Below are 115343 nucleotides of genomic sequence, written 5' to 3'. Positions count from 1 at the left end.
GCAGGGTGGGGCGGTCCGCCCGGGGCAGGTGGGCGGCGGCCAGCAGGGCGTCGCTGCGGCGCCACATCTCCGCTTCCATGCCCGGCCAGCGCAGGCCCGCCGGGAAGTTGGGCTGCACGATGGCCACGTCCAGGCGGTGCTCGGCGCCCCGGGGCAGGGCGAACCAGGCGAGGCCCAGGACACCCATCGTCCCTGCGGCCGCGGCCAACGGGGCAAGGATCCGGCCGGGGGAGGCTCCCCGGACCCGCGCCGCCGCCGCCCAGGCGCCGGCGCCCCAGGCCAGCGCCGAGAGGCCGCGGGTGGTGAGGAAGGCCGCGCTGCGGGCCGTCCAGGGGAGGGCGCCGAAGGCCGCGCCCCAGCTCCACGGATAGATGTGGAAGCCCCAGGCCTCCCAGACCAGGATCCCCAGGGCCGCGCCGAAGGCCGCGCCCGGCGCGCCGGACCGCCGGAACAGCCAGCGGGAGAAGAGCACCGCCAGCAGGAACCCCAGGCCCTCCCAGGCATAGAAGAGGGCGCTGCCCACCAGGGCCAGGGACCAGGGCAGGCCCCCCTTGCTCTCCAGGGTGGCCGGCACCCAGGAGAAGAGGAGGACGAGGCCCGTCAGGAGGGCGGCCCCGAGCCAGAGGGCGTGGCGGCCCCGGAAGGCCGTCTCCAGCAGCAGCAGGGGGAACAGCAGGGCGGCCGCGGGTTCCAGCCAGCCCCCCAGGGCGCCGGGGAAGCGGTAGGCCAGGACGAAGACGAGCCCGAGGAGGAGGGCCTCGAGGGGGCGGAGGAGCCAGGGTTTCACGGGCGGAGCCTCCGGTCGGTCTCGTAGCAGGCGATGCCCGCGGCCACGGCGGCGTTGAGGCTCTCCACGCCCCGGATGGGGATGGCGAGGCGCTGCACGGCCCCGGGCAGGTCCACGCCGGTCCAGCCGTGGCCTTCGTTGCCCACCCACAGGCGCAGGGGTTCCGAAAGGTCCGCCTCGGCCAGCGGCAGGGCGCCGGGCCCGCCGTCCAGGGCGTACCACCGGCCCGCGTCCGGTGTCAGGGCCGCCACCCGGCGCAGGGGCAGGAGGAAGGCCGCGCCCATGCTGCCGCGCAGGGCCTTGGGGGCGAAGGGGTCGGCGCAGCCGGGACCCAGGAGGGCCTCCTGGAAGCCGAAGGCGGCGGCGCTGCGGAGGAGGGCCCCCAGGTTGCCGGGATCCTGGATGCCCCAGGCGCCGATGACCCGGCCCGGGAGCGGCCCGGCGGGATCGGGGCCCAGCTCCGCCAGGAGGGCGTGGGCCGGCGGGCTGCCGGCGTCGGCCAGGTCCCGCATCAGGGCCTCGCCCAGGACGAGGGTCTCCACGCCCAGCTCCGCTTCCAGCGGATGGGGCCCGGCCTGGTCCAATCGCAGCCAGAGGGCGGGCCGGAACCGCTGTCCGGCCGGCCTGCGGCGCCCCTCGGCCCAGGCCTCGATCAGCTTCTCCCCCAGGAGGAGCGTGGCTTCGCGTCGGGCGCCCCCGTCCTTGAGGCGGTCGCGCAGGTCCCTGAAGCGGGGGTTGGCCTTGCTGGTGACGAGGGGCATGGCGGCCGGTCCGGATGAGGCTCCAGGGTAAGCGATGGGGGCCGCCCGCGGGTCAGGGAGCGGGAGGCGCCGGCGGGGTGTGGGCCTTCACCCAGGCGTCGATGGCCCGGCGGATCTCCGGCATGGCCCGCTGGGTGGCCTCGATGCCGGCCTGCATGCAGCGCTTCTTCTGGGTGAAGTCCAGCATCCCCACGTCCCCGATGCCGGCGGGCGTGATGAGGATGTCCGCGGCCCGCTTCGCGTGCTCGACGTTGCGGGCGAACATGATGTTGGTGGCCTGCAGCGTGACGTCCACCAGGTTCGTGATGCTGGTGTTCCCCAGGTTGGCGCTGATGTCCACGGCGATGACCAGGTCGGCGCCCCGGGCCTTGGCCACGGCGATGGGGATGTTGTCCACCACCCCGCCGTCCACGAGGATCTTGCCCTGGTGCTGGACGGGCTGGAACACGCCCGGGATGGCCGCGCTGGCCCGGATGGCGCGGGCCACCGAGCCCTTGTCGAGCACCACTTCGTAGCCCCAGTTGAGGTCGGTGGCCACGGCCGCGAAGGGGATCCGCAGGTTCTCGATGTTGGCCGTCTTCACGTGGCCCTTGACCCAGGCCTCCAGCTTGTCGCCCTTGGCGAAGCCCATGCCCGTGACGGCGTTCAGCACGCCGAAGTCGAAGAGGTCCTCCTTCTGGAGCTGGAAGGCCGTCCATTCCAGGTCGAAGCTGCTGCCGTCCGAGGCGTAGATGGCGCCGATGAGGCTGCCCACGCTGGTGCCCACGATCAGGTCGACCGGGATCTTCTCCTGCTCCAGGGTGCGGATGACGCCCACGTGGGCGAACCCGCGGGCCGCCCCCCCGCCCAGGACCAGCGCGATCTTCGGCTTCGGCGGCGGCCCCTGGGGTACCCGCACCACCGGCGGCGGGGGGGGCGGAGGCGGGGTCACCACCGGGGGGGCGGTCTGGCAGGCGGTGAGCAGGGCCAGGCCCGCGAGCGCGAGGGAGCTGATCAGGCGCATGGAGGTTCCTCGGGGCGAAAGGGGGAGCATACCCGAACCGGGTTGTGATCCCGGTCCGGACCGTCCTCCAGCCCCGCCCCGACTGGAGCCGGGACTGGAAGAACCCGGTCCCGGGGCAGGCCCGGGCCGGCCCGGCGGGGGGCGGTCGGCCTGCCCGCCGGGATTCGGGTTTAGACTAGGCGCTCCATCCGACCTTTCTATTCTTCCCCAGCCCCCCACCAGGAGCCTCCATGCAACCGTTTGTCCCCTCCGACCAGAACCTGAGGGAGTTCTCCCTCCGGGCGGTGCTCATCGGCCTCGTCATGGCCGTGGTGCTGGGCTCGGCCAACGCCTACCTGGGCCTGAAGGCGGGCATGACCATCGCGGCCACCTACCCGGCGGCCGTGATCGGCATGGCCCTCATCAAGCTGATGAAGGGCACCATCCTCGAGGAGAACATCGCCCGGACCGTGGGCAGCATCGGCGAGTCCATCGCCGCCGGCGCCATCTTCACCCTGCCGGCCTTCGTCATCAGCGGCATCTGGCCCACCTTCTTCACGAAGGGCCACTACCTCACCAGCTCCCTCGTCATGTTCGCGGGCGGCGTGCTGGGCATCATGTTCGTGGCCCTCCTCCGCCGCGTGATGGTGGAAGACGCCGAACTGCCCTACCCCGAGAGCATCGCGGCCGCGGAGATCCACAAGGCCGGGGCCCGGGGCGGCAGCGGCACCAAGTTCCTCTTCGGCGCCATGGGCATCGCGGCCGTGATCCAGGGCCTGGTGCAGGTCCAGCTCTTCGCCACGGCCTGGGAGAAGTTCATCCAGTTCAAGGTGGCCAGCATCAACCTGGTGCAGGGCCTCAAGGCCAAGGTCGCCGGCGGCCTGCTGCTCAGCTCCCCGGGCATCAGCCCGGCCTACATGGGCGTGGGCTACATCATCGGGCCCAAGCTGGGCGCCCTGAACTTCTCCGGCGGTGTCCTCGCCTGGGGCCTGCTGGTGCCCATGATCACCTACTTCCTGGCCCCCGGCGTCTTCCCCAACGGGGCCTCGAACGGCGACTGGATCGCCCTCTCCTACTCCGTGTGGATGAACATCGTCCGGCCCATCGCCATCGGCGGCATGCTCGTGGGCGCCGGCTTCACCCTCTTCAAGATGCGCAAGAGCCTGGCCACGGGCCTCACCCGCTCCGTCTCCGACGTGAAGAAGGCCGCCGCCGGCGAGCACACCGTGGAGCGCGTGAACAAGGACCTGCCCTTCACCTGGGTGCTGGGGGGCATCGCCTTCGCCGCCGTGGTCACGTTCCTGGTGACCTGGAAGATCTTCGCCGTGGCCCCCCTGGTCGCCCTCGTGGCGGCCCTGGTGATGGTCATCCTCGGCTTCTTCTTCGCTGCCATCAGCGGCTACCTGGTCGGCATCATGGGCTCGAGCAACAACCCCATCTCCGGCCTCACCCTCACGGCCCTCGTCGTCACCGCCCTGGTGATGGTGGCCCTGGGCGTGAAAGGCAATGCGGGCGTGGCGGCGGTGCTCGGCGTGGCGGCCATCGTGTGCGTGAGCGCCGCGGTCGCCGGCGAGATGCTCCAGGACCTCAAGGCCGGCCACATCCTGGGCGGCACGCCCTGGCGCATGGAGCTGGGCGACATCATCGGGGTGGCCCTGGTCTCCTTCGTCCTGTTCATCCCCCTGATGGTGCTCCACGAGGGCGACATCAAGGCCCAGGCCACCCAGAAGCTGGCCCAGCTCCAGGCCCAGCAGGTGCAGACGGTGACCACCACCGACGGCAAGGTCTACACCCTGGACCAGGTGAAGGCCCTCCCCGCCGACCAGGAGAAGACCGTCCTCGGCCTCGACGCCGGCTTCGGCTCCAAGCAGCTGGCGGCCCCCCAGGCCGGCCTCATGGCGCTGCTGAGCAAGGGCATCGTCGAGGGCAAGATGGCCTGGCCGCTCATCATCGTGGGCATGATGCTGGGCCTCGCCTTCATCCTCATGCAGGTGAAGAGCCCGATGCTCGTCTCGGTGGGCATGTATCTGCCCCTGGAGACCACCTTCGCCATCTTCCTGGGGGGCGTCATCAAGGGCGTCGTGACCATGGCGGCCGAGCGCCGGGGCCTGAACGAGGCCCAGAAGGTGCGCGTGGAGAACAACGGCGTCCTCCTGGCCGCCGGCCTCATCGCCGGCGAGGCCCTGGTGGGCCTGCTCTTCGCGTCCCTGGCCTTCTTCGACGTGAACTTCCGCCTGACCCGCTTCATCTGGGGCCAGGGCAACGCGCCCGGCGCCTTCTGGATCAGCGTCCTGATCCTGCTCGGCATCGCCGTCTACCTGGTGCGGGTGCCCCTGGCCAACGCCGGCGCCGCCGACGAGCCCGCCCCGCCCAGCGCGAATTTCTAGTGACCGAGGTTTAAAGAAACACCGCCAAGACGCCAAGACGCCAAGGAATGCACTTCATTCTTTACTTGGCGTTCTTGGCGTCTTGGCGGTGATCTTTCCTGGTGAGGTCTCCATGGTGTTCCCCGATGAAACCTTCCTCGCCCTCGTGCCCGTGCAGGCGCTGACCTCGGAACCCGGGGAGAACGGCACCGTCGTCCTCATCCGGCCCAAGGTCCTGTCCCCGCGCTGGGGCTGGCTGGTGCGCTTCATGGCCCGGCCCAACTACCGCGTGAAGCTGGACGCCCGGGGCACGGCGGTCTGGCGGGCCTGCGACGGCACCCGGACGATCGGACAGGTGGCCGAGGCCGTCGCCGCCGCCTTCCCCGAGGAGGTCGACACGACCCGCCGGACCGCCCTCTTCGTCCGGGAGCTGGCCCTGGGAAGGTTCATCCGGCTCGCCTAGGACCAGACGCCAACCGCCGAGGATGCGGAGAAAAGTAACCTCTGCGTTCTCCGCGTTCTCTGCGGTGAACAAGCCGTTGCATCGCCTCGCCCCGGGCCCGCTATCCTGGTGCCCCGGAGGCGTCTCCATGGCCAGGCAGGCGAAGGAGGAGGGTCAGGTCCTCACCCGCAAGCGGGAGAAGGTGCAGGAGCCGGGGATGTGGAAGGTGCTCCTCCACAACGACGACTACACCACCCAAGAGTTCGTGGTGTGGCTGCTCAAGACGGTCTTCCGCAAGCCCGAGGCCGAGGCCATGGCCATCATGCTCGCCGTGCACCGGGCGGGCATCGGGGTGGCCGGGGTCTACACCCGGGACGTGGCGGAGACCCGGGCGGAGAAGGCCCGGCAGCTGGCGGAGCGCCAGGGGTTCCCGCTCCTCTGCACCGTGGAGGCCGAGGATGCCTGAGATTCCGAGCCTGAGCCCCGAGCTGGATCCCGAGCTGAACCGGGGCTTCCAGCGGGCCTTCGAGCTGGCCCGCGCCCGCCGCCACGAGGACGTGGCCCTGGAGCACCTCCTGCTGGCCCTCCTGGAGGAGGCGCACGCCGCGGCGGCCCTCAAGGCCTGCGGGGTGAAGCTGGCGGCCCTGCGGGCCGACCTGGAGGCGGTCCTCGACCGGGCCTTCGAGCGGGTGCCCGGGAGCGAAGTCGTGCAGCCCCACAGCACCCTGGGCTTCGTGCGGGTGGTGGAACGGGCCCTCATGCACGCCCTCAGCGCGGGTCAGCGCACCGTCCGCGGCGGGGAGCTGCTGCCGGCGATGCTCGAGGAGCCGGACAGCCCGGCCCGGCACCTGCTGGAGCAGCACGGCGTGAAGCGCCTGGCCCTGCTGAAGGCCCTCAGCCACGGGCCCGCCGCCCCGCGGAAGAACGCCGCGAAGCAGCCTCCGGCGGAGGCCGAGGAGGAGGATGCGGTGGCGGTCGACCCCCTGGAGGCCTACGCCTCGGATCTGGTGGCCCGGGCCGCAGCCGGCCGGCTGGATCCCCTGGTGGGCCGCGAGGCGGAGATCACCCGCATGGCCCAGGTGCTCTGCCGCCGGCGGAAGAACAACCCCCTGCTGGTGGGCGAGTCGGGCGTGGGGAAGACGGCCCTGGTGGAGGGCCTGGCCAGGCGCATCCACGAAGGGAAGGTGCCCGAGACCCTGAAGGACGCCCGGATCTTCGCCCTGGACCTTGGCGCCCTCCTGGCCGGCAGCCGCTACCGGGGCGACTTCGAGGAGCGGCTCAAGGCCGTGCTCAAGGCCCTGGAGGAACAGCCCGGCGCCATCCTCTTCGTGGACGAGCTGCACACCCTCGTCGGTGCCGGCGCCACCAGCGGCGGGGCCATGGACGCGGCCAACCTGCTGAAGCCGGCCCTGGCCTCCGGCGACCTGCGCTGCATCGGCGCCAGCACCTTCCAGGACCTGAAGGGCTCCCTGGATCGGGATCGGGCCCTGGCCCGGCGCTTCCAGGTGGTGGAGGTCTCCGAGCCCACCGAGGCCGAGGCCCTGGCCGTGCTGCAGGGCCTGAAGGCCGCCTACGAGTCCCACCACGGCATCAAGTACGACGACGGGGCCCTGGAGGCGGCCGTGCGCCTGGCCGCCAAGCACCTGCCGGAGCGGAAGCTGCCGGACAGCGCCCTGGATGTGCTGGATGAGGCCGGGGCCGCCCAGAAGCTGCTGCCCCGCCGCAGCCGGGCCAAGCGGGTGGGGCCGGGGGAGATCGAGGCCGTGGTGGCCCGCATGGCCCGGGTGCCCGTGGCCTCCGTGAGCGCCGACGACCGGGAGGCCCTGGCGAACCTGGAGACGGCGCTCAAGGCGCAGATCTTCGGCCAGGATCCGGCCTGCGAGGCCGTGGCCGGCGCCATCAAGCTGGCCCGGTCGGGCCTGCGGGACCCCCTGAAGCCCATGGGCTGCTTCCTCTTCGCGGGGCCCACGGGCGTGGGCAAGACGGAGCTGTCCAAGCAGCTGGCGAAGGCCCTGGGCATCGCGTTCCTGCGTTTCGACATGAGCGAGTACCAGGAGAAGCACGCCGTCGCCCGCCTCATCGGCGCCCCGCCCGGCTACGTGGGCTACGAGGAGGGGGGCCTGCTCACGGACGCCGTGCGCAAGCAGCCCCACGCGGTGGTGCTGCTGGACGAGCTGGAGAAGGCCCACCCGGATCTCTTCGGTATCCTGCTGCAGGTCATGGACCACGCCGCGCTCACGGACAGCCACGGCCGCTCGGCGGATTTCCGCCATACGGTGCTCATCCTCACCACCAACGTGGGGGCCCGGGAGCTGTCGGCCCGGCAGGTGGGCTTCGCGGAGGCCGGCGGGCGCCGCTCGGCCACCGGCAGCATCGAGAAGGCCTTCAGCCCCGAGTTCCGCAACCGCCTGGACGCCATCCTGCAGTTCGCGCCCCTGGGGCGGTCCGAGATGGAACGCGTGGCCGACAAGCACCTGAGGGACCTGGAATCCCAGCTGAAGGAGAAGGGCGTCACCCTGGCCTGCACCCCCGCGGCGCGGACCTGGCTCGCGCAGAAGGGCTTCGATCCCGCGTTCGGCGCCCGGCCCATGGCCCGGCTCATCGAGCGCGAGCTGCGCCGCCCCCTGGCGGAAGCCATCCTCTTCGGCCCCCTGGAGAAGGGCGGCACCGCGACCGTGGACGCGAAGGACGGCGCCCTGTGCCTGTCTTTCGCCTGAGGCGGGAACTCGTCTTCCCCGATCCGGCGCAGGCCGAGGAGGGCCTGCTCGCCGTCGGGGGCGACCTGAGCCTGCCACGTCTGCTCCTGGCCTACGGCAGCGGCATCTTCCCCTGGTACGGCGAGGAGGATCCCATCCTCTGGTGGTCGCCGGAGACGCGCGCCGTGCTGCGCCCCGGCCAACTGCACCTCTCGGCCCGAACCCGCCGCAGCCTCCGCCGGCGTCCCTTCGAGATTCGCTTCGACAGCGCCTTCGAGGCCGTCATCGCCGCCTGCGCCACCGTGCCCCGGCCCGGCCAGGAGGGCACCTGGATCACCCCGGAGATGCGCGCGGCCTATGTCGATCTCCACCGTGCGGGACACGCCCACAGCGTCGAGGCCTGGCGGGAGGGGGAGCTGCGCGGGGGCCTCTACGGCGTGGCCCTCGGCGGCGCCTTCTTCGGCGAGAGCATGTTCAGCCTCGAACCCGAGGCCAGCCGCGCCGCCCTCCAGGCCCTGGACGCGCGGCTGGCGGCCCGGGGCTTCACGCTGATCGACGGCCAGCTGCCCCATGAGGGCCTGGCGGGCTACGGGTTCCAGGCGGTGCCGCGGGCCCAGTTCCTGCAGCAGCTGGCGGAGGCCCTCCGCACCCAGGTGCCGGGAGGCTCCTGGGCCCTCGATCGCGACGTAAATTGCCACTGAGATATCAGGGCGGGGCATGGGCCGGGGCCTATGGTGGAAGTGGGAGCGTTCCGTCTCCTGGGAATGCCGTGATCAAGCGAACCCCCCGTTCCTGGCTCAACACCCTCTTCCTCCTGGGGACGCTGGTCTTGGCCCTGGTCCTCGTGCCCTGGAAGCTGGCGACGCAGGGCCTGCGCTGGAGCGAGGTCGGGATGTTCCTGGTGATGTACACGGCCATCGGCCTCGCCATCACCATCGGCTACCACCGTCTCTTCAGCCACCGCGCCTTCCAGGCGGCCTGGCCCGCGCGGCTCGCGGTGCTGCTCCTCGGGGCCGCGGCCTTCCAGAATTCCGCCATCGCCTGGTGCAGCGACCACCGCCACCACCACCGCTTCGTGGATGATCCGGAACGCGATCCCTACCCCGTCAGGCGGGGCTTCTGGTATGCCCACTGGCTGTGGGTGATGGCGGGCGGCGAGCGTCCCGTGGAGGGCGTCGGCGACCTCCTGCGCGATCCGCTGCTGCGCTGGCAGCGCCGCCACCACTTCTGGATCGGGGGGGCGGTGGCGGCCCTGCCGGTGGTGGCGGTGGGGCTGCTGACGGGGAACCTCGTCGGCCAGCTCGTCATGGGCCTCCTGGTGCGCATCGTGGCCACGCACCACAGCACCTTCCTCGTCAATTCCGCCGCCCACTGGTTCGGCCGGCAGCCTTATACAGACGCCAACAGCGCCCGGGACAACGCCCTGCTGGCGCCCTTCACCTTCGGCGAGGGCTACCACAACTTCCACCACATGTGGCAGTGGGACTACCGCAACGGCCCCCGCTGGTACCAATGGGACCCCGCCAAGTGGCTCATCGCCGCCGGCGCCTGGGTCGGCCTCACCTGGGGCCTGCGCCGCGTGTCGGCCACGGAGATGCAGCGTGCCCGGGTGGCCCTGGAGGCGAAACGCCTGGCCTCGCGGCTGGCGCCGGCTTTGCCCGAGGCCCTGGAGGTCAGGACGGCCCTGGTGACCGCCCAGGCCCGGATGGACGCGGCCCTCACGGCCCTCCAGGCCTGCCTCGATGCGTGGTGCTCGAAGAAGGCCGATTGGGAGCGGAAGGGGCAGGCGAGGACCGAATCCTGGCGCAGGGTCCGGGCCGAGTGGAGGGTCCAGCGCGCCCGGACCCGTCGGGACCTGCGCGAAGCCTGGGCCGCCTGGAAGCGGGCGCGGCTGGTGGCACGGCGGCTGGCCCTGGCCTGACGCCGCCCCGGGGCCTGGATTCCAGGGGAAGGCGGCGGGGCGTCCCGCTCAGCCGCCAGCTGGTGCCTTCGGCCGGTGCCGCAGGAACTTGAAGGCCTCGAACCAGAGGATGCTGGCGAATCCTGCGGCGGCGGCCAGCAGCAGGTCCCGGCCCTGCAGGGGCGCGAAGTGGAAGAGGCGCTGGGCCACGGGCCAGGCGAGCACCAGGGCGAGGCAGGCGAGGGTGCCCCCCAGCACCCACCAGAGCGCGGGGTTGGGGTTCCGGAGGCTGCCGAGGATGCTCTGCGTCCAGGAGCGGTTGGCCAGGATGATGGCCAGGAAGGACACCACCATGGCGGCGAAGGTCAGGGCCCGGGCCGCGTCGTGGCCATGGCCGGGACGGGCCAGGAGGTACACCGCCAGGCAGGCGCCCAGGGCGGTGGTCCCCTGGAGCACGGCCAGGCCGATGGCTTTCAGGGTGAACAGGGGCTCCTGGGCGTCCCTGGGCGGCCGCCGCATGACGTCCGCCTCGGCCTCCTCCGCCTCGAAGACCAGCGAGCAGGAGGGATCGATCACGAGCTCCAGGAAGACGATGTGCACCGGCAGCAGGAGCAGCGGCCAGCCCGGGAAGAACACCGGGAGCAGGGAGAGCCCGGCGATGGGGATGTGCACGGCGACGATGAAGGCCACCGCCTTCCGGATGTTGTCGAAGATGCGCCGACCCAGCCTGATCGCCGCCACGATGGAGGAGAAATCATCGTCCAGCAGCACCAGCGAGGCGGCCTCCCGGGCCACGTCCGTGCCGCGGCCCCCCATGGCCACGCCGATGTGGGCGGCCTTGAGGGCGGGGGCATCGTTGACGCCATCCCCCGTCATGGCCACCACCTCGCGGTTGGCCTTGAGGGCGGTGACGAGCCGCAGCTTCTGTTCCGGGACCACCCGGGCGAAGACCTGGACCTCCCCGATGCGCGCCGCCAGTTCCGCGTCGCTCAGTCGGTTCAGCTCCGGGCCCGTGAGGACCCGCTCGGGGTGGGAGAGCCCGGCCTGCCGGGCGATGCTGACCGCGGTGGCCGGATAGTCGCCGGTGATCATCACCACCCGGATGCCCGCGGTGCGGCATTCGGCCACCGCCGCGGGGACCGTGGGCCGCACCGGGTCCTCCAGCCCCAGCAGCCCCAGGAAGGCCAGCTCCAGATCGTGGTGGCCCTCCGGAAGCGCCTCGGGGGCGTACTGGCCCCGGGCGACGCCGAGGACGCGCAGGCCCTGGGAGGCCAGCTCCGCCACCCGGGCGTCCACCTCGGCCCGGCGTTCCGGGGACAGGTGGCAGAGGTCCACGACGGCCTCGGGGGCCCCCTTCGTGGCCACCACGATCTGGCCATGGCCGTCATTCCAGGCGTGGGTGACGGCCAGGAGGTCCGGGTCGAGGGGGTATTCCCGCGCCAGGGACCAGTCCGGGTGCAGGTGCTCCGTCGCCATCAGCCACCGCTTCCCGGCCTCGTGGAGGGCGCGCTCCATGGGATCGAAGGGATCCCGCTTGCTGGCCAGGATGGCGTATTCCATCAGCGCGTGGACCGGCTCGGGGAGTTCCGGCCCCGCCAGGGTCAAGTCCAGCGAAAGGTCCGGCACGTCCAGCCGCCGGAGCGTCATCTGGTTGAGGGTGAGGGTCCCCGTTTTGTCCACGCAGAGCACGGTGGCCGCGCCGAGGGTCTCGATGGCGGGCATGCGGCGGGTGAGCACCTGGCTGCGGGAGATGCGCCAGGCGCCCAGGGCCAGGAAGACCGTGAGGACCACCGGGAACTCCTCGGGCAGGGTGGCCATGGCCAGCGCAATCCCGGCCAGCAGGCCCTCCTTCCACACCTGGGCCCCGCCCCCCCGGGTCAGGGGATAGAGGACCACCACCGCGGCGCAGGCCACGAGGCTGACCAGGGCGAAGGTGCGCACCAGCCGGCCCGTCTCCTTCTGGAGGAAGGTGGATTCGGGTTCCACCTGCTGCAGGGCCTTGCCGATGCGGCCCAGCTCCGTGTGGAGGCCGGTGCCCAGGACTTCGGCCACGCCCTGGCCCGCGGTCACGAGCGTGCCGGAGAAGAGCGAGGGCAGGTCGTCCCCGCCCGGGGCTTCGAGGGCCGCGGCCCCGGTGGAAGCGGCCTTGCGCACGGCCACGGATTCCCCGGTGAGGAGGGACTCGTCCACGGAGAGGTGGAGGCCCGCGCGGAGGAGGGCGTCCGCCGGCACCCGGTCCCCCTCGACGAGGATCAAGACGTCCCCGGGCACCACCTCGCGGCCCGGGATGCGGCGCTGCCGGCCGTCCCGGATCACCAGGGCCCGGGGGCTGGAGAGGTCCCGGAGGGCCTCCAGGGCGTGCTCCGTCCGCCGCTCCTGGAGGATGGTGATGCCCATGACCACGAGGACGAAGCCCAGCAGCATCAGGGCATCCCGGGGCTCCCCCATGGCCAGGTAGAGCCCCCCGGCCGCCACCAGCATGAGGAACATGGGCTCCCGGACCACCTCCCAGGCGATGGCCAGGATCCCGCGCCGGCCCCGGGCGGGCAGCTCGTTGGGCCCTTCCCGTTCCAGGCGGCGCCGCGCCTCCTCCTCCGCAAGGCCCGCGAAGCCCTCCAGATCGAGGCTGGAAGGAGAGGGCGTTCGGGGTGCAGCCGCCATGGTCACCGCCATCAGGCATGTGCCAAGCATGGATTGGTGCTACGGTTCTTCGGCCAATCGAGGCCTGGAATAGGATCTCTCCAAAGCATGAACCTGATCGACGGTTACATACAGGTCGAATAGGGACACAACTCAGGCTATTTTCAAAGCTTAGGCCAACTTGATTCGCACCCAACCTTTTGATCGTTTTATATGCCAGAACCAGCGCCCATTTGTCGGATGGCCAGTCACAGCCATAGCTGCGGAAGATAGCGAAGTGTGATTCTCTGTTCCAATGCGTACAGAACCATCCTTTTTTAGAAGCGCCTTTACCGTATTGCCTTTGTGATAACCCCTTAGTGCAAATGGTCCAGATCGAGTGGGGCTTTCATTTTTAGTGGCAGGGCCCTTCTTGTTTGATTTCTTTGCGGATAGGTTGAAGTCCTCATTGAATTCTTCTGCTTGTTTTGATTTATAGCGACGTTTGATTTCTGCATTCTGATTACGAGCCCCTTGAAATTTCCCATTTTGACGATTCCCATTGGGTTTCTTGGTGACTCGCAATAGAAGAGACTCCAAATCCTTTAGGTGGTTGTCGCTAGTAGTTAGATAAACGCTAAATCTGTCCCATTCCCCTGAGTGCCTATCTTTCTGGTGTTGTTTTAGACGGGCTTTCAGATCCGTAGCCAGCCCAACATAGTATAGGGATCCATTTCGATAAAGTGCATAGATTCCTGGTTTTCCCGCAACGAAGGTTTCAACTACTCCCGCTCGATCGAGAAGTTTCCCTGGGAGATCTTCCAGGTAGTCAGAAACAAGGTGCGGGGAGGTCACCATGCGGACTCCGTGTGCTACTCCATCGGCAGGCGGCCCTGGCCGAGGCGGATGATGGCGGGGACGTGGAGGTCGTCCTGGAAGCCGGCCACTTCGCCGCTGGGGGTGGGGGCCTGGGGCAGGAGGCGGGTGGGGGTGGGGCCGTTCTCGTGGGCGGCACCGTCGCCGTAGATGCGGCCGCTGGTCACGTTCGGGGGGAGGGGCTGGTTGACGGCGGTGCTGGGGGCGGGCTCCGGGCTGCCGCCCAGGTGCAGGCTGTTGCGGCGCTCCTCCATGAGCTCGGCCTCGCGGTCGAAGCCCGAGGCGAGGACGGTGACGAGCACGCGGTCCTCCATGCCCTCGCCCTCGACGGTGCAGGCCTTGATGTCGGGCCGGCCGTCGTAGTGCTCCTGCAGGTAGTTCATGGCGGTCTCGATCATGGAGGCCTCCATGACCTCCCAGTCGGCGGTGATGGAGACCATGACGTTGGCCGCGGCGCCGGACTGGGCGCGCTCCAGGAGGGGGCAGGCCAGGGCCTTGCGGAGGGCGTCCATCACGGCCTCCTCGCCGCGGCCGGCGCCGGTGCCGATGAGGGCCTCGCCGCCGTTGCGCAGCACGGCCTCCACGTCGGCGAAGTCGCCGTTGATGATGCCGGGCTTGAGGATCAGGTCCGCGATGCCGCGCACGCCCTGGATCAGCACGCCATCGGCCACGCGGAAGGCCTCCTTCATGGTCACGCGGGCGTCGCAGACGTTCTTGAGGCGCTCGTTGCTCACGACGATGACCGTGTCGGCGGTGTCGCGCAGGTTGGTGAGGCCGGAGAGGGCCAGGTCGCCCTTCCGCTTGCCCTCCCAGGCGAAGGGGGTGAGCACCACGGCCACGGTGAGGGCGCCCAGCTCGCGGGCGTAGCTCGCCAGCACCGGCGCGGCGCCGGTGCCCGTGCCGCCGCCCATGCCGGCGGTGATGAAGATCATGTCGGCGCCGTTGAGGGCGGCGAGGATCTCCTCGCGGCTCTCCTCCGCGGCCACGCCCCCGCGCTCGGCGTTGCCGCCGGCGCCGAGGCCCCGGCTGCTCTGGGGGCCCAGGGGCAGCTTCAGGTGGGCCTTGCTCTGGGCCAGGCTCTGCTGGTCCGTGTTCATGGCGATGAACTGCACGCCGGTCACGCCGCTGTCGATCATGCGGTTGACGGCGTTGCAGCCGGCCCCGCCCACGCCCACCACCTTGATGTTGGCGCCGGGCAGGGAGTGGGGGCAGGGGAGGAAGGGGGTCTCGTGCATGGAGGCTCCGGTCGTCACGTCAGCTCATCTTCCGGAAGAAGTCCAGGATGCCGCCGCGGCGGTCCGGCTTGCCGCGGGTCTCGGACTGTTCGCGCGCCAGGGCCTTCACGGCGCCCAGGGCGTTCACGAAGTAGGGGTTGCCCGTGGCCTGGGGCAGGCCCTTCACGCCCTGGATGCGGCCCAGCACCACGCGGGGCCGGCCCAGCAGGGTCTGGGCCAGGATCGGCAGGTGGGTGAGGAGGGCGCCGCCGCCCACCAGGTGCACGCCGCCGTGGATCTCGTGGGTGAGGCCCGTGCGGCCCATCTCGGCCAGCACCAGGTTCAGCAGCTCGGAGGCGCGGGCCTGCAGCACCTCGGCGATCTCCCGGCGGGAGACGAGGCGGCCCTCCTCCTCCAGCTCCACGGCCTCCTCGGCGGGGACGTGGGCCGGCAGCACGGTGCCGAAGCGGATCTTGATGCGCTCGGAGGCCGTGATGCCGCCCAGGTGCTTGGTGATCTCCAGGTCGCGGGTGAAGTGCATGCCGCCGATGGGGATGACCGCGGAGTGGAACAGGCTGCCGTGCAGGAAGATGCCCAGATGGGTGAGGTGCTCGCCGATGTCCACCACCACGGCGCCGTTCTCGCGGTCTTCGCGGGTGAGCACGGCCTCGGCGCTGGCCAGGGGCGAGTACATCAGCTCGGCGCCGTGGAGCCCCGCGTTCTTGAGGGCCAGGTTGATGTTCATGATCACCGGGCTCGGCGCCACGACGATGCGGACCTCGGCCTCCAGCGTCTCTCCGAACATGGCCACGGGGTTGCGGATGTCGCGCTGGCCCTTGATGTGGAACATCTGGGGGAGGCGGTGGAGGACCAGCTCCTCCTTCGCCAGCTTGCAGCCGTTGGTGGCCTGCTCCAGCACGCGGTCCCGGTCCGCGGCGGTGATGATCTTGTCGCCGGAGGAGATGGTGATGGAGTCGCGGAGGTTCTCGCCCTTGAACTGGACGCCGTCCACGGCCACGCGGATGCCGTCCACCTTGGTCTGCCCCGCGGTGTTCATGGCCTCTTCCACCGCGCGGGTGATGGCCCGGGTGCTCAGCTCCATGTCCGTGATCTGCCCCTGGGTGATGCCGCCCTGGGGGGAGGCCTGCCCCGTGCCCGTCACGTTCAGGGTCCCGTCTTCCTCCTGGACGGCCACCACCGCCACCACTTTGCTTGCACCGAGGTCGAGCCCTAGGAGAACGGCACGCTGAGGCATGAAGATCCTTTTCCTTGATCTAGGTTTACACCAGTTCCGCCCATCCTTCGAGCATCGCTTCCGCCTGGACGTAAAAAAAGAGGCGGGTCCCCCCCTCAGCGCGGCTTCCTGGGCGAGGCGGGCGCCGGGGCATCTTCCGGTTCCCCCACGGCCACCTCGTCATCCCACCGGAGGTCGATGTACCTCAGGCGGTCCAAGTCGGGCCGCTGGGCCAGGCGATCCACGAACAGTCCCTGGAAATTGGGCACGTTTTTCGTCACATCGGTCCGGGAAAGGTAGATGGGGGCCGGAAGTCCCTCGATGTAGACCACAGGCCCCTTCGCGGTCCACCGGAGTTCCGTGAGCCGCTCATAAAAGCCGGCCTGTTTCTCCCGGAGGATCCGCGCCACGCTCACGAGGCGGGCCAGGGCATGATCTGTCTCGCTGGCGGGATCCACCACCACCGGAATGGGGTTTAGGTTGGAGGGATTGACCCGGTCGAGGAGCATCCCGTCGTCGGAGACCAGGAACACTCCCTCGGGCCGCACCAGCCAGAGCACGGGCTGGCGCTCATCCACCACCAGGCTCAGCCGGTCGGGGGGATCCTTGCGGATCTGGAGGGCCCGGACCCAGCGCATGGACTCGATGCGGGTCCGCAGCTCGTCGGCGTTGAACCAGAAGAGGGGCTTGTGGAGCACCAGCTTCTCCGCCAGGCGCTGGATGTCCACCTGCCGCTCCCCCCGGCAGCCCGTGACCGTCACCTGTTCGATGGTCAGCTTCTGCAGGCCCAGGTAGCGAGACCCCAGCTCCAGGAGGCCCCAGCCGGCCCCCCCCAGCAGGAGCAGGACGAGCCCCGCCCGGGCCCAGGGGAGCCAGGGCCGCTTGGGGCGGGTGCGGGGGAGCATGGACATGGGGGAGTCTTCTGCCTTCAGTCTTCAGTCTAGATCGGGCGCCCTCCGGGCGCGCCACTCGCGATCGCCCCGGCGGCCGGGGCCGCCAGGTCACCGGGGCGCGAGGTCTGGGGTCTGGGGAGCCTCCCGCCACACCTCCACCTCGGGTTCCAGGTCCACGCCGTGGACCTCCCGGACCTTCGCCAGGACCGTCGCCATGAGCTCCGCGAACTCGCCGGCGGTGGCGTGGCCGTGGTTCACCAGGAAGTTGGCGTGCTCGGGGCTCACCTCGGCATCCCCGACCCGGAGGCCCTTCAGGCCCGCCTGGTCGATGAGGCGCCCGGCGCTCTGGCCCGGGGGGTTCTTGAAGATGCAGCCGGCGTTGCGCCGGGAGAGGGGCTGGCTGGTGCCCCGCTTCCGGCGGTACTCCCCCACCCGGGCCTGGATGGCGGCCGGATCGCCCTCCGCCAGGCGGGCCGTGGCGGACAGCACGACCCGGCCGCCCGTGAGGAAGCTCCAGCGGTAGCGGAACTCGCCCGGTTCCGGCCCTTTCTCCACCAGCTCGCCCTCCGGGGTGAGGAAACGGTAGCGGTCCAGCACCTCCACCCACTCCCGGCCGTAGGCCCCGGCGTTCATGCGGATGGCCCCTCCCAGGGAGCCGGGGATGCCGCTGGCGAACTCCAGGCCCGACAGGCCGGCCCGGCCGGCGGCCTCCGCCAGGGCGATGTGGCCGTGGCTGGCGGGGGCCGTGAGCAGCGTCCCCTCGCGCCGCACCTCCCTCGGCAGGGCCAGGCGCAGCACCGGGGCCTCGATGTCATCCAGCACCACGAGGTTGGAGCCGCCCCCCAGCACCCGGTAGGGGAGCCCCTCCCGGGCGCAGGCGCGGACGAAGGCCTGGGCCTCGGCCTCCGTGGTGGGCTCGAAGAGCCAGCGGCAGAGCCCGCCCACGCCCAGGGTGGTGAGCCGGGCGAAGGGCACGTCCCGCCGGTGGGGGACCTTCAGCAGCTCATCGGGCAGGGGGCGCGTCATCCGCTCCAGTATGGGGCCGCTCCAGCGCCAGCAGCCGCGCCTTCACCCCGGGGCTGCCGAAGGCGCTCCAGCCGCCCGGTCCCCTCGCGCCCACCACGCGGTGGCAGGGCACGAGGAGGAGGGTGGGGTTCGCCTTCACGGCCTGCCCCACGGCCCGGGCCGCACCGGGGCGGCCCGCGAGCAGGGCCACGTCGCCGTAGCTGAGGACCTGGCCGGGACGGGTGGCGCGCAGCACCTCGGCCACGCGTCGGCGGAAGGGGGTCAGGCCGGCGAGGTCCACGGGGATGCCGCCGAGCGCCTGCGGGGTGCCTGCGAGGTGGGCCATGAGCCGCCGCACGGCCCCCAGCACCCAGGCGGGGGCCGCGGCGGTTTCGTGGGGATCCAGGGCGTCCGTGAAGCGGAGCCCGCGGACACCGGCCTCCGTCCAGTCGAGGCGCAGCCGGCCCAGGGCGGTGACGAAGGTTAGGGTTCCGGACGGGGCCATGGTCAGGCCACGGCGGCCTTCGGCGGGATGAAGGTCATGGCGCGCTCCGCCAGGGCGGCGATGGTGAGCGAAGGGTTCACGCCGGGGTTGGCGGAGATGGCCGACCCGTCGATGACGTAGAGGCCCTCGTACCCGAAGAGGCGGTGCTGGTGGTCGATGGCGCCGGTCTCGGCCGAAGCGCCCATGGGGGCGCCGCCCAGGATGTGGGCCGTGGTGGGGATGCCCAGGAGGGTCTCCGTGAGGAGGCTGGTGGGGTAGCCGTCGAGGCGCCGGGCCACGCGCTGCCCGAGGTCCGTGGCCTCGGGGGTCCAGGCCTTGGCCGGGGGGCCGTCCCCCGTCTCCGTGACCGCGCCGCGGCGGAAGCCCGTGCGCCAGCCCCGCCCCAGCCGCATCCGGATGTGCCCGTCCACCGTCTGCATGTAGAGGAGGATCATCGTGTACTTCGCCCAGTCCGGGACCAGGTAGGTGCGGAGCGTCCGGAGGGGGTGGCGCGCCACCAGCCCCAGGGCGTTGAGGATGCGCCGCCCCAGGGTGTCGCCCGGCGCCTGGGGGAGCATGAGGGTGCGGAAGAACCCCGCCCCGGCCGGGTAGCGCACGGGCTCCAGGTGGGAGTGCTCGTCCGTGTGGAGGATGGAGCCGATGGCGATGCCCTGGGAGAGGTCCCGGTCCCGCCGTTGGGTGACGACGCCCAGGAGCACCTCCGAGTTGGTGCGGACGAAGTCGCCCACCCGGTCCGAGAGGGCCGGCAGCCCCGCGGCGTCCGCCTTGAGCTTGAGCAAGAGGGGCACGGTGCCCAGCACGCCCCCGGCGAAGATGACCTGCCGGGCGCGGAAGGTCCGCCGCCGGTTGAGGGCGGGGATCGCATGGGTCCCCTGGCGGGCCTCCACTTCGTAGCCGCCCTCGGGGTGGGGGCGCACCCAGGTCACCTCCGTGTCCGCCTCGATGCGCAGGCCCCGCTGCTCGGCGAGGTAGAGGTAGTTCTGGTCCAGGGTGTTCTTGGCGCCGTGGTTGCAACCCAGCATGCAGCCGCCGCAGAGGGTGCAGCCGGTGCGCGCGGGGCCCTCGCCCCCGAAGAAGGGATCGGGCACCGTCTCGCCGGGCTTTCCGAAGTACACCGCCACGTCCGTCTGCTCGAAGGCGTCGCCCCGGCCGATCTCCTTGCCCACCTCGCGGAGCACCTCGTCCGGGTAGGTGAGGCTGGGATTGCGCGTGGCCCCCAGCATGCGCAGGACCGTGGCGTAGTGGGGCGCCAGCTCGCCCTTCCAGTCGGCGAGGTGGGCCCAGGAGGGGGCGGCGAAGAAGGGATCCTTGGGCACGGGCAGGGTGTTGGCGTAGACCAGGGACCCGCCGCCGACGCCCACGCCGGAGAGGGCGGTGACGTGCCCGAGGAAGGTCATCTTGAAGAGGCCGCGGAAGCCCACCTGGGGGAGCCAGAAGAAGCGCTTCAGGTTCCAGTTGGTCCTGGGGAAGTCGCCGGCCCGGAAGCGGCGGCCCTTCTCCAGGACCAGCACCTTGTAGCCCTTCTCCGTCAGGCGCAGGGCGCTCACGCTCCCGCCGAAGCCGGATCCGACGATGATGTAGTCCCACTCCATCGGTGGCTCCTGTCCTGCTTGCCGCTAGTCTGGGGTCATGCGCTGGCTTGGGATCGATCATGGCACGAAGAAGATCGGCCTCGCCTTCTCGGACGAGCTGGAGATCCTGGCCTCGCCCTTCGAGGTGTGGCCCCAGGAGGAGGACCGCACCCTGGACCGGCTGGCGCGGCTCTGCCGGGAGGAGGGCGTCCAGGCCCTGTGCCTGGGCCTGCCCCGCCACAAGGACGGCGCCGAGAGCGCCACGGCCCCGGCCGCCCGGGCCTTCGGCGAGGCCCTGGCCGCCCGGACGGGCCTGCCCCTGCGCTTCGTGAACGAGCACCTCTCCAGCGCGGAGGCGGAGCGGTTGCTGAGGGAGCGGGGGGTGAAGCCCGAGACGCGGAAGCGCCTGCTCGATGCCGCCGCCGCGGCCGTGATCCTGGGGGAGCTCCTGGAACTCCGCCGATCCAGGGGCATCCCGGCCGGCCGCCTCGATTGACCTGTCACGCCCCGGCGGGGGCCGCCATCGCATGAGTGTCCCACTTGGAGGATCCATGCGACGCCTGCTCCTGCTGGCCCTGGCCATGCTCTGCTTCCTGCCCGCCTTCGCGGGCACCAAAACCTTCACGCCCGACACGACGCACTCGGTGATCGGGTTCAGGGCCGCCACCCTGCTCTTCAAGGTGGAGGGCCGCTTCGACCGCTACCAGGTGGCCATCCAGGGTGATCCGGAGGCCCTGGGGACGGTGAAGGTGGACGTGGCCATCGACGCGGCCTCCATCGACACCCAGAACGGCACCCGGGACAACCACCTCCGCAGCGCCGATTTCTTCGACGTGAAGCGCTTCCCCACCCTCCGCTTCACCTCCTCGAAGGCCTGGCGCCAGGACGGCAAGGTGATGGTGGCGGGCACCCTGGAGATGCACGGCGTGAAGAGGGACCTCACCCTGGCCTTCGAGCCCGCCTTCGGGAAGAACGGTGCCGGGGTGGACACCTGGTCCTACGAGGCCAGCTTCTGGATCAAGCGGAGCGATTTCGGCATCGGCGCCGACAGCGTGGCCGCCAAGATCAGCCTGAAGGATCCCGTGGAGGTGAACCTCATGCTGGTGGGTTTCTTCCACGACGCGAAGTAGGGCCCCCCGGTCTACGATGGAGCCCCGCCGACCGGCGGGGCTTCATCGGGAGGGGACCATGCGCGTGGCATTCCTGGGACTGGGGCGGATGGGTACCCCGATGGCCAAGCGGCTGGCCGGGGCCTTCGAGGTTTCCGTGTACAACCGCGACCGGGCCAAGGCCGAGCCCTTCGGCGCCCTGGGCGCCCGGGTGACGGGTTCCGTGCGGGAGGCCGTGGCCGGCGCGGAGCTCGTGGTGACCATGCTGGCGGACGACGCGGCGGAAGAGGCCCTGGCCTTCGGATCCGGTGGCCTGCTGGAGACCCTGGCCGCGGGGGCCATCCACGTGGCCACGAGCACGATCGGCGTGGCCACCTCGGACCGCTTGGCCGCGGCCCACGCCGCGGCCGGCCAGGGCTACGTGGCCGCGCCCGTCTTCGGCCGGCCGCCCGCGGCGGAGGCGGGCCAACTCTGGATCCTGGCCGCGGGCCCGGAGGCCCAGGTGGCCGCCTGTCAGCCCGTCTTCGCGGCACTCGGCCAGGGCGTCTTCCCCCTGGGGGAGAAGGCCTCCACGGCCCATGCCCTCAAGCTGGCCGGCAACACCCTGCTGGTGACGGTGCTGGAGGCCCTGAGCGAGGCCTTCGCCTTCGGGGAGAAGGCCGGCATCGCCCCGGAGACCACCCTAAAGGTCCTCAACACGGCGCTGCTGAAGTCGCCCCTGGCGGAGGCCTACGGGGGCGCCGTGGTGCGGGGTGCCTTCGAGCCCGCTGGCTTCGCCCTGCGCCTGGGCCTCAAGGACGTGAGCCTGGCCCTGCAGGCCGCCGAGGCCTTCCAGGCCCCCCTGCCCATCGGCAGCCTCCTGCGGGATCGTCTCCTGGCGGCGACTGCGAAGGGTTACGGCCACCAGGACCTCGCCGCCCTTTCCCGAATGAGTCGCGAGGCCGCGGGGCTGGAGGCATAAACACCAAGCGTATGTTGTGAATTCCAATCTTTATTTTCATATTACTGGTCAAAGCCTGTGGCCCTTCTTGAGTCATGCGCAACAAGCGACGATAAGGGTGGGTGAATCCCTACCAGGAGCCCTGCGGTGATTCCTCCCGGACCCGTCACGCCCCCCGAACTGTCCTGGCCTCCCCGCGGGGCCTCCGGCCGGGATCGGCGGTGAGCGGCGAGGGCCCCCGGGCCCGGGAATCCGAAGGCGACCCGGCCAGCCTGCTGGCCCGCATGAGCCGGCTGGCCAAGGTGGGGGGGTGGAGCTTCGATCCCCGCACGGGGGAGGGGGAGTGGACGGAGGAGGTCGCCCGCATCCATGACCTGGATCCCACGCTGGCCACCACGAAGGACCTCGGCCTGAGCTTCTACACGCCGGAATCGCGGCCCCGCATCGAGCAGGCGGTGCGGGAGGCCATCGAGGCGGCGCGAGCCTACGACCTGGAGTTGGAACTCGTGAGCGCGAAGGGCGTGCGCAAGTGGGTTCGCACCCAGGGTCAGCCGGTGGTCGAGGGCGGACGGGTGGTCCGGGTTCAGGGCACCTTCCAGGACATCACGGCCCAGAAGCAGTTGGAACTGTCCCTGCGCGAGAGCCAGGACCGCCTGCAGCTGCTCATCGATCATGCCCCCGCGGCGCTCGCCATGTTCGACCGGGAGATGCGCTACCTCGCCGTGAGCCGGCGCTGGCTGAACGACTACGGGCTGTCCGGCCGGGACGTCCTCGGCGACTGCCAGTACGACCTGTTCCCCCAGCTCCCCGCGGCCGCCAGGGCCATCCACCGCCGGGCCCTCGCGGGCGAAGTGGTGTGCACGGAAGAGGACCCCTTCATCCTGGCGGACGGGACCCGCCGCTGGCGGCGCTGGGAGGCCCGGCCCTGGCGAGATGCCCGGGGTGCATCCGGCGGCATCGTGCTCTTCTCCGAGGACCTCACGGATCGCAAGCGCTCCGAGGCCGCCCTCCGGGGGAGCGAGGACCGGCTGCGCCTGTTCATCGAGCACGCCCCGGCGGCACTTGCCCTGTTCGACCAGGAGATGCGCTACCTCGCCGTGAGCCGACGCTGGCTCTCCGACTACGGGTTGGCCGGCCGAGAGGTCCTGGGGCGCTCTCACTACGAGATCTTCCCGGAGATCACCGAGGCCTGGAAGGCCGTGCACCGGCGGGGCCTGGCCGGAGAAGTGGTGATCGAGGAAGAGGACCAGTTCATTCGGCAGGACGGCTCGGCCCAGTGGCTTCGATGGGAAGTCCGGCCCTGGTACGAATCCGAGGGCGTGGTGGGAGGCCTCGTCATCTTCACCGAGGACATCACGGCGCGGGTCCAGGCCCTGCACGCCCTCCGGGAGAGCGAGGCGGCCCTTCTCATCTCGGAGCGCCTCTTCGCCATGGCCTTCACGCAGAATCCTGCTGCCATCGCGCTCACCCGCCTGGCGGACGGGGTGATCCTGGACGTGAATGCGACCTGGGAATCCCTCAGCGGCTACTGCCGAGAGGAGGCCGTCGGACACTCCGCTCGCGAGATGAGGATCTGGCCCAGCCCCGAGGCCTCACGCCGCTTCGTCCAGGAGCTGACGCGGCAAGGCGTGATCCGGGACTGGGAGCAGACCTTCCTGCGGAAGCGTGGCGAGCCCTACGTGGCCCGGTTGGCCGCCCAGGTGCTGACGTTCCGGGGGGAACCCCACATCTTGTCCACCCTCGTCGACATCACCGAGCAGAAGCGGGCCCGGGAGGAGATCCAGCGGCTGAACGCCGACCTGGAGCACCGGGTGGAGGCGCGGACCGCCGAGCTGCAGGCGGCGAACGAGGAGCTGGAGGCCTTCGCCTATGCGGTCTCCCACGACCTGCGGGCCCCCCTGCGGGCCATGAGCGGCTTCAGCCAGGCCCTGGAGGAGGATTTCGGCGCGGCCTTGCCCGAGGAGGCCAGGGGCTACCTTGGCCAGATCATGGCGGGCAGCCATCACATGGGGGAGCTCATCGACGGCCTGTTGGCGCTGTCGAGGACGACCCGTGGCGATTTGAAGCGGGAGCCGGTAGACCTGACGTTCCTGGCGGAGGAGGTCCGCCAGCAGCTCGAGCGGCAGGAGCCGGGCCGCGGGGTCCGGTGGCGGCTCCAGCCGGGCCTCCGTGCCAGCGGCGACGCCCGCATGCTCCGGATCGTGATGGCCAACCTGGTGGGAAACGCCTGGAAGTACACCGGGGGGCAGCCGGATCCCGTCATCGCCGTCGAGGCGGCCGAGCTGGATGGGCAGCCCTGCTTCCGGGTCTCCGACAACGGCGCGGGCTTCGACATGGCCCATGCGGCCAAGCTCTTCCAGCCGTTCCAGCGGCTGCACCGGCAGGACGAGTTCCCGGGCCTCGGCATCGGCCTGGCCACGGTCCAGCGGATCATCCACCGCCACGGGGGACGGATCGCCGCCCAGGCGGAACCCGGCCACGGAGCCGCCTTCTGTTTCAGCCTCCCACCCTCGCTCGAGGAGACACGCCCATGAACCGTCGAGGCATCCTGCTGGTCGAGGACAATGCGCAGGATGAGTTGCTCACCCTCCGGTCCCTGCGGAAGGTGAACCTGGCCAATGCGGTGACCGTGGTGCGGGACGGCCAGCAGGCCCTAGACTTCCTTTTCCGGGAAGGGGCGTTCGGAGGCGTGCCTGCCGGACCCCTTCCGGCGGTGGTGATGCTGGACCTGGGGCTGCCCCGGGTGGGCGGGTTGGAGGTGCTGGCCAGGCTCCGGTCCGACGAACGGACCCGCCTCCTGCCCATCGTCATCCTCACCTCCTCGGACGAGGACCAGGACCGGCTGCGCAGCTACCTTGGCGGGGCCAACAGCTTCGTCCGGAAGCCCGTGGACTTCGCCGAGTTCGCGGAAACCGTGGCCCGGCTGGGCGTGTATTGGATGGCCGTGAATGAATCCCCCCTGGACGGAGGCCAGCCGTGACGGACCCCCTGCGGCTCCTGGTCATCGAGGACTCCGAGGCCGACTTCCTGCTCGTGCAGCGGAGCTTGAAGCAGCATGAAGTGGAAGCCCTGTTTCACCGGGTCCAGAGCTATGCCGAGCTCTCGCGGGCCCTGGAGGACCGGGGGTGGGACGCGATCCTCTCCGACTACAACGTGCCTGGGATGGACTTCCGGACGATACTCGGCCTCATTCGGAACGAAGCGCCGGACCTGCCCGTGCTCCTCGTCTCGGGCAGCATCGGCGAAGAGGAGGCCATAGAGCTCCTCCACCGGGGACTCTCGGATTATGTCCTGAAGGACCGGCCCACCCGCCTGGCGGGAGCCCTGCGGCACAGCCTGGAGACGGCCCGGGTGCGGAAGGCCCAGCGATCCGCCGAGGCCGCCCTCCAGGAGAGCGAGGCCCGGTTCGCCACCATCTTCCGGTCGAGCCCCCTGGCCATCGGCCTGAGCCGGATGGCCGACGGGAAGCTGGCCGAGGTGAACGAGGCCTTCCTGGAAATCGTCGGGCGCCCACGGGAGGCGGTGATCGGCCAGACCACCGTCGGGCTGGGCCTCTTCGAGCACCCGGAGGACCGGGCCCGGATGATCCAGCGGGTGCAACGGGACGGCCGCATCCAGAACTTCCAGTTCCAGAACCGGAAGCCCGACGGAAGCCTGCGGGACTTCCTCCTCTCCGGGGAGCGGATCCAGCTGGGCGGCGAGCTGTACATGCTGGGCATGGTCTCCGACATCACGCCGCTCAAGGCGACCGAACGAGCGCTCCAGGCCAGCGAGCTGCGCTACCGGCGGCTCTTCGAGGGTATGTCCGAAGCCTTCGCCCACTGCCGCCTGATCCTCGAGGAAGGTCGGGCACCCGACTGGGAGTACCTGGCGGTGAACCCCACCTACGGCCGGATCACCGGGCTCGGGGACGTTACCGGGCGCCGGATGAGTGAGGTGCTGCCTTCGCTCCCCACGGATGCCCCCGACGTCGTGGCCTCCCTCCGGAGGGTGGCGGAAAGCGGGCTTCCGACCAAGTTCGAGACCTTTGTGCCCCCCCTCGGTCGCTGGTTGTCGGTCTCGGCCTACTGCCCTGTCACCGGCGAATTCGTCGTAATGCTCGAAGATATCAGCGACCGGAAACTGGCCGAACAGGCTCTTCAGGCCAGCGAGGCCCGGTTCCTGGCGGTCTTCAAGGCGTCGCCCGTGGGGATCATGCTCAGCAACCTGGCAGACGGGGGAATCATCGATGCCAATCCGGCCTTTCTGGGGCTCATCGGCCGCTCCCTGGAGGAGGTGCTCGGCCGGTCTACCCTCGAGCTGGGTCTGTGGGTCCGCCCGGAGCAACGCCAGGATACGCTCCGCCTGATCCGGGAGACGGGCCGGGTTCCGGCCATGGATGTCGAGCTCCAAAGCGGTTCGGTGGACACGGCTTCGGTGATCTGGTCCACGGAGCTGGTCCAGCTGGGCGGTGAGTCGATCCTGGTGAACCTGGTCCAGGATCAGACCGCCCGGCGCAGGGCCGAAGAGGAACATCGGCGGCTTGAGGCCGAGGTGGCGCACGCCCAGAAACTCGAATCCCTGGGCGCCCTCGCTGGCGGCATCTCCCACGACATGAACAACGTCCTGGCGGCCATCATGGCGTTGGGGTCCATGCTCCGCGAGACCCACCAGGAGGTCCCCGGCATCGCGAAGGCCATGGACACCCTGCTCCATGCCGCGGGACGGGGCCGGGACCTGGTCAAGGGACTCACCAATTTCGCCCGCAAGGACATCCTCGAGCCCCAGCCCATGGACCTCAACGAGGTGGTGCGCAAGGATGCGGCCCTCCTCCATCGGACGACCCTCCAGAAGGTGGCGGTGGAGCTGGCGCTGGCGGAGGGTCTCCCGAACGTGATGGGGGATCCGAGCGCCATCTCCAACGCGCTGATGAATCTCTGCGTCAACGCCCTGGATGCCATGCCGGGTGGCGGCCGGCTCACCCTCGCCACCCGGCGCGGACCAGGCGGCACCGTGGAGCTTCTGGTGGAGGATACGGGTGAAGGGATGCCCCCCGAGGTGGCCCAGCGGGCCATGGAACCCTTCTTCACCACCAAGCCCATCGGGAAGGGGACGGGCCTGGGGTTGGCCCTGGTGTATGGCGTCATGAAATCCCACGGCGGGCGGGTGGAGATCCGCAGCGCGCCCGGCGAGGGCACCGGGATCACCCTTTCCTTCCCGGAGCTGTCCGAGGGGCCACCTCCGGCCATCGAGGAGGAACCCTCCCGCGCCAGGACTGGGCGGAGATTCCGGATCCTCCTCGTGGACGACGACGACCTCATCCGGAACACGGTGCCGGAGATGCTCGAGTCCCTCGGGCACGAGGTGGCGGCCGTAATGGGCGGCCTTCCCGCTCTCCAGCTCCTCCAGTCCGGCTACGAACCGGACCTTGTGATCCTGGACCTCAGCATGCCCGGCATGGATGGGGAGGAGACGCTCGAGCGCCTCCGGCTGCTGAAGCCCGACCTGCCGGTCCTCCTTGCCACAGGCTATCGGGACGAGCGGAGCGGGCGGATCTTCGACCAGTTCGAGCGGGTGGACCTGATCATGAAGCCCTTCAGCCTCATGGACCTGCGGGTGAAGCTGGGGCAGATGGGTTAGCCCAGCCGCACGATCCGCTCGCAGCGGGCGGCGAGGTCGGGGTTGTGCGTCACGAGCAGGGTGGTGGGCCGCAGCTCGGCGTGGAGCCTCAGGAGGAAGCCGAAGACCTCCTCCGCCGTGGCGGGGTCGAGGTTGCCCGTGGGCTCGTCCAGCAGCCAGAGGGCCGGCTTCCGCACCAGGGCGCGGGCCAGGCCCGCCCGGGCGGCCTCGCCGCCGGAAAGCTGGCCGGGCAGGCGGTCGCCGAGGCCGCCCAGGCCGACGGTGGACAGCAGCTGTCCGATCCAGGCTTCGGCCTCCGGACCCAGGGTGTCATCGATGAGGAGGGGCATGCGGAGGTTCTCGCGCACGGTGAATTCGGGCAGGAGGTGGGGCTGCTGGAAGGCCAGGCCCACGCTGCGCCGGCGGTAGAGGGCCCGGGCCTCGGCGCCCTCGGGCACCGGACCGCCGTCCACGCGGATGGCGCCGGCTTCCCAGTGGTCCAGCCCCGCGATGCAGTTCAGGAGGGTGGTCTTGCCCACGCCGGAGACCCCCACCACGGCGCAGAGGCTGCCGGCGGCCACCTCGAGCTGGAAGCCGTCGAACACGGGGTGGGCGTTGCCGGGGTAGGTCTTGTGCAGGCCGGCAATGGAGAGGGGCTGGCCGATCATTCCGACCTCAGGGCGTCGACGGGGTCCAGGGCCGCGGCCTTCTTGGCGGGGTAGCGGGCGGCGAGCCAGGACACGAGGAGGGGGAAGACCGCCACCAGCACCACGTCGGACACCTTCAGGCGGAAGGGCATGTAGGTGATGAAGTCGTAGACCGCGGCGGGCAGCTTGATGAGCTTCCAGTGGTCCGCCGCCAGGCAGAGGGGCACGCTGGTGCAGAGGCCCCAGAGGGTGCCCACGGCGCCGATGCGGAGGCCCTGCAGCTCGAAGAGCCGCTGGATCTGCCGGGGCGTGGCGCCCAGGGCCAGCAGCACGCCCAGGTCGCGGCGCTTCTCCGTCACCAGCAGCACCAGGGAGGCCACCACGTTGAAGGCGGCCACCAGCACGATGAGGCCGAACACGGCCGCGAAGGCCCACTTCTCCACGGTGAGCGCCGCGAAGAGGGGCTTGTTGGTCTCCCGCAGGTCCGTGGCCAGGTAGGCGGGACCCAGGGTCTCCAGGACCCGGGACTTCACCTCGCCGATGGCGTCGATGCTGCGGGCGCGGACCTCGATCATCTCCGCCTGGTTCTCGGTCCGGGCGATGCGGGCGCCATCCGCCAGGGTGATGATGGCCCAGCCCTTGTCGTACTCGGAGGAGTGGCTCTGGAAGGTGCCGGCCATGCGGAAGGCCGCGAGCTTGGGCTGCTGGCCGCCCAGGCCCAGCTCCAGGCGGAAGAAGGCCACGGCCACGGTGTCCCCCAGGCGGACCCCCAGCTTCTGGGCCAGTTCCTTCCCGAGGAGGACTTCGCCGTCCTTCAGTCCCTCCACGCGGCCCGGTTTCACCGAGTCGAAGATGCTGGAGGTGCTGTGGGCGGTGGCGGGATCCACGGCCTTCACGACCACGGGCTCCGGCGGGGCGCTGGTTCCCGGCAGGCGCAGGAGGCCCTTCTCGATGCGGATGGGGGAGGCGGCCTTCACGCCGGGCACGGCGCGGATGGTCTTGAGGGTGGCCTCCGTGTCCGGGATGTCGCCGGAGATGTGGAAGACCGTGAAGTGGGCCGTCGCGCTGAACAGCGTGGCCTGGATCTCCTCCCGGAAGCCGTTCATCACCGCCAGGGTCACCACCATGGCGAAGACGCCCAGGGCCGTGCCGCCGCGGGCGAAGCGCACCATGATGCGGACGAAGGCCCCCTTCCGGTGGGTCTTCAGGTAGCGCTCGGCGACGGTGCGTTCGAACAGGGCCATGGGACCAGGGTAGCCGGTCCGGCCGTCCACCTACGCCAGCCCCAGGTGCGCCTCGATCATCCGCGCCAGATCCGCGTCGGGCTCGTAGGGCTTGACCAGGATCTGGGCGACGCCCGTCTCCTGGGCGCCCAGCACGAGGTCGGTGTCCACGATGGCCTCGGCCAGGATCACGGGGGGGTGGTCCTCCCCGGGGCGATGCTGGAGGAGGGAGGCCAGCTCCAGGCCCTTCAGCTCGGCCACGCCGCCGTCCACGAGGACGAGGTGGGCGCCGCCGGGGCCTTCCAGGGCCTCCAGCAGCTCGGTGAGGGTGGCGGCCAGCAGCACCCGGCCATAGCCCTCCTCGGCGAGGAAGGCCGCGAGGCGGTCCCGGTCGGGGCCCTCGGGCATGGCCAGGAGGATGCCCCGGGCCCGTTTCTTGACCCGCAGCAGGGCCAGGCTCCGGTCCGGGGCCTCGGGGGCAGGCTCGGCCGCGGGCGGGGGCGGTGGGGGCTCGGCGGCCAGGGCCGGAGCCGGAGGCGCGGGGGCTTCCGGCTCGTGCCGGGGGGCGCTCCGGGGCGCCGCCAGCGCGGGGTGGCCGCCCTCGGAGTCCGGGGAGGCCTCCTCCTGGGAGCGGCGCGCCTTCGGGGGGACCGAGGTGGGGATGGCCGTGGCCCGGGAGGCCACCAGGGACCGGATGGGGGCCAGCAGGGCTTCCTTGCCGGCCTCGAAGGCGATGCCGATGCAGAGTCCGCCGCTGTCGGCCTCCAGGTAGGCGACGGTGCCCGAGAGCTCCAGGGGCGGGCACTTGGGCAGCTTGGAGAGCTTCACCAGCATGAGGGCCTGCCCCACGGAGAAGAGGCTCGGTCCCAGGTGCATCTTGCGTTGGGTCTTCACGTCCATGGCCCGCTCCACGCGGATCCGCAGGCCCCCCTCGGAGACGTTCTCGATGGGGCCGGACACCCCGATGCCATCGAAGAGGCCCGTCAGGGCCGTGGCCGTGGCCCCCTCCCGGGCGTTCAGGCGGGCGCGGGGCCTCTTCCGGCGCTCCGCCAGGGCGAGGCGCTCGGGAATCTCCACGGTCGCCGAGCCCGGCTTCATCTCCAGGAGGGTGGTGGGGGCCTGGATGCGCAGGCCATCCAGGACGAACAGGAGGCAGACCTCGGCGCCCTTGTCCGCGAGCAGGGGCCCCTGGAGGGACAGGGCGACCCGGTCGTCGGCCACCAGAGACAGGGTGGCCTGGACCTCCCGGCCCTTGGGACCCAGGAGGGTCAGGGCGGTCCGGACCCGCTGGGCCTCCTCAAGGTAGGCCAGGACCAGGTCCGAGCCTTGCCGCTGCTTTTTCTGCCCGAAGATGGCCATCCGATCCGGACTCCTGTTTCTTCCCATCGTCCGGGTGGTCAAGCACTTGATTCTTGGCGGCCGAACGGGCAGCTTTGCCTCATGACCGATGCCCCCCTCCGTTGCCTGCTCATCGCCCGCCAGGGGCCCGAGGACCGGGAGGAGCGCATCGAGGACCACCTCCTGGAACTGGGGGAGCTGGCACGCAGCTCGGGCTTCGAGGTGGCGGGACAGCGGCGCCTGAAGCGCCACGCGGTGGCTCCCCGGACCTTCTACGGTTCCGGCCAGCTCGAGGCGGTCGCGGAGGAGGCCTCGCGGCAGGAGGTGCGCCTCCTCGTCTGCGACGACGAGCTGAGCGGCAGCCAGGTCAACGCCATCGAGAAGGTGACGAACCTGCGCTGCCTGGACCGGACGGGCCTCATCCTCGGCATCTTCGAGCAGCGGGCCCAGACCCGGGAGGCCAAGGCCCAGGTGGAACTGGCCCGCTGCGAATACGAGCTGCCCCGGTTGAAGGGGGCCTGGACCCACCTGGAGCGCCAGGGCGGCGGCGTGGGCCTCCGCGGGGGGCCCGGCGAGACCCAGATCGAGGTGGACCGCCGCATGATCCGCACCCGCATCAGCCAGCTCAAGCGGGAACTCACCCACCTGGAGCAGGTGCGGGAGACCCAGCGCCAGGGCCGGCCCAGGGGCCTGCCCCGGGTGGCCCTGGTGGGCTACACCAACGCCGGGAAGACCTCCCTCCTGAAGGCCCTCACGGGCGAGGGCGAGCCCCGGGACCTGCTCTTCGCCACCCTCGACACCACCACCCGCAAGGCCTGGCTGGGCCAGGACGTCGACCCGGAGACGGGGGAGGGCAGCGGGGAACCCCGCCACTGCCTGGTGGCCGACACCGTGGGCTTCATCCGCAAGCTGCCCCACCAGCTCGTGGCGGCCTTCCGCAGCACCCTGGGGGAGGTCCGCACCGCCGACGCCCTCCTGGTGGTGGCCGACGCCGCCCATCCGGACCTGGAGGAGCACCTGAAGGTGGTGGGAGCCACCCTGCGGGAGATCGGCTGCGCCCCCGAGGGGGACGAGGCCCAGCCCCGGCTGCTGGTCCTCAACCAGGTGGACCGCCTCCACCGGCCGCAGAAGCTGGACCTGAAGCGGAAGCACCCCGCCGCGGTGCAGACCTGCGCCCTGGCCGGCCAGGGGCTCGACGAGCTGCGGGCCTGGCTGAAGGAGCTGATCCCCGGCCCGCCGAAGCCCCGGGAGCTGGAGGCCTGGGAACTGCCGGAGCAGACGACCGCCCTGTCGTGAAAAAACCTCGACTGGACGCAAACGTTCCCATTCGATAATTTGTTGCTTATGCAACTTTCTGACCGCTGGGCCTCTGCCAGTCTCCCCCACATCGTGACCGCCGTGAAGAGCCGCCTGCGGCAGGTGGCCTTCCGGCGCCTGGCCCCGCACCGCATCTCCCCCCAGCAGTACCAGCTGCTCATGGCCATCGCCGAGCAGGGCGGGCGCTGCCAGGGCGATTTGGCCCGGTGCACCTGGATGGACAAGCCCACGGCCAGCCGGATCCTGCGGACCCTCCAGGACCGGGGGTTGATCCGGGCGGAAGCGGACCCGACCCATGGGCGCCGGGTGCTGTTCCGCCTCCAGCCGGCGGCGGAGCCCCTGGTGGAGGAGCTGCAGGCCTACCGTCGCTACATCCGCGAGGGCATCGAGCGGGGGTTCACCCCCGAGGAGAAGCGGCAGATCCGGGTCTTTATGGGCGTGGTGATGGCGAACCTGGACCGCATGGACGCGGAATCGGGCGGGTCCCCGGACGGCACGGAGGAGTAGCCCCCCATGTGGATCGTCCGACTCGCGCTCCGGCGCCCCTACACCACGGCCGTGATGTGCCTGCTCGTGCTGCTGATGGGGGCCCTCTCCGTCCAGCGCATGCTGGTGGACATCTTCCCCAGCATCGACATCCCGGTGGTGGCGGTGGTCTGGCAGTACAACGGCCTCAGCCCCGAGGAGATGGAGCGGCGCGTCGTCACCATCAGCGAGCGGTCGCTCTCCACGACCGTGAGCGGCATCCAGCGCATCGAGTCCCAGAGCATCCAGGGCGTGGGCCTCATGCGGGTCTACTTCCAGCCGGGCACGGACATCGCCAGCGCCATCGCCCAGATCTCCTCCGTGAGCGGGACCATCCTGCGCATCCTCCCGCCGGGCATGACGGCCCCGGCCATCATCCAGTTCAACGCCAGCAACGTCCCGGTGGTGCAGCTCACGGCCCGCAGCGACTCGCTGCCCGAGCAGAAGATCTTCGACTACGCCCTGAACTTCATCCGCATCCGGCTCTTCACCATTCCCGGCCTCTCCACGCCCCTGCCCTACGGGGGCAAGGGCCGGCAGGTGTCCGTGGACATCGACCCCGCCAAGCTGGCGGCCCGGGGCCTCAGCCCCGCGGACGTGGTGAACGCCCTCTCCTCGGAGAACATCATCACCCCCGCCGGCACGGCGCGGATGGGCAGCCGCGAGCTGCCCGTGGTCACGAACTCCAATCCCTCCGTCATCGAAGCCTTCCAGCGGATGCCCGTGAAGGTGGTGAACGGGGCCCCCGTGCTGCTGGGCGACGTGGCGCGGATCTACGACGGCTTCTCGGACCAGACGAACATCGTGCGGGTCAACGGGAAGCGGGCCACGTACCTGGCGATCCTGAGGAAGGCCGACGCCTCCACCCTCGCCGTGGTGGACGCCGCGAAGGAGGTGCTGCCCTCCATCCAGGCGGCGGCCCCGAAGGGCATGGTGCTGAACTTCGACTTCGACCAGAGCCACTTCGTCCGTGCCGCCATCCAGGACGTGGCCAAGGAGGCGCTCGTCTCCTCCCTGCTCGTGTCGCTGATGATCCTGCTGTTCCTGGGCTCCTGGCGCAGCATGCTCATCGTCTGCACCAGCATTCCCCTGGCGATCCTGGTGGGCCTCATCGGCCTGAAGCTCACGGGCCAGACCCTCAACATCATGACCCTCGGCGGCCTCAGCCTCGCCATCGGCATGCTGGTGGACGACGCCACGGTGGAGGTGGAGAACATCCACCGCAACCAGGCCATGGGCAAGCCGCTCACGGTGGCCATCCTCGACGGCGCGCGGCAGATCGCCGTGCCGGCCATCGTGGCCACCCTGGCCATCTGCATCGTGTTCTTCCCCGTGGTGCTGCTGGTGGGACCGGCGAAGTACCTCTTCACGCCCCTGGCCATGGCCGTGGTGTTCTCCATGCTGGCCTCGTACCTGCTGTCCCGGACCCTGGTGCCCACCATGGCCCGGATGCTCATGGCGCACGACCACCACGCGCCGGAGAGCCTGGTGGGCCGCTTCAACGCGTGGCGGGAGGAGGCCCTCGGGCGCTTCCAGGCGGCCTACGGCCGGGCCCTCGACCAGGTGCTGCACCACCGCGTCTTCGTGCTCATGGTGGCCCTGGCCTTCCTGGCCGTCAGCTCGGGCCTGCTGCTGGTCATCGGCCGGGACTTCTTCCCCACGGTGGACGTGGGCCTCATGAAGCTCCACGTCCGCGCGCCGGTGGGGCTGCGGCTGGAGGAGACGGAACGCATCGTGGCCGGCGTGGAGGCCGAGATCCGGCAGGTCATCCCGCCCTCGGAGCTGCGCTCCGTGAACAGCAACATCGGGGTGCCCAGCGCCTTCAACATGGCCTTCATGCCCAGCGACAACGTGACGAGCCAGGACGCGGACATCTTCATCTCCCTGGCGCCGGAGCACCGACCCACCGAGACCTACATGCGGCGGCTCCGTGCGGTGCTGCCCAGCGCCTTCCCCGGCTCCGGATTCTACTTCCAGCCCGCGGACATCGTGAGCCAGGTGCTGAACTTCGGCGTGGCCGCCCCCATCGACGTGCAGATCGAGGGCCCGAACCTGCAGGCCAGTGCGGACCTGGCCCAGCGCCTGCAGGCCGCCCTGCAGACGGTCCCCGGCGCCGTGGACGTGCGGGTGAAGCAGGTGCTGGACGCCCCCGCCTACAAGGTGGACGTGGACCGCCTGCGGGCCGCCCGCCTGGGCCTCAGCCAGCGCGACGTGGCCAACGGCCTCCTGGTGTCGCTCTCCGGCAACGGGCAGCTGGCGCCCTCGTACTTCCTGAATCCCGCCAACGGCGTGAACTACACGGTGGCGGTGAAGACACCCCTCGAAGGCACCGACTCCCCGGCCAAGCTCATGGCCACGCCCTTCGGCCTGCCTGGGGCCGCGGCCCTGGCGCAGACCGAGCCCTTCCGCCCCGCCGGCCCCGCGGCCCAGCCCCAGTTCGAGACCCTGGCCAACTTCGCCACCCTCCAGCGCATCAGCACCCCCAGCGAGATCAGCCACTACACGGTCCAGCGGGTGGTGGACGTGATGGCCAACGTGGACGGCCGCGACCTGGGCGGCGTCGTGAAGGCCATCCAGGGCCGCATCCGGGCCCTGGGCGAGCTGCCGCCGAACACGCGCATCCGCATCCGGGGGCAGAACGAGGTGATGACGGAATCCTTCGCCAGCCTGGGCGGCGGCCTGGCCATCGCCATCGCCCTGGTCTACCTGCTCATGGTGGTGCTCTTCCAGAGCTGGCTGGATCCCTTCATCATCATCACCGCCGTGCCGGGGGCCCTGGCGGGCATCCTCTGGATGCTGGCGCTGACGGGCACCACCTTCAACGTGGAGTCCCTGATGGGGGCCATCATGGCCGTGGGCATCGCCACCTCCAACGCCATCCTCATCGTCAGCTTCGCCAACGAGGTCCGCGTGGCCCGGCCGGAGTTGAGCGCCCTGGAAGCGGCGCTGGAGGCGGGCAAGGTGCGCCTGCGGCCCGTGCTGATGACGGCCCTGGCCATGATCATCGGCATGGTGCCCATGGCCCTGGCCCTGGGCGAGGCCGGCAGCCAGAACGCGCCCCTGGGCCGGGCGGTGATCGGGGGGCTGCTGATGGCCACCTTCGTCACCCTGTTCATCGTCCCCGTGTTCTACAGCCTCCTGCGGAAGCAGCCGCCCACGGCCCACCTGCTGGAGAGCCGGTTCCAGGAAGAGCAGCAAGGGAGTGAAGCATGAGCGAGCGTCCGGAGTCCCCCGCCTTCAAGCGGGGCGGCCTCATCACCCTCCTGGTGGCGGCCGGCGGCGTCGGCGCCCTCCTCGTGGCGCGGCAGTCCGGCGAGCGCCGGGAGGCCCGCCAGCTCCAGGCCGCCGCGGCGGCGGGTCCGGCCGTCCGCACGGCCCGGATCACGCGCCAGGGCGGGGACCGGGGCCTGACGGTCCAGGGCGAGGCCCTGCCCTACGCCAGCACCACCCTCTACGCCAAGGTGAGCGGCTTCCTGCGGAGGATCCCCGTGGACAAGGGCAGCGCCGTGGCGAAGGGTGCCACCATCGCCGTGCTGGAGGCCCCGGAGACGGACCGGGACACCCAGGCCCTGCAGGCCGACGCGGACAACAAGCGGAAGAACGCCGACCGGGCGAAGGCCCTGGGCAAGGACGGGCTGCTGAGCCCCCAGGCCGTGGAGCAGGCCGTGGCCGACGCCCATGTGGCCGAGGCCAGGCTGGCCTCCCAGGCCACGCTCAAAGGCTACGAGGTGGTCCGCGCGCCCTTCGCCGGCGTGGTGACCCAGCGCTTCGCCGATCCCGGCGCCCTCATCCAGAACGGCGGGGCCACCAGCAGCGCCCAGCCCCTGGTGACCCTGGCCCAGGTGGACCGGCTGCGGGTGGACTTCTACCTGGATGCCGCCACGGCCGCGGTCGTGAAGGCCGGCACGGCGCTGGAGGTGCGCTCCGCGGACCGCCCGGATGCCGTCCGCACCCTGCGGCTCAGCCGCCTGAGCGGGGCCCTGGATCCCCGGACGCGCACCCTCCTGGCCGAGGCGGACCTGGACAACCGGGACGGTGCCTTCCTGCCCGGGGGCTTCGTGCAGGTGACCCTGAAGGTGAAGGTGCCCGCGCGGCTGGCGATGCCGGAGGAGGCCCTGGTCCTCCGCCAGGGGCGGACCTTCGCGGCCGTGCTCCAGGCCGATGGCCGGGTGCGCTTCCAGCCCGTGCAGGTGGGGGAGCCGGAGAACCAGGCGGTGCGCGTGCTCCAGGGCCTCAAGGAGGGGGACACGGTGGTGCTGAACCCCCCGCCCGGCCTGAAGGACGGCGACCGGGTCCAGCCCTCGGAAAGCTGAGGAGAAACCGGGCCCCCCGGCCTCCGATCCACTATGCTTCCGGCATGTCGTCCCCCGCGGACTTCCCCGTCCGGTTCACGCCCCTCTACGACAGCCCGCTCGTGGCCATCCACGACTACGTCTGCTCGGCCTGCCGCGCCGGGGCCGGGCCGGAGGAAGGCTCCGACCACACCACCCTGGTCCTCCTGCGCCACGGGGCCTTCTGCCGCCACGTCGGGCGCCGGCGCCTCACGGCCGACGTCAACCAGGTGGCCTTCTTCCCCGCCGGTGCCGCCTACCGGGTGAGCCATCCGGCGGACGGGGGCGATCGCGGCACGGTCTTCCGCTTTCCGCCCCGCATCCTCCGGGAACTCCTCCAGGAGGTCGATCCGGCTCTCGCCGACCAGGCGGAACCCGCGCTGCCCTTCCTCCAGGGGCCCTGCGCCTCCGACCTCTTCTGGACCCACCGGGACCTGGTGCGCCGTCTGGAATCCGGGGCTCCCCTGGAGCCGTTCTGGGTGGAAGTCACCGGGCTCCAGCTGGCGGCCGACGCGCTCGGGGCCGCCGCGGAGGTCCAGGGACGCCCCACGCCCCGCCTCCGGACGGGAACCCGGGAGGAACATGCGGATCTCACCGAGGCCACCAAGGCCCACCTCGCCACCCACCTCGGCGACCGCCTGACCCTCGACGATCTGGCCCAGGCCGTGCACAGCTCCCCTTTCCACCTCGCCCGCCTCTTCCAGCGGCACGCAGGCACCTCGCTCCACCGCTACCTCACCGTCCTGCGCCTGCGGGCGGCGCTCGAGCGCCTCGAACAGGGGGCGGAGGACCTCACCGCGCTGGCCCTGGACCTCGGCTTCTCCAGCCACAGCCACTTCACGGATGCCTTCCGCCGCGAGTTCGGATGCCCGCCTTCGGATTTGCGGAAGGGTTCCGCCAGGCGCCTCCGCGAACTTCGCAAGAATCTGGAAGTCTAGGCCGCCCCCGCTTCCTACCTTGGAAGCTCGGGATCCGCCCCGGCGCCGCGGTGGCGCCGACGCAGGCTCCAGCGACAGGAGAGGCCATGAGCTTCGAGAAGTGCCCCGTGTGCGACTGGGACATGAAGGACGGCGGACTGAAGGTGAAGGTGGGCGGCCGCGAGATCACCGTCTGCTGCGACGAGTGCGCGGCGAAGGCGAAGGCGGACCCCGCCAAGTACGGCATGGCCCGCTGAGCCGCGAAGGCCTCATCCCTCGCCTGGGGGCGGGGTCGGACTAGGCTTCCGGCCCCGATTCCTCCTGACGGCGGGGCAGCAATCCCACGGTGCCCGCCAGGCCCAGGGCCAGCAGGATGCGGAGGAAGAAGAGCTGCCGGCTGATGGCGTGGGCCCTGTCGTAGGCCACGCGGTCGGGGCTGTCCTTGGCCAGGGTCTCGATGGGCGCGCCGATGCGGGCCCGGATGGCCCGGACCTTGGGGGTGACGACGGCGCTGCTGGCCAGGCACATGAGCAGGGCCACCAGCCAGGCGGCGCTCCACAGGCGCAGGGGGCCGATGAGCTCCTCCTTCACCTCCGCCACCCAGCGGGCGCCCCAGCTGAGGCCCGCCAGGCCGAAGGCGGCCCAGGCGGCCCAGTCCAGGCGCCCCACCACCAGGCCGGCGAGGTGGCCGGCGACGTCCCGGCTGGGCAGCTCCCGGAAGAGCACGGGGGCCATGAGGGCGCCGAAGCCCAGGGCCGCGCCCGCCCAGAGCATCAGCAGGGCGGCGGAGAGCAGGTCGATGCGGCGGAGGGTGCGTTCGTTCATGCCTTCCCACTGAGGACTGGGGACTGAAGCCCGAGGATGGGCCTCACCACTCGTTGTACGGGATCCCGTTCTCGCCCTTGTCGGTGGAGCCGCTGCGCACCCGGAAGATGCCCACCTCCGCATCCTGGTTGTCGGGGTCCGGGGGCTCGTACTCGATCTGCCAGGTGTCCCGGGACTGGGTCATGGGGTCGTAGGGGATCTCCCGCAGGTAGCCGTACTCGCGGAGGGCGGCCAGGCTGGAGGGGTACTTCCCGCGGTCGGCCCGGTACTCCTCCAGGGCGTGGTTGATCTGGAAGATGTTCTCCTTGAGCACCGCCTCGCGGGCCACCTTGGTCTTGTGCCGGTAGCCCGCCAGGCCCACCGTGGCCAGGATGGCCAGGATGGTCATGACGGTGAGCAGCTCCAGGAGGGTGAAGCCGCGCTGTCGGGACGGGACGAGACGCATGGAACCACCTTACCGCAACGGATGCGGCGGGGCGGCCTGCCGGTTCCGGCCCCCGCCGCTAGACTGGGGTGATCCCCTCTCCATCCCGCCCTCCTGCGAGGTTTCCCGTGGCGATTTCCCTGGGCCGAGTCCTCCGCGCCGGGCTCATTCCGGCGCTGCTGCTGGCCGGGATGGCCTGCAAGCGGCCGGAGACGGCCCTGCGGGAGCGCCCCGCCCAGCGGGTCGAGCTGGTCCAGAAGGTGAAGGGCATGACGCCGGAAGAGGAACGCGCCCTGGTGGCCCGGATCTCCGAGGGGCTGGGCCTGCCCTCCGTGGCCGAGGTACCCCCCGGAGGCTCCACCCGGGTGCTGCGGCTGACGCTCAAGGGGGGGCCGGACCCCGATGCCACCCGGGGCCTCGGACGAACCTGGACCGTGTCGGTGGGGGAGGGCTTCGCCCTGGGCGCCTTCCTCGCCAGCGGGGCGCCCGCCTACACCTTCACCTCCTGGGAGGTGACGGCCATCGGGGGCGGGGTGGGGGCCCTCCTCGGGGCGGCCTACGGCCCGGTCCGGTACCGGGAGAACCAGGCCCGGATGCAGCGGTTCGGCTACCTGCCCTGGGAGATCCACGCAGAATGGGAAGTGCTAGACCGTCGCCCGGGCGGGGGGGAAGACGTGGCGGCCCATCTCCGGCCGGCGAACCTGGATCCGGAGCCCTTCCTGCACCCGCTGCCGGCCGGCGCGCGCACGGAAGCCGATGTGCGCGCGGCCACCCTCGAGGCCACCGCCGAGGCGCTTCTCCGGAAAGTGAAGGGCGCGCCGGGGGCGGTCCGCTAGTCGCTGGTCATGATGAACAGGGGGCCCATCTCGAAGATGTTGTGGTAGTGGGGGCGCATGCGCTCGGCGCTGTAGTACCTGCCGACGTTCACCTGCTTCTTGCTGCTGGTCACCACGTCGATGGGGACGTTGTCGTACCGCCCGTTGCGGAGCACCACCAGGCGGCCGTGCACGCCCTTCAGGAGGAGGTCCAGGGCCAGGTTGCCGTAGGCCATGGGCACGATGGAGTCGATGGCGTCGGGATCCCCGCCCCGCACCAGGTAGCCCAGCTTCTGGTTGATGACGTTCACCGTCCGGCCCTGGTTGTAGGCCGGGCTGCGGGCCTGCAGTTCCGCGGAGACCAGGTCCCCGATGCCCCCGAGCTTGGCGTGGCCGAAGGCGTCCCGGGACAGGTCGGTGAAGACCATGTCGCCTCCGAAGCGGGCCCCCTCGGACACCAGGACGATGGCGTACTTGCTGGGGTTGCGGGTGCGGTCCCGGGACAGGAGTTCCGTGAGCCGCTCGATGTCGAAGGGCGATTCGGGGATCACGCAGCGGTTCGCGGCCCCGGCCATGGTGGGGAGCATGGCCGTGAAGCCGGCGTAGCGGCCGAAGACCTCCACCACTAGGAAGCGCTCGTGGGAACCCGCGCTGGTGCGCAGCCGGTTGATCATCTCGATGGTGCGGGTGACGCAGGTGCTGAAGCCGATGCAGTAGTCCGTCCCAGGCACGTCGTTGTCCATGGTCTTGGGGATGGCGATCACCTTCACCCCCTCCCGGTAGAGCCGCACGGCCACGCTGAGGGTGTCGTCCCCGCCGATGGGGATGAGGTGGTCGATGCCCAGGAAGTCGAGGTTCTTCAGGACCTCCGGGACCAGGTCGTTCACCTCGTCCGGATAGGCCGCCTTGAGGTGGTCCGGCACCGCGTCCCGTTTCACGGACATGGGGTTGGTCCGGGAGCTGTGGAGGAAGGTCCCGCCCGTCCGCCCGGCGCGGTTGACCACCTCCTCGGTGAGGACCTGCACCCACTCGCCGTTGTCAGCTTGGGGATCCCGGACCAGGTTCACGAGGCCCGCCCAGCCCCGGCGGATGCCCAGCACCTGGTAGCCCTCGCCCAGGGCCCGGATGGTCACCGCCCGGATGGCGGGATTGAGGCCGGGCACATCGCCGCCTCCGGTGAGGATGCCGATCACCCCCTTGGACGTCTTCCCGGTGGCCATGTCACACCCCGGGAACCAGCCTGGGGCCGAATCCCGTCCTTCGCCAGAAAAGCCTTTCACCGCCAAGACGCCAAGGCGCCAAGAAAGACAACGATCCTGCCTTCGCTTTTCCTTGGCGTCCTTGGTGTCTTGGCGGTGATCTTCTCGTCCTTCGGCGGTGTCAGAGCACGCCGCGCTGCTTCTGATCCAGCTCGATGGTCGCGACCGCCGGGTGGCAGAGCAGGCTCCGGGGGAGCCTGCGGCGCCGGGACCCGGCGAGGAGCGAATCAGGATGGGAGGGTTAGAGCACGCCGCGCTGCTTCTGATCCAGCTCGATGGAGTCGTACAGCGCCTGGAAGTTGCCCTCGCCGAAGCCCATGTTCCCCCGCCGCTGGATGATCTCGAAGAACAGCGGTCCGATCTGGTCCTCGGTGAAGATCTGGAGGAGGTAGCCGCTGGCGTCGCCGTCGATCTGGATGCCCAGCTCCTGGGCGGTCTCCAGGGATTCCCGGACGGTGTAGCCGCCCTTCTCGATGCGGCCGGGCAGCAGCTCGTAGTAGGTGTCGGGCACCCGCATGAACCGGAAGCCCTGGGCCATGAGGGCGCGCAGGGTGGCCTCGATGTCGTTGGTGGACATGGCGATGTGCTGGACGCCCTGGCCCTTGTGCCGGTTCACGTACTCCTGGACCTGGCTCTTCTCGTCCGTGGGCTGGTTGATGGGGATGATCACGCGGTGGTTGGCGCTCTGGACCACCTTGGAGTCCAGGCCCGTGCCCAGGGCGCCCCGGATGTGGAACTCCCGGGTGACGACGAAGCCGTACACCTGCTCGTAGAAGGCCACCAGGGCCTCCATCTCGCCGGGGCCCACGTTGTTGGTGAGGTGGTCCACGCGCACCAGGCCGGGATCGCAGAGCGCCGGCGCGGGGTCGGGGGCCAGGCCCGGCCAGAAGGCGGCGGGGCTGCCCTTCCGCTCCACCAGGTGGTTCCACACATCCCCCACCCCCTGGATGGCGGCGAAGCGCACCGTCCCGCCGTCCAGGTCATGGGTCTGGGCCTCCAGGCGCACGGTGGCGCCCCGCTTCCGGGCCTCGGCCAGGGCGGCGTCGAGGTCATCCACCTCGAAGTTGAGGGCGCACACCCCCTCGCCGTGGGCCTGGAAGTAGCGGCCCGCGGGATGGGAGGCGTCCGCCTCGAAGATCAGGATGTCCATGCGCTGCTGCCGGAGGTGGACCACCCGGCCCCAGGCTGCGGTGCCGCTGGCGACGCGGGCGAAGCCCATGCGGCGGTAGAGCCCCTCCAGACGCTCGATGGAGCCGGTCATCTGGAAGTGGTCGATGCGGGTGAGGCCGAGGGGGTTGGTGGCCTGCCGCTGATCCGTGGGGGCGGTGAGGGCGAAGCTGGGCGTGGGCATGGGACCTCGTCGAAGGGCCCGTCCAGTCTGGTGGCCCGCCGAGGTGACGTGGGTCACACCATGGATGATTACTCCAGTGTAATCAATACTTTGAACACCAGTGAGTCAATTATCGAAGTGCCATGAAAACGGGCCCGCGATGCGGGCCCGTCGGTGGTTCCGGGGTGCGCTCAGCTCAGGCTGGTGGCGATCACCTTCTCCTTGCTGAAGAACTCGAGGATGTCGCCTTCCTTCAGCTCGTCGAAGTTCTCGATGGCGATGCCGCAATCGAGGCCGTTCTTCACTTCGGCCACGTCGTCCTTGAATCGCTTGAGGCTCTTCAGGGCGCCCTCGAAGACAGTCTCGCCGCCCCGCTTCACGCGGACCTTGTAGGCCTTCTGGACCTTGCCCTCGGTGACGAAGCAGCCGGCGATGACGGCCTTGTTGATCTTGAAGAGCTGCCGCACCTCGGCCTCGCCGTGGATGGTCTCCTTGTCCGTGGCGTCCAGGAGGCCGACCATGGCCTGCTCGATCTCCTCGGTCACCTTGTAGATGATCTCGTGGAAGCGCAGGTCCACGCCCTCCTCGCGGGCGAGCTCCTCGGCCTTCTTCTCGGCCTTGGAGTGGAAGCCGATGATGGTGGCCTTGGAGGCCGCCGCCAGCAGCACGTCGTTCTCGGTGACGGTGCCCGCGGCGCTGTGGATGATCCGCACCCGCACCTTGTCGGTGCTGAGCTTGTCCAGCTGGCCCACAAGGGACTCCACGGAGCCCTGGTTGTCCGCCTTGATGATGAGGGGCAGCTCCTTGACCTGGCCATCCTTGAGGGTGGTGAACAGGTTCTCGAGGGTGACGCGCTGGCGGAGCTGGGCGGCCTGGCGGGCCTTCTCCTGGCGGAAGGTGACGATGGTGCGGGCCTTGCCCTCGTCCTCCACCACCTGGAAGTTGTCGCCGCTGCTGGGCACTTCCTCGAAGCCGAGGATCTGCACGGCGCTGGAGGGACCGGCCTCGGTGACGCGCTGGCCGATGTCGTTGAACATGGCGCGGACGCGGCCCATGGTGGCGCCGGCCACGAAGATGTCGCCGGCCTTCAGGGTGCCGCGCTGGACCAGCACGGTGGCCACGGCGCCACGCCCCCGGTCGAGGCGGGCCTCGACGATGGAGCCGGCGGCGGGGCAGTCGTAGACGGCCTTGAGATCCTTGAGGTCGGCCACCAGGAGCAGGGTCTCCAGAAGCTCATCCAGGCCCTGGTGCGTCTTGGCGCTGACGAGGACGGCGGGGACGTCGCCCCCGTAGGCCTCGGTCTGGACGCTGTGCTGGAGCAGGCCCTGCTGGACCTTGTCCGGATTGGCGCCGGGCTTGTCGATCTTGTTGACGGCCACGACGATCGGCACGTCGGCGGCCTTGGCGTGGTTGATGGACTCCACGGTCTGGGGCATGACGCCGTCATCGGCGGCCACCACCAGGACGGCGATGTCCGTGACCTTGGCGCCGCGGGCCCGCATCTTGGTGAAGGCCTCGTGGCCCGGCGTGTCGAGGAAGACCACCTGGCGCATGAGGCCGGTGTTCGGATCCTTCACGTCCACGTGGTAGGCGCCCACGTGCTGGGTGATGCCGCCGGCCTCGCCCGCGGCCACCTTGGTCTTGCGGATGGCGTCCAGCAGGGAGGTCTTGCCGTGGTCGACGTGGCCCATGATGGTGACCACGGGCGGTCGGGGCTTCTGTTCGCCCTGCACCTCGGCGGATTCCTCCGCGGACATCTGGACGTCCTCCTCGAAGGACACGATGTCGGCCAGGAACCCGAATTCCCGGGCGATCTCCTTGGCCATCTCGGTGTCGAGGGGCTGGTTGATGGTGGCGAAGATGCCGCGGTGGAGCAGCTTGGCCACCACGTCCTTGGCGGGCCGGTTGCACTTCTCGGCCAGCTCCTTCACCGTCACACCCTCGGAGAGCATGACGATGCCGATCTCGTCCTGGACGAACTCGGTGGCGACCTGCTGGGCGCGGGACCGCGGCTGGCGGAGCTTGAGCTCCATCTCCTGCTCTTCGCGGATCTGCTCCTTGGTCTTCTTCTTGCCGTGCTGGGCGCCGCGGCCGGGGCCCTTCTGGCTGTTGGGATCAATGGGACCCGCGGCGGGCAGGGAGGGCCCGCGGCCGGGACCGCCGGGGCGCGAGCCCATGCCGGGCCGGCCCGGGCCGCCGGGACGGCCGGGGCCGCCAGGACGGGCACCGGGGCCGCCGGGACGGCTGCCGGGACCACCCGGGCGCCCACCGGGGCCGGAGGAGGGCCGGACCCCGCCCTGGGGGCGGGGCTGGGGCAGCTGGATGTACCGGGCGGGCTCCTGGGACCGGGGGGCCGGGGGCGGGGTGTCGGAGGTCTTGATGCGGCTGAAGCCCTGGTCGGGCCTCAACTCGGTGATGGCGGGCGGAATGTAGGGCCGGCGGGAGGGCTGGGGCGCCGGGGCCTCGTGGCGGACCTCGCCGCGGCCGGTGTTGGTGGCCATGGGGAGGACGGCCTTCTCCTTCTGGGGCATGCCCGAGCGCTGCACGTTCGTGGGCGCGGGGGCCTGGCCGGGACGCTGGACGATGGGCCGGGCGCCGGCCTCGGGCCGGGGGCCGCCGACGGCGCCCTGGGGCGGGCGGGGCGCGGCGGGGCCGCTGGGGCGGGCCGGGGGCAGCTGGATGTAGCGGGCCGGCTTATCCTCCCGGGGGGCGGGCGCGGGGACCGCGGACACCTTCAGGCGCGAGAAGGATTCCTGGGCCGCCTCCGGGCGGGCCGCAGCCGGCGCCTCCGGGGCGGGCTCGGAAGCCGGTGCCGGGGTCGGCGCCGGGGCGGGCGCGGCGGCCGCCGGGGCCGGCGCGGGAGCCGGCGCAGGCGCGGGCTTCTCCTCCCGGAGGGCGGGCACCGGGGCGGGGGTCTCCGCCACGGGCTCGGGGGCCGGTTCGGGCCGCGGCTCGGCCTTCTTCACCAGCACGGCCGGGGCCGGCTTCGGCGGCTCGGGGATGGGCTCGGCCTTGGGGGCGGGGACCTCGCGGCTGGTCTTGACCACCTTCACGCCGGCCGAGGGCTTGTGGAGGGCCAGCGGGGGCGCGTCATCGGCGCCCTTGTGCTTGCCCTGGAAGGCCCGGCGCAGCTTGTCCGCCTGGTCGTCGGTGAGGTTCGAGCTGTGGCTCTTCCCCTGGAGGCCCAGACGCTTCTCGCAGGCCTCGATGACCTCCTGGTTGGCGACTCCGAGCTCTTTGGCGAGTTGGTTGATGCGCAGCATGTAAGGGGCTTACCTCGGCCTGGGAATGGGGGGAACGGGAAGGGCTGCAGGACTCCAGCCTACTCCCCGAAGTGCGCCTGCACGGCATCGATGAGACGGAAGGCCAGATCCTGATCCATGCCTTCCACCTGCATGAGCTGCTCGGCAGTGACAGTGTAAAGGGATTTGGCGTCGGGATAGCCCGCGGCGGCGAGCCGGTCCGCCAGGGCGGCGTCGAGGCCCTCCACGGCGGCGAGTTCGGACAGCAGGCTGGAGGCCGGGGCGGCAGGGGAGGCCTCGGGGGCCTCGGCCACGTCCGGCAGGGCCAGGCCCATGGCGACCTCGGCTTCGCGGCGCTTGTCGGCCTCGCTGCGGACGTCGATGTTCCAGCCCGTCAGCTTGGCCGCAAGGCGGACGTTCTGCCCGCGCTTGCCGATGGCCACGCTGAGCTGCTCGTCGTCCACCACCACCTCGACGCGGCGCTCCTCGGGATCCTTGATGGTGACCCGGATGGCCTTGGCGGGGTTGAGGGCGTTGGCGATGAACTGGGAGGGCTCGTCGGAGTAGCGGACGATGTCGATCTTCTCGTTCTTCAGCTCGCGGATGATGGCCTGGACGCGGCTGCCCTTCAGGCCCACGCAGGCGCCCACGGGATCGACATCCGGATCCAGGCTGTGGACGGCCACCTTGGCCCGGTCGCCGGCCTCGCGCACGCAGTTGCGGATGACCACGGTGCCGTCGTGGATCTCGGGCACCTCGTTCTCGAAGAGCTTGATGAGCAGCCGCGGATCGGTGCGGCTCACCTGGACCTGGGGATCCTTGGCGCTGCGGTCCACGGAGATGATGACGACCTTGATGCGCTGGCCCTTGTCGAAGCGGTCGCCGCGCAGCGCCTCGCTGCGGCGCAGCATGGCCTCCACCCGGTCGATCTCCAGGATGATGGCGCTCTTCTCGAAGCGCTTCACCTCGGCCACCACCACCTCGCCGATGCGGTCGGCGAACTCGGTGAAGATGCGGTCCCGCTCGGCCTCGCGCACCTTCTGCACCAGCACCTGCTTGGCGGCCTGGGCGGCGATGCGGCCCAGCTGGCTGGTGTCCTGGGGCAGCCAGAGGGTGTCACCCTCGGCGGCCTCGGGGTTCAGCTCCTGGGCCTCCTTGAGGCTGATCTCCAGGTCCTCCTCCTCCACCTCGGCCACCACCTGCTTCAGGGCGTAGACGTGGAACTCGCCGGTCTCCCGGTCCATCTGGGCCTGGAAGTTGCCGTAGAAGTCCTGGGCGTTGAAGAACTTGTCGGCGGCCTTGGCGAGGGCCTCCTCCACGGCGAGGAAGACGTCCTCCTCCGGGATCCCCTTCTCGGCGGCGATCATCTTCACGCTGTCGAAGAAACTCGTGGCGACGGTGGTCATGTCAGGCCTCCTCTTCCTCGGTGGCGCTTGTCTCTACGCCATCGGCATCCGGTGCTTCGGTGAAACGCCCCTGCAGGTGCTTGGGCTTGGGGGTCTTGCTCTCGTCGAAGGGGGCGAGGCGGGCCTTCTGGAGGGCCTCCAGGGGCACCTCCTTCAGCACGCCGTCCTCCTCGAGGGTCAGGGTCGTGGGGGTCACGGGACCGATCCACCCCTTGAACCGCTTCTGCCCGTTCACGGGCTGGAGGGTCTGCAGGCGGCAGAGCCGGCCGGCGAAGCGGCGGAAGTGATCCGCCTTCACCAGGGGGCGCTCCATGCCGGGGCTGCTCACCTCGATGCCCACGTGCTCGCGCAGGTCGGGGAACTCCACGTCCAGCCAGGCCAGCAGGCCCTCGTGGGCGGTGGTGCAGTCGTCCAGGGTGACCTTGCGGCCCGTGGCCTCGGCGTCCGAGTGGTCGAGGTACAGCCGCAGGATCTCGTCCCGTCCCTCGCGGGCCAGCTCGACGCAGAGCAGCTCGAAGCCCAGCAGGGCCAGCTGCCGTTCGAGGGGGGCTTGGAGTTTCTTCAGGTCCAACGGGACTCCAGGGGAACAACAAAAAAGGTGGGACGAACCCACCCAGTCTTGGCACCCGTGTCCGGGCGGCCATGGCCGAATTGAATGGGAAGTCTAGCGCCCTTTCCCAGGAATCTCAAGGAGCGGGAATTGGGGGCATCCTGGTGTCCAATGGGGGAGGGGGCTGACATGGCGACCATCCTGGACGGCAAGGCGCATGCGGATTGGATGCTGGAGCGGGTCCGGGAGGGCGTGGAGGCCCGGGCCACCCGGGGGCTCAGGGCGCCGGGGCTGGCCGTGGTGCTGGTGGGCGAGGATCCTGCCAGCCAGGTCTATGTGCGGAACAAGACCGCCGCTTGCGCGAAGGTGGGCCTCCGTTCCCTGGAGTTCCGCCTCCCGGCGGACACGCCCCAGGCGGACCTGGACGCCCTCATCGACCGCCTCAACGCCGATCCGGAGGTGGACGGGATCCTGGTGCAGCTGCCCCTGCCCCAGGGGCTGGATTCGAAGCGGGCCCTGCACCGCATCAGCCCGGCCAAGGATGTGGACGGCTTCCACCCGGTGAACCAGGGGCTCCTCCTGGAGGGCCTGCCCGGGCTGCGGCCCTGCACGCCCAGCGCCTGCATGTCCCTCCTGGCCCACCATGGGCTGGCCCTGAAGGGCCTGCGGGCCGTGGTGCTGGGGCGCAGCGAGATCGTGGGCAAGCCCATGGCCCTCATGCTCCTGGAGCAGCACGCCACCGTCACCATCGCCCACAGCCGGACCCGGGACCTGCCCGCCGTCTGCCGGGAGGCGGATCTCCTGGTGGCCGCCGTGGGGAAGCCGGGCCTGGTGGAGGGTTCCTGGATCAAGCCCGGGGCCGTGGTGGTGGACGTGGGCATCAACCGGGTGGAGGACCTGGTCCTGGGCCACCGGATCTTCGCCGCGGAACCGAAGAAGCTGGAGACCCTCCGGGCCAAGGGCTCGGTCCTCTGCGGCGACGTTCGCTTCGGCGAGGCCATGGAGGTGGCCTCGGCCGTGACACCGGTCCCCGGCGGCGTGGGCCCCCTCACCATCGCGGGCCTGCTCACCAACGCCCTGCAGGCGGCGAACGGCTAGAACCGCCAGACCAGGTCCAGGTCGAACCGCCGGTCGTTGGCCGGCAGCGGCGCGTGGGCGCCGTAGTAGGGCTGCAGGATGGGGTAGCGCACGTTGCCGGCATTGAAGACGGACAGGCGGGCCTCCGTGCCGGGGCCCCACCAGCCGTTCCAGGTCACGGCCAGGCTCGCCAGGAGGCGGGCGGGGGCGGGGGTGCTCTGGATGAGGTTGGGGAGGAGCTGGTCCGGCGGAATGCCGGACTGGGCGGAAGCCGGGGTCTGGCCCTCCCGGGTGGAGGCGTAGAGAAGGCTGGGGGCCACCTGCACGGGGCCGAACCGGACGTAGCCGCCCAGGTTCACCTTGAGGGGGGAGATCCCGAGGAAGTCCTTCCCGTCGCTGCTGAGGAAGAAGGGATCCACATGGCCGCCGGGCCGCGTGTAGCCGAAGTTGGCGTAGCCCCCCCAGGACTCGTGCCGCACGTCCAGGGTGGCCTCGACGCCCTTCGAATGCGTGGAGCCGGCGTTCACGTAGTAGATGGCGTAGTTGTCGAGGCCGAAGGAGATGGAGCGGGTGACGCTCATGCGGTACAGGTTCAGGCGGCCGACGATGCTCGGGGAGAACCGCCAGCCCAGTTCCAGCTCCCGGCTCCGGATGAGCTCGGGCTTCAGGACTCCTCGGAACGCGAAGAAGGTGCTGTAGGTCTGGAAGAGCGTGGGATTGCGGAAGGCCTCCCCGTACAGCAGCTTGGCGTTGAAGCGGCCCGTCACGTAGGTGAGGCCCAGGCGCGGCGCGAAGGCGTGGGAGAGGTCGCTGTCCTCGTAGCGCCCGCCGGCGGTCAGGCCGAGGGGGCCGGACTGCTGGGTGTACTGGAAGTAGCCGTACCGGGTCTGCAGGGTCAACTGGGGCACCAGCCGGGTGGGGTCGCCGGGGTCGCGCAGGGCCCCCTGGTTCTGCAGGTCCACGCTGCGCTCCCGGTCCTGGATGAGGCCGCCTCCCAGGACCAGGACCCCGGGGTAGGGCAGGTCCCAGTGGAGGTCCACGTCGACCGTGGACCGGCTGCGCTCCGTCCCGGAGTGGTTCACCCCGTTGGAGCTGGCGTCCTGGGGGTACACCGACCCCCCGGTGTTCTCCAGCTGTTCCAGCCGGGCATCGAGGGCCAGGCCCTGGGCCAGGGGGAAGGTCCGGTGGACCTGCACCCCCTGGACGACGCGGGAGGCGGTGCCCAGGGTGCCCGGGGCCAGGCCCGGGATCACGGGGTTCCCATTGCCGGAGCCGCCGCCGTCCACCTGGGCCTCCTGGAAGGCGGCCCGCACCAGGTGGACCGAGGTGCCGAGGGCGTGGACCTCCGCGAAGAGGTTGGTGACCTCCCGTCGGGTGCTGCCCTTGTCCTGGGCGAAGCCCTGTCCCGTGAGGAAGGTGTCCACGTAGGGCTGCCGGCTGAAGGGGCTCTCCTGGTAGCCCAGGTTGAGGGACAGGCCCACGCCGTTGGCGAACTGGCCGTTCGCCACCAGGAAGCCGCCGCCCCCCGAGTTCCCGGCGCCGAGGGAGGTGGCCCGCAGGGTGAACCGGCCCCCCTCGGGCTCCTCTGCCGAGCGGGTGATGAGGTTGATGACCGCCGCGCCCGCGAACTGGCCGTAGAGCGCGCTGCCGGGCCCGCGGATGACCTCCACGCGCTCGATGAGCTCCGCCGGGTAGCTGCCGTAGTAGTTCACATTCCCGTTGTGGAGGGGGCTCACCTGGATGCCGTCCACCATGAGGAGGACCTTGCCCTCATGGGCCCAGATGCCCCGCTCGGAGAGGCCGATGAGGGCCGTCCCGTCGTTGCCGAAATCGAAGCCGGGGAGCACCCGCAGGATGTCGGCCAGTTCCCGCCAGCCGTACCGCTCGATGTCCGTGCGCGTGACGACGTACACGGCCGAAGGGGCCTCCTCCTGACTCTGCTGGAGCCGGCTGGCGATGATGACGGGGGTGTTCAGGAGCCGGGTGAGCTCGTCCGGTGGCGTGGGCGGCCCTCCCGGCTCCTGGGCGGCGAGGGCCAGGGGCAGGAGGGGCAGGAGGAGGGCCGGACGGCGGGACACGGAATCTCCTTGCGAAGCGCAATAAGACTGGATTCGGCGGGACAGGGCCGGGATATGAATCCCGGCGCCCGGAGGGAGTCCGGGGCCCGAAGGAAGTCAAGGAATGGGACGGGGCGTCCGAAACCAGGGATACCCCCCAGCGCCGGGTCATCCAGGTATCCGCGGGGCGCATCGACCCTGCCATCCTGAGTGTCCTTCCCTGCTCCGAGCCCAGCTGATGAGTCCATGGACGCCGCGTGACCCCGCCAGCCGAGCGCGCCTCGGTTCGCGCCTGAGGCGCGCGATCGGGTGTGCGATCGCCCTGCCGGGGGCCTGCTGGGCGGGGGTGGCGATCCCGGAGGCCGCGGCGCCGGAGTACGCCCTGAAGGCCCAGTTCCTGGTGGAGCTGCTGCCCTACGTCCAGTGGCGCCCCGAGCCCGCCGGCTCCGGGAAGCCCCTGGTGATCGGGGTCCTCGGGCGCTCGCCCTTCGGCACCCACCTGAACGACTACGCCCGCGGACGGACCGTGCGGCAGCGGCCCATCCAGATCCGGTACGGGGAACGGATCCAGGACCTCGCCGGCTGCGACGTGGTGTTCATCTGCCGCTCCGAATCCAGCGGGATCGCGGGGATCGTCGCATGGACCCGGGGCCGCCGGGTCCTGACCGTCGCGGACGACGAGCGGGGCGCCCGAGAAGGCGTGATGCTCTGCTTCCTGATGGACGGCCAGTTCGTCCGCCTGTTCGCGAACCCGGAGGCCGCCGCCGCCGAGGGCCTCGTCTTCAGTTCCCAGCTGCTGCGCATCGCCCGCATGCCGGGCACCTCCCGATCGGCCCCCTGATGCAGAACGTGCCCTCCGAGACGCTCCCCCTGGTCCGTCCGCGGGCCTCCATCCGCCGCAAGGCGGTCGTCCTGGTCCTGCTCACCACCGGCCTGGCCCTCCTGCTGGCCGCCCTGGGCTTCGTGGCCTACGAGGGCTATGCCTCCCGGCGCGCGGCCGCCCAGGATCTCCGGGCGCTGGGCGAGATCATCGCCTACAACGCCACCCCGGCCGTGGTCTTCCATGACGCCGGCCCGGCCCAGCAGATCCTGGACGGCCTCCGGGTCCACGGCCACATCACGCGGGCCCGGATCCAGACCGCCGCCGGCGAGGTCCTGGCGGACTTCCCCCTCGGAAGCCCGAAGGAGTCGCCCTGGCCGGGAACGGCGGCCGAGGACCGGGTGTGGTTCTCCCGCGGGCGGGTGGAGCTGGTCCAGCACATCCGGAGCGAGGCGGGCACGCCCGTGGGCCTGCTCTTCCTGGAATCCGACCAGGCCGCCCTGGCGGAGCGGCTGGCCTGGGCCGGCGCCTTCTCCCTCCTCATCCTGGGCCTCATCGGCCTGACGGTCTGGGCGATCCTCGGGCGCTACGGGCGGATGCTCACCGATCCCATCCTGGACCTGGCCCACATCGCCTTCGCCGTCTCCACCACCCGGGACTACAGCATGCGAGCCCGGGCGGGTTCGGACGACGAGCTGGGAATGCTCGTCCAGGCCTTCAACGGGATGCTGGAGCGGATCCAGGAGCAGGACCGGCGGCTGGCGGAGCACCGCGAGCACCTCGAGGTCCAGGTGGCCAGCCGCACGGCGGAGCTGGTGCGCACGAACAACGAGCTGCTCGTCGCCAAGGAGCGGGCGGAGGTCTCCAACCGGGCCAAGAGCACCTTCCTGGCCAACATGAGCCACGAGCTGCGGACCCCCCTCAACGCGATCCTGCTCTACAGCGAGCTGGTCCGCGAGGACTCGGAGAAGGAGGGGCACGCGGGGATCCTGCCGGACATCCGCCGCATCGAGTCGGCGGGGCGGCACCTCCTGGACCTCATCAACGACATCCTGGACCTGTCCAAGATCGAGGCCGGGAAGATGACCGTGGCCCGGGACGCCTTCGAGGTCCCGGCCATGCTCCGGGACGTCCTGGCCACGGTGGAGCCCCTGGCCGCCAAGAACGGCAACACGCTGGAGGCGGACATCGATCCGGGCGTGACGAGCCTCACGTCGGATCCCACGAAGGTGAAGCAGTCCCTCTTCAACCTCCTGAGCAATGCCTGCAAGTTCACCCGCAAGGGCCGCATCACGGTGCGGGCCGTCCTGCGGCCCGTGGTCCCGGGGGGACCGCCCTGGCTGCACCTGAGCGTGGCGGACACGGGGATCGGCATCCGGCCCGATCAGCTCGAGCGCATCTTCAACGAGTTCATCCAGGCCGAGGAGACTACCAGCCGCCAGTTCGAGGGCACGGGGCTGGGCCTGGCCCTCAGCCGGAAGTTCTGCCAGATGCTGGGCGGCGACATCCGGGTGGAGAGCGAGGTGGGCCGGGGTTCCACCTTCACCATCCTCCTCCCGCTCGACCCGCCGGAGGCGCCGGCCGCGAAGCTTCCCGGGCCGGCGCCGGTCCTCCGGGAGCCGGGCGGGCGGGGCCAGGTGCTGCTCATCGACGACGACCCCCACCTGCTGGAGGCGCTCGCCCGGATCCTGGCCCGGGACGGCTTCGGCGTGGCCTCGGCCCAGGATGGCCTGGAGGGGCTGCGGATGGCCCGCCTCGATCCGCCGGACCTCGTGGTGCTGGACGTGATGATGCCGAGGATGGATGGGTGGGAGGTGCTGAAGGCCTTCAAGGCCGATCCCGCGCTGGCGGACATCCCCGTGGTCATGCTCTCCATCCTGGAGGAGGCGGAGCGGGGGCTCGCCCTGGGGGCCATCGACTACCTCTACAAGCCCGTGGACCGGGCCCAGCTGACCCGGGTGCTGGATCGCCACCGGCCCGCGCAGCCGCCCTTCCGGATCCTGGTGGTGGAGGACGATGTCCCCACCCAGCATGCCGTCCAGCGCCTCCTCCTCTCCGAGGGCTGGGAGTCCTGGCCGGCCCTGGACGGGCGGGAGGCCCTGCAGCGCATGGAGCCGGAGGCCCCGGGCGTGGTCCTCCTGGACCTGATGATGCCGGGCATGGACGGGTTCGAGTTCCTGGCGGAGAAGCAGCGCCGGGCGGGTTGGGCCGACATCCCCGTGGTGGTCCTCACCGCGCGGGACCTCACCCCCGCCGAGCGGGAGCGGCTCCGCACGGCCCAGGTGAGCGCCGTGCTCCAGAAGGGGCTCTACACCCGGGGCGAGCTGGTCGAGGAGATCCGGAAAGCCGTGCGGCGGGGCCTGCCGCCGGCGGAGGGGCGGGGGCATCCATGAGGCGGATCCTGCTGGTGGAGGACAACGAGATGAACCGGGATGCCATCTCCCGGCTGCTGGAGCGCCGGGGGTTCGCCGTCCTGACCGCCGCGGACGGGGCCGAGGGCGTCCGCCGCTGCCGGGAGGAGCTGCCCGATCTGGTGCTCATGGACCTGGGCCTGCCCGTCCTGGACGGCTTCGAGGCCACCCGCCGCATCAAGGCCGACCCGGCCACGGCGGCCATCCCCGTGGTGGCCCTCACGGCCCGGGCCCTCACCTCCGACCGGGACGCCGCCCTGGCGGCCGGGTGCGTGGACTACGACATCAAGCCCGTGGACCTGGCCCGCCTGGTCGGGAAGATCCGCGCCCTCCTGGGCGATGGGGAGGCCCCATGACCCACCTGCAGCCGGCCCGAATCCTGGTAGTGGACGACACAGACTTCAACCGGGAGGTGATGACCCGCATCCTGGAGCGGGACGGCCACCTGGTGGAGACCGCGGAGGACGGCCGGGAGGCCCTCGACAAGCTCCAGGCCGGCACCTACGACATGGTGCTCCTGGACGTGATGATGCCCAACGTGGACGGCATCCAGGTCATCGAGGCCATGCACGGGGATGAGCGGCTCCGGCGCCTCCCCGTGGTCATGCTCTCCGCCCTCAATGAGCAGGAGAGCATCGTCCGCTGCATCCAGCTGGGGGCCCAGGATTACCTGCCCAAGCCCATCAACCAGCAGCTGCTCAAGGCCCGGATCCAGGCCTGCCTGGAGAAGAAGCGGCTCCATGACCTGGAGCAGCAGTACACGCTGAGGGTGGAGTCCATCAGCGCCCAGCTCCAGGACGCCAACGAGCAGCTGCGGCGGGCGAACCAGCTGAAGACGCGGTTCCTGGCCACGGCCGCCCACGACCTGAAGAACCCCCTCGGCGGGCTCCTGCTCCTGGCGGACCGGATCCGGATGGAAGCCGAGGAGGGGGGGCGGGCCGCCGCCATCCCGGCCCAGGCCACCCGGATCCGGGACGCGGTCCAACGGATGCTGCACATCATCAACGGCCTGCTGGACACCGCCGTGCAGGAGACCGGGGAGACCACGCCGAACTTCGAGGCCGCGAATCTGGGGGACCTGGTCCACGACGTGGTGAAGGCGAACGAGCCCTACGCCGCCAGCAAGGACATCCGGCTCCACTACCGGGAGACCCTGGGCGGGGCCTGCTGGGGCCAGGTGGACCGGCTCCGGCTGGGCCAGGCCATCGACAACCTGGTGAACAACGCCATCAAGTACTCCCCCCTCGGGCGGAGCGTGTGGGTCGAGCTGACCCCGCGGGTGGTGGAGGGAGCCGACCGCGTGCGGATCGAGGTGCGCGACGAGGGCCCCGGCCTCACGCCCGAGGACCAGGAGCGGGCCTTCGGGCTCTTCCAGCGCCTCTCGGCCCAGCCCACCGGCGGCGAGTACAGCACCGGCCTGGGCCTCTCCATCGTCAAGCAGATGGTGGAGCTGCACGGCGGCTGGGTGTCCGTCGAGAGCCGGCCGGGCCAGGGGGCCACCTTCCTCGTGGAGATCCCGCTCAGGCCCGGATCCGAGGGGAAGTAGCCAGCTCCGCGGCCCGGGCACCGGTCATGGACAGAGCCCGCCGTCCACGTTCACGATCTGGCCGCTCATGTAGCTGGCCCAGTCGGAGCAGAGGAAGGCCACCACGCCGGCCACCTCCTCGGGCTCGCCCTCGCGCTTGAGGATGGCGGGGGCGAGCATCTCGCGCCGCAGGTCCTCGGGCACGTCGGCCGTGAGCTCCGTGTGGATGAAGCCGGGGTTCACGGCGTTCACCAGGACGCCGAAGGGCGCCATCTCCCGGGCCAGGCTCTTGGTGAGGGCCATGACCGCGCCCTTGCTGGCGCCATAGTTGGTCTGGCCGGCCTTCCCGATGATGCCCGTGGGGCTGACGATGTTGACGATCCGCCCCCACTTGCGGGCCATCATGCCGCGCACGAAGGCCTTGGTGGCGTAGACCGTGCCCCGCAGGTTCACGTCCATCACCTCCTCCCACTTCTCGTCGCCCATGAGGATGAAGGGACCGTCCTTGCGGGTGCCGGCGTTGTTCACGAGGATGTCCACCGGGGCCAGCTCGGCCTTCACCCGGTCCGCGCAGGCCTCCAGCTCGGCCTTCACCCGCACGTCCGCCAGCACCGCCATGGACTTGCGGCCGAGGCCGCGGATCTCCTCGGCGACGGCCTCCGCCAGTTCCAGGTTCGCGCGGGCGTGGACGGCCACGTCCGCGCCCCAGCGGGCCAGTTCCACGGCGATGGCACGGCCGATGCCCCGGGAGGAGCCGGTGACGAAGGCCGTGCGGCCGAGCAGGGGGGGATGGTTGAAGGGCATGGCGGGACTCAGGTTCAACAAACGAGTTAGGATGCACCTGGGAGACGAGCATGTCCAAGGATCTGGTGGACCCTGATGCCCTGGAGGCCTTCCTCAAGGTGCATCCGGACTGGGTGGCCCAGGGCGAAGCCCATGGCCTGACGCTCCGCCGCCGCTACGCCTTCTCGGCCTACCCCCGGGGCCTGGGCTTCGTGGTGGCCGCCGCCGAGCACGCCGAGAAGGTGAACCACCATCCCGACCTGACCCTCGGCTACCGCTGGGTCGTGGCCGTGCTCACCACCCACGTCAGCCGAGGCCTCACACAGCGCGACCTGGACCTGGCCGTGGTCCTGGACCGGCTCTACCAGGAGCATATCTAACCGACCGCCGGATCGCGGAGCGCCCTGCGGGGCAGGGCAGCGGAGCGAGGATCCGGCGCGGAGGTTATGCCACGGGACCGCCGGATCGCGGAGCGCCCTGCGGGGCAGGGCAGCGGAGCGAGGATCCGGCGCGGGAGGCTCCATCGCCGCGAGGCCGAGGCCGAGCGGGAGGCCGCTCCATCGGGAGCGGCCGTCCGATGGAGGTCATGCCACGGGACCGCCGGATCGCGGCGCGCCTACTTCAGTTCCACGGGAGACCCGCTGGGGGGCACGCGGTTGAAGCGGTCCTGGAGGGAACGGACCCGGTCCAGGTTCGAGGCCTCCGGATGGCTGGGGTCCGAGCCTACGAATTCGGCCAGTTCGATCTGCCCATGGCTGGGCGGGGGCGCCTGGAACCCCCGCAGGAGCCGCGTCCGGAGGTCCGCGAGGTAGAAGGCGAAGGACTCGGTCCGGCGGTTCCCCGGGGGCAGGAAATCCGCCACCTCCACCGTGGCCCCAGGCACGCCCCGGCGCGGTGCCGGCGGGGCGGATCGGGCCTGCGCGGCGAAGAGCAGACCGTCGAAGCATCCCGGAGGCACCAGGTGGATCCGGGTGGCGGGATCGCAGCCCAGGTCCGTCCGGAGATCCAGGTTGCCGTCCGGTCCCGCAGCCAGGAGGGCGGTCATCAGGAGCGGAAGGGTGGCACGGAGGAGCATCGGAATCCCAGGATGACCGCTTCCGCCCCCGGATTCCTCAGGGTTTCCGTGGCTTGGGCTTGCCGGGGCGGAAGGGGGCCTTCTTCCCCGGGGTGGGGGCGCCGTCCCGTCGTGGCCGCTCGCTGGAGCCTTCGCGGCGGGGACCGGCGGGGCGATCCCCGGGCTTGAAGGTGCGGCGGGGCCGGTCCTCGGCGCCTTCGCGACGGGGGCGGTCGGCGGGGCCCTCGCGGCGGGGCCGGGCGGGCCGGTCGTCGCGGTCGAAGGTGCGGCGGGGCCGGTCCTCGGCGCCCTCGCGACGGGGGCGATCGGCGGGGCCCTCGCGGCGGGGCCGGGCGGGCCGGTCGTCGCGGTCGAAGGTGCGGCGGGGCCGGTCCTCGGCGCCCTCGCGACGGGGGCGGTCGGCGGGGCCCTCGCGGCGGGGACGGGCGGACCGGTCGTCGCGGTCGAAGGTGCGGCGGGGCCGGTCCTCGGCGCCCTCGCGACGGGGGCGGTCGGCGGGGCCCTCGCGGCGGGGCCGGGCGGGCCGGTCGTCGCGGTCGAAGGTGCGGCGGGGCCGGTCCTCGGCGCCTTCGCGACGGGGGCGGTCGGCGGGACCCTCGCGGCGGGGCCGGGCGGGCCGGTCGTCGCGGTCGAAGGTGCGGCGGGGACGCTCCTCGGCGCCTTCGCGTCGGGGCCGGTCGGCGGGGCCCTCGCGGCGGGGCCGGGTGGGCCGGTCGTCGCGGTCGAAGGTGCGGCGGGGCCGGTCCTCGGCACCTTCGCGACGGGGACGGTCGCTCGGGCCCTCGCGGCGGGGACGGGCGGGACGCTCCGCTTCGCCGGCGCCCTCGAAGCGGCGGGCACGGGCCGAGCGGTCCAGCTTCCGTTCACGGGTGATCTTCGGCTTGAAGAGGCCCTCCTCGCCCCGCAGCCCTTCGGCGGCGCGGGTCAGGCGGGACTGGGTGCGCAGGACCTTGAGGGCCGCCTCCATGTCCGCAGGCATGGGGGCCGAGACGGTGACCTGCTCGTCCGTGACGGGGTGCCGGAAGCCCAGCAGCTCGGCGTGGAGGGCCTGGCGGTCCAGCATGGGGCTCTCGGTGCCGTAGACCTGGTCGCCCAGCAGGGGGAAGCCCCGGTCGGCGAACTGCACGCGGATCTGGTTGCGGCGGCCGGTCTCCAGCTTCACCTCCACCACCGTGTGGCCGGGCAGGCGCTCCACCACGCGGTAGTGGGTCACGGCCTCCTTGGCGCCGGGGGGCATGCGCTTGCCGCCCGCGCCCTTGCGCTCCTTGGCCACGGACATCTTCAGGGACTTGGCGTGTTCGATGAGGTGGCCGGCCAGGGTGCCGCTGTTCTCCGGCAGCTCGCCCACCAGCACGGCGCGGTAGACCCGCTGCAGCTTGTGCAGCTCGAAGAGCTTCTTCAGGCCGTGGAGGGCCTCGGGGGTCTTGGCGAAGACCAGCACGCCGGAGGTGAAGCGGTCGAGGCGATGCACGATGTAGAGCTGGAAGCGCTTGAAGCCGCGGCGGCGGTAGGACTCGGTGATGGCCTCGGCCAGGCTGGGCTCGCCGCCCTGCTCGGCGGGCACCGTGAGGAGCCCCGCGGGCTTGTGGACGAAGAGGAGGTGGGTGTCCTCCCACAGCGTCTCGAAGGGACCGGACTGGAGCTTCTTCGTGGCGGGCATCACCTCGTAGGTGCGGTCGGAATCGAAGGCCACCTTTACCGTGTCGCCGGCCTTGAGGCGCAGGCCGTAGGACTCGGCGACCGTGCCGTTCACCGTGATGCAGCGGCCGTCGATGAAGCCCTTGGCCTGCCGGTGGCTCACCACCAGGATCCGGTGGACCTCCGTGGCCAGGGCCGCGCCCTCGTGTTCCGCCTGCCATTCCCGTTCGATGCGCGCCATGGGGGCCTCCTTCGCCCCGCGTCCTCTAAACGCCGGGCAGCCTTCCAGCAGACCATGGGAAGGGTCCGGGGCCTAACGAAAAAAAGGGAGCGGCCGGAGCCGCCCCCTTTCCGGTGCCCGGGATCCGGGCTACTTCTTGTCGGCCTTGGCGAAGTCGCCGGCCACGAAGACGGAGATCTTCGAGGGGTCGAAGTGCTTGTGGAGGGCGGCCAGGATCTGGTCGTTGGTGAGGGCCTGGACCTTGCGCTCCAGGTCCGCCTGCCAGGCCATGGTACGGCCCAGGTAGAGGTTCGAGGCGAGCCGGCCGGCCAGCTCGCGGTCCTGGGCGCGGCTGGAGGCCTGGCCCTGGAGCCACGCGGTCTTGGCGTCCTGGATCTCCTGCTCCGTGAAGCCCTTGTCCAGGGCCCGGGCGATCTCCTCCTTGAAGGCGACCTCCAGCTTGGCCAGGTTGGCCGGGTTGTAGATGGCGAACGCGTTCCAGGTGGCCTTGGCGTCCTGGGACTGGGCGCTGAGCTGGGAGCCCACGCCGTAGGAGAGGCCGTCCTTCTGGCGGATGCGGTCCGCCAGCCGGCTGCGGAGGGCGCCGCCGCCCAGCATGTAGTTGCCGAGGAGCAGGGCCGGGTAGTCGGGATCCGTGTCCGCCAGGGGCATGGTGAGGCCGGAGACGTAGAAGGCGTTGGCCTTGTCCGGGGTCTCCAGCTTCTCCTCCACGGGCTTCACGGGGACGTAGGCGCTGGGGATGCGGGCGAAGGCCACGGGGGCCTTCCAGGCGCCGAAGAGCTCCTCGACCAGCTGCTTCGTGGCCGCGGGATCCACGTCGCCCACGATGGCCAGGTCGCCGGCGCCGGCGCCGTAGAAGGCGTCATGGAAGGCCTTGAGGTCCTCCACCTTGGCGGCCTTCAGGTCGGCCAGGGACTCGTCCACGTTGTCCGCGTGCCGGGGATGGCCCTTGGGGTACTGGGCGTCGAAGTGCTGGCGGAGGGCCTGGGTGGCCTGGAACTGGGGCTCGGACTTCTGGTACTCCAGGCCCGTCACCTGCTCCTTCACCAGCGTCTCCAGCTCCGAGGCGGGGAAGGCCGGATGCTGCAGCACCTCGGCCACCAGCTGCATGACCTCGGGGAAGGCCTTCCGCTCGGTGGTGATCATCACCCGCGCGTTCTCGGCATCGCCCATGACGAAGACCTGGGCCTTCAGCTTGTCGAAGGCGTCCTTCAGCTCCTGGCGGGTGTGCTTCGTGGTGCCCCGCATGAGCATGGCGCCCGTCAGCTCGGGCGCGGCGCCCTTGCCCATGAGGGCCTGCTCGCTGCCGAGGTGCAGCACGAGCGTGGCGCTCACGGTCTCGCCGCGGGTCTTCTTGGCCAGGATGGCCGTCTTCAGGCCGGAGGCGGTGGTGAAGGTCTGGGTGCGGGCGTCGATGTTCGCGGGCGTGGCGTCGAAGGCTTCGCCCTGGGCCACGACGGCCTGGCCCTGGTAGCCCTTGAGCATGGCCTCCACGTCCTTCACGGCCGGGATCTCGGTGCGGTCCGGCTTGGCCGTGGGGATGAACTCGCCCACGGTGCGGTTGCTCTCCTTCAGGTAGTTGGCGGCCACCGCGTCCACCTGGGCGGGGGTCACGGCCTTGACGCGGTCCCGGTTGAGGAAGAAGAGGCGCCAGTCGCCCTGGGCGATGTACTCGCTGAGGCTGATGCCCAGCCGGTCGCTCTGGTTCATCACCAGGTCGAAGTTCTTCAGGAGGGCTGCCTTGGCGCGGTCCACCTCCTGCTGGGTGAAGGGCTGGGCCTTGGTGTCCTCCAGCACCTTCAGCATCGTCCCGCGGGCCTCCGCCAGGTTGGCGTCCTTGGGCACGGCGGCGCCGAAGAGGAGGAAGCCGGGCTCCTTGGTCTCCCCGTAGTAGGGGAACACCATGGCGGCCTTCTTGGCCTCCACCAGGGCCTTGTAGAGGCGCCCCGAGGGGGCGTCGGTCATGATGTGGCTCAGCACGTCGAGGGCCGCGCCGTCCGGATCGGAGCCGGCGGAGACCTTGTAGGCCGCCAGCACGGCCTGGATGTCGCCCACCCGGCGGACGGTGACGGAACGCTCGCCGTCCTGCACGGGATCCAGGGTGTAGGTGGTCTGGATGGTGCGGGTGGGGCGGGGGATGGCGCCGAACAGGTCGTTGATCTTCGCCAGGGTCTTCGCGGGCTCGAACTTGCCGGCCACCAGCAGCACCGCGTTGTCGGGCTGGTAGTAGGTGCGGTAGAAGGCCTGCAGGCGCTCGATGTTCACATGCTCGATGTCCGAGCGGGCGCCGATGGTGGACTTGCCGTAGTTCTGCCAGTCGAAGGCCTTGGCCAGGGTCCGCTCCAGGGTCACGTTGATGGGGTTGTTCTCCCCCATCTCGAACTCGTTGCGCACCACGGTCATCTCGCCCTTCTTGGCGACGGGGTCCCACAGGTCCCTGCCGTCGATGTTGGCGTGGACCATGCGGTCCGATTCCAGGTCCAGGATCTTGTCCAGGTTGGCGTCGCCCGCCGGGAAGGTGACGAAGTAGTTGGTGCGGTCGTACGAGGTGGACCCGTTGAACCGGGCGCCCACGCTGTTCAGCACCTCCACCGGGTTGGGGTGCCCGTCCTTCCCGCTGAACTTGCGGGAGGGCTTGAACATCAGGTGCTCGAGGAGATGGGCCATGCCCGTCTCGCCGTAGGTCTCGTTCCGGGAACCCACCAGGTAGGTGATGTTCACGGTGGTGGTGGGCTTGCTGGCGTCGGGGAACAGGAGGACCTTCAGGCCGTTGGCCAGGTCGTACTCCGTGATGCCCTCCACCGAGGTCACCTTCACGGGGGCGGGCAGGGCCTTGGCGGCGGGGGCCGCGTGGGCGGTCCGGGGGGCGTGCTTCGGCGCCTCCCCGGCCACCAGGGCCAAGGCCAGGAGGCCGCTCAGCGGCAGGGCGTATCGACGGGAGAGGGGCATGCGGCCTCCGGACTGTGAAAGATCCCTGATGGGAACCCCCAGGATAAGGGAAAAAGCGGGGTTGGTTTAGGGACCTGCGTGTTAAGAATTGTTAAGATGCGACCCGGGCCTGGGCCGCCAGGGTCCGCTCGATCCGTCGGTCCGGCACCAGCCACATCAGGGCCACGAGGACGTAGAGGCCCCCCGCGATCCAAGGGCTGAGGAAGGCCGAGGGGATGGCCAGGGCGTAGAGGAGGGGGGAGAGCTTCCCCTTCAGGTCGCGGCCCACGGCGGCGGCCAGGACCGAGCCCGGGCCCTGGTGGGCGATGATGATCCGCTGGAGCAGCCAGTAGGCCAGGGCCGCCATGAGCAGCACCACACCGTAGAGGGCGGTGGGGACCGGGGCGAAGCGGTTCTCCCCCATCCAGCCGGTCACGAAGGGCACCAGGGACAGCCAGAAGAGCAGGTGGAGGTTGGCCCACAGGATGCCACCCCCCACCCGCTGCACGACGTGGAGCATGTGGTGGTGGTTGTTCCAGTAGATGGCCAGGTACACGAAACTGAGCACGTAGCTGAGGATCACCGGCAGCAGGGGGCGCAGGGCGGCCCACTCGGCGCCCCGTGGGACATGGAGCTCCAGCACCATGATGGTGATGAGGATGGCGATCACCCCGTCGCTGAAGGCCTCGAGCCGCGTCTTGCCCATGGATTCCCCCCCTCCGGATGGCCTGAATGGAATCAGGGATCCCCGGTCCCGTCCAGCCGGCCGCCGGCCTGAGCCTCAGCCTTCCGCCAGCAGCTCCCGCAGCCGGGCCTCCCAGGCGGCGCGGAGGTCGTCCAGCCGCAGGCCCTTGCCCTTGCCGGGGGCGGCCTGGAGGAGGCCCTGGGCGCTGGGATGGGGCAGGGGGTGCAGGTCGAAGGGCGGGACGCCTGCCACGAGGTCCGGGAGGCGTTCCAGGATCCAGCGGGGCCGGGTGCCGAAGGCCAGGACGCGCAGCGGGGCGGTCCGGCCTGCGGCGGCCCGGGCCAGCTCCCCGGCCAGGCGGGCGAGGTTGGGCCGGCTCCGCAGCTCCCGGTCCGAGGGGGCGCGGAAGCGCTCGCCGTCGTTCGTGGGACAGGCGGGCCAGGCGTTGCTGAGGGCCGCGCCCCGCAGCACGGGGGCGAGGCCCCGGGCCTTGAGCCGAGCGCCGTCCCAGTCCTCCCAGGCCGCCTCGGGCACCTTCGCCAGCCCCGTGGCGGCCAGGGCCCGGTAGACCGCGAGGCCGGCGCCATCGCCCCAGAAGGGGATGCCGGACTGGTCTGCGCCCCGGGGGCCCGGCGCTTCGCCGAAGAGCATGACGCGGACCGGCCCGGCGGCCGGGAACAGGGCGGGGGCGGGCTGGCCGAGGATGCGAGGCATGGGACTCCAGTGAACCGTATATTGGGCCATCGCATCCGGTGCCGGGAATCCCTCCCGGCGGGCGCGTGGCGGAACCGGAGGGGGCATGGGCCATCCGGCGGACACGGCTCGGGCGCGGCTGCCCCTGGCGGCCCTGCTCCTGGTCCTGGCCTGCGGTGGGGGCGGCGAGGTGCGGATCCCGCCCTTCTGGGTGTGGGGGAAGGTGGTGGCGGCGGACCTCGACGGCGATGGCCGGCCGGAGGTGGCCGTGGCGGCCGTCCTGGTGGACGGCAGTTCCCGTGCGGACCAGGTGCGGGTGTTCCCGGCCCTCGCCGGGGGCGGGTTCGGCCCACCGGCCGCGTACGCGGTGGCCGCCGATCCCTGGGGCCTCTGCGTGGCAGACCTCGACGGGGACGGCCGGCCCGACCTCGTGGCCACCATTCCCGCCGTGGAGGCGCCGGTGCCGAACCAGGTCGGGGACAGCGGCGGGTTGTCCATCCTGCGGCAGGATGTGGCCTTCCCGGGCCACTTCTTCCGGGCGGTCTGGGTGCGGACCGGCGGGGCCGCCGATGCGGCGGGCGTGGCGGACTTCACGGGGGATGGCCATCCGGACGTGGCGGTGGCGGATGGCGTCCGGGTGAACAGCCGCGTCCTGCTGCTGGCGCAGTCGCCCAGCCAGGCCGGCACCCTGCTGCCGCCGGTCTCCGTGCCGGTGGGCACGGGTCACGGCTACCGGGATCTCGCGGCGGCTGACGTGGACGGCGACGGCCGGCCGGACCTGGTGCTGGCCGGCAACGACGTCGTGGCGGTGCTCCTCCAGCAGGCGGGCGGTGGGTTTGCCTCCCCCACCTTCCTGCCGGCGGGGTCGCATGTGGAGGGGGTGGCCGCGGCCGACCTGGACGGAGACGGGCGGATGGACCTCGTGGCCGCGAATGCCGGCAACGCCCCGGATGGCGGCCGGGGCGGGGCCACGGTGACGGTCTTCCTTCAGCGCCAGCCGGGCCAGTTCACGGCCACCTCCATCCCGGTGCCCGACGGGGCCCGCCAGGTGGCCGTCGGGGACCTCGATGGCGACGGGCTCCCCGACCTGGCGGTGGTGTCCCTGGTCTACCCGTCCCTGTCCACGCCCTCCCGGGTGTCGGTTCTGCGGCAGTCGTCGGCCCAGCGCGGGGCCTTCGTCCCCGGCGGGACCTACGACGGGACCCTGTCCTCGAACTTCCTCGCCCTGGCGGACCTCGATGGCGACGGCCGCACCGACATCCTCCTCAACGAGGGGCCCAGCGTGATGGTCCAGACCGCCACGCCGGGGGTCTTCGCATCCCCGCGGCCCCTGCGCTGATCAGGCGGGTTGGCCCGCCTTGAACAGGGCCGACACGGCCTTGAAGGCGGGGTGGTCCTTGTGGCGGGCCCACTCGAAGGCCACGGACTCGTGGTTGGTGAGGGTGGCGCCGGCGGCGGCCATGCGGTCCAGGGCGTGGCGGCGGTACTCCTCGCCCCGCCCGCTCACGGCATCCCAGCAGACGTGCACCTCGGGCCCGGCCGCCAGCAGCTCCAGCACGGTCTGCAGGACGCAGACGTGGGCCTCGATGCCCGCCACGACGATCTGCCGCCGCTCCGGCGCCAGGCCCGGCCGCGCCTTCCGGAGCAGGGCCTCGAAGCCGCTGTCGCCGCAGCAGCCGAAGGCGGTCTTCTCCAGGAAGAAGGTCGGCGTGGCCAGCCCGTCGAAGGCCGCCCGGAGGCCCGGTTCCGTGGGGCCGAGGCCCTTCGGGTACTGCTCCGTGAGCACCACCGGCACCGAGAACAGGTCCGCCAGCCTGAGCAGGCGGTGCGCCGCCGCCAGCGTCCGTTCGGGGCGGTGGACCATCTGGACGAGCTTCCCCTGGAAGTCGATGACGACGAGGATGCTGCGGTCGGAATCGAGCAGGGCCATGGTGTCCTCCGGGCGGCTGGGACAGGGTACTGCGATCAGGGCCGGGGAGAGGCCGCCGGCAGGGCCTGCCGCCAGTCCCGGCCCACCAGCAGGACCTGGGGCTGGCCCCGTCGCATGAACACCACCCGGTCCCACAGGAATCCCGGGTAGATCCGCACCGGCCCACCTTCGAAGGCGAAGCTCCGGGCGCGGAACCACCGGTGGTACACAAGGTGCCAGGTGCCTTCCGCCTCGACCAGGAAGGCGCGGTGGAGCCGGGGCACCCGTCGCACCTTCCGCGTGAAGCAGGGGAGGGCGTGCCGGGCGCCGGCGGGGGACCGCTCCAGGGCTTTCAGGTCCACCCAGTCCGGAATCTCCCCGGGGCCCCCGGGGCCGATCAGGGCGCGCAGGGCCCCGCGGAAGCCGGTGAGCACGAAGACGAGGGCCCGCAGCAGCAGGGGCAGCAGGAGGGCGATGGCCAGGAGGATTGCCCCCAGCACCGGCAGGGCGAACTGCGGATGCCGGTAGGCCAGGGCCAGCAGTCCGATCACCCCGAGATCCTCCGCGACGCTGAGGACACTGTGGCTGGCGGGTTCCGGCGCCGTGTGGGCGAGGAGCCGGACGCCCATCTTGCTGCCGTGGGCGCCCAGGGCGAGGGTGCCGCCCGCCAGCACGGCGAGGGCCCTGGCGACGGGGTCCAGGTCCGCCGCGGCGCCGAGGGCCAGCAGGGCCCCACCCACGGGGCGGATGAAGGTGTGGATCCCGTCCCAGATCGGCGTGACGAAGGGGATCTTGTCCGCGGCAAATTCAAGGAGGAAGAGGAGGCCCGCCACCGTCAGCACCAGGGGATGGCCGAGGATGGCCAGGTCCGGCGGCAGGCCATGGACCCAGCCGAGGCGCTGCCCGGCCCCCACCAGGAGCACGGTGAGGTAGAGGTTGATCCCGGAGGCGGCGGAGAGGCCGAGGATGGCCGCGAGGGTCTGGGCGGGGCCCATCAGCGGGCGCTCCGCTTCATGGGGCAGGTCCAGATGAGGTGCGGCATGGAGGCTCCTCCCGGAAGCGCCGGTGCGCGGCCAACCTACTCCCGGCCTCCCGGGGGGTCAACGGGGCGTCAGAGGCCCCGCCGGTCCCCAGGAGGTCGGACCCGCCCGCTACCCCTGCACCACGCCGCCATCCAGGTTGAGGCACTGGCCCACCTGCATGGTGTTGGCGGGATCCAGCAGCCACGCGATGCCATGGGCGATCTCCTCGGGGCGGAAGAACCGCTTCACGGGGACGGCGTCCTCGGCCTGGGCCCGGAACTCGGCCTCGCTCTGGCCGGTGACCGCGGCGATCTGCCGGATGCCCGTCTGGGCCATGTCCGTGTCAATCCAGCCCGGCGCCACGGCGTTCACCACGATGCCCCTGCCGATCAGTTCCAGCGCGAGGGCCTTGGCCAGCCCGTGGACGCCGTGCTTGGCGGCGCAGTAGGCCCCGTAGCCCGGAACGCCGAAGCGCCCCAGCACGCTGGACACCAGCACGATGCGGCCGCCGGGGCCCATGCGGGGGAGGAAGGCCCGCACGGTGTTCCAGGGGCCCGTGAGGTCCGCGGCCACGATCTCGTCGAAGAAGGCATCCGTGGGATCGCCGGCGCTGTTGACGTCCTGGTCCACGGGCGTCATGCCCGAGATGCCGGCGGCGGCGACGAGGCCGTCCAGGGGGCCCAGGTCCCGGGCGATGGCTGCCAGGCGGGTGCGATCGGTCACATCCGCCGGAAAGGCCTCGGCCGTGCCGCCGCCGCGGCGGACGGCCTCGGCGGTTTCCTGCAGTGCCGGTTCATTCCGACCCAGGAGCAGCAGGTGCGCCTTCTCGGAGGCGGCCAGGTGGAGGGCGCAGGCGCGGCCCAGACCCCGCGAGGCGCCGGTGATGAGAATGCTGCGGGTCATGGGGCCTCCCTGTGGGATCGAGACGCTGGCACCGGAGCGGCGGGTGCCTATCTTTTTAATTCTGCAGGAGAAGCCCGTGGCATGGGATGCCCGAAACGAACGCCGTCAGGCTGGAAAGGCGCCCCCGGAGGAGTGCCGGGGGGGGCTCTGGTCCGTGCCGGATGGACATCGGCTGCCCAATCTCCTGGATACGGTGCCCTTGGTGCTGGCTGACCCGGAGCACCCGGCGCGGCTGCGGGCCACGGACCTCGAGGATCCCGAGGGCTTCCGGAACCGCCTCACGGCCTGGCTGCTGCGGCAGCGGTGAGGCTCAGCCGCACAGCACGGTCCCTCCGTTCACGTTCAGCACCTCGCCGGTGATGGCCGCGGCCCAGGGGCTCAGAAGGAAGGCCACGGGGCCCGCCAGATCCTCGGCCCCGGGGATGTGGCCCAGGGGGAAGGCGGCCTCGATGCGCTTGCGCTGTTCGGCATCGGCGCGCAGGGCGGCGGCGCTCATGTCCGTATCCACCCAGCCCGGGGCCACGGCGTTCACGCGGATGCGGTCCGGGCCCAGCTCCGGCGCCAGCGACTTCACCAGCGAGATGACGGCCCCCTTGCTGGCGGCGTAGGCGCCGTGGCGCGCCTCGCCCCGCTGGCCGGCGGTGCTGCTGAGGAGGACGATGGATCCGCCGCCCGCCCGGCGCAGGGCCGGGATCACTTCGGCGTTCCAGCGGAAGAGCCCGGTGACGTTGGTCTCCAGGATGTCGAGGAGCACGCCCTCGTCCTCCAGCTCGGCGGGGGTGGCGGCCCAGATGCCGGCGTTGCCCACGAAGGCGTCCAGGCCGCCCCAGGCCGCCTCCACCGCGGCCACGGCCACCTGGGCGTCGGCCCGGCTGCGCTGGTCCGCGCGGATGGCCAGGACGGCGCGGCCCTGGGCCTGGAGGTCCGCCTGCAAGTCCAGGGCAGCCTGCTCGGCGCTGAGGTAGGTGAAGGCCACCTTCGCGCCGAGGCCAGTGAGCAGGCGCACGGTGGCGGCGCCGATGCCCCGGCTGCCGCCGGTGACGAGGATGCGCTGGTGGGAAAGGTCGAGGCTCATGCAGGCTCCGGGCTGCGCAGGACGCAGCGGTCGTGGAGGCGGGGGATCAGGTCCCCCAGCCGGGATTCGGGAACGAGGAAGGCGATGGAGACGGTGCTGCTGCCCGTGAGGAGTCCCCCCACGGGCTCGTGGCCCAGGGCGGCCAGGTGGCGCAGGGCGGCCACCGGGTCGGCCCGCAGCCCCTCGCCCACCAGGGCCACCACGGCCCAGCCGGACTCGCGTTCGGCACCCCCGGCCTCGAGGTCGGCGAGGGCCTCCGCGGCGGCGGGGGTGTCCGGGCGCACGGCCAGCAGGGTTCCGGCGGGGCTGGAGACGAGGCCGAAGCGCAGGGCCCCGGCCTCCTCCAGGCGCCGGGCCGCTTCCAGGGGCGGCTCCAATCCCGCGGCGGCCGGGTAGCGGAGCAGGCTCAGGCCCTCCTTGTAGGCCACGGAGGTGACCTCGCCCGCGGCGCGGGACGGGGCCACGGGCAGGATCTCCGTGCGGGAGGCGCCGGGGCGGAGGGTGTTGGCCACCACCAGGCGGAACCCCGCCCGGCCGCCGGGGGCCAGCGAATCGGCGTGGAGCACCTTGGCGCCGAAGGCGCTGAGGGCCTCGGCCTCGCCCAGGCTCATGCGGGGGATGGGCCGCGCCTCGGGCACCAGGCTGGGGTCCGCGGTGAGGACGCCGTCCACGTCGGTCCAGATCTGGACCTCGGCGGCGCCCAGGGCCTCCCCCAGCAGGGTGGCGCTGGTGTCGGAGCCGCCCCGGCCCAGGGTGGTGGTGGCGCCGTCGGGGGCGATGCCCAGGAAGCCCTGGGTCACCCAGAGGGCGCCGCCGGCCAGGGCCTCGCGCCAGGGCTCCGCCGCGGCCCGCAGGGCGGGGAGCTGGACCCGGGCCTTGCCGAAGCGGGCGTCCGTCCGCATCACCTCCCGCACGTCCCGGAAGGTGGCCTGGAAGCAGGCGGCCGCCAGGTGGGCCGAGAGGGTCTCCCCCGCTGCCAGGGCCGCGTCGCGGCCCCGGGCCGTGGCCTCGCCCAGGAGGGCCATGCCCGTCACCACCTGGTCCAGCCGGGCCAGGAGGGGGCCCCAGGCGGGCCGCACGTTGTTGACGAGGCCCAGTTCCGCCGCCACGGCGCCGTGGTGGTCGCGCAGATCCGAGAGCTGCGCCTGGGCCGCGGGCAGGTCGCCCCGGCCGGCGGCGGCCACGGCCTCCAGGATGCGGTCCGTGGTGCCCTTGAGGGCCGATACCACCACAAGGCCGCCGGCGGGCAGCTCCCCGCGCACGATGGCCGCCGACCGCCGCAACGCTGCCGCACTGCCCACGGAACTGCCGCCGAACTTCAGGATGCGGGTCATGGCGCCACCCCGTCGAGCAGCCGGTCCAGCCACGTGGCCACCTGACCCCACTCCATGAGGAAGGCGTCGTGGCCGTGGGGCGTGTGCAGCCAGTCCAGGCGGACGTCGGCACCGGCCTCCCGGGCGGCTTCGGCCAGCTCCCGGACGAGGGCCGGTACGAAGAGCTGGTCGGAGTCGATGCCCAGGAGATGCAGGGGCGCCCGCAGGCCACGCAGGGCTGGCACCAGCCCGCCGCGGCCCCGGCCGAGGTCGTGGGCGTCCCAGGCCTTGAGCAGGGCCAGGTAGCTCTCCCGGGTGAAGCGGTCGGCCAGGGCCCGGCCGTGGTGGTCCAGCCAGCCCTGGATGCCGCCCTCCGCGAACCGCGCGTTGAGGCTGTCCGGCGTGCGGAAGGTGAGCATGGCGGCGTGGCGGGCCAGGGCGATGGCGGTGTCGTCGGGAAGGGAGGGGTCCTCCAGGATGCGGCGTTGGACGTGGTTCTGGCCCAGGAGCCAGGCATCGCTGCGCCCCCCGGCGCCGATGACGCCCAGGGTGCCGATCCGCTCCGGCAGGCGCAGGGCCAGCTCCAGGATCACCATGCCGCCCAGGCTGCCGCCGAGGGCCGCGTCGAACCGCAGATCCTCGGCCTCGATCCAGGCCGCCAGGGCCCCGGCCATGTCGCGGGGGGTGAGGTCCGGGAAGGGTTCGCCCTTCCGCGGTCCCGTGGAGCCGTAGCAGGAGCCGGGAAGGTTGGGCGCCCACACGGTGGCGCGGTCCGCAGCCAGGGGCGCATCCGGCGCGAAGAGCGGCCCCCACCAGCCCTTCGGCCCGTCGGGGAACACGCCGCCCGTGAGGGCGTGGACGACGAGCACCCGCAAGGGCCCCTGGCCGATGCGGCGCCACGCGATGTCCATGGACAGGGACTGTCCGTTCTCCAGGGTGATGGGGGGCAGGGCGGTGGCGGCGGTCACGGGCGTCCTCCGAGGGCCTGCTCCAGATCCTCGATGAGATCGTCCAGGTGTTCCAGCCCCACGGAGAGGCGGATGAGGTCGTTCCCAACCCCGGTGGCCAGCCGCTCGGCGGCGCTGAGCTGCTGGTGGGTGGTGCTGGCGGGGTGGATGATGAGGCTCTTGGCGTCGCCCACGTTGGCGAGCCGCGAGAAGAGCTGCACCCGGTCGATGACGGCCCTGCCGGCGTCGAGCCCGCCCCGCACCCCGAAGGTGAGGATCCCGCCGAAGCCCGCGCCGGGCCGGAAGAACCGGCTCGCATTCGCGTGGCCCGGGGCGTCGGGCAGGCCGGGGTGGTTCACCCAGGCCACCTCGGGGCGGCCCTCCAGCCACCTCGCCAGGGCCAGGGCGTTCTGCCCGTGGCGCTCCAGGCGCAGGGGGAGGGTCTCGATGCCCTGGAGGATGAGGAAGGCGTTGAAGGGGCTCAGGGCCGCGCCGGTGTCGCGCAGGCCCTCGATGCGGGCCTTGGTGATGAAGGCCGCAGGGCCCGCCAGGTCGGCCAGCACCGCGCCGTGGTAGGGCGCGAAGGGCTCCGTGAACTCAGGGAACTTCCCGCCGCGCCAGTCGAAGCTGCCGCCGTCCACGATGACGCCGGCGAGGCTGGTGCCGTGCCCGCCCAGGTACTTCGTGGCGCTGTGGACGACGATGTCCGCGCCGTGCCGCAGGGGGTTCAGCAGGTACGGGCTGGCCAGGGTGTTGTCCACGATCAGCGGCACGCCGGCGTCGTGGGCGAGGGCGGCGATCACCTCGAAATCCGGCACGTCCAGCTTGGGATTGCCCAGGGCCTCGACGTAGACGGCGCGGGTGGCGGGGGTGATCGCAGCACGGAAGGCCGCGGGGTCCGTGCTGTCCACGAAGGTGGCCGTGATGCCCAGGCGGGGCAGGGTGTGGGCCAGGAGGTTGTAGGTGCCGCCGTAGAGGTTGTTCCCCGCCACCACGTGATCGCCCTTGCGCAGCAAGGTGGTGAGGGCGAGGGTGATGGCCGCCTGGCCCGAGGCCACGGCCAGGGCCCCGATCCCGCCCTCCAGGTCCGCCACGCGCTGCTCCAGCACCGCCGTGGTGGGGTTCATGATCCGCGTGTAGATGTTCCCAGGCGTCTCCAGGTTGAAGAGGGCCGCGCCGTGCTCGGAGGAGTCGAACACGTAGCTGGTGGTCTGGTAGATGGGCACGGCGCGGCTGCGCGTGTCCTGGTCGGGCGTGTGGCCCCCGTGCAGGGCGAGGGTCTCGAAGCGGGGGGTGCGGGTGGCGGTGGCGCCCATGGCGTCTCCTGGAGAAGAAGGTTGGGAAGGCCGAGGCCCCGTCCGTCCAAGCAAGTCCAGGAAATGAAAAAGGGGCCCGATCGCTCGGGCCCCTTTCGATGGTTGCGTCCGTTCGACACAGCTCGACATCTCTCCACGATTGCTCATGGCAGGAATTGGCACCTTGCGTTCGCAGGTTGCCAAGGTTTCACAGGGCCCGTCCCTCCACCTTTCTGGATAACTCGCTATGGAACTGGCAAGGATCTCGTCAGAGAACGGCCCCGAAGGGCCGGTGAAGAACGGTAACGTCGAGGCCTTCCGAACGCAACCCTCTTCCTGGAACGCCGGCGATGGTCAGGTCGAGAAGTACCGGGCCTGGGGATGCCATGCCACCAGGGCGCTGGTGGCGTACTCGGGATCCATCTGGAAGGTCTCGGTGAGGGTGATGCCGATGGCCTGGCCCTGCAGCAGGTCGAGGATGGCGGCGTTGCCGTGGAGGTCGGGGCAGGCGGGGTAGCCGAAGGAGTAGCGCGAGCCCTGGTAGCCCTGGGCGAAGAGGGCCCGGCCAGGGAGGTCTTTCGCGGCGAGGCCCAGCTCCCGGCGGATGCGGGCGTGGATGCGTTCGGCGTAGGCCTCGGTGAGCTCCGTGGCGAGGCCGTGGAAGGCGAAGTAGTCGGCGTAGGCGTGGGCCTCGTAGAGCCGCTTCGCGTGGTCCGCCGCGGATTGGCCCAGGGTGACGAGCTGGAGGGCCAGGACGTCCGTCCGGTCGGCGCGGAAGAAATCCGCGATGCAGAGGCGGCGGCCCGCGGCCTGGCGGGGGAAGGGGATCGAGGCGAGGGGCCGGTCGGGATCCGAGGGATCGAAGACGCGCAGCGCATCCCCCGCGGCCCGAACCGGGAAGTAGCCATAGCGGGCCCTCGGCACCACCAGCGGCTCCGCGGCCAGCCGCGCCTTCCAGGCCGCCAGCTGGGGCTCGGCCTTCTCCCGCAGCACGGCCGCGAAGGCCGCGTCGTCCAGGCTGCCCTGGCTGAAACCCCAGCGGTTGCGGATGAGGGCGAACTCGTCGAGGAATTCGAAGAGCCCCGCCACCTCCTCCGCCAGCTCCCGCACGCCCCAGAAGGGCGGCTCGGGGGGGGCGTCGTCATGCCGCACCCAGCTGCTCTGGCCGGCCTCCGTCAGGGGAACCGCCGCGCCGCCGCGATGCAGGATCTTGATACCGCCAGCCGCGCCTGCGGCTGGCGCCGGGACGGGCATCGGTTCTCCCGAGACGATGGCTTGCATCTGCCGCAGCCCCTCGAAGGCGTCCTCCGCGTAGAACACGGGGCCGGGGTAGGCGCGGCGGCAGTCGCCCTCCACGTAGTCGCGGGTGAGGGCCGCCCCGCCGAGGATGACGGGGATCCGGTGGCCCTGTTCCTCCATGAAGGTCAGGTTCTCCTTCATCACCACGGTGGACTTCACCAGCAGGCCCGGGAGGCCGATGGCGTCCGCGGGCCAGTCCGCCAGGGCCTTGAGGATGGCCTCGATGGGCTGCTTGATGCCCAGGTTGCGCACCTCGAAGCCGTTGTTGCTGAGGATGATGTCCACCAGGTTCTTGCCGATGTCGTGGACATCGCCCTTCACGGTCGCAAGGAGGATGCGGCCCTTCTGGTAGTCGGCCTCCTTCGGCAGCCGGGGCTCGATGCGCCGGATGGCGGCCTTCATGGCCTCGGCGCTCTCCAGCACGAAGGGCAGCTGCATCTCGCCCGCCCCGAAGCGGTCGCCCACCACCTTCATGGCGCCCAGCAGCACCTCGTTGATGAGCCTCAGGGGATCGTGGTCCCGCAGGGCCTCGTCCACATCCGCGAGGATGGCCTGCTTCTCGCCGTCCAGGATGTCGCGGTGGAGGCGCTCCAGCACCGGCAGGTCGGCACGCCGGTCCTCGGCGAGAGCGGCCTTGCGGTCGCTGAAGCGGGCCAGGATGGCCTTGAGGGGATCGTAGCCCTCGCTGCGCCGGTCGAAGATGAGGTCCTCGACGATCCGCCGGTCCTCGGGGTCGATCTTCGCGACCGGGATGACCTTGGACGAGTTGAAGATGGCCAGGTCGAGGCCGTGCTGCACGGCGTGGTAGAGCGTGAGGGCGTTCAGCACGTGGCGGGCGGCGGGATTCAGGCCGAAGCTCACGTTGCTCACGCCGAGGAGGGTGCGCACGCCCGGCAGTTCCGCCTTGATGAGCCGGATGGCCTCCAGGGTCTCCACCGCCGAGCCGCGGAAGGCCTCGTCGCCGCTGCCCAGGGTGAAGGTGAGGGGATCCAGGATGAGGTCGCCGGGATCCAGGCCGTACTCCCCCACGGCCAGGGCGTGGAGCCTTCGGGCCACGGCCAGCTTCTCGCCGCGGGTCCTGGCCATGCCGTGCTCGTCGATGGTGAGGGCCACGACGGCGGCACCGTAGGTGCGGCAGAGCTCGAGGATCCGGCGGGCCTTGTCCTCGCCGTCCTCGAAGTTGATGGAGTTCACCACGCACTTGCCGGGGGCCAGCTGGAGGGCCCGCTCGAGCACCGGCACCTCGGTGCTGTCGATCATGAGGGGCGGGGTGACCTGGGTGACGAGCCGGCTGAGGAGCGCATCCATGTCCCGCACCTCATCACGGCCCACGTAGGCCACGCAGAGGTCCAGCAGGTGGGCCCCTTCCCGCTGCTGCTCGCGGGCGATGCCCACGAGGCCATCCCAGTCCTCCGCCGCCAGCAGGTCGCGGAACTTCTTCGAGCCGTTCGCGTTGGTCCGCTCCCCCACGATGAGGGGGGCGGGCTCCTGGCGCAGGGTCACGGCCTGGTAGAGGCTGGCGGCGCTGCGCTCCAGCCTCGGTTCGCGCCGGGGCGGCGACAGGCGCTCCACGCCGGGGGCCAGGGCGCGGATGTGGTCGGGCGTGGTGCCGCAGCAGCCGCCCACGATGGCCAGGCCGAACTCGGACGCCGCATGCAGCACCTTCCCCGCGAAGGCTTCCGGCCCCAGGGGGTAGGCCACCTGGCCGTCCACGTTCAGGGGCAGGCCCGCGTTGGGCAGGCAGCTCAGGTGGAAGGGGCTCGCCTCGGCCAGGGTCTGCAGGTGGGCGTGCATCTCGTCGGGGCCCGTGGCGCAGTTGAGGCCCAGCACGTCGAGGCCCAGGGGCTCGACGCTGGCCAGTACCGCGCCGATCTCCGAGCCCACCAGGAGGGTGCCCGTGGTCTCCACCGTGGCCTGGACCCAGAGCGGCACCCTGCGCTTCGCGGCGGCCATGGCCTCCTTCGCGGCCCGCACGGCCACCTTGATCTGGCCCAGGTCCTGGCAGGTCTCGATGAGGAGGGCGTCCACGCCGCCCTCCAGGAGGCCGTCCATCTGCACGCGGTAGGAGGCCAGCAGGTCGGCGTAGGCCACGTGGCCCAGGGTGATGAGCTTGGTGCCGGGGCCCACGGAGCCGAGGACGAAGCGGGGGCGGTCGAAGCTGCGGGCCACCTCCTTCGCCAGCGACGCCGCCTGCACGTTCAGGGCGCGGGCCCTGTCCGCCAGGCCGAACTCGCCGAGCACCAGCGGATTCGCGCCGAAGGTGTTGGTCTCCACCGCATCGGCCCCGGCCCGGAAGTAGCCTTCGTGGATCTCGCGGATCCACTGGGGGCGGCGCTCCGTGAGCAGGTCCACGCAGCCCTCCAGGGCCGCGCCGCCGTAGTCCTCCACCGTGGGCTTCCGGGCGAAGATCTGCGTGCCCATGCCGCCGTCCAGCAACAGCACCTTCTCGCGGAGGAGATCGGAGAGCGAAGTCATGTCACAGCCCCAGGTACTCGATGGCCACGTCGCCCTGCACCACCACCTGGCAGGCCAGGCGCTGATCGGGGGGGGCGCCGAGGCCCGCCAGGAAGTCCCGCTCTTCGGGCCCCGGCTCGCCGCAGTGGCCGAGGCCTTCCGTGACGCGCACGCGGCACGTGCCGCAGCTCCCCGTGCGGCAGCCGAACGTGATGTCGGCCCCCGCCGCGTCCGCGATGCGCTGCAGCGGCGTCCCCGCCGGCGCCTCCACCAGCAGATCCTCCAGGAGGAAGTGGACCTTTACCGACATGCATCACCCGAGGGAGAACCTGAAAGATCACCACCAAGACACCAAGACGCCAAGAACTGCAAAAGCAATTCTTTGCCTTTCTTGGTGTCTTGGTGCCTTGGTGGTGCGCACGGGTCATTCATTCAGGCCTCCCGTCTGGGCAGCAGGGGGGCCACCAGCTCCACCTGGCCGAAGGGCGCAGAGAGCTGGAGGCCCTGGATGCGGGGGCGGATGGCCTCGATGATCTCCCGCGCGATGTCGAGGCCCTCCTTGACCTGGTCTTCGGCGGTGGTGCGGCGGGCCATGCGGGCCAGCAGGGACTTCGGCAGGACCACGCCGGGCACCTCGTTGGCCATGAACTCGGCGTTGCGGAGGCTCTTGAGGGGCCAGATGCCGGCGAGAATGGGGATGCCGCCGCCCCCCAGGGACTGGGCGAAGTCCAGGAAGCGGAAGAGGCTGTCCGCGTCGAAGACCGGCTGGGTGATGGCCCACTGGGCGCCGGCCTCCACCTTGAGGCGGAACCGGTGCCGCTCCCGCTCGAGGTCCGGCGCGACAGGGTTCGCGCCCACGCCGATGCTGAAACGGGTCGGCGCCCCGATGCCGGCGCCGCCCAGGTCCAGGCCCGTGTTCAGGCGCTTGAGCATGTTCACGAGGCCGATGGCGTCCACGTCGAACACGGCGGTGGCCTGGGGATAGGGACCCAGCTTCGGCGGATCGCCGGTGACGGCCAGGAGGTTGCGCAGGCCCAGGCCCGCTGCGCCCAGCAGGTCGCTCTGCATGCCCAGCAGGTTCCGGTCCCGGCAGGCGTAATGGAGGATCGTCTCCAGGCCCACGTGCTGCTCGATGATGAGGGCCGTGGCCAGGGCGGACATGCGGGCCATGGCCCGGGGGCCGTCGGGCACGTTGATGGCGTCCACGCCCAGGGCCCGGCACTGGCGCGTCTTCGCCAGCAGCTTGTCGTACTCCATGCCCTTGGGGGGCACCAGCTCCACGGTGTGGGTGAACTCGCCCTGGGCCAGTTTCGTGCTGAAGCGGCTCCGGAAGGCGAAGGGCACCTCGGGCTGGGGCTGCTCCTGCGAGGTGGGGGCGCCGGTCGGAGCGGCCTGCACGAAGGCCTGGGCCTGGCGGAAGGCGCCCCGCATGGCGCGGATGTGGGCGGGGGTGGTGCCGCTGCAGCCGCCCACGGCGCGGGCTCCGGCGGCCAGCGCCTTGCGGGCGAACTCGCCCAGGTACTCGGGGCTGGCCATGTAGAGCAGGCGCCCGTCCACCATCCGCGGCAGGCCCGGGTTGGGTTGCAGGACGATGGGCTTGGCGGTGGCGGTGCGGAACCGCTCCAGCAGGCGCAGCAGGGGGGCGGGGCCGTTGCCGCCGTTGGTGCCCACGAGATCGGCCCCCCACTCGTCGAGCTTGCGGATGAACCACTCGGGCTCGGTGCCGTAGAGGGCGCGGCCCTCCTCGTCCGTGCTCATCATGGCCACCACGGGCAGGTCGGCGGTTTCCTTCACGGCGAGGAGGGCCTGGTGGATCTCGTTCAGGTCCTCGAAGGACTCGAGCACGAAGAGGTCCACGCCGGCCTGGGCCAGGAGCTCCGCCTGCTCGCGGAAGACGGCCCGGGCCTCGTCGAAGGAGGTGGGACCCCAGGGCTCGATGCGGACCCCCAGCGGGCCCAGGCAGCCCGCCACCCAGGCGGCCGAGCCCTGCTGGGCCGCGGCCGCCCGGGCCAGCGCCACGCCGGCGCGGTTGATGTCCGCCAGCTTCCCCTCCAGCCCGTAGGCAGCGAGCTTGAGCCGGTTGGCCCCCCAGGTGTTGGTGGTGAGCACCTGGGCCCCGGCGGCGAGGAACTCGGCGTGGATGCCCCGCACCAGGTCCGGCGACTGGAGGTTGGCCTCGTCGAAGCTGCGGTTGATGAACACCCCGCGGTCGTACAGGGCCGAGGGCGTGCTCCCGTCGAAGAGGACGCAGGTACCGGCCGCGAGGGCCTGCTGGAAGGTGGGAAGGGACATGGCTGCGCCTGGGGGCAGTCCGTCGATCGTCATCCAGGGGTTTGGGTCAGTCCGAACCGGGTCGGTATCTTTCCCCCGGACGCGCCGGGGGCAGGAATTGGCACCTTGCATTCGCTGGTTGCCAAGGTTTCACAGGGCCTTTTCCCTCCACCTTTCTGGATAGCGCTCTTGGACTGCCAAAGATCGAGCCCCCAGCATGCGCCGGCCCCGGGTCGGGCGTCAAGCCGGCGGCACGGCCCGTCCCAGGCCCCGGCGCCGCATGTGGCCCCAGCCGCCCTTGCCGCGGAGCCAGTCGAAGGTGCCCCGCAGGCGCCACCAGAGCGTGAGCTGCCGGTAGCCGAAGTTCTCCGCCACGGCGGCGACGAGCAGGAGGCCGAAGGCTCGCAGCCCCTGGTACCGGTGGCCGCTGATCTCCTGGAGCAGGACGGACACCACGGAATTGAGCACGCCCAGCAGCAGCGCCACGTAGAGGAAGAGCACGGCGAAGGGGGTGTTGATGGAGTGGCGCCAGACCGACCAGGCGAAGACGAGGTAGCCGCAGGCCTCGATGACGGGGGCGAGGGCCTCGAAGAGCAGGAAGTAGGGCATGGAGAAGAGGCCCACCCGGCCGTAGGCGGGGTTGAACCACATGCGGCGGTGCTTCCAGAGGGCCTCCCACAGCCCGCGCTGCCAGCGGTTGCGCTGGCGGCCGAGGGTCCTGAAGTCCTCGGGCACTTCGGTCCAGCAGATGGGGTCGGGCACGAGGGTGAGGTGGTAGGGCTGGCCCCACTCGCGCATGCGGCGGTGGAGGCGCACCACGAGCTCGAAGTCCTCCCCCACGGTGCCCGGGTCGAAACCCCCGGCCCTCACCACGAGGTCCTTCCGGAAGACGCCGAAGGCCCCGCTCACGATGAACACCGAGTCCAGGGAGGCCAGCCCCACCCGGCCGAAGAGGAAGGCCCGGAGGTATTCCACGATCTGGAACCGCGCCAGCCAGGAGTCGGGCAGGTGGATGCCGCGGATGCCCATGGTGGTGACCCGGCAGCCGTTCAGGGGGCGGATGACGCCGCCGGAGGCCACCAGGCCCGGACGATCCATGAAGGGCCGGGCGATGCGCAGCAGGGCGTCGTTCTCCAGGAGGCTGTCGCCGTCCATGCAGCAGACGAGGGGGTAGCGGGCGAGGTTGATCCCGCAGTTGAGGGCATCAGCCTTGCCGCCGTTCACCTTGTCCACCACCACCAGGTTCGGCACGTACGCGCTCTCGTAGATGCCGTGGACCTCCCGGGTGGGCAGGAGCTGGCGCAGGACCCGGTGGCTGGGCCGGAGGCGGAAGGCCTCCACGAGCCGCGCCAGTGTGGCGTCCGTGCTGCCGTCGTTCACCACCACCACCTGGAACTCGGGGTAGCGCAGGCTGATGAGGCTGTTCACGCTCGCCACGACGCCCGCCTCCTCGTTGTGGACGGGGCAGACGAGGGTCATGGGCTTGGAGTGGCTGGTCTCGAAGGCCGTGTCCAGGCGGTCCGTCTCCACCTCATCCTGGTAGCGGCGGGTGGTGGCGAAGGCCCGGAGGATGAGGGCCAGGTGGGTCAGCTGCAGGAGGAGGAAGTAGAGCAGGAAGCCCCACTGCACCGGGGCCGCGAGGAGGCGGGAGAGGTTCACTGGTGCCCCCGCTCGTCCGCCCACTCCAGGCGCTCCCGGGCCATGTCCCGGGCGAAGGGGTCGGCGCCGGGATCCTCCGCCAGCCAGCCGAGGGCCGCGGCCCCGGCGTGGCCCAGGTCCGCGAGGCCCTGGGCGGCGTTGCGGCGGACCTCGAAGACGCGGTCCGCCGTGAGCTGGATGAGGTCGGGCACGGCCCCGGGCCCGCCCAGCACCCCCAGGGCCCGCGCCGCCTGGGCCCGGATCTCCCAGGCCTCGTGGAAGGCCAGGGGGCGCACCCGGTCGTAGAGGGTGGGATCCGCCAGGGCCGCCAGGGCCTTGAGTGTGGAGGCCTGCAGGTCGAGGTTCGGGATGCCGAGCAGGTCCAGGAGGCGCGGCTGGCTCTCCCGGTGGCGCTGGGAGCCGGCCAGCAGGGCGAAGAGCACCCAGGGGCCGGGATCGGCCTCCGGGAGCGGCAGGTGCGCTTCCATCCAGGGCAGCAGCTCCGGACCGAAGCCCTCCAGCACGCGGAGCAGCCGCTCGCGCTGGTAGGTGTCCTCGTGGATGGCCCAGTCCATCACCGGCCCCGCGTAGGCCAGGTCCCGGCTCCGGGTGAGGGCCTGGGCCGCCGCGTGGGCCACGTAGGGAACGGGATCGTGGAGCAGGGGCGGAAGCAGGCCGAGGTAGCCGCCGAGCCGGAAGGCCCCGATCTCCTGGGCGGCCCGGGCCCGGGTCCTGGGCTGGCGGCTCCGCAGGCGCCGCGGGAGGGAGGTGTGGACGCCCAGGCCCAGGTAGAGCTCCCGGAGGAGCAGGGCCTCCCGTCCCGCCAGGGTGGCCTGGTAGCGGGCCAGGAAGCTGCGGAAGAGCCAGCGGTCGCGCCGGGGGACCTCCCCGAAGGGATGCCTTCCAGGCCCTTCGCCGAAGAGGTGGACCGCGAGCCGGGCCTCCCAGTCCCGGAAGCAGGCGATGCGGTGGCGGTTCTGCCGGTCACGCCGGGCCTGCAGCAGGGCCCCGAAGAGGACGAGGGCGCTCACCAGGCCGATGAGGGCGAGGGTGGCCCAGAACAGGATCTGCAGCAGCAGGCCCTCGGGCAGGTCCAGGGGACGGATGGTCACCCCCCGCGGCGGGACCGCTCGAAGAGCCGCCACAGGCGCTCCACGAGCACCTGCGCGGAGATGGGCTTGGTCATGTAGTCGTCGGCCCCGGCGGCGAGGCAGCGCACCATGTCCTGCTCGTTCTGGTTGCTGGAGATCAGCAGGATGGGGATGCGCCCCTTGGGGGGCGGGAGGTCGCGCACCTCCTGCACGAGCCGGAAGCCGTTCATGGCCGGCATCATCAGGTCGGTGGTGATGAGGTCCACCTCCTCGCGCTGGAGCCGGTCCAGGGCCTCCACCCCGTTGCCGGCGGGGAGGACCTCGAGCCCCTCCATCTCCAGGCGGGCCTGGATGAGGCGGGCGGTGGGGAAGTCATCCTCCACCACCAGCACCCGGGTGTGCTCAGGCCAGCTGCGCGTCATGGGAAAAAGTCTAGCAAGGGTTCTACCAAATCCAATGATTCCCGCGAATCCTGAGGGAGAGCCCCAGGGTGTGCTCCCGGTAGGCAGCGGGGTCGAGGGGGGTGGTGACGGGCAGGCCGGCCACGCTCTGGGTCCACCAGGCCGACAGGTCGGCAGGCCAGGCGCGGGGATGCCAGGTGGCGCCCGCCCGATAGGACCAGGTGAACTGTCCCGCGCCGCCATTCACCGTCTGGGTTCCGGCCTGGGCACCCAGGCCCAGCTCGAAGGTCCGTCCCCGCCGCCAGGCGGCGCTGCCGAAGAGGCCGCTCCAGCGGTACCGCTCCGGGTTGAAGAAGCCCAGGGCGAGGGTCCGGTCGTAGCCGAAGCCGCGGATCATCAGGCCGCCACGCAGGTCCAGGGCGGTCACGGGGAACCGGTACTCGTACGAGGCCATGTGGCTGCGGCGTGTGGAGGTCAGGCCCAGGGCACTGGAGGTCACGTCCGCCTGGCCCAGGGCCCCGCTGAGGGCGTGACGCCCCTGGCCGAAGCGCCAGGTGGCCCCCAGGTCGGTGCTGACGAAGGCCGTGCGCAGGGCCGCGGCCTGGGGCGTGAAGAGCGCCAGGCTGCGCTCCCGGGAGAGGCTCAGGTCCAGGCCCGGCAGGGGCGTGGCACCCAGGCCGAGGGTGTAGCCCCAGGCGGGCCCGCCCCCGCTGTCGGAGATCCGGCGGACGGCACCGGAGAGGGTCATGCGCGCCCCCAGCGGGTAGGAGAGCCCCAGGCTCGCCTCCGAGGGCCGGCGCAGGGCGCCCTGGAAGTCGCTGCGGCGGGAGGCCAGGCCCAGGTCCAGGGCCCCGTCGCCCAGGGGCACCCGGGCGCGGAGGGCGGGGTTCTCGGTGCGCAGGCCCTCGCTGGTGTCGGTGCGGTCCGCCGCGAGCTCCACCCAGGGGCCCCTGGCCCGGGCCAGGTCGTCGCGCAGCTCCTCTGCATCCCGCTGGGCCGGCCCGCCCTGGGCCAGGGCGTCGGCCCGACGCCGCGCGGAGCGGGTCCGTCCTTCGGCGGCCTCCACCTGGGCCAGCAGCAGCTGGGATTCCGGATGGGCCAGGGCCGCGGCGGGCATGCGGTCCAGGATCCGCCGTGCGCCGGCCGTGTCGCCCTCCCAGATCGACAGCCGGGCGAGGCCCGCCAGGGCCTCCCGGTCGCCGGGCGCCTGCGCCAGGAGGCGGTCGTAGGCCCCGCGGGCCTCCGCGTTCCGGCCCGCCCAGGCCAGCACCCTGGCCTCCAGGAGGATCGCCTCGCGGTCCTCGGGATGGGCCAGCCGCCACCGCCGCACGCGGGCCAGGCTCTCCGGCAGCCGCCCGCTCCAGCTCAGGTACGTGGCCGAGTCCAGCAGGGCCTGGCGCTGCTCCTGCTTCACCCAGGGGTCGAGGCGCGCCAGGGCCTCCGCCGTGTGGTCCTGCCAGGCGGCCAGCCGGGCCAGGGCCAGGTCGGAGGTGTAGGCCCGGGCCGGGTAGGCCTTCCGGAAGGCGAGGTACCCTTCCCTGGCCTCGGCGAAGCGACCGGCCCAGCCCAGGGTCTCCGCCCGCTCCAGGAGCGCCGTCTCGTGATCCGGCACCTGGGCCAGCATGGCGTCGTAGGCCTGGATGGCCTCCCCCAGGCGGCCCGCCTCCCGGGCCTTCCGGGCCCGGTCGAGCAGCACGCCCAGGGGTTCGGGGGCCTGGATCGCGGGAGGGGCGGGCAGCGGGACCATGGGAACCTCAGTCGGGGAGGCCGTGGAGGCAGGCCTTGACCAGGTCGAAGGACTGCTTGCGGACGCGATGGAAGGTGGGCTGCTCCCAGGTGGCCCAGGTGAACAGGGGCGGCAGGGGCAGGACGCCCTCCCGGGCCGCGGGCAGGGAGCCGGCGGGCTGGAGCCGCCCGGCCCCGTCCGTCCGGAAGCGCACCAGGCAGAGGCGGAAGCCCTCGGTCACTGCGGTGCCCACCTCGTCGCCCGGGGGGATGGCATCCCGGATCACGCGTCGGGAGCTGGGGTCGGTGACGTTGAGGAGCCCCCAGGGAATGCGGGCCTCCAGGAAGCTCCAGCCGTCCCCGGCCGTACCTTCCCGCCACTCGGCCCGCGAATCGAAGGCGGGGTCCGACCGATCCTGCGTGCCCCGGCGGAGCCAGCCGATCTCCTGCCGGTGGCCCGGGAAGCGGGTGCCGTCGCGGCCGATGCGGGGCCGGTTGCTCTCGGTCATGGGCATGACGAAGCGGCCCGCGTCGTTGTCCACGCTGCGGATGGGCCGGTCCAGGCGGTGGGTGAAGAGGTCGTAGGGCGCGTCGGCGTACAGGGCCGTCTGGTCGCCCTGGAAGCGCACCACGAATTCCAGCCCCGCCTGGGAGCGCAGGTCCAGGCCCCAGGGCAGGCGGTGGTCCCCCAGGTCGACGCCGTGGGTGTCGATGCCCACCGCGAGGCCCTCCTTCGCCCAGTCGGGGATCGGCCCGCGGAAGAACAGGCCCAGGTGCAGCCAGCCCTCGTCGGCCAGCACCTTCAGCCGCAGGTCGGGGCCCGCGAGGTAGTCCGGCACCTTGGCCCAGTCCCCGGCGCGGCCGTCGATGCGGATGGAGGGTCCCGCGGCGCCTGGATGGTAGGCGAGGAGCCCGTAGTTCTCCTCGGCGTCCTCGACGTTGTACCAGAGGGGCTTGCGCTCCAGGGGCACCTCGTCGTCGATGACCAGCCAGTTCTTCTTGAACCACTCGTCGATCCAGGCGAAGAGCATGCCCCCGGCGCAGCCCGAGTCGTGGATGTCGCGGAAGAGGCGCGCGTCCTGCTCGCCCTGTTCGCGTTCCGACTGGCCCCCGTGGGTCATGCCCTGGGGCTGCCAGTGGGCCACCAGCCGCGAGCTGGGCACGCCGAACTCGGAGATCACCACGGGGTGCCGGCGGTGGTGGGCCACCAGGTCCCGGAGGTAGGCCGCGTAGGTGTCCCCGCCCTTGGCGTAGCCCGGATCGAGGTTCATGAAATCCGGGTAGTAGGGGTAGGCGTGGTAGCTGGCGAAGATCCCCGCCCGGCACCCGGGCAGGGTCTCCACCTTCTCCAGGTCCAGGCCCACCGCGTCGTTGTCGTACTCGTGGATCTCGCCCTTGCCCAGGGGGAGGCCCAGCTTCCGGCGCCAGGCCAGCTCCTCGTCCTTGGTGGACTCGGTGGGGTGCGTGAGGGGATCCAGGGTGGGCCAGTTGGTGTAGGCCAGGGGCCGCTGGGCGTGGTACGTGTCGAACTCGTAGTCCAGGAAGTAGTCCATGGCCACGGTCATGAACACCTCCGTGGCGTTGCCCTGCGTCACGGCGAGGAAGCGCCCCCGGTAGTCGGAGAGGCCCGGATGGCGGGCGTTGTAGGCCTCCACGCTGAAGGGCTCCCACTCGCGGCCGAGGATGATGGCCAGGGTCCACTTCGACACGTCGGCGCGGTAGGCGCCCGAGGCATGGCCCGGCGAGGGGGGGATGTCCGCGCGGCCGTGGATCAGGTCCACCACCCGCCGCATCTCCAGCCGCCATCGGGACCACCAGCCCTCCTCGCGGAAGTCGTCGCCGGGCGGCAGCTCGGTCCAGACGCCGTGGATGAGCCAGATGGGTTTTGCGGCCTTCGCGTTGTGCTCGGCCAGGGCCTCGTAGAACCCGGGTGGGTGGATGGTGTAGACCCGGATCGCGTTCACGCCCAGCTCGGCCATCTCGGTGATCCACCCCGCGTAGGTGGCCTTGTCCGGGAACTCGCTGGGATGCCGGCCCGGCAGCGCCGCGCCCAGGTTGATGCCCTTGATGAAGAAGGCCCGCCAGCCCCCCTTCCCGTCGGCCACCTCGAAGCGCTGGCCCTCGATGCGGGCGGGCATCTGCAGGCTGCGGGGCCTCGCCAGGGGCGCCATCGGGGGCGGCGGATCGGGCGCCAGGATCCGGGCTCGGGCCACGGCCTCCTTGAGCTCGGCGCGGGCGGGCTCCTTCGCCAGGGCGGCTTCGAGGACGGTCCGTCCCTCCCGGTCGCGCCCTTCGCGGAGGAGGCAGAGACCGAGGCCATAGGCCGCATCGGCGTACCCGGGCGCCCGCTCCAGGGCGCGGCGGAACTGAGCCTCGGCCTCGCGCACGCGGTCCAGCCGCAGGTCGGCGAAGCCCGCGGCCACGCGGGCATCGGCATCGTCCGGGTGGGCGGCCAGCCAGGCCTCCAGGAACCGCCGGGCCTCCAGGGGACGGCCCGCATGGAGGGCCTTCTGCCCCTGGACGAGCAGCGAATCCTGGGAGGCAGCTTGCACGAGGGCGGGCGGCGCGGCGGGAAGGATCACAGGCCGGCCTCCCGCAGGCGTTCCCGCTCGCGGGCGTAGGCCGCCTCCAGGCCCTCGGCGCGGCCGGGCAGGAGCCCCCGCTCCGCGGCGAGGGTCCTCAGGAGGCTGGTGCCGGTGTCCAGGGTCCGGGGCGCCTGCTGGTAGATGGGATCGGCGTAGGCCTCCAGGGGGCCCACGAGGGTCCACCCGTTGGCCCGCAGGGCGTGGATGAGTTCGCCCAGGAAGAGGGCGTTCAGGAGGCAGTGGTGGAGGAGGACGGCGTGCTTCACCTCCCGGCCCGTCAGCTTCAGGGCGAGGGCCCTGGCCCGGTCCGCCTGGTCCAGCACGTCCTCCACGTAGTAGGTCCGGTAGGGTTCCAGGGAGGCCTGGGGATCGGCCTTGAGGCGGGTCCGCAGGTGCTCGTCGATGAGCCAGTCGAAGGTGGGGATGGTCACGTGGGCGTTGCGGTAGCCGGCCTCGGCCAGGGCCTTCCGCATGCCGTCCCGGGTTTCGAGGGTGGCGCCCTCCTTCAGGTAGGGGAAGCGGAACAGCTTCGTGTAGCCCGGGATCCCCCGGATCAGGGCGTCGCAACGCTGGACGTCCGCCTCGAAGGCGGCGAGGTCCGCGAGGCGCAGGTGCGAGTAGGTGTGGTTGCCCACCAGGTGACCCGCCCGGCCCCAGGCGGCCAGGGCCGCCCGGCCCTCCGGGGTGTCGCCGCCGTCGATGCCGTTGGCGAAGACGATGGCCTGCACCTTGGCATCCCCGAGGGCCTTGAGGATCGCGGCGTTCCGTGTCTCCGGCGAGAGCAGGGGGGTCCGCACCCGGTTCGGCCCGTCATCGAAGGTGAGGGTGAGGGTCTGGGCGGCGAGGCCGAGGCCGGCGAGTCCCGCCAGGGCGAGGGTCCGCCAGGCTGCGCGGAGGCTCACCATGCCAGCAGTCGCTCCACCGCGGCGCGGATGGCGGCGGGGCCGGGCAGCCAGGCGGCCTCCAGGGGCGGGCTGGCGGGGACGGGGGTGTCGGCGCCGCCCAGGCGCATCACCGGGGCATCGAGCCAGGGGAAGCAGGCCTCCTGGATGCGGGCTGCCAGCTCGGCGCCGGGGCCGTAGGTGCGGCTGGCCTCCGTGAGCACCAGCACGCGGTGGGTGCGCTTCGCCAGGGCCTCGATGGCGGCGTCGTCCAGGGGCCAGAGGGTGCGGAGGTCCAGCACGGCCACGTCGAGCTCGGCCACGGCCTCCAGGGCCACGTGCTGGACGGCCCCGTAGGTGACGATGGCGGCGGCGCCCCCGTCCCTCCGCAGGGCGGCCTCGCCGAGGCGGGTGGTGGGGGCCTCGTCCCACTGGTCCTTGAGGCGCCGGTAGAGGTGCTTGTGCTCCAGGAAGAGCACGGGATCGGGATCGTCGATGGCGGCCCTCAGCAGGGCGTAGGCATCCCGGACCGTGCCAGGCGTCACCACCTTCAGGCCGGGACTGCCCAGGAAGTGGCCCTCGGGGTTCTGGCTGTGGAAGGGCCCGCCGCCGTTGCCGCCGCCGGCCGGCCCGCGGAACACCACGGGCACGCTTGCACCCCAGCGCCAGTGGGCCTTGGCGGCGAAGTTCACCATGAGATCCGACGCGAGCAGCGCGAAGTCCATGAACTGGAACTCGGCCACGGCCCGCTGGCCCATCAGGGCCAGGCCGATGGCGGAGCCCGCGATGGCCTGCTCCGAGATGGGCGTGTCGAGCACCCGGTCGGGGCCGAAGCGGTCCAGCAGGCCCTCCGTGGCGCGGAAGGCGCCGCCGTAGACGCCGATGTCCTCGCCCAGGCAGCACACGCGCGGATCCGCCTCCATCGCATCGTGGAGCGCCTGGCGGATGGCCTCGACGTAGGTGCCGCTGAACATGGTCAGCTCCGTGGGCGGGAAGGACTTGAAAGGATCTCCGGGAAGGGCACGAAGAATACGCCAAGGGCACGAAGGCCAGGCGCTCTCACCTCTCTTGGTGTCCTGCCAGGCGCCCGAAGGGCGTCTTCGTGTCCTTCGTGGAGGCTTTTCATTGTCAGCCCTCGGCATCCGGCTCGAGGAGGCCCTGAGCGGCCATCCACGCGTCGTTGAAGATGCTGCTGAGGTAGCGACCCGCGCCATCGGGGAAGACGGTGACGATGCGGTAGGGCTTCTCCCGGGGCGGCAGGCGCTTCGCCACCTGGCGCACCGCCCAGAGGGCCGCGCCGCTGCTTCCGCCGCCCAGGATGCCCTCCTCCCGTACGAGGCGCCGCGCGTGGTGGAAGGCCTGGCGGTCGGTGATCTGGAGCATGTCGTCCACCACGTCGAACTCCATGGTGGGGATGAGGAACTCGTCGCCCAGGCCCTCGATCTTGTAGGGCCCGGCCTTGGGTTCCTTCTCGCCCCGGAAGTGGGGCGAGAACACGGAGCCCACGGGATCCACGGCGATGACGCGGATCTTCGGGTCCTGCTCCTTGAGGTAGCGGCCGGTGCCGCCGATGGTGCCGCCGGTGCCGGCGCCGGCCACGAAGACGTCGATGCGGCCCTCCATCTGCTCCCAGACCTCGGGGCCCGTGCCGTGGTAGTGGGCGGCGTTGTTCTCGCGGTTGCCATGCTGGTCGGGGAAGTAGCAGCCGGGCGTCTCCCGGGCCAGCTTGACCGCCAGGTGGTTGTAGCTCTCCGGGTGCTCCGGCGGCAGGCTCGTGTCCGCCTTCACCACATCCACGCCCAGGGCCAGCAGCTGGTTGAGCTTCTCCTTCGAGATCGTGTCCCGCACCACGGCCTTCAGCTTGTAGCCCTTCTGGAGGGCCAGGAGGGCCAGGCCCATGGCGGTGTTGCCCGAGGAGTTCTCGATGATCGTGTCGCCGGGCTTCAGCCGGCCGTCCTTCTCGGCGGCTTCGATCATGTAGCGGGCGATGCGGTCCTTGCTGCTGCCCATGGGATTCATGAACTCCAGCTTGGCGAAGATCTCCGCCGGAAGGTCCGCGACGACGCGGCGGAGCCGGACCAGGGGCGTGTTGCCGATGGCCTCCAGGACGCTGCCGCAGGGCTTCCGGTAGTGCATGGGGTTCCTCCCGTTGCCAGTATGCCCGGCGCCGTCAGCCGGAAGGAATCCTTGCCGGAGGCGGATCGCCCCCTTCCAGCACCCCGGGGCTGATTCAATCCATGGACTGTGCGATCCCCACCCGGCCGGGAGGGCCCCGGCCTCGGGTCCTGTTGCGGGCGGGCTTCGTCCTAGTTGAACGTGACGTGGTTGTCGTACCCGGTGCGGGAGGCCAGGTTGCCGAATCCGCTCGTCGTGCTGACCGCGACGTTGGCGGGGATGGTGGCGGTGACGGTCTCGCCCGGGGCCATGCCGGTCACCGCGACCTGGTAGTTGGCTCCGCTGCCGGTCACGGTCACGCCGGGCGTTCCCGCCATGCCGGTGATCACGACGTCGCTGGACGTGAAGCCGGTGACGGGGCCGTCGAAGACGACGTCGAACAGGATGGGGCTCGAACTCGTGGGATCGGCCTGGCCCGCGGCCTGCTTGATCGTCACGCCGGGGTGGAACTCCACGAAGACGGTGGAGCTGGCGATCTGGACCGCGCTCGCCGTCGTCCCATCCTTGATGTCGACGGTGATGTTCCCGTACAGCCCATTGATCGAGATCTGTGAGGTCGCGCCGGGGGTTCCCGCGGCCGTCAGCCTGAAGGGGCCGCTGGTGAGGAAGACCCCGTTCTGGTAGAGGTCCCAGGTGTAGTCGGAGAGCATCTGGCCCCCGAGATTCGTGATGGTGAAGTTGGAATTCCCGGCGAGGTCCGCAGAGCCTGAAAGCACGAGGTTGATCTGGTAGTAGGTGACGTGGTTGTCGTACCCGGTGCGGGAGGCCAGGTTGCCGAAGCCGCTCGTCGTGCTGAGGGCGGCGTTGGCGCGGATGGCGGCGGAGACGGTCTCGCCATTGGCCATGCCGGTCACGGCCACCTGGTAGTTGGCACCACTGCCGGTCACGGTGATGCCAGGCGTGCCCGCCATGCCGGTGATGACCACGCCGCTGGCGTCGAAGCCGGTGACCGGGCCGTCGAACACCACGTCGAAGAGGATGGGGCTCAGGTTGGTGGGATCGGCCTGGGTGCTGGCCTGCTTGATCGTCACGCCGGGGTGGAACTCCACGAAGACGGTGGCGCTGGCGATCTGGGTGGAACTGCCGTCCTTGAGGACGACCGTCACATTCCCGTACAACCCATTGATCGAGATCTGTGAGGTCGCGCCGGGGGTTCCGGCTGCCGTCAGCTGGAACGGGCCGCTGGTGAGGAAGGCGCCGTTCTGGTAGAGCTCCCAGGTGAAGGCGGAGGTCATGGCCCCGCCGAGGTTGGTGATGGTGAAGTTGGAGTTGCCCTGGGTATCGGCCGACCCCGACAGCACCAGGTTGGCGAGGCTGTAGTCCTGCCCGGCCAGGCTGGCGGTGAGGTTGGCATAGCTCCGGCTGGCCGGCGTGAAGGTGTATCCGGCCTTGGCGGGCGTGACGGTGCCGGACCAGCCGTAGGGGACGGTGAGGCTGTAGGCCCCGGAGGCATCCGCGGTGACGGTCTTCGTCGTGCCATCGACGTAGGTGAGGGTCGCGCCCCCCACCCCGGCATTGCCGCTGAGGGTGTAGGTGATGGCCGTGGCCGTGAAGCTCTGGACCTGGTTGGCGAGCACTTGGGTGTAGGTGGCGTTGGCCGGGGAGAAGGTGTAGCCGGCCTTGGCGGGCGTGACGGTGCCGGACCAGCCGTAGGGGACGGAGAGGCTGTAGGCCCCGGAGGCATCCGCGGTGACGGTCTTCGCCGTGCCGTCGACGTAGGTGAGGGTCGCGCCCCCCACGCCGGCGTTGCCGCTGAGGGTGTAGGTGATGGCCGTGGCCGTGTAGTTCTGGGCTTGGTTGGCGAGCACCTGGGTGTAGGTGGCGCTGGCCGGGGAGAAGGTGTATCCGGCCTTGGCGGGCGTGACGGTGCCCGACCAGCCGTAGGGGACGGTGAGGCTGTAGGCCCCGGAGGCATCCGCGGTGACCAGCTTCGCCGTGCCATCGACGTAGGTGAGCGTTGCGCCCGCCACGCCTGCGTTGCCGCTGAGGGTGTAGGTGATGGCCGTGGCCGTGTAGCTCTGGACCTGGTTGGCGAGCACGTGGGTGTACGTGGAACTCGTCGGCGAGAAGGTGTAGCCGGCCTTGGAAGGCGTGACGGTGCCGGACCAGTCGTAGGAGACGGGGAGGCTGTAGGCTCCGGAGGCATCCGCGGTGACGGTCTTCGTCGTGCCGTCGACGTAGGTGAGGGTCGCGCCCCCCACCCCGGCATTGCCGCTGAGGGTGTAGGTGATGGCCGAGGCGGTGTAGTTCTGGGCCTGGTTGGCGAGCACCTGGGGGTACGTGGCGCTGGCCGGGGAGAAGGTGTAGCCGGCCTTGGCGGGGGTGACGGTGCCGGACCAGCCGTACGGGACGGGGAGGCTGTAGGCCCCGGAGGCATCCGCGGTGACGGTCTTCGTCGTGCCATCGACGTAGGTGAGCGTCGTGCCCGCCGTCCCGGCATTGCCCTGGATGAGGAAGGTGGTGGGTGCGATCACCAGGGAGAGGCTCCGGCTGGTGCTGCCGCCCTGGCCATCGCTGGCGGCGTAGGACAGGCCGAAGGTGCCCGCCTCGGTGGGGGTGCCCGTCAGGCTGTGGGTTCCCGGAGCGAAGCTGATCCCCGCGGGGAGGGTGCCCGTGAGGGCGTAGGTGACCGGATCGCTATCCACGTCCGTGGCCGTGGGGAGGATCTGGCTGTAGGGCGTCCCCTGGCTTCCGGCCGGGAGGGCGATGGCGGGTGGCAGGCTGGGGGCGTGGTTGGGGACGGCGATGGCGTTGGACGGCGGCGAGGTGATGTCCGCCCATTGCCCGGTGGTGCCGTTCATGGCCTGGCCATGGGCGAGGGCCGTGTAGGTCCCCCGGGGCAGGTTCGGAAAGGTCACCTGGGAGCTGCCACTCGCGTTCGGGGCCGTGGCGGTGAGGCCGCCGGGCACGCTGAAGAGGTCCACTTTCCCGAATTGCACGCCATCCGCATCCGAAAGACCCCAGGTGATCACCAGGTCGCTGCCGGAGGGACTGCCTGTCGGGGCCGGGTTGAGGGTCGGTGCGTCGGGCGTCACCGAGGTCCGGAACGCGAGTTTCCGGACGGCCGAGCGGTTGAGCGCCGGGTCCTCGGCCACGAGGTAGGCCACGTAGGGGGTGTCGGGCAGGAGCCCGGTCCTGGGGTAGGTCGTCGCCTGGTTCCCCGCCAGCGTCAGGAGGGTGGCATCGGCCGTGGCGTGCTGGACGACGTCATCCGGGGTGGGTTCGGTGGCCGGAGGCGCGGCGGGGAACCACAGGTACCCCTTGGCATCCTCATCCGCCACCAGGAGCAGATCGGCGGAGGTGCTGGTCAGGCCGGTGGCATCAAAGGTCACCATCGTCGGGGCCTGCTTGTCGATCCAGGTGATGTTCACCACCTTGTCCGTGCGATTGCCCGGAGCATCGAAGAAGGAGACCGTCTCGGCGGTGTTGGCCGGGTAGGTCTTGGTGTAGGCGAACTTCCCGCTCGCCGCCTCCACGGACTTCGCCCATCCGGCAGGCGCGTCCAGGTTCTCCACGGTGCGGAAGGTCGCCACCACGTCCTGGTTGGTGGGGGCCGTGGTCGAGTAGGCCGCGTCTTCCACCACGGGGGCCACGCGATCGATGTTCGCGATGGTGACGAGCTGGGTGCTGCTGTTGCCGGCCCTGTCGGTCAACGTGAAGGGATCGCCGGTGATGTTGGCGGTATAGGTCCGGCTGTAGGTCCAGTTTGGGCTGGAGCCCGTTCTCGTCCAGCCTCCGGGCGGCGGGGGGAGGTCCTCCTTTTCCGTCACGCGGATGCTCGCGGTCACGTCCTGGGTGGTGGGTGCCGTGATGTCGTAGATGGCGGGATCCAGCTGGGGCGCTTTCGTGTCGACCTGGGTCACGGTGAGCTGGGCAGGCCGGGAGCCGGCGCCCTGGGGATCCAGGGCCACGATCTCGAAGACGGCGGATCCTTCCACGCCGGGCCGGGGCGTGAAGGTGCCGAGGGGCCCGGAGACCGTGAGGCTGCCGATGTCGGCGCCGGACAGGGTGCGGCCCACGATGAATCGGAGCGCGCCCCCTTCGGGATCCATGGCCCTGGTCAGGGTCTGCAGGTTGAAGCTCTTGGCGCCGTTGAAGGGGACGCCGCCGTTGTCGAAGACGGCGTTGCCAAGGACGGGGGGCCGATTGTGGGAGGACCGGCCCGAACAGGAGATCAAACCGGCCAGTCCGATGAGACTCATCGCCGCGAACATGAAGGCCACTTCGGCCCTCGAATGGGTCGGAATCCTTGGGAGGTTCATGGGGCCCCACGCAATTGGTTAAATGAGACTCAAAGTATATTATGCATTTTCCAGATCCTGGACCTGGATGGCCCTGGAATTTCATCCCCGGGGGGAACAGGCCCGGGACAGACGCTCGGATGCGTGCCCGGTAACGGCGCGGGCCGGGCTGGCTGATGGCCACCCACCCACATCGGGGCGGGGACAAGGAAGGTGGTGGCGCCTGGGCGGGCACACCAGGGTCATCGCCCCGGCCCACGGCTGCCGGACGGGCACGCTCCGAGGCCTGTGGCGGGCTGCCTTGCCGGGCCCCTCCGCTCGCTAGCGGGGCCCGGCGGGTCGGTGGAGGGACGGACCGGTGGCCGGGGCCGGGCCCGAGGGCCCGAGGGTGGCCATGAGGTGCTCGAGGCGCTTCTGCATGTCGCCCTCGGGGACCTTCCCCACCCGGACCAGGTAGAGGGTGAAGAGGGCTTCCTGGTCCAGGGCGGGAGTCCCCTGGGCGAGGAAGCCGGGGAGCAGGGTGGCAATGCGGGTGCTGCCCTCCTCCTCGAAGGCGCTGCCCGTATAGGGATGGCGTTGCCTGGCCACTTCCTTCCAGCCTTTCTGGTCCGAATCGGGCAGGGTGGGGGCGGGGTGGGTGTGCTTGAGGACCACGAAATAGTTGTCATCCTCCTCGTCGTCGAACTCGACCCGGCGCAGGTCCCAGACGATGTCCTTCCCCTTGTGCGAGAAGCCCATGTAGAGCCCGAAATAGGCGCCGGGTGTCAACTGCGCCGACTGGGGGTCCAGGGCGAGGTGGGCCCAGAGGGCATCCACCTTCAGGGACCTGCCCTCCTTGAATTCGAGCTTCACGCCCCGCAGGGTCTCCGGGAGGCGCTCCTTGAGGGGCAGGTAGTCCTCCCACTGGCTCAACTTGGCGAAGTAGGGGATGTAGGTGTAGTCCAGCACCCGCGGCAGGTCGTAGCTCCACGCGGTGAGCTGGCCGGATTCGATGAACTTCACCACCATCACGAGGCCCGAGGGGATCAGGGTGGCGTAGCTCAGGACGATGCCGTCATCGTAGGGGGTGAACCACAGGGATTCCTGCCAGGGACGGCCGAACCGGTCGGTATGCGGCTTGGTGAGGGTGGGCTTGCCGAAGGACGTGATGCGGATGTCCTGGCCGCCGACCTTCCGCTGCACCGCGGCTCCCTTGAGGAGGAGGTCCATGGCCAGCTTCGGGTCCTCCGCCAGGGCCTTGAGGGGGACATCATCCGGGCGCTGGAGCCTGAAGAAATAGACGCCGTTCGCATTGGCGTAGTGCAGCCGCCCGTTCTTGCCCAGTTCGGCGGTCTTGTAGTCGAGCCCCGAGTAGGCCCAGTTCTTGGTGGTGTCGTTCTGGAAGATGACCTGGGGCTGGGCGCTGGAGGGGATGTCGTGGATGGCGCCCTCGCTGGAGGCGCCGTCCGGGAAGCCCTCGCTGCCCAGGCTCTGGAAGAGGCTGTCCATGGACTGGGTGTAGAAGGCCGAGAACTTCTCGCCGTAGTGCGTGCGGATCTCGGTGAAGGACTGGGGAAGGGGGAGCTCGAAGGCGCATTCGAGGGCCCTGGTGCGCTCGGGCACCAGGGAGAACGAGAAGGTCATCTTGTTGTAGAACACGGCCGTCCGGGCCTTCATCCGCTGGAGTTCCGCGGTGGGCAGCGAGTAGCAGATGTTGTCCTTCTTGGACAGGACGACGCCCACGACACGGCCCGTCGGGTCCACCAGGGGGCCTCCGGAATTGCCGGGATTGACGTTGGCGCTGGTCTTGAGGAGGTTCCAGCTGCCGTTCAGGGGCTCGGGAATCGTGCCGATGATCTCGCCGGGCCGGACCACCACGCCCTCTCCGTAGGCGTTGCCCACGGTGAAGACGGTGTCGTTGGTCTGGACGGAATCCTTGAGGGGCAGCCACTGGTCGAAGGTCCGGTCCTTCACCGTGAAGCGCACGACGTCCCGCTGCTCGTCCAGGCCGAGGATCTGGTCCACCTGGTAGACGTGCTGCTGCGCGTCGCGGATGTAGCAGGCCTGGAAACCCATCGACGTGAACAGGGGGGCGAAGACATGGTTGGCGGTGACGAGCTCCCGATCGGAGATCGCGAAGGCGGTGCCGATGGAGAAGTACTTGTCATTGCGGAGGTTGAAGGGCACGAGGTCCCAGGGCAGCTCCTTCTCGTAGGTGAGCGGGTCCTGGGTCTCATCGGGGCGTTTGACGACCACTTCGAAACAGGCCGCAGCGACGGTTCGCTTGACCGCCGGAGGGAGGGTGCCTTCCTGGGCGGGCAGAAGGGTCGGCAGCAGGAGGAGAACCAGCGTCAGGAGGGCGCGGAGCGGTCGCATGGGCATCCAGGGTTGTTCAAGCTGGTCAGGACTGAGGGAGATCCAATGGCGCCCTGCAATCGTGGGGGGGAAGCGGGAAGTTTACCGCGATCCGCGACGGAGGGGCGACGGCGTCGGCAGGGCCGGCCTCCCCGCCTTCAGGGCCCGGACCGGAGGTCCCCCGCTAGACTGGTCCCATGCTCTCGTCCCTTCGGATCCAGAACCTGGCCCTGGTGGAGGACCTGTCCCTGGACTGGGGGCCGGGCTTCACCGTCCTGACCGGCGAAACGGGGGCGGGCAAGTCGCTGCTGGTGGATGCCCTCTCCCTGCTGGTGGGGGCCCGGGGCGACGGGGAGCTGGTTCGCCGGGGCGCCGAGCGGGCCGTGGTGGAGGCCGTGGTGGAGGGCCGCTTCGAGGCCTGGCGGGCCTTCCTGGCCGAGCGGGGCCTGCCCGAGGAGCAGCCCGTGGTGCTGCGCCGGGAGGTGGGGCCGGGCCGCAGCCGGGCCTGGATCAACGGGGCCAGCTGCGCCCTGTCGGACCTGCGCGAGGCCGGCCGCATCTGGATGCGCCTCACCAGCCAGCACGACCACCAGTCCCTGCTGGGCGAAGAGCGCCATCTGGCCCTCATCGACGAGGTGCTGGGCCTGGAGCCCGACCTGGAGGCCGAGGCCGCCGCCGTGCGGGAGGCCGAGGCCGCCCTCAAGGCCAGGCGCCGCAGCCAGGCCGAACGGGAGCAGCGCCTGGAGCAGCTGGCGGAGGCCCTCGCGGACCTGGACAAGCTGGCCCCGAAGCCCGGCGAGTGGGAGCAGCTGCGGGCCGAGCGGGAGCCCCTCCGCCACGCCGTCCACCTGGCCCAGGCCTTCCGGGAGGCCGCCGACGCCCTGGGCGAGGGCGTGCCCAAGGTCGAGCTGGCCCACAAGGCGCTGGTGAAGGCCGTGATGCACTGGCCCGATGCGGTGGCCGAGCAGGACCGGCTGCGTTCCGCCGTGCTGGAGCTGGAGGATCTCCTGGCCCTGGCCCAGGACCAGGCCCTCCAGTGGTCGAAGGGCGGGGCGGACCGCATCGAGGCCCTGGAGGCCCGGCTGGCCCTCTACGAGCGCCTCGCCCGCCGCCACCGCTGCGAGCCCTCGGAGCTGCCGGCGGTGGCCCGGACCCTGCGGGAGGAGCAGGCGTCCCTCCTGGCCGGCGATGCGCCCATCCGGGAGCTGGAGGCCGGCCTGGCGAAGGCCGCCGAGGCCTACCGGGCCCGGGCCGAGGCCCTGCATGAGCGGCGCACCGCCGCCCTCCCGAAGCTGGAATCCGAGGTGCAGAAGCGCCTGGGCCGCCTGGGCATGAAGGGGGCCCGCCTCCAGCTGCGCCTCGGCCTGGCGGAGGAATCCGGGAGCCCGGTCCTCCAGCAGGGCCGCCCGGTCCGTGTGGCGGTCCAGGGCTTCTCCGCCCTGGCCATCTGGATCGAATCCAACCCCGGCGAGGGCTTCCGCCCCCTGGCCAAGATCGCCTCCGGCGGCGAGCTGAGCCGCCTCATGCTGTCCCTCATGAGCGCGGGCCTGATGCTGGGGAAGGGCGAGCGCGAGGCCCTGACCCTGGTGCTGGACGAGGTGGACGCGGGCCTCGGCGGGGAGACGGCCCTGGCCGTGGGGCAGGCCGTGGCCGAGCTGGGCCGGGCCCACCAGGTGCTGGCGGTGACGCACCTGGCCCAGGTGGCCTCCCGGGCGGACCGGCACGGCCGCCTGCGCAAGGAGACCGAGGGCGGCCGCACCCGCAGCGCCCTGGGCTGGGTGGCCGGCGAGGACCGCACCCGGGAGCTGGCCCGCCTGCTCTCCGGCCATCCCGACCGGCCCGAGGCCCTGGAGCACGCCCGCATCCTGCTGCAGGCATGAAAAGAGGAGGGGCCGCCTCGCGGCGGCCCCCCCCGGTGGTGCGGTGAGGTCCTACTGGACCTTGACGCTCACGTCGTCGAGGACGAAGGAGGTCTGCAGGCTGCTGTCCTCGCTGCCGAGGAAGTAGAGCTGGACCGTCTGCCCCTTGTAGGCGGAGAGGTCGAAGGACTTCTGGGTGTACCCCGTGCCCTTGTTCAGGTTGGAGTAGGTGGCCAGGGTGCCGAGCACCGTGCCCGCCGCATTCCGGACCTGCACCTTGAGGGTGTCGTAGGCGGTGGTGGTGGTGGTCTCCGCCGTGTCGATGTGCAGCCAGAAGCTGAACGTGGCGGAGGTGGCGGTGCTGGGGATGCTCACGGACTGGGCGATGGTCTCCGTGGCGGTGCTGCCGTTGCCCAGGAGCCAGCAGTTCTTCGTGCCGGTGTGGGCGGCCTCGCCGCTGAAGGTGCCGATGTCGCCGGTGGTGCCGCTCCAGCCGGTGGCGCCGCTCTCGAAGCCGCCGTTGGTGACGAGGTCGGAGGAGGGGGGCGGCGTGGTGTTGCTGACCGAGAAGCTGACCGAGGTGGAGGTGCCCACGTTGCCGGCGGCGTCATAGGCCTTGGCCACGAGGGTGTGGCTCCCGTTGGCCAGGGTCGTGCTGTCCAGCGTCATCGTGTAGGGGCTGGCGGTGTCCGTGCCCTTCAGGACGTTGTCGACGTAGAACTCCACCTTGGTGACGCCCACGTTGTCGGTGGCGGTGGCGTTGAACGTGACGGTGCCGCTGGTGCCGCTCTCGGTGGCCGAGACCGTGGGGGCCTGGGTGTCCGCGGGAGGAGGCGTGCTGCCGCCCGAGTAGGTCAGGGCCAGATTGTAGGGCGTGGCGGACGTGCCGCTGTAGATGTAGGGGTTGACGTAGACCGTCTTGGTGGTCGAGCCGCTGTTGGTGTAGCTGAGGTTCTCGTTGGCGGTGTTGCCCTGGGAGATGGCGAGCTGGGTGCCGGCGGCGTCCACCAGCTTGAGGTCCCAATCCACGCCGGAGGGGCCGGTCATCGCGACGGCGAGGGTCTCGCCGGGATTCATGGTCAGGGCGAAGAAGTCCGTGTCACCCGTGGTGGAGAGGTTGCCCTGGATGGCGGTGTAGGTACGGGCCACCACATTGGCGGCGGAGACGGAGTTGTTGGGCTCCGTCTCCGTGAAGGTGCTGGAGGGCGGCGGCGGGGTGCTGGACCAGGCCGAGCCCACGTTGATGGCCGCGAAGGAGTTCCACACGGCCTGCTCCTCGGGGCTTCCGGCGCCGTAGAGGTCCTTGGCCGCATTGATGTGGGCCGTCCGGGCGTCGGCGTAGGTCTCGTTCGAGGTGTAGTAGGTGGTCAGGGCCCGGTAGTGGATGCGGGCGGCGTGGTCGTTGCCGACGCCCGCGAACCCGGCGGGGGTGTACGAGCTGTAGTAGTCGCTCGTGGAGGTGCCGCTGGCGCCCTGGCTGAGGAAGTAGAACTCGCGGTTGCCGGGGCCGCTGCTGTAGTGGACGTCCAGGCTGCCGATGGTGGAGGACCAGGCGTCCGGGGACGTGCCGTCCTTGCTGGGCTTGTACATGTAGCGCAGGGGGGTGGGGAAGCTGGCGGTCTCCAGCTGCTCGCCGATGGTCCAGTTGCCGCCGGTGGCGGGGATGGTGGTGGCGTTGGCCGCCTCGCCGCCGCCCAGGTCGTAGAACTCCACCATGGTGCCGAAGATGTCCGAGTTGGACTCGTTCAGGCCGCCCGACTCGCCGGAGTAGGTGAGCCCGCCGGGGACGGAGGTGGCGCAGACGCCGTGGCTCATCTCGTGGCCGGCCACGTCGACGGACTCCAGGGACTTGAACTGGCTGCCGTCGCCGAAGGTCATGCAGAAGCAGGTGTCGTCCCAGAAGGCGTTGTCGTAGCTGGTGCTGTAGTGCACGCGCAGGTACGAGGCCTTGCCGGTGTTGTCGATGCCGTTGCGGCCCAGGACGTTCTTGTACATGTCCCAGGTGGCCTGGATGCCGTAGGCGGCGTCCACGGCGGCGGTCTGGCCGTTGGCGGAGGTGGTGCTGCCGCCGTTGTAGTTGGCCCCGTCACCCCAGGTGTTGGTGCTGTTGGTGTAGATGGTGCCGTTGCCGCTGGTGGCGTGGGCCAGGTCGGTCACCACGTTGTTGCCGAAGGTGCCGCCGGTCCCGCGCGTCATGTCGCGCAGCTCATAGCCCGAGGCCGTGCTGTTGGTGTTGATCTGCACCGTGCCGGAGTACTGGCTGTTGCCGGTGCCCACCGCCGCGGAGGTGTGAAGGGTGTTCCACTTCTTGAGGATGGCGCCGGTGTGGGCGTTGACGAGGTAGTCGGTGTGGGCCGTCTCCTCGACGCCGTTCTCCAGGGCGGTGTGGACGTGGTAGGCGAGGGTGTAGCGCAGCACCTGGCGGGTCACGTCCTCCGCGTTGACCTCGCCGTCGAGGCTGCGCCGGCCGGGGCGGGCCACCGTCACGGTCTCGGGATACACCACCAGCTCCGTGGTCGGCGCGGTGGCGTAGTCGCCCTTGGGGTTCAGGTCCTGGTGGACGATGGCGAGGATCTCGTCGGTCCCGAGGGAGGGCAGGACGTTCAGGTGGATGTTGCGCTTCAGGGCATTGGTGGACGGCAGGGGGTTGCCTTCGCGGTCCGTGTGGGTGATCACGTCGCCGCCCCACACCCGGACGCCCTTGTACATCTGCTGGAAGTGGCCGTGGGTCTGGCCCAGGCTGTCGGTGTGGGCGCGGCCCAGGTGGAAGTCGTTGTCCGCATCCAGGCCGAGCTGGGGCCGCTGGGCCAGCAGGCGGCTGGCGGCGGTGGTCACCCGCAGGGACTCCTGGGGATTGGCACCGGCGCACAGCGCTCCGGCAGCGAGGGTGGCAGCGAGGTAGGACAGGGCGAGCCTGCCCCGGGTGGTCGCCATGGGCAACTCCTGTGGGGTGATGGAACGGTGCGGCCGGGGACCTGGAGCGGCGCTGCGCCGCGTCGGTCGGGACCGCACTGCGTTCGGGAAGGTGAAAGAACAGGAAAGCGAGTCTCAGATTCCTTCGCCCGATCCCGGCCCGGCAAGTTAAGTAATGTTAAGTTTCGTCCGGCAAAGGCAGCGTGACACGAGGCCTGATGCGCCGGCCCGTACAGACGGGGGCCGCCCCGGGAGGCGGCCCCTGCATCAACCGGGATCGGCTACTTGACCTGGAGGCTCACGTCGTCGATGACGAAGGAGGTCTGCAGGCTGCTGTCCTCGGTGCCCTTGAAGTAGACCCGGATCGTCTGGCCCTTGTAGGCGGTGAGGTCGAAGGTCTTCTGGGCATAGCCGGTGTTCTTGTTCAGGTTCGAGTAGGTGGCCAGGGTCGACAGGACCGTGCCCGAGCCGTTGAGGACCTGGACCGTCAGCTTGTCGTAGGCCGTCGAGGTGGTGGTCTCGGCGGTGTCGATGTGCAGCCAGAAGGTCAGGGTGGCGCTGGTGGCCGTGCTGGCGATGGCGACCTGCTGGTAGAGGGTCTCCGTGGCGGTGGCGCCGTTGCCGCAGAGCCAGGCGCAGCGGGTGCCGGCATGGGCGGCCTCGCCCGTCCAGGCGCCGATGTCGCCGGTGGTGCCCACCCAGGGGGTGGTTCCGCTCTCGAAGCCGCCATTCACCATCAGCTCGGAACCTGTGGAGGTGCTGTTGCTGACGGAGAAGGAGACGGCGGTGGAGGTGCCGACGTTGCCGGCGGCGTCATAGGCCTTGGCGGTGAGGGTGTGGCTGCCGTTGGTCAGGGTGGCGCTGTTGAACGTCATGCTGTAGGGGCTGGTGGTGTCCGTGCCCTTCAGCACCCCGTCCACGTAGAACTCCACCTTGCTCACGCCCACGTTGTCCGAGGCGGTGGCGCTGAAGGTGATGGTGCCGGTGGTGCCGCTCTCCGTGGCAGAGACGGTGGGGGCGGTGGTGTCGGTGCTGCCGCTGGTCCAGGCGGCGCCCACGTTGATGCCGTGGAAGGCGTTCCACACGGCCTGTTCTTGGGCGCTCCCGGCGCCGTAGAGGTCCTTGGCGGCGTTGATGGAAGCGGTGCGGGCCCCGGCGTAGTTCGTGCTGGAGGTCATGTAGGTGGTGAGAGCCCGGAACCAGATGCGGGCGGCCGCGTCATTGCCGATGCCGGTCATGCCGCTGGGCAGGTAGGTGGTGCTGGTGTTGCCGCTGGTGGTGGCGCCCTGGCTCAGGAAGTAGAAGCAGCGGTTCATGGGGCCGCTGGAGTAGTGCACGTCCAGGTTGCCGACCGTGGAGGACCAGGCGTCGGGGCTGGAGCCGTCGAGGCTGGGCTTGTACATGTAGCGCAGCGGCGTGGCGGAGAGCTGCTCGCCGATGGTCCAGTTGCCGCCGGTGCTGCCGATGGTGGAACCCGATCCGCCCCGGGCGTAGAACTCGATCATGGTGCCGAAGATGTCCGAGTTGGACTCGTTCAGGCCACCCGACTCGCCGGAGTAGGTGAGGTTCGCCGTGCGGGCGCAGACGCCGTGGCTCATCTCGTGGCCGGCCACGTCGAGGGCGGTCAGGGTGGTGAAGCTGGAACCGTCCCCGTAGGTCATGCAGAAGCAGCTGTCGGACCAGAAGGCGTTGTCGTAGCTGTTGCTGATGTGCACGCGGCTGTAGGTGGCGGTCCCGTTGCCGTCGATGCCGTTCCGGCCGAAGACGTTCTTGTAGAAGTCCCAGGACTTGACCATGCCGAACATGGCGTCCACGGCGGCCGTCTCGCCGTTGGCGGCGGTGGTGGAGGAGCCTTCCACGTAGTTGGCGCCGTCGCCCCAGGTGTTGTCGGCGTCGGTGTAGAGGGTGCCGGTGGCCGTGGAGGTGGTGGAGGCGTGGGCCATGTTGGTGACCACGTTGTTGCCGAAGGAGCCGCCCGAGCCGCGGGTCATGTCGCGCAGCTCGTAGGTGCTGCCCGTGTAGTTCGTGGGCAGGCTGATGACGCCGTTGTACTGGCTGTTGCCGGTGCCCGTGGCGGCGGTGGTGTGGAGGGTGTCCCACTTCTTGAGGATGGCGCCGGTGTGGGCATTCACCAGGTAGTCGGTGTGCCGGATGCCGTCCTGGTCGTTCTCCAGCTCGGTGTGGATGTGGTAGGCGAGGGTGTAGCGCAGGACCTGGCGGGTCACGTCGGTGGCGCTGAGCTCGCGGTCCAGGGCGCGGGGGCCCTGGGGTCGCACCACGTCGACCATCTCGGGAACCACCACCAGCTCGGAGGTCGGCGCGTAGGCGTAGGGGCCCTGGGGGGCCAGGTCCCGGTTGGCGACGGCGAGCGCCTCGTCGGAGGCCAGGGAAGGCGTGACGTTGAGGAAGATATTCCGCTTCAGCTCGTTGGTGAGGGGCAGGGGATTGCCCTCACGGTCCACGTGGGTGATGGCGTCGCCGCCCCACACGCGCACGCCCTTGTACATCTGCTGGAAGTGGCCGTGGGTCTGGCCGAGTTCATCCGTCTGGGAGGCGCGGAGCCGGAAGTCGGCGTTCGCATCCAGGCCGAGCTGGGTGCGCTGGGCCATGAGCCGCTGGGCCGCGGCGTTCACGCGGACGGCTTCCTGGGGATGGGAGGCGGCGCAAAGCGCACCGGCGGCCAGCGCCGCGGTAAGGGTGGTCAGGGCCAAGCGGCCACGGGTCGTCGCCATGGACAACTCCTAGAAAGGTGGGGGGAAGCAGCACCCGGCCGGGGGGCCGTGTGCTGCACTCGCGGGAGCCTTGACGGGCTTGGGCGAGCCGAGGGTGAAAGAACGGGAGGTGGGCCCCAGCTTCAGGGAGCGCCGCCACTCGGCTCAAGTTAAGTGATGTTAAGTTTTTAAATACTGAGACTCTGTATTGATTGTAAAAGTCAAATGTTGGGCGGAGGCAGGTAAGCACCCTCGCCGGGAATCAGGTTCCGGGTGAGGGTTCGGTCTGGACCTCCCGGATCAGCGATCGGAGGCGGCGGGTGAGGACCCGGAGGACGCCTCCGCCGACCTCGGGGCGGGTCTGGAGGGAGTCCCTGAAGGCGGCGCCATCCAGGACCAGGGCCTTCACCTCCGTGAGGGCGGTGAGGGTGGCCGTGCGGGGGGCCGGATCCAGGGCCGCCATCTCACCCAGGCAGGCACCTTCCGTGGAGTCCCCCAGCACGCGGGGCCGGCCTTCGGGGGTCTGCACCCAGGCCCGGACCCGGCCGCGGAGCAGCAGGAAGACGTCGTCCGACCACTCCCCCTGCCGGCAGAGGATGTCCTCGGCGGCCCAGCGCCGCTCCCGGGCCGACCGGGCCAGGGCCTCCAGGTCCTCGGGATCCAGCTCCCCGAAGAGGGGCACCCCGTGGAGGTACATCAGCTTCTCGAGGGTCGCGAGGGGGGCTTCGGGGGAAGCCAAGCGGCTCAGGCTCGCGGCGCTGTGCCGGAGGGTCCCCTGGCCCGCGCGGCCGGCTCCGGAGCCTCCCGGAAGGGCCTGGACGGCCGCCCGCAACAGCCAGGCCTGCTCGTCGTCCTCGCCGGGCAGGGCCTGCGCCACCTCCTCCAGCTCCCGGGAGGCGCCCAGGGCCGCCTGGGCGGTGTCGCGCACGAGGGCGCTGGGATCCAGCAGGGCGGCCCGGAGGGCGGCCTCGGAGGCCGGGCTCTGGATCTGGGCCAGCAGGGCCAGGGCCGCGGCCCGCAGGTGGATGGACTCGTCCTTCGCGGCCAGGAGGAGGGCCGGTTCGGGATCCCCTGGATCGGTCGGGAGGGTGGCCAGGGCGGCCAGTTCCGGCGCCAGGGCGCCCAGGGCCGCGAGCAGGTCCCGGAGGGCCTCCGGTGCCGAGGAGGCGAGCAGGCGGTGGAGGGGGCCCACGTCCGGGCCGCCGGGAACCAGGTCGAGGATGCGCAGGATCCGGCCGGCCTCCCCGCGCTGCCGCCAGCGGACCACGTGGCGGAGGAAGGCGAGGCGGCGCGCCCGGGCCGGTCCCACGGGGGCCCCGGCGCTCCACCCGGATTCCAGCCGGTCCGCCGCGAGGCCGGTGCGGTGCAGGTTCAGGAGCGCGTCCGCGGGCTTGCGCAGCCGGGCCCGCAGGGGGCCGGCCTCCCCTCGGAGTTCTCCGAGGATGGTTTGGTGTTCGGCCTCGTCGAGGCCGTGGGCCCTGCGGAGGGCCTCGAGCACCGGGGCGGAGGGCGGGGTGCCGGCGCCGTCGAGGAGGAGGGATTCGAGTTCCCGCCGGTACTGCTCGAGCTGGAGCCGTTTCTCCATGCTTCCCTGGAACTCCGGGTCGAACAGGCGGCGATCCTCCAGATCCAGCTCCGCGAGCAGCTTGTCGTGGTCCTTGTCGGGGATGCCCAGCTCGGCGCGCATCCGCTGGAGGACCCGCAGGTTCCCCGGGTTGACGACCCCTTCGGCCAGGAGGTCGCGCACCGTGGCCTTGTAGGCGGCGAGCCGGGCCTCCTTCTGCTGGGTCCGCTCCTGGTGGAGCAGGTAGAGGTCGCTCAGGTTGTCCGTGGGGGGCGTGTCGCCCCACTCCCACCGCTTCAGGAGGCCCCGGGCGAACTTCTCGTGGACGAAGTCGGCCTCGGTGCGCCGCCAGCGCCCCAGGAGCACCAGGGTGGCGGCCATGACCACCCCCACGCCGAGGACATCGCCGGCCCAGTCCGGGAGGAGGGCGAGGACCGCCCGGCCGGCGAAACCGTAGAAGAGGAGGAAGCCCGAGAAGGCGGCCAGGGCCATGGCGCGGTGGCGGGCCCGGCCCGCGTCGGAGCCGGCGCGGCGCAAGGCGGCCTCGACGAGCCGGAAGGCTGTCCAGCCCAGCAGGGCGAAGGTCGCCAGGGTGGCAGGGACGGCCAGGATCTTCGGAACCTGGGGCGCGAAGAAGAGGCCCGGCGACCGGAGCCCCGGGAGGGATCCGGCGGGCGCCCAGGCAGCCGCCCCATAGGCCGTCCAGGTTCCCGTCGCCAGCCAGGGGTAGACGAAGTAGCCGAGCACCAGCCCGGGCCAGAGGAAGTAGGCCCGGCGGCGGGCGGGCAGGTCCGCCTCCTTCCAGTAGGCCTGCTCGAGATCGATGTCCGGGCAGTTCTTCTTGCAGGCCGTGCAGGCCGCGCACTGGGAGTTGCCCTCTGGCGAAGCGAGCTGGGTCGGCTCCAGGTAGAGCTTCTCGACCAGGCCCACGGGGCAGAGGTGGTTGCACCAGGTCTTTCCGGTGTAGAGGAAGCCCACGGACAGGGCGGCGAGGATCACGGCCGCGAAGAGGAGGGCCAGGGCCCAGGGGGCGTCGTTGGCCCCGAGGTGGCGGAGGGCCAGGGCCGTGCCCAGGATCATCGCCTGGACATCCAGGTGGTGCCGCCCCAGCCATTCCCCGGCCTTGCGTTTGCCCTGGCGCTTCAGGCGCTGGCCCAGGGTGGCGAAGAAGGCGAGGGGACAGACCCGGCGCCAGGCATGGTAGCCGGCGAGGACGATGCCCAGGGGCAGGGCCGCCACGGCCACGGCCCAGACGATCCGCACCCCCAGCGGGTGCAGGAGGGCCAGGGGCCCCGCCCCGACGAGCACGAGGAGCCCGGCGGCCCGCACGGCCGTGCGGAGGGCGGGCTCGGGCGGGGCCTTCTGGGCCGCGGGTCGGGGCTGGGGGGCGGTCGGCATGGGGGCTCGGGCTTGGAAGTTGTCCCGACAGTAGCCCCGATTTATTCCCTGCACCAGCCTGTTCCCGCTAGGAGCGGGTGGTTCTCCGCTTGCGGGGCCCGCCCGACCGGCGACGGCCTTCGGAAGCCTCGGACGTGGCCTTCCGCCCGGGCTTGAGCCCTTCGCCCACGTCGAGGATCTTCCGCACCTTGGCGGACTCGGAGGGGACGTCCTCGTCCTTCTGCTTCTTCTGGATGCTCAGGCGCAGGGGCACGCCCTGGAAGCCGAACTGCTCCCGCAGCCGGTTCTCCAGGTAGCGGACGTAGCTGAAGTGGAGGCCCCTGTCCGTGTTGGCCTTGATGACGAAGCTGGGGGGCCGGACACCCACCTGGGTCATGAAGTAGAGCTTGGGGAGCTTGCCGTCCACGGCATGGGGGCTCATGGCCGCCACGGACTCCCGGAGGAACCGGTTCAGCTCGCCCGTGGACACGCGCTGGGCATGGGCCGCCGCCAGCTGCTCGATCATCCCGAAGAGCTTGGACACCCGCTGTCCGGTCAGCGCCGAGAGGAAGATCATGGGCGCGTGGTGGAGGAATCCCAGGCTCCGCCGGAGGTCCTCCTCCGCGCCGTAGATGGTGTGGGTGTCCTTCTCGACCAGGTCCCACTTGTTCACCACCAGGATCACGGCCGCGCCGGCCTCCTGGGCGTAGCCGGCGATGACGGCGTCCTGGTGGGTGGCGCCCTCCACGGCGTCCAGCAGGAGGAGGCTCACGTCCGCCCGGGCCATGGCCTGCTTGGCCTTCAGGATGCTGAGCTTCTCGGCGCCCTCGTGGGTCTTGCCCTTCTTGCGGATGCCCGCCGTGTCGATGAGGCGGAAGACCTTGTCCTTCACGTGGAAGACGGTGTCCACGGTGTCCCGGGTGGTGCCGGCCACCTCGCTCACGAGGCTGCGCTCGTAGCCCAGCAGGCGGTTGGTGAGGGAGGACTTGCCCACGTTGGGGCGGCCGATGAGGGCGAAGCGCAGCTCGTCGGAGGGGTCGTGGGCCTCGGCCTCCTCCGGCGTGCGGTGGAAGGGCAGGCGGGTCCGGAGGGCCTCCAGCAGCTCGGGAACCCCGGCCCCGTGGGCGGCTGAGATGGCGAGCACGGCGTCGAAGCCCAGGCCGTAGAACCCGCCGTCGGGGGCGCCGCCCTTCATGCCGTCCAGCTTGTTGACGACGAGGAGCGTCGGCTTGCCCATCCGGCGGAGGCGGGCCGCGATCTCCTCGTCCCCCGCCGTCAGGCCGTCATGGCCGTCCACCAGCAGCACCGCCACGTGGGCCTCCTGGAGCGCGGCCTCGGCCATGCGGGTGATGCCCTGGGTGATGACATCGTCGCCCTCGAAGTCCAGGCCGCCGGTGTCCACCAGCTCGAAGACCTCCAGGGCCTGCCCCTCCTCGTCCAGGCAAGTTACGCGGCCGTAGCTGCGGTCGCGGGTCATGCCCGGCAGGTCGTGGACCAGGGCCGCCCGGCTGCGGGTGAGCCGGTTGAAGAGGGTGGACTTGCCCACATTCGGGCGTCCGCAGAGGGCGACGAGGGGAAGTTTCATGGCTGTTCCAAGCCTTCCAGTCTATCGGTTCGCCCCGGAAAGGACAGGGCGATTGCCGGATCGCCCCCCGCACGGACCTACAATGGCACCGGATCCTCGGGGTGGCGCATGAAGCGGCTTCTGGTGGTCGCCCTCCTGGTGGGCGGGGTCATGGTCGGCGGGTCCTACCTCCTGACGGGGCGGTGGCCCTGGGTGGCCCTCTCTCCCGAGGAGGAGCAGGTGGCGGCGCTGCGGGACACCCTGGGTCGCATCCGTCAGCAGTGGCGGGAGGCGGGCAAGACCCAGGCCCTGGGGGTGGATGCCTCCAGCCTGTCGGATGACCTCCCGACCCGGCTCGATCGCCTCGACCGGGAAGTGGAGGCCCTCCTGCCCCGACTCCGGACCACGGAGGCCCGGGAGCAGGCCGTGCTGCTCAGGCGGGACATCGCGACGGCCCGGGCCGAGATGCGCTGAGGCAGCTGGCGGGGGCTCGAACGGGTCCGCGGCGCCCTTCGGGCTTGCGTCCCCCGGTCTGGTCACCCCTGCTCCGGCCCTCCACTGGAGGGCCTCTGCGATGGGGTGGCCAGCCCACTCGACGCTGGATCCCGGCCACGCCCGCGTGGCCGGGGCGGGTTCGAGCCCAACAGCCCTTGTCGTTCTCCGCCCTTCATGGGGACCCACGCGGGCAGGGGCTCGAACGGGTCCGCTGCGCCCTGCGGGCTTGCGTCCCCCGGTCTCGCTCCGGCAGGGCATCGAGCCCTGCCTCCGCGATCCCACTCGCGGGTTCGAGCCCAACTTCTGTTCCGCCAAGAAAAAAGGGTCCCCGGTGGGACCCTTTTTCTTGGCGGGGCTGACGGGGCTCGAACCCGCGACCTCCGGCGTGACAGGCCGGCACTCTAACCGACTGAGCTACAACCCCTTGCTTTTGCACCAGCGGAGCTGGTGGGCGATGACGGGCTCGAACCGCCGACATGCTGCGTGTAAGGCAGCTGCTCTACCGACTGAGCTAATCGCCCGAATCGCCGAACAGCCATCATTCCATGGGATGCAGGAGGGGTCAAGTCCCAAGTCCGGCGTTGAGGCGTTCTGGCTGTTCTGGTAAGGTTTTTAGACTTCCGTGCCAGGGGTTCCCGCGGACCCTTCGCTGGTGTCGGTATGACCCTGGCCGATCCCTCGGCCGAGGCCTTGGGATGTTTCTGGAGGGTGGCCCGTGGCGCTGCTGGAACTGGCGAATCTGACGCTCCAAACCCCCGACGGGGGCGGACCGGTGCAGCGCATCCTGGCCCAGATGCCGGATCCCATGCGGCCGGATCCCGTGGCCCTCGTGTTCGTCATCGGCCTGCTGGTGGTGCTCTACCTCTACCTGCGCGTGGTGTTCTTCCAGCCCATCACGCGCGTGATGTCCGACCGTGACCGCGACCTCCAGGCCGGCGGCGACGCCAAGGCCAAGGCGGCGGCCGAGCTGGACGCCCGCCAGAAGGACTACCAGGGTCGTCTGAAGGAGCTTCGCAACCAGGCCTTCGCCCGCCGCAAGGCCTTGGCCGATGCGGCCAACCGCGAGAAGCTGGCGCTCCTCGAAGCCGCGAGAACCCGCGCGACCGTCCAGCGCGAGGAGGCCGTGGGCGCCCTCAAGGCGCAGCAGGCCGCGGCGAAGCAGGATCTCCTGGCCCAGGTGGACGCCCTGGCCGAATCCATGGCCCAGACCCTCCTGAAGCAGGCGTGACCATGACGATCCTGACCCGACTCTCCCTCGCCGCCGCCCTGACGCTGAGCCCCCTGGGGCTGGCCGCCCAGTCCCATGCCCCGGAGGAGGCCCACGCCACCGCGCCGGCCCAGGGTCACGAAGCCGCGCCCGCCGAGGGGCATGCGGCCGCCGCCGAATCCGGCTCCGCGGAAGGCCATGAAGGGGGCGAGGCCCACGAGGGCGGGCACCACAAGGCGGCCATGACCCTCTTCGGGAAGGCCTACGGCAATGGCCCGGCCTTCCTGGTCCAGCTGTTGAACTTCGCCATCTATGCGGGGGGGCTGTTCTTCCTGTTGAAGGGCGCCCTCTCGGCCATGTTCAAGTCCCGCAAGGAGGAGCTGGAGACCCTGCTGTCCCAGGCCGAGCGCGACAAGCTGGAGGCCGAGGCCCAGATGAAGGAGCTGCAGGCCAAGATGGCCGGGCTCGAAGGCGAGCTGGCGGGCATCCTGGCGAAGGCCGAGTCCGATGCCGAGGCCGAGAAGCAGCGGGTGCTCGAGGCCGCCCGGGCCGAGGCCGAGCAGATCCTGGCCCAGGCCCAGACGGAGATCGGCCACCAGAAGCGCCTGGCCGAGCAGGAACTGCGGGCCCTGGTGTCCGAGCTGGCCGTGGAGGGAGCCACCAGGCGCCTGGAGGCCAAGCTCACCGGACCCGAGGCGGCGAAGGCCCTGGACCGGGCCATCCAGCAGATCGGAGGCATCCAGTGAGCAATCGCCTGACCGCCCGGCGCTACGCCAAGGCCCTCCTCCAGATCGGCGACCAGCAGGGCAATGTCCCCCAGCTCCAGCAGGAACTGGAAACCGTGGCCGCGACGGTGGCCGCCCATGCCGACCTCACGCGGCTCGTGGCCTCGCCGCTCGTCCTCCCCAGGAAGAAGGCCGAGGTCTTCGAGACCATCCTCGCCTCCGCGAAGGTGAGCGGGACCCTCCGCCACTTCTTCAGCGTGGTCGCCGAGGCAGGGCGCCTCAACCTGCTCTCCGACATCCGGCACACCTTCGCCGAACTCGTCGATGAGCGCGCCGGCATCGTGGAGGCTCGCGTGTCCAGCGCCCAGCCCCTCAGCGACGCCCAGTCGAAGGCGCTCGTCGCCTCCCTGGCTGCCCGCACCGGGAAGACCATCCGCCTCTCCTGGCAGCAGGATCCCACCCTCCTCGGCGGCTTGAAGGTCCAGGTGGGCTCCACCGTCCTGGATGCCTCGATCCAGGGGCAGCTCCGCCAGCTCAAGACCCAGCTTCTCTCGGCCTAGTCCCGTTCGACTTCACACGCAGGTTTCGGAGGAATTCATGGATATCCGCGCGGAAGAGATCTCCCGCATCATTCGCAGCCAGATCGAGGGCTTCGACGCCCAGGTGGACGTGGCCGAGGTCGGCACGGTCATCAGCGTGGGTGACGGCATCGCCCGCGCCTACGGCCTGGAGAAGGCCATGTCCGGCGAGCTGCTGGAGCTGCCCCACGGCGTGATGGGCCTCGCCTTCAACCTGGAGGAGGACAACGTCGGCATCATCCTGCTGGGCGACGCCGCGGCCATCAAGGAAGGGGACACCGTCAAGCGGACCGGCAAGATCATGTCCGTGCCCGTGGGACCCGCCTTCGTGGGCCGGGTGGTGGATGCGCTTGGCAACCCCATCGACGGGAAGGGCCCGATCCAGGCCACCGCCACCAACCCCATCGAGCGCATCGCCCCCGGCATCGTGGACCGCAAGAGCGTGCACGAGCCCATGCAGACGGGCCTCAAGGCCATCGACAGCCTGATCCCCATCGGCCGCGGCCAGCGCGAGCTGATCATCGGCGACCGCCAGACCGGCAAGACCGCCGTCGCCGTGGACACGATCATCAACCAGCGCGACACCGGCGTGATCTGCATCTACGTCGCCATCGGCCAGAAGCGCTCCACCATCGCCCAGGTGGTGAAGACCCTGGAAGAGTACGACGCCATGAAGCACACCATCGTGGTGGCCGCCTCCGCCTCCGAGGCCGCCCCGCTGCTCTTCCTGGCCCCCATGACGGGCGCCGCCATGGGCGAGTACTTCATGTGGCACGGCAAGGACGGGAAGCCCGCGGGCAAGGACAACCCCGGCGGCCACGTGCTCTGCATCTACGACGACCTCTCCAAGCAGGCCGCCGCCTACCGCGAGATCTCGCTGCTGGTGCGCCGCCCCCCCGGACGCGAGGCCTACCCCGGCGACGTGTTCTACCTCCACAGCCGCCTCCTGGAGCGCGCCTGCAAGCTGAGCGACGAGCGCGGCGCCGGGTCGCTGACCGCGCTGCCGGTCATCGAGACCCAGGCCGGTGACGTGTCCGCCTACATCCCCACCAACGTCATCTCCATCACCGACGGCCAGATCTTCCTCGAGAGCGACCTCTTCAACGCCGGCGTGCGCCCGGCGGTGAACGTGGGCATCTCCGTGAGCCGCGTGGGCGGATCCGCCCAGGTGAAGGCCATGAAGTCCGTGGCCGGCACCATCAAACTCGACCTGGCCCAGTACCGCGAACTGGCGGCCTTCGCCCAGTTCGGCTCGGACCTGGACAAGGCCACCCTGGCGCAGCTGAACCGCGGCCAGCGCCTGGTGGAGATCCTGAAGCAGGGCCAGTACCAGCCCATGGCCGTGGAGAAGCAGGTCGTCAGCATCTGGATGGCCACCAACGGCTACGTGGACGACCTGCCGGTCGCCCAGGTGCGCCGCTTCGAGACCGAGATGATGGCCTACCTCGACGTGAACGCGCCGGAGGTGCTCCGCGGCATCCGCGACACCAAGACCCTCTCCGACGACGCCAAGGCCCAGCTCAAGGCCCAGGTCGCGACCTTCAAGGAGACCTTCCTGGCCTCCCTGAACCAGGCCGCGGGAGCCTAGTCCGATGGCCGGTCTCCAAAAAGCCGCACCGAACGGACGGGTGGTGGCGAGCCGTTCTCCGAAAGCCCAGCGGGCTTTCGGAGATGACATTCGCCGCCGCATCCGGTCGGTGAAGAACACCCAGCAGGTCACCAAGGCCATGAGCTTGCCTTGCCGACCCCTTTCGGATTGGAGTAACTAGCCATGGCCGGTCTCCAGGACATCCGACGCCGCATTCGGTCAGTCAAGAACACGCAGCAGGTCACCAAGGCCATGAAGATGATTTCCGCGGTGAAGCTGCGGAAGTCGCAGGAGCGCCTGGTGGCCCTCCGGCCGTACGCCGGGAAGTTGATGGACGTCGTCCGCCGGGTGGTGGGGCGCATCAAGGGCAGCACGGAGATCGTGCCGGGCCCGGCCGCCCAGGCCTTCCTCGCACCCCGCGAGGAGAAGCGCATCCGGGTGGTCCTCGTCGCCTCCGACAAGGGGCTTTGCGGCGGGTTCAACGCCAACGTCTTCAAGGCGGCCCACACCTTCCTGCACGAGTGCCCTGCCGAGATCGTCCACCTCGACGTGATCGGCAAGCGGGCCGCCGACTGGGCCCGCAAGCGCAAGCTGGCGGCCTCGGGCGAGTACCTCGGGGTGCCCCTCACGGGCCTCCAGCGGGTGGTCCAGGAGATCGCCGAGGGCGCCGCGGCCCAGTACCACGCCGGCGAGATCGATGCCCTCTACGTGATCTACAACTACTTCAACAGCCCCGTGGCGCAGACGCCCACGGTGTTCCGCCTCTTCCCCATCGAGCTCGAGCGCCGCGCGGAGGGCCGCGATGCCCTCGAGGTGGCCCACCTGCTGGAGCCCGACCCGAACACGGTGCTGGAGACCCTCCTGCCGCGGTTCGTGGAGACGGAACTGCTCCGGACCCTTCTCGAGAGCAGCGCCTCCGAACACGGGGCCCGGATGGCGGCCATGGACAAGGCCAGCAACAATGCCGGCGAGATGATCGCCAAGCTGACCCTGACCATGAACAAGATCCGCCAGGCCTCGATCACCAACCAGATCATCGAGATCGTCAGCGGCGCCAACGCCTAGAGCCTTCCGCCCATTCCTTCGTTGAGGTAACCCATGTCCAACACCCTTCAAGGCCGCGTGATCGCCGTCGTCGGTCCCGCCGTGGACGTCGAGTTCGACAGCCACCTGCCCGAGATCATGAACGCGCTGCACACCGAGATCGCCGGTGCCACCGTGACGCTGGAGGTGCAGCAGCACCTCGGCGAGAACCGCGTGCGCTGCGTCTCCATGCAGCCCACCGAGGGCATGGTCCGCGGCCAGATCGTGACCGACACCGGCAAGCCCATCAACGTGCCGGTGGGCCCCGAGACGCTGGGCCGCATCATCAACGTGGTGGGCGATCCCGTGGACGAGCGGGGACCGGTCGGCAACAAGATGACCCTGCCCATCCACCGCGAGGCTCCGAAGTACGAGGAGCTGAACACCTCTTCGGAGATGTTCGAGACGGGCATCAAGGTCATCGACCTGCTGGAGCCCTACGCGAAGGGCGGCAAGACGGGCCTCTTCGGTGGCGCCGGCGTGGGCAAGACGGTGCTCATCATGGAGCTCATCAACAACATCGCCAAGGGCCACGGCGGCTATTCCGTGTTCGCGGGCGTGGGCGAGCGCACCCGCGAGGGCAACGATCTCTGGCACGAGATGATGGATTCGGGCGTCATCAACAAGGAGGATCTCTCCAAGTCGAAGGTGGCCCTGATCTACGGCCAGATGACCGAACCCCCCGGAGCCCGCGCCCGCGTGGCGCTGACGGGCCTCACGGTCGCCGAGTACTTCCGCGACCAGGAAGGCAAGGACGTGCTGCTCTTCATCGACAACATCTTCCGCTTCACCCAGGCCGGTGCCGAGGTGTCCGCGCTGCTGGGCCGCATGCCCAGCGCCGTGGGCTACCAGCCCACCCTGGCCACGGAGATGGGCGAGCTGCAGGAGCGCATCACCTCCACGAAGAAGGGCTCCATCACCTCCGTGCAGGCCGTATACGTGCCGGCCGACGACTACACCGATCCGGCGCCCGCCACCACCTTCGCCCACCTGGATGCCACCACGAACCTCTCCCGCGAGATCGCGGCCCTCGGCATCTACCCCGCCGTGGATCCCCTCGCCTCCACGAGCCGCCTGCTGGATCCCCGCATCCTGGGCGATCTGCACTACAACACCGCCATGCGCGTGAAGGCGATCCTGCAGAAGTACAAGGAGCTCCAGGACATCATCGCCATCCTGGGCATGGACGAGCTCTCCGACGACGACAAGCTCGTCGTGGCCCGCGCCCGCAAGATCCAGCGGTTCCTCAGCCAGCCCTTCCACGTGGCCGAGCAGTTCACGGGCATGCAGGGCAAGTACGTGAAGCTGGAGGACAGCATCCGCGGCTTCGCCGAGATCTGCGACGGTAAGTGGGACCACCTGCCCGAGCAGGCCTTCTACCTCGTGGGCACCATCGAGGAGGCCGTGGAGAAGGCTGAGAAGCTGGCCGCCCAGGCCTGATAAGGCGGGGCATGCATGTGAGTCGGGCCGGGAGCGCATCCCGGCCCGCAGGTTCGAGAGGGAGGAATCGTGAGCGACAGGATCCTGCTGGAAGTGGTCACCCCCGAGCGGCCGGTGTTCTCCGCCGAGGTGTCGGAGGTGCAGTTCCCCACCGCCTTCCGCGGCTACTACGGCATCCTGCCCGGCCACACCCCGCTCATGACCCCGGTGGGGGACGGGCTCCTCTACTTCGTGAAGGATGGCCAGCGCCACTGGCTGACGGTCTTCGGCGGCTTCGCCGAGGTGGGCCCCGAGCGGGTCACCATCTTGGCCCGGGAGAGCGAGACCGTGGAGATGATCGACCTGGAACAGGTCGAGGCGGATCGCCAGCGCGCCCTGAAGCTCCTGAAAGAGGCCCGGACCGAGCAGGATATGGACAGGGCCCAGGCCGAACTCGACGCCAGCCTCATCCGCCTCCAGGCCGCGGGACACCCCGCAGGTCACGGGTTCTGACGGATCCTGCCAGGCCCCTGCTCGGCTGAGCGATCCAAGCGCCGCACCGCAGGAACATCCGAGGCCCCCGCAAGGGGGCTTTGTCACGTACCGGGGGCCTTGAGGCGAACCGGGTGAGGGCTCCCATGGCCGACCGGTGACGGGCCCTCCTTGGGCCTGGCCTGGCGGAGGAAGCAGGCGGAGCCTGCGCAGGGAGCCGGTTTTGCCGTGGCGGGGAACGCCGAACCCCGGCCCGGCGACCCTTGCGAGATACAAGAGTTTTGGTCTCAGTGTCACAGATCACAAACCAACCCCTGCCGGAGGGCAGAAAAAAGGAGAAATCATTGTGAAGACAGCTGAAAATTCAAATGCAATTGAGACATAAGATGCTGAAAAAATAGCCTCATGCAATTCAGCGTTTGATGTCACGACTGTGTCTGTTGCGTCAAACAATTTAACCATATGGCCATCTAGAAAGTGGCTTCAAATAACCTCGAGGTGAGCTAACTTTGGCGGCAGGTTCCGAGAGGTTGAGGTGAAGGGATCTCGAGGGAGCAAGCGGGTGGTACGGGGAAGGATTTTGGAGAGGGAAGAGAGATGAGGGGAGAGATGAGGAGACGAGGGATCGG

Annotated in this window: 87 protein-coding genes, 2 tRNA genes and 2 riboswitches (1 of these 91 running past the window's edge); of the genes, 35 read left to right on the top strand and 54 right to left on the bottom strand. The window is 70.9% G+C overall.

What is annotated here, in order from left to right; translation table 11 throughout:
- The 3 genes in view from lnt to QSJ33_RS10970 are tightly spaced (at most 52 nt apart) and all read right to left on the bottom strand, a layout consistent with a single transcriptional unit that may run on beyond the window.
- Positions 1-787: the 5' portion of an apolipoprotein N-acyltransferase gene (lnt, locus tag QSJ33_RS10980; RefSeq protein WP_285726024.1), read on the bottom strand. 716 nt of this gene lie to the left of the window's left edge; only the first 787 of its 1503 coding nucleotides appear in the window; the start codon lies at positions 785-787; its stop codon lies beyond the left edge, outside the window.
- A complete protein-coding gene (locus tag QSJ33_RS10975; RefSeq protein ID WP_285726021.1) occupies positions 784-1548 on the bottom strand; it encodes a TrmH family RNA methyltransferase in 765 nt (254 codons plus the stop codon). The genes lnt and QSJ33_RS10975 overlap by 4 nt, the downstream gene beginning before the upstream one ends.
- A gap of 52 nt (positions 1549-1600) precedes the next feature.
- A complete protein-coding gene (locus QSJ33_RS10970) occupies positions 1601-2551 on the bottom strand; it encodes a patatin-like phospholipase family protein (protein WP_285726019.1) in 951 nt (316 codons plus the stop codon).
- A 230-nt stretch (positions 2552-2781) separates the two neighbouring features.
- On the opposite strand from QSJ33_RS10970, the gene QSJ33_RS10965 reads away from it, so the two are divergent.
- The 6 genes from QSJ33_RS10965 (at position 2782) to QSJ33_RS10940 (ending at position 9955) form a co-directional block, all read left to right on the top strand.
- Entirely contained in the window at positions 2782-4917 is a 2136-nt protein-coding gene (locus QSJ33_RS10965) for an OPT family oligopeptide transporter (RefSeq protein WP_285726017.1), read from the top strand.
- 112 nt (positions 4918-5029) lie between these two features.
- Complete coding sequence (locus QSJ33_RS10960; RefSeq protein ID WP_285726015.1) at positions 5030-5359, top strand: PqqD family protein; 330 nt, start codon at positions 5030-5032, stop codon at positions 5357-5359.
- Between the two features lie 127 nt (positions 5360-5486).
- On the top strand, positions 5487-5804 hold the full coding sequence (locus QSJ33_RS10955) for an ATP-dependent Clp protease adaptor ClpS (RefSeq protein ID WP_285726013.1): 318 nt from the start codon (positions 5487-5489) through the stop codon (positions 5802-5804).
- Positions 5797-8055 (top strand): AAA family ATPase, encoded by a 2259-nt coding sequence (locus QSJ33_RS10950; protein WP_285726011.1) that lies wholly within the window; start codon positions 5797-5799, stop codon positions 8053-8055. The genes QSJ33_RS10955 and QSJ33_RS10950 overlap by 8 nt, the downstream gene beginning before the upstream one ends.
- Complete coding sequence (gene aat / locus QSJ33_RS10945) at positions 8037-8735, top strand: leucyl/phenylalanyl-tRNA--protein transferase (protein WP_285726009.1); 699 nt, start codon at positions 8037-8039, stop codon at positions 8733-8735. The genes QSJ33_RS10950 and aat overlap by 19 nt, the downstream gene beginning before the upstream one ends.
- A 68-nt stretch (positions 8736-8803) precedes the next feature.
- Positions 8804-9955, top strand: a complete 1152-nt coding sequence (locus QSJ33_RS10940) for an acyl-CoA desaturase (RefSeq protein ID WP_285726007.1) — start codon at positions 8804-8806, stop codon at positions 9953-9955.
- Between the two features lie 48 nt (positions 9956-10003).
- Here QSJ33_RS10940 and QSJ33_RS10935 read toward each other — a convergent pair whose 3' ends face one another.
- The 8 genes from QSJ33_RS10935 to QSJ33_RS10900 form a co-directional block, all read right to left on the bottom strand.
- Complete coding sequence (locus QSJ33_RS10935) at positions 10004-12595, bottom strand: cation-translocating P-type ATPase (protein ID WP_285726005.1); 2592 nt, start codon at positions 12593-12595, stop codon at positions 10004-10006.
- Between the two features lie 150 nt (positions 12596-12745).
- A complete protein-coding gene (locus QSJ33_RS10930; protein WP_285726003.1) occupies positions 12746-13411 on the bottom strand; it encodes a GIY-YIG nuclease family protein in 666 nt (221 codons plus the stop codon).
- Positions 13412-13425: 14 nt separating this feature from the next.
- A complete protein-coding gene (gene ftsZ / locus QSJ33_RS10925) occupies positions 13426-14664 on the bottom strand; it encodes a cell division protein FtsZ (protein WP_285726001.1) in 1239 nt (412 codons plus the stop codon).
- Between the two features lie 19 nt (positions 14665-14683).
- Positions 14684-15898 (bottom strand): cell division protein FtsA, encoded by a 1215-nt coding sequence (gene ftsA, locus QSJ33_RS10920; RefSeq protein ID WP_285725998.1) that lies wholly within the window; start codon positions 15896-15898, stop codon positions 14684-14686.
- A 95-nt stretch (positions 15899-15993) separates the two neighbouring features.
- A complete protein-coding gene (locus QSJ33_RS10915) occupies positions 15994-16788 on the bottom strand; it encodes a cell division protein FtsQ/DivIB (protein WP_285725996.1) in 795 nt (264 codons plus the stop codon).
- 90 nt (positions 16789-16878) lie between these two features.
- The gene (gene murB, locus QSJ33_RS10910) at positions 16879-17796 is read right to left on the bottom strand and encodes a UDP-N-acetylmuramate dehydrogenase (protein ID WP_285725994.1); all 918 of its coding nucleotides are present in this window, start codon (positions 17794-17796) and stop codon (positions 16879-16881) included.
- Complete coding sequence (locus QSJ33_RS10905; protein ID WP_285725992.1) at positions 17774-18280, bottom strand: methylated-DNA--[protein]-cysteine S-methyltransferase; 507 nt, start codon at positions 18278-18280, stop codon at positions 17774-17776. The genes murB and QSJ33_RS10905 overlap by 23 nt, the downstream gene beginning before the upstream one ends.
- 2 nt (positions 18281-18282) lie before the next feature.
- Complete coding sequence (locus QSJ33_RS10900) at positions 18283-19872, bottom strand: GMC oxidoreductase (protein WP_285725990.1); 1590 nt, start codon at positions 19870-19872, stop codon at positions 18283-18285.
- A 37-nt stretch (positions 19873-19909) separates the two neighbouring features.
- Between QSJ33_RS10900 and ruvX the strand changes: the two genes are divergently transcribed.
- The 6 genes from ruvX (at position 19910) to QSJ33_RS10870 (ending at position 27519) form a co-directional block, all read left to right on the top strand.
- On the top strand, positions 19910-20347 hold the full coding sequence (gene ruvX / locus QSJ33_RS10895) for a Holliday junction resolvase RuvX (RefSeq protein ID WP_285725988.1): 438 nt from the start codon (positions 19910-19912) through the stop codon (positions 20345-20347).
- Between the two features lie 55 nt (positions 20348-20402).
- Entirely contained in the window at positions 20403-20981 is a 579-nt protein-coding gene (locus QSJ33_RS10890; RefSeq protein WP_285725987.1) for a YceI family protein, read from the top strand.
- 58 nt (positions 20982-21039) lie between these two features.
- Positions 21040-21921 carry an NAD(P)-dependent oxidoreductase gene (locus QSJ33_RS10885; protein WP_285725986.1) on the top strand — a complete coding sequence of 294 codons (882 nt, stop codon included), beginning with the start codon at positions 21040-21042 and terminating at the stop codon, positions 21919-21921.
- A gap of 200 nt (positions 21922-22121) precedes the next feature.
- On the top strand, positions 22122-24434 hold the full coding sequence (locus QSJ33_RS10880; protein ID WP_285725984.1) for a PAS domain-containing sensor histidine kinase: 2313 nt from the start codon (positions 22122-22124) through the stop codon (positions 24432-24434).
- Positions 24431-24880 (top strand): response regulator, encoded by a 450-nt coding sequence (locus tag QSJ33_RS10875; protein WP_285725982.1) that lies wholly within the window; start codon positions 24431-24433, stop codon positions 24878-24880. The genes QSJ33_RS10880 and QSJ33_RS10875 overlap by 4 nt, the downstream gene beginning before the upstream one ends.
- Positions 24877-27519, top strand: coding sequence for a response regulator (locus QSJ33_RS10870; protein ID WP_285725980.1), 2643 nt, complete (start codon positions 24877-24879; stop codon positions 27517-27519). The genes QSJ33_RS10875 and QSJ33_RS10870 overlap by 4 nt, the downstream gene beginning before the upstream one ends.
- Here the strand turns inward: QSJ33_RS10870 and QSJ33_RS10865 are convergent.
- The 3 genes from QSJ33_RS10865 to QSJ33_RS10855 are packed head-to-tail and all read right to left on the bottom strand — an operon-like array spanning position 27516 to position 30727.
- Positions 27516-28166: an ABC transporter ATP-binding protein gene (locus tag QSJ33_RS10865; RefSeq protein ID WP_285725978.1), complete on the bottom strand. Its 651-nt coding sequence runs from the start codon at positions 28164-28166 to the stop codon at positions 27516-27518. The genes QSJ33_RS10870 and QSJ33_RS10865 overlap by 4 nt on opposite strands.
- Positions 28163-29389 (bottom strand): ABC transporter permease, encoded by a 1227-nt coding sequence (locus QSJ33_RS10860; RefSeq protein ID WP_285725977.1) that lies wholly within the window; start codon positions 29387-29389, stop codon positions 28163-28165. Before QSJ33_RS10860 ends, QSJ33_RS10865 begins: the two co-directional genes overlap by 4 nt.
- A gap of 30 nt (positions 29390-29419) precedes the next feature.
- Positions 29420-30727 (bottom strand): response regulator, encoded by a 1308-nt coding sequence (locus QSJ33_RS10855; protein WP_285725975.1) that lies wholly within the window; start codon positions 30725-30727, stop codon positions 29420-29422.
- A gap of 81 nt (positions 30728-30808) precedes the next feature.
- On the opposite strand from QSJ33_RS10855, the gene hflX reads away from it, so the two are divergent.
- From hflX to QSJ33_RS10825, 6 genes are all read left to right on the top strand, one after another.
- Complete coding sequence (gene hflX / locus QSJ33_RS10850; RefSeq protein WP_285725973.1) at positions 30809-32002, top strand: GTPase HflX; 1194 nt, start codon at positions 30809-30811, stop codon at positions 32000-32002.
- 102 nt (positions 32003-32104) lie between these two features.
- Positions 32105-32530, top strand: a complete 426-nt coding sequence (locus QSJ33_RS10845) for a MarR family winged helix-turn-helix transcriptional regulator (protein WP_285725971.1) — start codon at positions 32105-32107, stop codon at positions 32528-32530.
- 6 nt (positions 32531-32536) lie between these two features.
- A complete protein-coding gene (locus QSJ33_RS10840; protein WP_285725969.1) occupies positions 32537-35761 on the top strand; it encodes an efflux RND transporter permease subunit in 3225 nt (1074 codons plus the stop codon).
- The gene (locus tag QSJ33_RS10835) at positions 35758-36861 is read left to right on the top strand and encodes an efflux RND transporter periplasmic adaptor subunit (protein ID WP_285725967.1); all 1104 of its coding nucleotides are present in this window, start codon (positions 35758-35760) and stop codon (positions 36859-36861) included. The genes QSJ33_RS10840 and QSJ33_RS10835 overlap by 4 nt, the downstream gene beginning before the upstream one ends.
- A gap of 44 nt (positions 36862-36905) precedes the next feature.
- Positions 36906-37817, top strand: a complete 912-nt coding sequence (locus QSJ33_RS10830) for a helix-turn-helix transcriptional regulator (protein ID WP_285725965.1) — start codon at positions 36906-36908, stop codon at positions 37815-37817.
- 86 nt (positions 37818-37903) lie between these two features.
- Complete coding sequence (locus QSJ33_RS10825; RefSeq protein WP_285725963.1) at positions 37904-38053, top strand: hypothetical protein; 150 nt, start codon at positions 37904-37906, stop codon at positions 38051-38053.
- A 40-nt stretch (positions 38054-38093) separates the two neighbouring features.
- Here the strand turns inward: QSJ33_RS10825 and QSJ33_RS10820 are convergent, their stop codons facing one another.
- A complete protein-coding gene (locus QSJ33_RS10820) occupies positions 38094-38621 on the bottom strand; it encodes a DUF4149 domain-containing protein (protein ID WP_285725962.1) in 528 nt (175 codons plus the stop codon).
- A gap of 43 nt (positions 38622-38664) precedes the next feature.
- Complete coding sequence (locus QSJ33_RS10815) at positions 38665-39066, bottom strand: type II secretion system protein (RefSeq protein ID WP_285725960.1); 402 nt, start codon at positions 39064-39066, stop codon at positions 38665-38667.
- Between the two features lie 107 nt (positions 39067-39173).
- Between QSJ33_RS10815 and QSJ33_RS10810 the strand changes: the two genes are divergently transcribed.
- Positions 39174-39881 carry a hypothetical protein gene (locus QSJ33_RS10810; protein ID WP_285725958.1) on the top strand — a complete coding sequence of 236 codons (708 nt, stop codon included), beginning with the start codon at positions 39174-39176 and terminating at the stop codon, positions 39879-39881.
- On the opposite strand, the gene QSJ33_RS10805 is transcribed toward QSJ33_RS10810, so the two are convergent.
- From QSJ33_RS10805 to QSJ33_RS10785, 5 genes are all read right to left on the bottom strand, one after another.
- Positions 39878-41080, bottom strand: coding sequence for a 6-phosphofructokinase (locus tag QSJ33_RS10805; protein ID WP_285725956.1), 1203 nt, complete (start codon positions 41078-41080; stop codon positions 39878-39880). The two genes, QSJ33_RS10810 and QSJ33_RS10805, sit on opposite strands and share 4 nt — an antisense overlap.
- A gap of 280 nt (positions 41081-41360) precedes the next feature.
- Positions 41361-42470: a 4-hydroxyphenylpyruvate dioxygenase gene (hppD, locus tag QSJ33_RS10800; RefSeq protein ID WP_285725954.1), complete on the bottom strand. Its 1110-nt coding sequence runs from the start codon at positions 42468-42470 to the stop codon at positions 41361-41363.
- Positions 42471-42640: 170 nt separating this feature from the next.
- Positions 42641-45712 carry a translation initiation factor IF-2 gene (infB, locus tag QSJ33_RS10795; RefSeq protein WP_285725952.1) on the bottom strand — a complete coding sequence of 1024 codons (3072 nt, stop codon included), beginning with the start codon at positions 45710-45712 and terminating at the stop codon, positions 42641-42643.
- Between the two features lie 59 nt (positions 45713-45771).
- Positions 45772-47097, bottom strand: coding sequence for a transcription termination factor NusA (nusA, locus tag QSJ33_RS10790; RefSeq protein ID WP_285725950.1), 1326 nt, complete (start codon positions 47095-47097; stop codon positions 45772-45774).
- Between the two features lies 1 nt (position 47098).
- Positions 47099-47668 carry a ribosome maturation factor RimP gene (locus QSJ33_RS10785; RefSeq protein ID WP_285725948.1) on the bottom strand — a complete coding sequence of 190 codons (570 nt, stop codon included), beginning with the start codon at positions 47666-47668 and terminating at the stop codon, positions 47099-47101.
- 168 nt (positions 47669-47836) lie between these two features.
- On the opposite strand from QSJ33_RS10785, the gene folD reads away from it, so the two are divergent.
- A complete protein-coding gene (gene folD / locus QSJ33_RS10780) occupies positions 47837-48745 on the top strand; it encodes a bifunctional methylenetetrahydrofolate dehydrogenase/methenyltetrahydrofolate cyclohydrolase FolD (RefSeq protein ID WP_285725946.1) in 909 nt (302 codons plus the stop codon).
- On the opposite strand, the gene QSJ33_RS10775 is transcribed toward folD, so the two are convergent.
- Positions 48742-50802: a TonB-dependent receptor plug domain-containing protein gene (locus QSJ33_RS10775; protein WP_285725943.1), complete on the bottom strand. Its 2061-nt coding sequence runs from the start codon at positions 50800-50802 to the stop codon at positions 48742-48744. The genes folD and QSJ33_RS10775 overlap by 4 nt on opposite strands.
- A gap of 325 nt (positions 50803-51127) precedes the next feature.
- Between QSJ33_RS10775 and QSJ33_RS10770 the strand changes: the two genes are divergently transcribed.
- From QSJ33_RS10770 to QSJ33_RS10755, 4 genes are read left to right on the top strand one after another with little or no spacing between them, the layout of a single operon-like run.
- On the top strand, positions 51128-51622 hold the full coding sequence (locus QSJ33_RS10770) for a YfiR family protein (RefSeq protein ID WP_285725941.1): 495 nt from the start codon (positions 51128-51130) through the stop codon (positions 51620-51622).
- The gene (locus tag QSJ33_RS10765; protein ID WP_285725939.1) at positions 51622-53994 is read left to right on the top strand and encodes a response regulator; all 2373 of its coding nucleotides are present in this window, start codon (positions 51622-51624) and stop codon (positions 53992-53994) included. Before QSJ33_RS10770 ends, QSJ33_RS10765 begins: the two co-directional genes overlap by 1 nt.
- A complete protein-coding gene (locus QSJ33_RS10760; RefSeq protein ID WP_285725937.1) occupies positions 53991-54368 on the top strand; it encodes a response regulator in 378 nt (125 codons plus the stop codon). Before QSJ33_RS10765 ends, QSJ33_RS10760 begins: the two co-directional genes overlap by 4 nt.
- Entirely contained in the window at positions 54365-55558 is a 1194-nt protein-coding gene (locus QSJ33_RS10755) for a hybrid sensor histidine kinase/response regulator (RefSeq protein ID WP_285725936.1), read from the top strand. The genes QSJ33_RS10760 and QSJ33_RS10755 overlap by 4 nt, the downstream gene beginning before the upstream one ends.
- A gap of 24 nt (positions 55559-55582) precedes the next feature.
- On the opposite strand, the gene QSJ33_RS10750 is transcribed toward QSJ33_RS10755, so the two are convergent.
- A complete protein-coding gene (locus QSJ33_RS10750) occupies positions 55583-56341 on the bottom strand; it encodes a 3-oxoacyl-ACP reductase family protein (RefSeq protein WP_285725934.1) in 759 nt (252 codons plus the stop codon).
- 50 nt (positions 56342-56391) lie between these two features.
- Here QSJ33_RS10750 and QSJ33_RS10745 point away from each other — a divergent pair, with 50 nt between their 5' ends.
- Positions 56392-56700, top strand: a complete 309-nt coding sequence (locus QSJ33_RS10745; protein WP_285725932.1) for a 4a-hydroxytetrahydrobiopterin dehydratase — start codon at positions 56392-56394, stop codon at positions 56698-56700.
- Between the two features lie 236 nt (positions 56701-56936).
- On the opposite strand, the gene QSJ33_RS10740 is transcribed toward QSJ33_RS10745, so the two are convergent.
- The 5 genes from QSJ33_RS10740 to QSJ33_RS10720 form a co-directional block, all read right to left on the bottom strand.
- Positions 56937-57395 carry a hypothetical protein gene (locus QSJ33_RS10740; RefSeq protein ID WP_285725930.1) on the bottom strand — a complete coding sequence of 153 codons (459 nt, stop codon included), beginning with the start codon at positions 57393-57395 and terminating at the stop codon, positions 56937-56939.
- Between the two features lie 37 nt (positions 57396-57432).
- Positions 57433-59274, bottom strand: coding sequence for an RluA family pseudouridine synthase (locus tag QSJ33_RS10735; RefSeq protein ID WP_285725928.1), 1842 nt, complete (start codon positions 59272-59274; stop codon positions 57433-57435).
- A gap of 129 nt (positions 59275-59403) precedes the next feature.
- The gene (locus QSJ33_RS10730) at positions 59404-62223 is read right to left on the bottom strand and encodes a M16 family metallopeptidase (protein WP_285725926.1); all 2820 of its coding nucleotides are present in this window, start codon (positions 62221-62223) and stop codon (positions 59404-59406) included.
- Positions 62224-62314: 91 nt separating this feature from the next.
- Positions 62315-62908, bottom strand: a complete 594-nt coding sequence (locus tag QSJ33_RS10725; RefSeq protein WP_285725924.1) for a TMEM175 family protein — start codon at positions 62906-62908, stop codon at positions 62315-62317.
- A 75-nt stretch (positions 62909-62983) separates the two neighbouring features.
- Positions 62984-63601 (bottom strand): uracil-DNA glycosylase family protein, encoded by a 618-nt coding sequence (locus QSJ33_RS10720; RefSeq protein ID WP_285725922.1) that lies wholly within the window; start codon positions 63599-63601, stop codon positions 62984-62986.
- Positions 63602-63686: 85 nt separating this feature from the next.
- Here QSJ33_RS10720 and QSJ33_RS10715 point away from each other — a divergent pair, with 85 nt between their 5' ends.
- Positions 63687-64919: an FG-GAP repeat domain-containing protein gene (locus QSJ33_RS10715; protein ID WP_285725920.1), complete on the top strand. Its 1233-nt coding sequence runs from the start codon at positions 63687-63689 to the stop codon at positions 64917-64919.
- Here QSJ33_RS10715 and QSJ33_RS10710 read toward each other — a convergent pair whose 3' ends face one another.
- The 20 genes from QSJ33_RS10710 to QSJ33_RS10615 all read right to left on the bottom strand — a co-directional run bounded on the left by QSJ33_RS10710 (position 64920) and on the right by QSJ33_RS10615 (position 95160).
- Complete coding sequence (locus QSJ33_RS10710; RefSeq protein ID WP_285725919.1) at positions 64920-65510, bottom strand: isochorismatase family protein; 591 nt, start codon at positions 65508-65510, stop codon at positions 64920-64922.
- A 35-nt stretch (positions 65511-65545) separates the two neighbouring features.
- A complete protein-coding gene (locus QSJ33_RS10705) occupies positions 65546-66484 on the bottom strand; it encodes a DUF4126 domain-containing protein (protein WP_285725917.1) in 939 nt (312 codons plus the stop codon).
- Between the two features lie 156 nt (positions 66485-66640).
- On the bottom strand, positions 66641-67414 hold the full coding sequence (locus QSJ33_RS10700; protein WP_285725915.1) for an SDR family NAD(P)-dependent oxidoreductase: 774 nt from the start codon (positions 67412-67414) through the stop codon (positions 66641-66643).
- A 310-nt stretch (positions 67415-67724) separates the two neighbouring features.
- Entirely contained in the window at positions 67725-68489 is a 765-nt protein-coding gene (locus tag QSJ33_RS10695; protein ID WP_285725913.1) for an SDR family NAD(P)-dependent oxidoreductase, read from the bottom strand.
- Positions 68486-69823 (bottom strand): aspartate kinase, encoded by a 1338-nt coding sequence (locus QSJ33_RS10690; protein WP_285725906.1) that lies wholly within the window; start codon positions 69821-69823, stop codon positions 68486-68488. Before QSJ33_RS10690 ends, QSJ33_RS10695 begins: the two co-directional genes overlap by 4 nt.
- Positions 69820-70770 (bottom strand): alpha/beta fold hydrolase, encoded by a 951-nt coding sequence (locus QSJ33_RS10685; protein ID WP_285725905.1) that lies wholly within the window; start codon positions 70768-70770, stop codon positions 69820-69822. Before QSJ33_RS10685 ends, QSJ33_RS10690 begins: the two co-directional genes overlap by 4 nt.
- Entirely contained in the window at positions 70767-72065 is a 1299-nt protein-coding gene (locus QSJ33_RS10680) for an O-acetylhomoserine aminocarboxypropyltransferase/cysteine synthase family protein (protein ID WP_285725902.1), read from the bottom strand. Before QSJ33_RS10680 ends, QSJ33_RS10685 begins: the two co-directional genes overlap by 4 nt.
- Before the next feature lie 122 nt (positions 72066-72187).
- A riboswitch (SAM riboswitch) is annotated at positions 72188-72288 on the bottom strand.
- A gap of 110 nt (positions 72289-72398) precedes the next feature.
- Entirely contained in the window at positions 72399-75818 is a 3420-nt protein-coding gene (metH, locus tag QSJ33_RS10675) for a methionine synthase (protein ID WP_285725900.1), read from the bottom strand.
- A 1-nt stretch (position 75819) separates the two neighbouring features.
- Positions 75820-76107: a 2Fe-2S iron-sulfur cluster-binding protein gene (locus QSJ33_RS10670; protein WP_285725898.1), complete on the bottom strand. Its 288-nt coding sequence runs from the start codon at positions 76105-76107 to the stop codon at positions 75820-75822.
- A gap of 122 nt (positions 76108-76229) precedes the next feature.
- Positions 76230-78089, bottom strand: a complete 1860-nt coding sequence (locus QSJ33_RS10665; RefSeq protein WP_285725896.1) for a bifunctional homocysteine S-methyltransferase/methylenetetrahydrofolate reductase — start codon at positions 78087-78089, stop codon at positions 76230-76232.
- Positions 78090-78150: 61 nt separating this feature from the next.
- Positions 78151-78255, bottom strand: a riboswitch (SAM riboswitch).
- 53 nt (positions 78256-78308) lie between these two features.
- The gene (locus tag QSJ33_RS10660) at positions 78309-79727 is read right to left on the bottom strand and encodes a glycosyltransferase family 2 protein (protein ID WP_285725894.1); all 1419 of its coding nucleotides are present in this window, start codon (positions 79725-79727) and stop codon (positions 78309-78311) included.
- Positions 79724-80818 (bottom strand): HEAT repeat domain-containing protein, encoded by a 1095-nt coding sequence (locus QSJ33_RS10655; protein ID WP_285725892.1) that lies wholly within the window; start codon positions 80816-80818, stop codon positions 79724-79726. The genes QSJ33_RS10660 and QSJ33_RS10655 overlap by 4 nt, the downstream gene beginning before the upstream one ends.
- Positions 80815-81219, bottom strand: coding sequence for a response regulator (locus QSJ33_RS10650; RefSeq protein ID WP_285725890.1), 405 nt, complete (start codon positions 81217-81219; stop codon positions 80815-80817). Before QSJ33_RS10650 ends, QSJ33_RS10655 begins: the two co-directional genes overlap by 4 nt.
- Before the next feature lie 22 nt (positions 81220-81241).
- Positions 81242-82945 carry a tetratricopeptide repeat protein gene (locus QSJ33_RS10645; protein ID WP_285725888.1) on the bottom strand — a complete coding sequence of 568 codons (1704 nt, stop codon included), beginning with the start codon at positions 82943-82945 and terminating at the stop codon, positions 81242-81244.
- Positions 82946-82952: 7 nt separating this feature from the next.
- The gene (locus tag QSJ33_RS10640) at positions 82953-85505 is read right to left on the bottom strand and encodes a tetratricopeptide repeat protein (RefSeq protein ID WP_285725886.1); all 2553 of its coding nucleotides are present in this window, start codon (positions 85503-85505) and stop codon (positions 82953-82955) included.
- Positions 85502-86413: a polysaccharide deacetylase family protein gene (locus tag QSJ33_RS10635; RefSeq protein WP_285725884.1), complete on the bottom strand. Its 912-nt coding sequence runs from the start codon at positions 86411-86413 to the stop codon at positions 85502-85504. The genes QSJ33_RS10640 and QSJ33_RS10635 overlap by 4 nt, the downstream gene beginning before the upstream one ends.
- Positions 86407-87363: an alpha-ketoacid dehydrogenase subunit beta gene (locus QSJ33_RS10630; RefSeq protein ID WP_285725881.1), complete on the bottom strand. Its 957-nt coding sequence runs from the start codon at positions 87361-87363 to the stop codon at positions 86407-86409. The genes QSJ33_RS10635 and QSJ33_RS10630 overlap by 7 nt, the downstream gene beginning before the upstream one ends.
- Before the next feature lie 154 nt (positions 87364-87517).
- Positions 87518-88525 carry a PLP-dependent cysteine synthase family protein gene (locus tag QSJ33_RS10625; protein WP_285725879.1) on the bottom strand — a complete coding sequence of 336 codons (1008 nt, stop codon included), beginning with the start codon at positions 88523-88525 and terminating at the stop codon, positions 87518-87520.
- A gap of 170 nt (positions 88526-88695) precedes the next feature.
- Entirely contained in the window at positions 88696-92787 is a 4092-nt protein-coding gene (locus QSJ33_RS10620) for a hypothetical protein (protein WP_285725877.1), read from the bottom strand.
- Positions 92788-93126: 339 nt separating this feature from the next.
- Positions 93127-95160, bottom strand: a complete 2034-nt coding sequence (locus QSJ33_RS10615; protein WP_285725875.1) for a S1 family peptidase — start codon at positions 95158-95160, stop codon at positions 93127-93129.
- Between the two features lie 176 nt (positions 95161-95336).
- Between QSJ33_RS10615 and QSJ33_RS10610 the strand changes: the two genes are divergently transcribed.
- Positions 95337-97019, top strand: a complete 1683-nt coding sequence (locus QSJ33_RS10610) for a DNA repair protein RecN (RefSeq protein ID WP_285725873.1) — start codon at positions 95337-95339, stop codon at positions 97017-97019.
- Positions 97020-97070: 51 nt separating this feature from the next.
- Here the strand turns inward: QSJ33_RS10610 and QSJ33_RS10605 are convergent, their stop codons facing one another.
- From QSJ33_RS10605 to der, 4 genes are all read right to left on the bottom strand, one after another.
- Positions 97071-99932 (bottom strand): M4 family metallopeptidase, encoded by a 2862-nt coding sequence (locus tag QSJ33_RS10605; RefSeq protein ID WP_285725871.1) that lies wholly within the window; start codon positions 99930-99932, stop codon positions 97071-97073.
- 260 nt (positions 99933-100192) lie between these two features.
- On the bottom strand, positions 100193-102643 hold the full coding sequence (locus tag QSJ33_RS10600) for a M4 family metallopeptidase (protein WP_285725869.1): 2451 nt from the start codon (positions 102641-102643) through the stop codon (positions 100193-100195).
- Between the two features lie 241 nt (positions 102644-102884).
- Positions 102885-105584, bottom strand: coding sequence for a cyclic nucleotide-binding domain-containing protein (locus QSJ33_RS10595; RefSeq protein WP_285725867.1), 2700 nt, complete (start codon positions 105582-105584; stop codon positions 102885-102887).
- 67 nt (positions 105585-105651) lie between these two features.
- A complete protein-coding gene (der, locus tag QSJ33_RS10590; protein ID WP_285725866.1) occupies positions 105652-107148 on the bottom strand; it encodes a ribosome biogenesis GTPase Der in 1497 nt (498 codons plus the stop codon).
- Positions 107149-107256: 108 nt separating this feature from the next.
- On the opposite strand from der, the gene QSJ33_RS10585 reads away from it, so the two are divergent.
- Complete coding sequence (locus tag QSJ33_RS10585) at positions 107257-107601, top strand: hypothetical protein (protein WP_285725863.1); 345 nt, start codon at positions 107257-107259, stop codon at positions 107599-107601.
- 368 nt (positions 107602-107969) lie between these two features.
- Here the strand turns inward: QSJ33_RS10585 and QSJ33_RS10580 are convergent.
- Both QSJ33_RS10580 and QSJ33_RS10575 read right to left on the bottom strand, forming a co-directional pair.
- Positions 107970-108046, bottom strand: a tRNA-Asp gene (locus QSJ33_RS10580).
- A 21-nt stretch (positions 108047-108067) separates the two neighbouring features.
- Positions 108068-108143 (bottom strand) — tRNA-Val (locus tag QSJ33_RS10575).
- A gap of 194 nt (positions 108144-108337) precedes the next feature.
- On the opposite strand from QSJ33_RS10575, the gene QSJ33_RS10570 reads away from it, so the two are divergent.
- The 7 genes from QSJ33_RS10570 to atpC all read left to right on the top strand — a co-directional run bounded on the left by QSJ33_RS10570 (position 108338) and on the right by atpC (position 114735).
- Positions 108338-108850, top strand: a complete 513-nt coding sequence (locus QSJ33_RS10570; protein ID WP_285725861.1) for a F0F1 ATP synthase subunit B family protein — start codon at positions 108338-108340, stop codon at positions 108848-108850.
- Positions 108851-108852: 2 nt separating this feature from the next.
- The gene (locus tag QSJ33_RS10565; RefSeq protein WP_285726575.1) at positions 108853-109575 is read left to right on the top strand and encodes an ATP synthase F0 subunit B; all 723 of its coding nucleotides are present in this window, start codon (positions 108853-108855) and stop codon (positions 109573-109575) included.
- Positions 109572-110114, top strand: a complete 543-nt coding sequence (atpH, locus tag QSJ33_RS10560; RefSeq protein ID WP_285725860.1) for an ATP synthase F1 subunit delta — start codon at positions 109572-109574, stop codon at positions 110112-110114. Before QSJ33_RS10565 ends, atpH begins: the two co-directional genes overlap by 4 nt.
- A 37-nt stretch (positions 110115-110151) precedes the next feature.
- The gene (atpA, locus tag QSJ33_RS10555; protein ID WP_285725858.1) at positions 110152-111720 is read left to right on the top strand and encodes a F0F1 ATP synthase subunit alpha; all 1569 of its coding nucleotides are present in this window, start codon (positions 110152-110154) and stop codon (positions 111718-111720) included.
- A gap of 183 nt (positions 111721-111903) precedes the next feature.
- Entirely contained in the window at positions 111904-112785 is an 882-nt protein-coding gene (gene atpG, locus QSJ33_RS10550; protein WP_285725856.1) for an ATP synthase F1 subunit gamma, read from the top strand.
- Positions 112786-112818: 33 nt separating this feature from the next.
- Positions 112819-114243, top strand: coding sequence for a F0F1 ATP synthase subunit beta (gene atpD, locus QSJ33_RS10545; RefSeq protein WP_285725854.1), 1425 nt, complete (start codon positions 112819-112821; stop codon positions 114241-114243).
- Positions 114244-114312: 69 nt separating this feature from the next.
- Positions 114313-114735: an ATP synthase F1 subunit epsilon gene (gene atpC, locus QSJ33_RS10540; protein ID WP_285725852.1), complete on the top strand. Its 423-nt coding sequence runs from the start codon at positions 114313-114315 to the stop codon at positions 114733-114735.
- The last annotated feature ends 608 nt before the right edge of the window (positions 114736-115343 follow it).

Source organism: Geothrix rubra (genome assembly GCF_030268065.1).
GTDB classification, from domain to species: domain Bacteria; phylum Acidobacteriota; class Holophagae; order Holophagales; family Holophagaceae; genus Geothrix; species Geothrix rubra.
The sequence above is the reverse complement of the archived record's forward strand: the minus strand, read 5'-3'. Positions and strand labels throughout refer to the sequence as shown.

Excerpts from the sequence above, each read along its gene's own strand:
- QSJ33_RS10975 (WP_285726021.1), bottom strand. The coding sequence starts at position 1,548 with ATGCCCCTCGTCACCAGCAAGGCCAACCCCCGCTTCAGGGACCTGCGC.
- QSJ33_RS10970 (WP_285726019.1), bottom strand. The coding sequence starts at position 2,551 with ATGCGCCTGATCAGCTCCCTCGCGCTCGCGGGCCTGGCCCTGCTCACC.
- QSJ33_RS10965 (WP_285726017.1), top strand. The coding sequence starts at position 2,782 with ATGCAACCGTTTGTCCCCTCCGACCAGAACCTGAGGGAGTTCTCCCTC.
- QSJ33_RS10960 (WP_285726015.1), top strand. The coding sequence starts at position 5,030 with ATGGTGTTCCCCGATGAAACCTTCCTCGCCCTCGTGCCCGTGCAGGCG.
- QSJ33_RS10955 (WP_285726013.1), top strand. The coding sequence starts at position 5,487 with ATGGCCAGGCAGGCGAAGGAGGAGGGTCAGGTCCTCACCCGCAAGCGG.
- QSJ33_RS10950 (WP_285726011.1), top strand. The coding sequence starts at position 5,797 with ATGCCTGAGATTCCGAGCCTGAGCCCCGAGCTGGATCCCGAGCTGAAC.
- QSJ33_RS10935 (WP_285726005.1), bottom strand. The coding sequence starts at position 12,595 with ATGGCGGCTGCACCCCGAACGCCCTCTCCTTCCAGCCTCGATCTGGAG.
- QSJ33_RS10930 (WP_285726003.1), bottom strand. The coding sequence starts at position 13,411 with ATGGTGACCTCCCCGCACCTTGTTTCTGACTACCTGGAAGATCTCCCA.
- ftsZ (WP_285726001.1), bottom strand. The coding sequence starts at position 14,664 with ATGCACGAGACCCCCTTCCTCCCCTGCCCCCACTCCCTGCCCGGCGCC.
- ftsA (WP_285725998.1), bottom strand. The coding sequence starts at position 15,898 with ATGCCTCAGCGTGCCGTTCTCCTAGGGCTCGACCTCGGTGCAAGCAAA.
- QSJ33_RS10915 (WP_285725996.1), bottom strand. The coding sequence starts at position 16,788 with ATGTCCATGCTCCCCCGCACCCGCCCCAAGCGGCCCTGGCTCCCCTGG.
- murB (WP_285725994.1), bottom strand. The coding sequence starts at position 17,796 with ATGACGCGCCCCCTGCCCGATGAGCTGCTGAAGGTCCCCCACCGGCGG.
- QSJ33_RS10905 (WP_285725992.1), bottom strand. The coding sequence starts at position 18,280 with ATGGCCCCGTCCGGAACCCTAACCTTCGTCACCGCCCTGGGCCGGCTG.
- QSJ33_RS10900 (WP_285725990.1), bottom strand. The coding sequence starts at position 19,872 with ATGGAGTGGGACTACATCATCGTCGGATCCGGCTTCGGCGGGAGCGTG.
- ruvX (WP_285725988.1), top strand. The coding sequence starts at position 19,910 with ATGCGCTGGCTTGGGATCGATCATGGCACGAAGAAGATCGGCCTCGCC.
- QSJ33_RS10890 (WP_285725987.1), top strand. The coding sequence starts at position 20,403 with ATGCGACGCCTGCTCCTGCTGGCCCTGGCCATGCTCTGCTTCCTGCCC.
- QSJ33_RS10885 (WP_285725986.1), top strand. The coding sequence starts at position 21,040 with ATGCGCGTGGCATTCCTGGGACTGGGGCGGATGGGTACCCCGATGGCC.
- QSJ33_RS10875 (WP_285725982.1), top strand. The coding sequence starts at position 24,431 with ATGAACCGTCGAGGCATCCTGCTGGTCGAGGACAATGCGCAGGATGAG.
- QSJ33_RS10865 (WP_285725978.1), bottom strand. The coding sequence starts at position 28,166 with ATGATCGGCCAGCCCCTCTCCATTGCCGGCCTGCACAAGACCTACCCC.
- QSJ33_RS10860 (WP_285725977.1), bottom strand. The coding sequence starts at position 29,389 with ATGGCCCTGTTCGAACGCACCGTCGCCGAGCGCTACCTGAAGACCCAC.
- QSJ33_RS10855 (WP_285725975.1), bottom strand. The coding sequence starts at position 30,727 with ATGGCCATCTTCGGGCAGAAAAAGCAGCGGCAAGGCTCGGACCTGGTC.
- hflX (WP_285725973.1), top strand. The coding sequence starts at position 30,809 with ATGACCGATGCCCCCCTCCGTTGCCTGCTCATCGCCCGCCAGGGGCCC.
- QSJ33_RS10840 (WP_285725969.1), top strand. The coding sequence starts at position 32,537 with ATGTGGATCGTCCGACTCGCGCTCCGGCGCCCCTACACCACGGCCGTG.
- QSJ33_RS10835 (WP_285725967.1), top strand. The coding sequence starts at position 35,758 with ATGAGCGAGCGTCCGGAGTCCCCCGCCTTCAAGCGGGGCGGCCTCATC.
- QSJ33_RS10830 (WP_285725965.1), top strand. The coding sequence starts at position 36,906 with ATGTCGTCCCCCGCGGACTTCCCCGTCCGGTTCACGCCCCTCTACGAC.
- QSJ33_RS10825 (WP_285725963.1), top strand. The coding sequence starts at position 37,904 with ATGAGCTTCGAGAAGTGCCCCGTGTGCGACTGGGACATGAAGGACGGC.
- QSJ33_RS10820 (WP_285725962.1), bottom strand. The coding sequence starts at position 38,621 with ATGAACGAACGCACCCTCCGCCGCATCGACCTGCTCTCCGCCGCCCTG.
- QSJ33_RS10815 (WP_285725960.1), bottom strand. The coding sequence starts at position 39,066 with ATGCGTCTCGTCCCGTCCCGACAGCGCGGCTTCACCCTCCTGGAGCTG.
- QSJ33_RS10805 (WP_285725956.1), bottom strand. The coding sequence starts at position 41,080 with ATGGCCACCGGGAAGACGTCCAAGGGGGTGATCGGCATCCTCACCGGA.
- hppD (WP_285725954.1), bottom strand. The coding sequence starts at position 42,470 with ATGCCCACGCCCAGCTTCGCCCTCACCGCCCCCACGGATCAGCGGCAG.
- infB (WP_285725952.1), bottom strand. The coding sequence starts at position 45,712 with ATGCTGCGCATCAACCAACTCGCCAAAGAGCTCGGAGTCGCCAACCAG.
- nusA (WP_285725950.1), bottom strand. The coding sequence starts at position 47,097 with ATGACCACCGTCGCCACGAGTTTCTTCGACAGCGTGAAGATGATCGCC.
- folD (WP_285725946.1), top strand. The coding sequence starts at position 47,837 with ATGGCGACCATCCTGGACGGCAAGGCGCATGCGGATTGGATGCTGGAG.
- QSJ33_RS10765 (WP_285725939.1), top strand. The coding sequence starts at position 51,622 with ATGCAGAACGTGCCCTCCGAGACGCTCCCCCTGGTCCGTCCGCGGGCC.
- QSJ33_RS10760 (WP_285725937.1), top strand. The coding sequence starts at position 53,991 with ATGAGGCGGATCCTGCTGGTGGAGGACAACGAGATGAACCGGGATGCC.
- QSJ33_RS10755 (WP_285725936.1), top strand. The coding sequence starts at position 54,365 with ATGACCCACCTGCAGCCGGCCCGAATCCTGGTAGTGGACGACACAGAC.
- QSJ33_RS10750 (WP_285725934.1), bottom strand. The coding sequence starts at position 56,341 with ATGCCCTTCAACCATCCCCCCCTGCTCGGCCGCACGGCCTTCGTCACC.
- QSJ33_RS10745 (WP_285725932.1), top strand. The coding sequence starts at position 56,392 with ATGTCCAAGGATCTGGTGGACCCTGATGCCCTGGAGGCCTTCCTCAAG.
- QSJ33_RS10740 (WP_285725930.1), bottom strand. The coding sequence starts at position 57,395 with ATGCTCCTCCGTGCCACCCTTCCGCTCCTGATGACCGCCCTCCTGGCT.
- QSJ33_RS10735 (WP_285725928.1), bottom strand. The coding sequence starts at position 59,274 with ATGGCGCGCATCGAACGGGAATGGCAGGCGGAACACGAGGGCGCGGCC.
- QSJ33_RS10730 (WP_285725926.1), bottom strand. The coding sequence starts at position 62,223 with ATGCCCCTCTCCCGTCGATACGCCCTGCCGCTGAGCGGCCTCCTGGCC.
- QSJ33_RS10725 (WP_285725924.1), bottom strand. The coding sequence starts at position 62,908 with ATGGGCAAGACGCGGCTCGAGGCCTTCAGCGACGGGGTGATCGCCATC.
- QSJ33_RS10720 (WP_285725922.1), bottom strand. The coding sequence starts at position 63,601 with ATGCCTCGCATCCTCGGCCAGCCCGCCCCCGCCCTGTTCCCGGCCGCC.
- QSJ33_RS10715 (WP_285725920.1), top strand. The coding sequence starts at position 63,687 with ATGGGCCATCCGGCGGACACGGCTCGGGCGCGGCTGCCCCTGGCGGCC.
- QSJ33_RS10710 (WP_285725919.1), bottom strand. The coding sequence starts at position 65,510 with ATGGCCCTGCTCGATTCCGACCGCAGCATCCTCGTCGTCATCGACTTC.
- QSJ33_RS10705 (WP_285725917.1), bottom strand. The coding sequence starts at position 66,484 with ATGGGCCCCGCCCAGACCCTCGCGGCCATCCTCGGCCTCTCCGCCGCC.
- QSJ33_RS10700 (WP_285725915.1), bottom strand. The coding sequence starts at position 67,414 with ATGACCCGCAGCATTCTCATCACCGGCGCCTCGCGGGGTCTGGGCCGC.
- QSJ33_RS10695 (WP_285725913.1), bottom strand. The coding sequence starts at position 68,489 with ATGAGCCTCGACCTTTCCCACCAGCGCATCCTCGTCACCGGCGGCAGC.
- QSJ33_RS10690 (WP_285725906.1), bottom strand. The coding sequence starts at position 69,823 with ATGACCCGCATCCTGAAGTTCGGCGGCAGTTCCGTGGGCAGTGCGGCA.
- QSJ33_RS10680 (WP_285725902.1), bottom strand. The coding sequence starts at position 72,065 with ATGGGCGCCACCGCCACCCGCACCCCCCGCTTCGAGACCCTCGCCCTG.
- metH (WP_285725900.1), bottom strand. The coding sequence starts at position 75,818 with ATGACTTCGCTCTCCGATCTCCTCCGCGAGAAGGTGCTGTTGCTGGAC.
- QSJ33_RS10670 (WP_285725898.1), bottom strand. The coding sequence starts at position 76,107 with ATGTCGGTAAAGGTCCACTTCCTCCTGGAGGATCTGCTGGTGGAGGCG.
- QSJ33_RS10665 (WP_285725896.1), bottom strand. The coding sequence starts at position 78,089 with ATGTCCCTTCCCACCTTCCAGCAGGCCCTCGCGGCCGGTACCTGCGTC.
- QSJ33_RS10650 (WP_285725890.1), bottom strand. The coding sequence starts at position 81,219 with ATGACGCGCAGCTGGCCTGAGCACACCCGGGTGCTGGTGGTGGAGGAT.
- QSJ33_RS10645 (WP_285725888.1), bottom strand. The coding sequence starts at position 82,945 with ATGGTCCCGCTGCCCGCCCCTCCCGCGATCCAGGCCCCCGAACCCCTG.
- QSJ33_RS10635 (WP_285725884.1), bottom strand. The coding sequence starts at position 86,413 with ATGGTGAGCCTCCGCGCAGCCTGGCGGACCCTCGCCCTGGCGGGACTC.
- QSJ33_RS10630 (WP_285725881.1), bottom strand. The coding sequence starts at position 87,363 with ATGTTCAGCGGCACCTACGTCGAGGCCATCCGCCAGGCGCTCCACGAT.
- QSJ33_RS10625 (WP_285725879.1), bottom strand. The coding sequence starts at position 88,525 with ATGCACTACCGGAAGCCCTGCGGCAGCGTCCTGGAGGCCATCGGCAAC.
- QSJ33_RS10615 (WP_285725875.1), bottom strand. The coding sequence starts at position 95,160 with ATGCGACCGCTCCGCGCCCTCCTGACGCTGGTTCTCCTCCTGCTGCCG.
- QSJ33_RS10610 (WP_285725873.1), top strand. The coding sequence starts at position 95,337 with ATGCTCTCGTCCCTTCGGATCCAGAACCTGGCCCTGGTGGAGGACCTG.
- QSJ33_RS10605 (WP_285725871.1), bottom strand. The coding sequence starts at position 99,932 with ATGGCGACCACCCGGGGCAGGCTCGCCCTGTCCTACCTCGCTGCCACC.
- QSJ33_RS10600 (WP_285725869.1), bottom strand. The coding sequence starts at position 102,643 with ATGGCGACGACCCGTGGCCGCTTGGCCCTGACCACCCTTACCGCGGCG.
- QSJ33_RS10595 (WP_285725867.1), bottom strand. The coding sequence starts at position 105,584 with ATGCCGACCGCCCCCCAGCCCCGACCCGCGGCCCAGAAGGCCCCGCCC.
- der (WP_285725866.1), bottom strand. The coding sequence starts at position 107,148 with ATGAAACTTCCCCTCGTCGCCCTCTGCGGACGCCCGAATGTGGGCAAG.
- QSJ33_RS10585 (WP_285725863.1), top strand. The coding sequence starts at position 107,257 with ATGAAGCGGCTTCTGGTGGTCGCCCTCCTGGTGGGCGGGGTCATGGTC.
- QSJ33_RS10565 (WP_285726575.1), top strand. The coding sequence starts at position 108,853 with ATGACGATCCTGACCCGACTCTCCCTCGCCGCCGCCCTGACGCTGAGC.
- atpA (WP_285725858.1), top strand. The coding sequence starts at position 110,152 with ATGGATATCCGCGCGGAAGAGATCTCCCGCATCATTCGCAGCCAGATC.
- atpG (WP_285725856.1), top strand. The coding sequence starts at position 111,904 with ATGGCCGGTCTCCAGGACATCCGACGCCGCATTCGGTCAGTCAAGAAC.
- atpD (WP_285725854.1), top strand. The coding sequence starts at position 112,819 with ATGTCCAACACCCTTCAAGGCCGCGTGATCGCCGTCGTCGGTCCCGCC.